The sequence below is a fragment of the Bacillus sp. MD-5 genome, assembly GCF_002201875.1.
Taxonomy (GTDB): Bacteria; Bacillota; Bacilli; order Bacillales; family Bacillaceae; genus Bacillus; species Bacillus stercoris.
Map to the genome: position 1 here is coordinate 922,170 of NZ_CP021911.1, position 113,882 is coordinate 1,036,051.

Here is a 113,882-nt window from a genome sequence, read left to right on the forward strand (position 1 = left end):
AGGCGGTGTCTACGGTGGTATTCTTGAAGCTGAACATCCTGAGTATGGGGTGCTGAAGATCGAACGGACGAAAGGGACTGCCGAAAAGTTAAGAGTGTATACAGAAAAGGGCGAAGTAAAGGATGGAGATGTTTTAAAACGACTGTTCCAGGGCACAGACAGGTCGTTGTACAAAGCCATTTATTCGTTTGATGTATTCGGCTTGCAGGAAATTCATGCTTTTAACCGGGACAAGATAGGGGAATTTTTGCTATTCTCCAGTTTGTTTGGAGCTGAAGCCGTATCAAAGCTTGATTCAAGGCTGACGAAGGAAAGCGAAAGGCTCTATAAACCAAACGGACGAAACCCTCAATTGAATCAGGAGCTGGAAACGCTTAAGCAGCTGGCAGTGAAGCTAAAACAGGCTGAAGCAGAGGAAGCGGGCTATCATCAGCTTCTTGAGGAAAAACGAACGTTTGAAGCCCGCCTTGCAGCCGCGGAAACCGAATTGAAAGAGACGGCGAAGCATATCCGAATGATAGAGGGAGCGATTGAGCGAAAGCCGCTGTTGAATGAAAAAGCGACACTCGAACAGGTGATTGCGGAATTTCCGGAACATGCAGGACAATTTCCGGCTGACGCACTGCACCAGCTGGAAAAATATGAATCCCACCTTCACCCGAAATCCGCACAGCTTGAGGCGCTTCGGGTGAAGATGGCAGAGCTGGACAAACAGAGGCAAAAGCTTACCCCAGATAAAGAACTATTGGCGAAAGAAACGCTGATACAAGAGCTTTCGGCATCATTTCATGTGTACCAATCATGGGGAGAACAGCTGGCAGCCATTCAGGCACAGCTGCGCCAGTCGTCTGCACAGACAGCGGCAGGTCTCGAACAGCTCAATAAAACAGATGAAAATGAGCTCCTGAATATGAACACGTCATATGATTATGAATGGCAGCTTCAGCAAGCGGTGCAGCAATATGTACAGGCAAGAGACAGAAAACGGCAGCTTGACGAGACGTTTGAACTTGCCCGGCAAGAGCTGGAAGACGCAGAAAAAGCCGTTCATGCCGCTTCGTCCGCCATTCTTGAAGACAGCCAAAGAAAAGATAAAGAAGCGGCACTTAGCGCATATGATGAAACACAAGGGCAGCACCAAAAGCAAGCACAGCTGAGAGAGCAGCTAACGTTTTTTGAAAGACAGCAGGCTAAACAGAGAAAGACTGTCATTGCAGCTGGTATGTTCTTCATCGTTCTCTTTTTTCTGCTGCAGCAGGTGATTCCCGCCATCAGTATCGGCGCTGCACTTATTGTGTATTGGCTTTTATCAGGAAAAAAAACGTCTTCTCGAAACAGCCGGGAGACAAGACAGCCAATGACGGATATTTCACCAGCAGAAGCTGAAAAGCTGAGAGAAGCGTTATGGGAGGACGACCGCAATAAACAGCATCTTCTCACGCAGCGAGCAGCGCTTCAGCAAAAAGAGGCGGCGTATGAAAGGGTCATCCAGCAGTTTGAACAGTGGGAAGCCGATATGGCCCCGTCCTTAACACAGGTCGAGCGTTTTATGAATGAGCTCGGATTTAACGAAGATCCATCGTTTTTGCTTGATGCATACAGCTTAATGAAGGATGTCAAAAAAGAAGTGAGGAAAAAGCATGAGCTGACTATTGAAGCAGGCAGGCTGAAAAAGCACCGGAGAACATTCGAAGAACGCATCAGCATGCTGCATCCTCATAGTCAGGACATCTCCATCTCGGACGCCCTTCACACATTGCGGAAAAACATTGAACGTGAAAAAGAAATTGAGAAGCAAAAAAAGGAAATTGAAACAGATATTCATTATACAAAGGAACAGATGCTTGAGCTTGAGCAAGAAATACAGTATTTTCACGTACAGATCGAACAGTTATTTGCCGCGGCTGCTGCAAAAGACAGGGATGCGTTTTTTGCCACAGCCGACATCAGCAGGCAATTGAAGGATACGGAGAACAAGCTTCATCACGTAAACGCACAGCTTCAAGGCGGGCACCCAGAGGAGCTTGAACTGGCGGATTCCAATACGCTTTCTGAATTGAAAAACAAGCAAGTCACCGAGAATGAAAGAAAAGAGCGGCTGACTGAGGAGATCGAGCAGCTCCGCAGCCAAATCGCACTGCTTTCCGTCAAACAGGAACAATTAGAGGCTTCGGGATTGGTGTCAGATCTCAAGCTTCAAACCGAAATGCAAAAAGAACGTGTGAAAGAAACGGCTAAAAAATGGGCCTCCATACAAATGGTCAAACAGGTGATCAAAAACAAATTGGAGCGGCATAAAAAGGTTGAGCTTCCGCGCCTTCTGGAGACAGCAGGAGAATTCTTCCGCCCCCTGACTGACGGAAGCTACCAAACCATTTATTTTTCCGAAACGGATGATTCGATCATGGTTATGCATCGCGATGGAACTGTCTATCATGCGGAAGAGCTGTCACAAGGGACGTGTGAACAGCTGTATACAGCGATCCGATTTGCTCTGGCTGTTACGCGCCAGGATGGGTCAAAGCTTCCGTTTCAGCTTGACGACAGCTTTGTTCATTTTGATCAGGAAAGGCTGAAACGTGTATTACATGTTCTGTATGATTTAACCGAAGGCGGAAGGCAGATTTTGTATTTTACATGCCATGACCATGTGAAGGATGCATTTCATAGCAGCCAAACTATCCATTTGGTGTCATAAAAGAGGTTCTATAGCTGAAAATCGGTATGTGATATACTGGTATTATGTAAGATACGGAGGGAGCTTTAATAGAATGGCTAAAGGGATTATGCTACATGAGGTTGGCGAACAGGTGGACCAGTATCTATTGATTAAATCCTCGACGAAAGGGATTGCAAGCAATGGAAAACCGTTTTTGACGCTGATGCTGCAAGACCAGTCAGGCGATATTGAAGCAAAGCTGTGGGATGCCAAGCAAAGTGATGAAGTGACCTATGCGCCGCAGACGATTGTCAAGGTTGTCGGCGATGTTCACCATTATCGCGGACGCACCCAGCTGAAGCTAAGAAATATCAGACCAGTAAGCGAAAATGAAAACGTCAATATTGATGATTTTTTAGAAACAGCACCGATTCCGAAAAATGAAATGATGGATACCATCACTCAATATATATTTGAAATGAAAAATCCGAATATCCAGCGAATCACAAGGTTTTTAGTGAAAAAACATGAAGCTGAATTTATGGATTATCCGGCGGCTACGAAAAACCACCACGAGTTTGTCTCAGGTTTGGCGTATCATGTTGTCTCTATGCTGAACCTGGCAAAAGCAATAGCAGATTTATATCCGTCTCTTGATCGTGATCTGCTTTATGCCGGTGTTATTCTGCATGATCTTGGAAAAGTGAAGGAGCTGTCCGGCCCTGTTTCCACTTCATACACGGTTGAAGGCAATTTGCTCGGCCATATTTCGATTATGGTGACAGAGCTTTCAAAAGCGGCTGAGGAGCTTCAAATCGATTCTGAAGAGGTGTTAATTCTTCAGCACTTGATTTTAAGTCACCATGGTAAAGCGGAATGGGGCAGTCCGAAACCGCCGATGGTGAAAGAAGCGGAAATTCTTCACTATATAGACAACCTGGATGCAAAAATGAATATGATGGACAGAGCGCTTGAGCGAGTGAAGCCGGGCGAGTATACTGAACGTGTATTTGCGTTGGAAAACCGTTCCTTTTATAAACCGACATTTCATAAATAACTTAAAAAGGACTGATGCTGACATATTCAGCTCAGTCCTTTTTGATGCGTCTTTCCCGCACATAACTCGTCTCATTCCTGCATATGGTTAAGAATAAAGAATCTATGCAAAAGGGGGAGGAGCCCGTGTTATTTTTTCCATGGTGGGTGTATCTTTGTATTGTAGGCATCATTTTCAGCGCATATAAACTTGTGGCGGCAGCCAAAGAGGAAGAAAAAGTAGACCAGGCTTTTATTGAAAAAGAAGGGCAGATTTATATGGAGAGGATGGAAAAGGAGCGAGAACGCCGCAGTTCTCAGCAGCATGAAGAAGAAAATCAAAACCATTCCATCGCATAAAAAAAGCTGTGCGGCTCAATGAGCCTGCACAGCTTTTTTTATTACTTAGAACTGCTTGAAGATGAAGAAGTGCTGTTGCTTGTTGAAGATGTATTAAATGTATCTTTCAGATCTTTATCTTTTACTTCGATGTCAGCCTTCTTCATGACTTTTTGAACAGCTTCCTGAACGGCATTGCTGTCATTTAGTTTTTGTTCAAGCACTTCAGATTTCAGTTCTTTTTTCATATCATCGTATTTGCCGCGTTCTTCGGTCTTTTTAATGATATGGTAGCCGTATTGCGTTTTGACAGGATCACTGACTTCACCTGTTTTTAATTTGAATGCAACTTTGCTGAAATCAGCTATCATACCGTCTTTTGCGAACCAGCCAAGATCTCCGCCTTTTGAAGCAGAGCTGTCTGTTGAGTATTCTTTCGCAAGATCTTCAAACTTCTCGCCTTTTTTCAGCTTTTTCTCTACTTCTTCAGCTGTCTTTTTATCAGCGACAAGGATGTGGCTTGCACGGATTTTGCCTTTTAAGCCTTCCCAGTACTCTTTGATATCGGCGTCTGTTACTTTGATGTTATCTTTAGCCGCTTTTTGTGTCAGCAATTCATATTTTACTTGTTCTTTCAGGTAATCCTTGCCATATTGCTTTTCAAGGGCAGTATATTGATCCCCAAGCTGCGTTTTGTATTCTTTCAGCTTGTTGTCAATTTCTTTATCCGAAACTTTATACTTCTTGTCCAACACTTTTTCTTGCACCAGCTGTGTCAGGACGCTTGCGCCAGCAGTTTTCTTCATGTTTGTGTAAAGCTCGCCTTTAGTTACATCGCCTGCGTCTGTTTTTGCGATGACTTCTTTGTCGCCGCTGCTGCAAGCACTGAGAGCGAGGATGCTTGTAGCAGTGATAGCTGCTATTGCGATTTTTTTCATGGTTTTCAAACACTCCTAATCATTCCAAATTAAATTACCTATGCGTATCATAACATATTGTGGCTTTCTGTAAAAAGATTTTAAATAAAGGGCATTCGTCTAGTCAAACTTTTGCTGATGGCATACTTATATATTGATCAAGAAAAGGAGGTATGTAACATGAGCGGAGGATACTCTAACGGGTTCGCGTTGCTTGTAGTACTGTTCATTTTGCTTATCATCGTAGGTGCAGCTTACATCTACTAAGCAGCCCGGGGATCGCTTGCAACATAAGCGATCCTTTATTTTCACTAGCGCCTAATCGTTTCAAACATGAATTGCATAACATGTAATTGGTAAATAAAGCTTTTTACAGGAGGTGCTTTTTAAGATGGGTGAAGTTTTTGCAGGCGGATTCGCTTTATTGGTTGTGTTATTTATTTTATTGATTATCATCGGCGCTTCTTGGCTGTACTAATCAACATAAAAAAGCATAGCTGCCCAATCGCAGCTATGCTTTCTTTCGTTTCTACACTGTAAAGGAGATCTCCACAAACGAAGAGATCAGTAAAATTAATATAGATACATTAATAAATCGGAATACCTTATCTTGCCGCTCTTCAGGAATCTCTCTGACAAGGCATAATGTATTGGTGAGCCTGTTTATGAAATATAAAATAAACACGGCAGCCACGATAAAATAGAATAAAATGATGGGAGATTCCCCCTCTCTCTGAACTGTCCCATATTACATTACCAAATATTTATTAAAAAAGATAGAATGTAAATTGAAAAATCGCTGCCAGCACCAGGGGGTGGCTACTTTTCAACAAGAATATCCAAGCCGTCTGCTTCCTGATCAATAAAAGCGGTTTTCGGCGCTTTTATCAGCTTGAGGGCCAGCAGGAAGTCAGGCAGACAGTAGCCGGCGTGAATGCCCGAGATCATGCAGAAATAATGAGCGTGATTCGGAAACGCCAGTGCGGCGTAAAACAATACCGGTGTAATCAGCAAGAACGGGCTTACCAGTGAAATCAGCATTGTTGTTTTTGGTATTCGTTTCCATGTGCGCATGCGCAATATGTAAAACTTTTTTTCTATTTTTCTTTTTTTGCAGATGATTGGCAGGACATGGATGACTTTATGTACAAATAAAATAACGACGAGCAAACCGCCGAATAAAGGTACATATTCATCGCTTAAGCTTGTGCCAGGCCGCAGCAACTCAAAAGCTAAAAAGGTAGAGATAAAAACCAAAATCATAAAACATACAGCAGTTAATATTATGCGAACGGCGCCATAATCCTTCATGAGATTTATGGTCTTCCAGCAATTCATCAAAGTCATCCTTCCATACATCTTGAGTAGAATCTCAAAATAATTTACTCCTCCCAAGAGAAAAAATCAATGCTTTTTTAAGAAAAAATATCATCCGGCAGGTATTTTTTTGAAACAAGCAAACAAACTGCGAAATATGGGGTTAGAACTTTCTTCTCAGTGAATTATCAGCTAAAATAAGATTAAAGATAGAAAGAAGTGGTGTGGATGGATTCGATGGATCATCGCATTGAGCGATTAGAATATTACATACAATTATTAGTGAAAACAGTAGATATGGACAGGTACCCCTTCTATGCGCTTCTCATTGATAAAGGGCTGAGCAAGGAAGAAGGGGAAGAGGTTATGGGGATATGCGATGAATTGTCGGAAGAGCTGGCAACACAAAAAGCGCAAGGATTTGTAACCTTTGATAAGCTCCTTGCGCTTTTTGCCGGACAGCTGAATGAAAAGTTAGATGTTCATGAAACGATTTTTGCCCTGTACGAGCAGGGGCTTTACCAAGAGCTGATGGAAGTCTTTATCGACATCATGAAGCATTTTGATTAACTGTTTACAGGTTCGAGCTCTTCTGCCGGTTCATCCGCCGTACTGTCCTTTGCTTTTTTCTTCAGTTTTCCGTTTACGCTTTCAAAGTCATTGTCAATATTGGTGAGTGACGTTTCGAAAATTTCCATAAAATCATCGCCGTAGATATGGCGTATCATACACATCATTTCTGCCACTTCAGGGAATTTTCCGAATAAATGGTACAGAGGCTGTGACCCTTTAAAAACAGCGTTTCGTGTCGGATCAAATTCCTCAAGCAAGCTCCAGAATACCTCGGTGCCTTCCTCAGTCAATTGGACGTATGTGTTCCGTTTATCGTTCAGCCGTTTGGAGAATCTTAAATATCCCCGTTCTTCCAGCTTTTTTGAAAAGTTGAATGCGGTTGATACGTGCATGACCCCGAATTTCGCGATTTCAGAAATGGAAGCTCCATTCAATTGATACGCAATCCATAAAATATGATGCTCATTAATATTCAGGTCATACGGTTTGAGCCATTGCTGCCAATCCTTCTCGATCGATTTCCAAAGAGCCTTGCTAAGCTGAGCCATTTTCTGGGTGAAGACCAGAGCTTCTTTCACATCATAGGGCGGTTCCACTCGATTCATTACGTCACCTGCTTCTCTTTTTCTTTTTCTCTATTATGCCAATAAAATAAAGATTAATAAAGATGAAAATGTAAGAATTTTTTAATAAATTCACAAACCATTGTGGCGGAAGGGTTTATCGGCCTAAAAAAAATACGGGTCCAATTTCGGCCCGCATTTTTTTCTTTTGAATAGGATATTAGTTTTGTAAGGTTTTCTCCAGCTGTCTGATTTTCTCTTCAATATCAGCAATTTCTTTTTGCAGATCCTGCTGGTGAGGCTTGATCTCTTCCTGCCATTTTTTAATTGACGTTTGGAGCTCGCCGCCTACGTCTTTAATCACATCTGTGCTTTCTTTTGCCGCCTTGATCAGCTGGTCTTTTAACGCAAGCCCGTCTGATTTTAATCGTTTAATCGTTTCTTCTAAAGAATCATAATTGGTTTTCATTTTTTCACGCAGCTGCTTTCCTGAGGAAGGTGCAGTAAGAAGAACCGCTGCTCCTCCGATAATGCCGCCTACGAATAGTCCTGTTAATAGAGAACGTCCGCTCGCCATTACAATCACCCCGTCTTTTTCTTCAAAATAGGATTCATTCAGCATTTTTCATTTTTGTTGAAAGCCTGAACTTCTATACATAGCTTGCTTTATTTTAGCATATTTTTTAAGTGAAAAGGAGGGAGAAGGTTGTCTGTCTTTTTGATTGTGTTATCCTGCATCACCCTTGCCTTCGCTACAGGCGCTGTTTACTATATCAGACTTCTCAGCCAGGCTGCTTCTTATCCGCCCAAGAAGGTGATCCGGCAAAAAGCGCTTGTTTGTTCAACCGGAACCGCCTTTACACTATGTCTTATCTTTTTCACAAAACTCCTCGCTTAAAACATGCTGACATGCTGCGGGCGCTCTGTTTTAAAAAAACCTCTCCCGGAAGCGGAAGAGGTTTTGTGTGACAATTATTTAGCAGCTTCCATAAAGCTCGAACGTCTTAAAATGGTTTGCACAATTGGATAAATAATGATCATTGAGATTGTATTCAGCACAGCGGCCGGCAGAACAACGGCTGCGAACAATGCGGCGAAACCGCCAGGCAAACCGACGATCAATAAAGCTGAAGATAGAAACACAATTCCCGATAAGATGGTCCCGATTACTGTCAGCACAGCGGCTGCGCCTGTTTTCCGGCTCTTTCTGAACAAGAGAAACAGGGAGAAGAACAGAAACGCTGATACGGGTTTGTCGATGATGTTAGGGATCTGTCCGGCTGGAAATGCGGTTGTAAGCGCGGAAATGATTCCGGTCACGATCCCGATGACGAGTACGTTTTGCACCCGCGGGAACAGCAGAATGCCCATGAACATCATGATCAGCATCATATCTGGTTTCATGCCGCCTAAAAAGGGCGGAATAATGGAATGAAGCGCTGCGCCGATTGCGGCAAACAGAGCCATAATGACTAACTCTTTTGTTTTCATATCTATGCTCTCCTCTGCTAAGCTTTTGCCCTCCAATAATATGCTCATCATTTATTGCGAAGGCTTTATAAGAATGTGTTATGCAAACAGTATACCAAACGAACGGTTTGCATAGCCAGACTTTTTACTCATTTTCCTGCTGGAATTTCTTCATGAACGCCGCTAGTTTTTCACAGTCTTCAAGAGACACCGCGTTATAAATAGAAGCGCGGCAGCCTCCCACTGAACGGTGTCCGCCAAGGCCGACCATCTTCGCATCTTGTGCTTTTTGAACGAATGTTTTCGTTAATTCGTCATCCCGAAGCGTGAAGGTCACATTCATGCGTGAGCGGCTGTCCTTTCTGGCATGTCCTTTATAGAATCCGTTGCTTTCATCAATACAGCTGTAGAGAACCTGCGCTTTTTGTTCATTGCGCTGTTCAGCGGCTTCCACACCGCCGTTTTCCTTCAGCCACTCCAGAACAAGGCTCAGCATATAAATCGCAAATGTCGGCGGAGTGTTGTAGAGTGAATCCGCTTTGACATGCGTGGAATATTTCAAGATTTTTGGGACGTTCGCATTTTCATTTTGCAGCCAGCTTTTTTTCATGATAACTACAGTCACGCCGGAAGGGCCGAGGTTCTTTTGGGCGCCTCCGTAGATCACGTCAAATTTGGACACATCGATTTTTCTGCTCAAAATGTCGCTGGACATGTCGGCGACGAGCGGAATTGGGGAATTCGGGAACTCCTGCCACTGAGTGCCGAAAATCGTATTGTTGGATGTGATGTGTAAATATGCGCCGTCTTTTACATCCGTAAGGTCAATCTCCGGAATATAGCTGTAATTGTCTGTTTCACTTGTAGCGGTGATAGACGTGTTCCCGAACAGTTTCGTCTCTGCCAGTGCTTTTTCAGACCAAGCGCCTGTCATGACAAAATGCGCGGTTTTTTCAGGTGTTAAAAAGTTCATCGGAAGCATTGAGAATTGAAGGCTCGCCCCGCCTTGAAGAAACAAAATATCGTAATCTTCCGGAATGCCCATCAGTTCGATTAAGAGGTTTTTCGCTTTTTGGTGCACCGCTTCATACTCTTTGCTGCGGTGGGAAAGCTCCATAACAGACATGCCGGATTCGTTAAAATCAATAAATTCTTTCTGTGCTTTTTGCAGAACTTCCAATGGCAGCGCTGCAGGACCTGCGTTAAAATTCGTTGTACGTTCCATCATGATCTCTCCCTGTTTTCCACGTTAATGTATAAAATAATACAATTATCCTATCACAAAAATTCAGTTTTTTGATAAAAAATTAGAATTATCAAAAGAAATTGACGGATGTTTGCGAAATGTTCACAAATAAAATAACCTCATCTTATGATGAGGCCAGGCGTTTTGCGATAGAGGAAGAGATATTCTGCAGATCCTCCGGTTTATAATCATCAGCATGCGTTTTCCAAACCGCTCCGAATCCATCTCCTTTTCCATAGCGGGGGATAATATGCATATGGTAGTGGAACACAGATTGTCCAGCTTTTTCGCCGTTATTATTCAGCGTATTTAAGCCGATCGGTTCAAATTCATCCCGGATAGCGCGGGCGATTTTCGGAACAGCATGGAAATATTGTTTTGCTAATTCATCTGTAAATTCATACACATTCTCAATATGTGTTTTCGGAATGACAAGCGTATGGCCTTTTGTCACTTGGCTGATATCAAGAAAGGCAAGTACATGTTCATCTTCATACACCTTCGCGGATGGAATGTCGCCGGCGATAATTTTACAAAAGATACAATTCTCTGCACAATGCATGAGGGTTCCTCCTTATGAAATTGTTTAATATGTATACACTCATCGTACCACAGAAATGCAGAAAATAGAAAACAGGATGAACGGCGAGCGTTCACCCTGAATGCAGAGGAAGAGCTTATATGAAGAAAATGTGTTATGCCTTTGGTAAGCACCTCATTTGTCAATAAAATGAAGACTTGTTTAATGCCTAACGATTCCTGCGATAAACACCTCATTTGACAATTTGCTTCATACATGAAGAATTCATCAATTCAGTGAAGAGAAATGGTTTGAGCATTGGACATGTTTATTTTCTATCCAACTGTTTCTAAGACGTCTTTGACAAACACCTCATTTTTCAGTTGATATGCTTTTCCTCTACGACTATTATGATGTCCAGAACCCTGTCTCTTTATGACAGCAAAATCATCATTTGTTAAAAGGGAATTGTTTCAAATCAAGCCTTGTTTTTGGTACTATGAAGAAAAACACTATAAGGGGAGAAACTATGTCTCTGCTATCGGTAAATGACTTAACCGGCGGATATACAAGAAATCCGGTTTTAAAAAACGTATCATTCACCCTTGAACCGAATCAAATAGTCGGCTTAATCGGGCTGAATGGTGCTGGCAAAAGTACAACAATCAGACACATCATCGGGCTGATGGACCCGCATAAAGGTTCAATCGAATTAAACGGTAAAACCTTTGCTGAGGATCCGGAAGGCTACCGTTCACAATTCACCTATATACCTGAAACACCTGTTTTATATGAAGAACTGACTTTGATGGAGCATCTTGAATTGACAGCCATGGCATATGGCCTGTCAAAAGAAACAATGGAGAAAAGGCTGCCTCCGCTATTAAAGGAATTCCGAATGGAAAAGAGATTGAAGTGGTTCCCGGCCCATTTTTCCAAAGGGATGAAGCAGAAGGTAATGATTATGTGCGCATTTTTGGCAGAGCCTGCGCTCTACATTATTGATGAGCCTTTTCTGGGGCTTGATCCGCTTGCCATTAACGCGCTGCTTGAGCGGATGAATGAAGCGAAAAAAGGCGGGGCGAGCGTGCTGATGTCAACGCACATTTTGGCAACGGCAGAACGCTATTGTGATTCGTTTATTATTTTACATAACGGCGAGGTGCGGGCGCGCGGCACGCTGTCAGAGCTCAGAGAGCAGTTTGGAATGAAAGACGCGGCTCTGGACGACTTATATCTTGAGCTTACAAAGGAAGACGCTGGCCATGAATAATATGCTTGATATTTGGCAGTCGCGGCTGCAGGAGCATATCAAAGAAACAAGAACATACATGAAATATATGCTCAACGATCACCTCGTCATTGTTTTGATCTTTTTTCTAGCGGGCGCTGCAAGCTGGTACAGCAAATGGATACGGGACATCCCCGCTCACTTTCCATCCTTTTGGGTGATGGCCGTGCTGTTTTCGCTCGTGTTGACAAGCTCTTATGTGCGAACGCTTTTGAAGGAGGCTGACCTAGTTTTCTTATTGCCTCTTGAATCAAAAATGGAGCCTTACTTGAAGCAGGCGTTTGTCTACAGCTATGTGTCTCAGCTGTTTCCGCTGATTGCACTGAGCATCGTTGCGATGCCGCTTTATTTTGCAGTCACCCTGGGGGCTTCACTCGTTTCGTATGCCGCGGTCTTTGTCCAGCTTTTGTTGCTGAAAGCGTGGAATCAGGTGATGGAATGGCGCATGACCTTCCAAAACGACCGCAGCATGAAGCGGATGGATGTCATTATTCGCTTTGCGGCGAATACGCTCGTTCTTTATTTTGTTTTGCAATCTGTTTATATGTATGCGCTTCTTGTCTATGTCATTATGGCTGCTCTTTATCTGTATATGTCTTCGGCAGCAAAACGGAAAACGTTTAAATGGGAGAGCCATATCGAGTCCGAATTGAGACGCAAGCAGCGTTTCTATCGGATTGCCAACCTGTTCACTGATGTGCCGCATTTACGAAAGCAAGCGAAACGCAGAGCGTATCTTGACTTTTTGCTGCGGCTCGTGCCGTTTGAACAGCGCAAAACATTTGCCTATATGTTTACCCGCGCCTTTTTGCGGTCGAGTGATTATTTGGGCATTCTTGTCAGGTTAACGATCATTTTCGCGCTGATCATCATGTATGTCTCAGCCAGCCCGCTGATTGCAGGGGTTTTGACTGTGTTTGCCATTTTCATTACGGGTATTCAGCTTCTGCCGCTCTTCGGCCACTTTGACCATCTGGCGCTTCAAGAGCTGTACCCTGTGAAAAAAGAAACGAAGCTGAAAAGCTATTTCTCTCTATTAAAAACTGCACTTAGTGTTCAAGCGCTGCTGATGTCTGCTGCATCTGCCTATGCAGCCGGCTTGACCGGTTTTGTTTACGCGCTGATCGGTTCTGCCGTTCTGATTTTTGTTGTTCTGCCGTCTTATATGACAACCAGACTGAAAAAACATGGCAAGCTGTGAGCTTAAAAAAGGGGTAGTTAAATGACAGATAATCAGCTGATGCAGGAAGCCCTTCAATGGAAAATGCATTTTTTGCGAAAGGATTCCATGTTTGAACGCTTTTCGAAGCGTGTGCAAACGAAGGTGAATGAGCGGATTCCTGAAAAAATCCATACGGTCGTCACTGAGAGCGTGAAAAAAATGGTGGAAGCGACGATGGCGGGCTCCAATATTATTACCTATAAGAAGGATACAAGCACACTTTCGCTAAGTGAAAAGAACGAACTGGCGAAGAAAACGATTGCTTCTTATCAGAAGGTGGCGGCTGCTGAGGGGGTCGGCACCGGAGCAGGCGGCATATTTTTAGGCATTGCCGATTTCCCGCTGCTGCTTTCTATTAAGATGAAGTGTTTATTTACTTTATCCTCAATTTATGGCTTTGATGTAAAGGATGCACAAGAAAGAATGTTCCTGCTGCTTGTGTTTCAGCTTGCGTTTTCGAGTGATGATGGCCGAAAATCGCTTTTTTCTGTCATCGAAAATTGGGAGACGGAGAAAAAGAGCATCGACTGGAGAGTGTTCCAGCAGGAATATCGCGATTATATCGACGTCGTGAAGTTTTTTCAGCTTTTGCCGGGCGTAGGAGCGGCAGTCGGCGGGATTGCCAATTATAAACTGCTGGCTCAGCTTGGTGAGACGGCAAGACACGTTTTTCATCTGAGGATAATAAAGGAAACAGCCGGAGAATAAACATTCCCGGCTGTTTTTTTATAGCTTATGGTAGGTGATCGCGGCGCCTGCAAGGACCTTGGCTGCTGTCAGCATTGCTTTTTCATTAATATCAAATTTCGGATGGTGATGGGAATAGACCCGCTCTGGCTGTTCAAGAGCGGCACCTGTAAAGAAAAAAGTGCCTTTCACGTTTTGTAAGTAATAAGCAAAATCCTCGCCGCCCATTTGCGGTTCACCGGCAATGACCTGCTGAACACCCTCTATGTTTTTGGCGATGCTGGCCAAGTGGCTCGTTTCTGCAGGATGGTTCACAACCGCCGGATAGCCCCGTTCATAGTTATACTCATAGGACGCGCTGTGCATACTGCAAACCCCTTTTACAACCGCTTCAATTTCTTTTTCCAGAATGTCTTGGACATTTTCATCAAAAGAACGTGCTGTACCGATGAGTACTGCTTGGTCTGCGATAACATTAAATGGATTGTCTGCGATAAAGGAGCCTGTCGAAATGACGGCGGATTGAATGGGATTGACCTTGCGGCTGACAATGTGCTGCAAAGAGGAAACGATTTGTGAACCGATCAGGACGGCGTCTTTTGTATCATGCGGATGAGCACCGTGGCCGCCCTTTCCAAGGACTTTAATCGTAAATCGGTCCGCCGCTGCCATTACGGCGCCGGGGCGGCAAAGAATGGTTCCGAGCGGTTCGGTTGCCCAAAGATGAGTGCCGAATATCACATCCACGTTTTCGAGACAGCCGTCATCAATCATTGGCTTTGCGCCTCCTGGATAATATTCTTCCGCATGCTGGTGGATCATCACAAAAGTTCCCTTCAGCTCATGTCTGTTTTGGTGAAGAACCTTGGCGACTGCGAGAAGAGTTGCCGTATGGCCGTCGTGGCCGCATGCGTGCATGACACCGGGCACTTTGGAGGCGTAAGGGACGTCTTTTTCATCTTGAATGGGGAGAGCGTCAAAGTCAGCCCGCAAAGCGACTGTAGGACCTGGTTCGCTTCCTTCTATATATGCTAAAATCCCTCTGCCGCCGACATTCGTGCGGATTGGGACTCCTAGCGATTCATAATAGGAAGCAATAAATGCGGCGGTTTTTTCTTCTTGAAACGAGAGCTCAGGATACATATGGAAATGGCGCCTGATCTCAATCATTTCTTCAAAACAGCTGTCGAGCTGTTTGTTTATCTCTTTCTGCAGTGTGGATATGGACAAAGCCGCTTCCCCCTTTTCTATGCTTTTCCATGATTGTATAGGAAAATTCTGAAAACTTCAACTTACGCTGTTTTAAAGCATCATCACGGCTGCGATTGTTGTCACGAAAAGGCCAATCGCGACGGGAATGAAGTTTTTTCTGGCTAATTCAAATGGATCAACTTTGCAAATGGCCGCAGCAGGAATCAACGCCCATGGGACAAGTGTGCCTCCGCCCACCCAAATGGCAGAGATTTGTCCGAGTGCGGTCAGGACGGCGGGGTCGGCATGGAGAGCGGACGAAAAGAGCTTTGCAATGGAGCCGGCGAGAGAAATGCCTGAAAATCCGGAGCCGTCGAGGCCTGTTATGGCTCCAGCGGCAGTTAATGCAGCGGCGGCAAGCTCCTTTGACATAGGCATCATATGGGATAAAGCAATGCCGAGATCGTTGACAATGCCGTGGGAACCTTTAGGGAGTGAAGCGCCTATTATGCTTTCATAGCCCGAGTCCCCAAGATAAAAGAAAGCGGCAATCGGGATGACGGGGCCGAAAACCTTAAAACCGAACTTAAACCCGTCAATAAAATAGCCGGTGATTTTTTCAAGCCCTTTATGCTTATACACGAGAAAATGAACGGTTAGGAGGATACAAATCGCAGACCCGCCAATTAACGCGGTTGCATCATTTCCCTGCAGGTTAAACAAGAGCATGCAGGCAATATCAGCAAGAAAGACAAGCGGAATCAAAAAAGCCAGAATGGACCGCATGCGTTTTGGCAAGTACAGTGAGTTGTCTTGTTCGCCGGAAAAAACGGGGGAAAAAGAAGCGGGATGCTCCTGTTTTCTGTTCTCGCGCTGAATCATGATAAAGGCAGCGGTTGTTGTTGTTACACCCATAATCAGCACAAGCGGAATGCTGGCCGAGACGACATCACCCACTGGAATGCCTGCTGCATCCGCAGTCAGCTTTGGCGCCGCCTGAATGACAAAGTCTCCTGACAAGGCAAAACCATGTCCGAATAAGTTCATGGCCATGGCTGCTGCAAGAGGCGTCAAACCGGCGCGTGCGGCTGCCGGGAGCAGGACGGCGCCGATCAAAGCGACACCCGGAGAAGGCCAGAAGAAGAGAGAAATGGCGAACATCAGGCCTCCAATCAGCCAGTAGGCAGTCACGGGCCCTTTCACAAGGCTTGTAAAGGGAGAAATCATCGCTTCATTTATCCCTGTTTTTGTTAATAAATCACTCATCGAAACGATAAAGCAAATGATGAAAATCGTGGGCAGCAGTTCGCCGGCCGCATAGATAAAGCTGTGGAACAAGCTGCTGACAGAAGCTGAAAGTGAATGGCTGGCCCATAGCGATATGATAAAAATGCCGAATAAGGAAATAAAGGTTGTATCTTTCTGCAGCAGCATAAATAGGATAATCGCCCCGATAAACAACACGTACAGAACATGGATAGCCAAAATCCCGACTTCCATCATTAATCACTCCTTCCGCTTCCTACAGATTATTCATAGGCGGGCGGAAGGTGCGGGACAGAAGTCTGGGTTATGATGGAAGATGAACATTGATCTGTTTCAGCTGCTCAATCAGATGATGCCTTAATACTCTATTCGCTTTTTGCAGATGTTTTGGGAAGCATTCAGGAGAAAAAATGACGCACCCTTCAGCAAGCCACTGTTTTCTGTAGGCGATGATGCTTTCCGCAGGTTCTAAATATGAACCATCCTCGTGCTGCATCTCGTACTCGTCAAATCCGAACTGAAAACCGCAGCACGGGCAGATTTCATGAGAATGATGGCCTTCATGATCATATGGCGGTTCCGTCAATCCCTTAAACCCGCAGACTGGGCAAGTATGCTTCATTATGCTTTCCTCCCAATAAATAAGCTGCCGGACATGCCGGCAGCTATTCGACAGCGAAATATGTGGTGACGTACGAAGGCCGGGAGAAGATCGACGTCGTGTCAATTCCGGCAGACGTGCCACGTTTTTTGTGGGCTTCCTTGTAAGAACCGGACTGCTGCCAGTCTTGAAAGGCACTTTCCGTTTCCCACAATGTCAGAATGACATAGGTGTCACTGTCAAGCGGACGGAGCACTCGAATTGCTTCAAAGCCAGGCTCATTTTCGACTTTTCCCGCTCTGTTTTTAAATCTGTTTTCAAACAGCGGTCGCCCTTCCTGAGTGACGGCAATATTGTTCAATACTGCAAAACCGGGATGCTTGATCTCTCCGACTTGGTCAATGACTTCATAAGCATGTGGTGCCTGGAAAACGGTATCTCCGTTTGTTTCATGAATCAAAATCGCGTTTTCCTGCCCCTGCATCAAAAGGATATGCTCTGAGGGATGCTTCTCAACGATCTTTTTTAAAAAATCGGCTGTCCCATATGTAATATAAACCTTCATATCAGCCACCTCCTGCTTGCTAGTATACCAAAACAATGGTATAAGTTTCTATTGGCGAGTGCTTCGAACATAATTCCAAACAATTTTTCCCATACTACCCTTAGAAAGGCGAGGTGAGTTCATGTTTAAGATAAAGAAAAAGAAACTTTTTATACCTATCATTATTTTAGTGTTAACTGCTTTTCTCGCTTTAATAGGATATATTTCAATTATTTTTCTCGGCCATTATGTCATAGATGAAAAGAAGCTGATACTTCATGCCTCTTCAAAAATTGTTGATCAAAACGGCGATGAGGTTGCAAGCCTGTATACAGAAAATCGCGAGCCGGTTTCGATCAATGAGATTCCCAAGCAAGTCAGAGAAGCGTTTATCGCTGTTGAGGACAAAAGATTCTATGAGCATCACGGCATTGATGCGAAATCTGTCGGAAGGGCAGTGTACCGCGATATATTAGCAGGCGGAAAGGTGGAAGGCGGAAGCACAATCACCCAGCAGCTTGCCAAAAATATTTTTTTGACACATGACAAAACGTTTCTAAGAAAAACAAAAGAAGTGATCATTGCGATCAATCTTGAACGGGATTACAGCAAGGACAAGCTGCTTGAAATGTATTTGAACCAGCTTTACTTCGGACACGGGGTCTACGGCATACAAGCGGCGTCCCACTATTATTTTAATAAAGAAGTAAAAGATTTGACTGTATCTGAAGGCGCTGTTTTGGCCGCTATTCCAAAGGCGCCTTCTACGTACTCTCCGATTTTGCACCCTGATAAAAGTAAGGAGCGGCGTGATACAATTCTAGGTATGATGAATGACCAAGGCTATATCAGTGCGAAGGAGGCTGTCACCGCGCAGGGCCGGACGCTTGGGCTGCACGTGAAGAAACAGTCGGAAACACCTTGGTTTGACAGTTACATTGACCTTGTGATCAAAGAGGCAGAAGACAAGTATTCGATTTCCGGAGAGCAGCTTCTTCAAGGCGGATACACGATCAAGGTGCCGCTTGATTCGAAGCTGCAGAAGACGGCTTATCAGGTGATGAAAGAGGGAAGCTATTATCCCGGAACAGATCAGAATGTCGAGGGAAGCGCGGTCTTTATTAATAACAAGACAGGCGGTGTAGAAGCGGCCATCGGCGGAAGGGATTACACATCCAAAGGATATAACCGTGTCACAGCTGTCCGCCAGCCGGGTTCCACATTTAAGCCGCTCGCAGTATACGGACCGGCGATGCAGGAAAAGAAATTTAAGCCATATTCTCTATTGAAGGATGAGTTGCAGTCCTACGGAGATTATACGCCGAAAAACTATGACAGCCGGTATGAGGGCGAAGTCACTATGTCTGATGCCATTACGTATAGCAAAAACGCGCCGGCTGTCTGGACGCTGAATGAGATCGGCGTCGAAACAGGAAAATCTTATTTGAAAGCAAACGGCATTGATATTCCTGATGAAGGGCTTGCTCTTGCTCTAGGCGGCTTGGAAAAAGGCGTTTCACCGCTTCAGCTTGCCGGCGCATTTCATACATTTGCCGCGAATGGGACGTATACTGAACCGTTCTTTATCTCAAGCATAATAGATGAAGACGGGGAAACAATAGCCGATCATAAAGGAGAAGGAAAACGGGTATTCAGCAAGCAGACGTCCTGGAATATGACAAGAATGCTGCAGCAGGTAGTCAAAAAAGGAACGGCCACGTCTGGCACCTATCACGGCGACCTGGCGGGAAAAACAGGTTCTACAACTTATACAGGCGTCTCCGGCGCGACAAAGGACGCCTGGTTTGCTGGCTATACGCCGAAAATAACCGGGGCAGTCTGGATGGGCTATGACAAAACGGACCGCAATCATTATTTAAAATCCGGGAGCTCGTACCCGACGCGGCTGTTTAAGGATATTTTGACACAGGCAGGAGAAACCGGTGCTGTGTTCACAAAGCCTAAAAACGTCAAAGAACTGGAAAGTCCGATTGAGCTGAAGCCGGTCAAAACACTCACAGCCGATTACACATTTAAAGCAGCGGGGCTCTTTACTATTGAATTAAAGTGGGATGCCCAAGAGGATGATCGGGTTGTATACAGAATTTATGTAAACAAGGACGGAAAGGAGACGCTTCTTGATTCGGTTGAAGGGAAGGGGAGCTATGAAATCCCTTATGCCAACTTGTTTTCGGGCGCGTCTTATAAAATTGTGCCTTATAATTCACAAACAAAAAGAGAAGGGGAAGGAACCGATTACGTTCAGCCGAAATTGTTTTCCTCTTAATGGAATTCGGCGATTTTTTGAACTTTGAGCTTCATTTCTATACCATTTGCCTAAAACAAGGTATAGTGTAATAAGTCAAGAAATACGAACGTATGGTTGCAGTATGAAAGGTGGAAATCAGATGAGTAAACGAGAAACGTTTAACGAGACGTTTTTAAAAGCTGCGCGGGGAGAAAAAGCGGATCACACGCCTGTGTGGTATATGAGACAAGCAGGGCGCTCACAGCCGGAATATCGCAAGCTGAAGGAAAAATACGGATTGTTTGAGATCACCCATCAGCCCGAACTTTGTGCGTATGTCACAAGACTGCCGGTTGAGCAATACGGAGTCGATGCTGCAATCCTATATAAAGATATCATGACTCCGCTTCCGTCAATTGGTGTGGATGTTGAAATCAAAAACGGGATCGGCCCTGTGATTGATCAGCCAATCCGGTCTCTGGCGGATATTGAAAAACTAGGCCAGATTGATCCGGAACAGGACGTGCCGTACGTGCTTGAGACGATTAAACTGCTTGTCAATGAGCAGCTGAACGTCCCGCTCATCGGTTTCTCAGGTGCGCCTTTTACGCTTGCCAGCTATATGATCGAGGGCGGCCCATCTAAAAATTACAATAAAACAAAAGCCTTCATGTACAGCATGCCGGATGCATGGAATCTGCTGATGTCCAAGCTTGCCGACATGATCATTGTGTATGTGAAAGCGCAGATTAAAGCAGGCGCAAAAGCGATTCAAATCTTTGATTCGTGGGTCGGCGCGCTGAATCAGGCAGATTACAGAACATACATCAAACCTGTGATGAACCGGATCTTTTCAGAGCTTGCCGGGGAGAATGTGCCGCTGATCATGTTTGGCGTTGGTGCAAGCCATCTGGCAGGTGACTGGCATGACCTTCCTCTCGATGTTGTAGGGCTGGATTGGAGACTCAGCATTGATGAAGCCAGATCAAAAGGAATCACCAAAACAGTGCAAGGCAACCTGGACCCGTCCATTTTGCTTGCGCCATGGGACGTCATTGAGAAGAAAACGGCGGCAATACTTGATCAAGGAATGAAATCGGACAACTTCATTTTTAACCTGGGACACGGGGTATTTCCAGACGTCAGTCCTGAGGTTTTGAAAAAACTGACAGCATTTGTCCATAAATATTCACAAAACAAGAAAATGGGTCAATATTCCTAAGCATATCTTTTGGTATCATGATGATATCCTGTCAAAATGTTTGTATCAGATCATTAAAGAGGGTGTAAACAGTGAGTAGAAAGAAAATGGGGCTTCTCGTGATGGCGTACGGCACGCCTTATAAAGAAGAAGATATCGAACGTTATTATACACATATCAGAAGAGGCAGAAAGCCTGAACCTGAAATGCTTCAAGATTTGAAAGACAGATACGAAGCAATTGGCGGCATTTCACCGCTTGCCAAAATCACAGAAGAGCAGGCACATAATCTGGAACAGCACTTGAATGAGATTCAGGACGAGATCACGTTTAAAGCGTATATCGGACTGAAGCATATCGAGCCATTTATTGAAGACGCTATAGCAGAGATGCATAAAGACGGCATTACAGAAGCAGTCAGCATCGTGCTGGCGCCGCATTTCTCCACGTTCAGCGTTCAGTCCTACAATAAGCGTGCCAAAGAAGAGGCTGAAAAACTCGGCGGTTTAACGATTACGTCTGTTGAAAGCTGGTACGATGAACCGAAGTTCGTTAAATATTGGGTTGACCGAGTGAAGGAAACATATGCGTCAATGCCTGAGGATGAAAGAGAAAATGCGATGCTCATCGTATCCGCGCACAGTCTGCCGGAAAAAATCAAAGAATTTGGAGACCCTTATCCGGACCAGCTTCATGAATCGGCGAAATTGATTGCTGAAGGCGCAGGCGTTTCCGAATATGCTGTCGGCTGGCAAAGTGAAGGGAACACGCCTGATCCATGGCTCGGACCTGATGTTCAGGATTTAACTCGCCATTTATTTGAACAAAAAGGCTATCAAGCGTTTGTATATGTTCCTGTCGGGTTTGTCGCGGATCACTTAGAAGTGCTTTATGATAATGATTATGAATGCAAAGTGGTTACAGACGATATCGGCGCAAGCTATTACCGGCCGGAAATGCCGAATGCCAAGCCTGAGTTTATTGATGCTTTGGCAACAGTCGTATTAAAAAAATTAGGACGTTAAAGAAGGCGATGAACATGAGTGACGGAAAAAAACATGTAGTCATCATCGGCGGCGGCATTACCGGTTTAGCCGCCGCCTTCTATATGGAAAAAGAAATCAAAGAAAAGAATCTGCCGCTTGAACTGACACTTGTTGAGGCAAGTCCGAGAGTCGGCGGAAAAATCCAGACTGTCAAGAAAGACGGCTATATCATCGAAAGAGGGCCAGACTCATTTCTGGAACGGAAGAAAAGCGCCCCGCAGCTTGTTAAAGATTTAGGCCTTGAGCATTTGCTTGTCAACAATGCGACCGGACAATCCTATGTGCTTGTAAACCGCACCCTGCATCCAATGCCGAAGGGCGCTGTAATGGGGATACCGACAAAAATTGCGCCGTTTGTTTCTACGGGTCTGTTTTCCTTGTCCGGTAAGGCGAGAGCTGCTATGGATTTCATCCTGCCTGCAAGCAAAACAAAGGATGATCAGTCATTGGGAGAATTTTTCCGCAGACGTGTCGGAGATGAAGTGGTCGAGAACTTAATCGAGCCGCTTCTCTCAGGGATCTATGCAGGCGACATTGATAAGCTCAGCCTGATGTCGACATTCCCGCAATTTTACCAGACGGAACAAAAGCATAGAAGCCTGATTCTCGGCATGAAAAAAACAAGGCCTCAAGGCTCAGGCCAGCAGCTGACGGCAAAGAAACAAGGACAGTTCCAGACTCTGTCAACCGGATTGCAAACCCTTGTTGAAGAGATCGAAAAGCAATTAAAGCTGACGAAGGTGTATAAAGGCACAAAAGTGACCAAGCTCAGCCGTGGCGGCTATGGCTACTCGCTTGAACTGGATAACGGTGTCACACTTGATGCTGATTCAGTAATTGTGACTGCTCCGCATAAAGCGGCTGCGGGAATGCTTTCTGAGCTTCCTGCCATTTCCCATTTGAAAAATATGCACTCCACATCCGTGGCAAACGTCGCTTTAGGCTTCCCGGAAGGCGCCGTCCAAATGGAGCATGAGGGAACGGGCTTTGTCATTTCAAGAAACAGTGATTTTGCGATCACAGCCTGTACGTGGACGAACAAAAAATGGCCGCACGCAGCGCCGGAAGGCAAAACGCTGCTTCGGGCATATGTCGGAAAAGCCGGAGACGAATCGATTGTCGATCTATCAGATAATGACATTATCAACATTGTGTTAGAAGACTTAAAGAAAGTCATGAACATAAACGGCGAACCGGAAATGACATGTGTCACCCGATGGCATGAAAGCATGCCGCAGTATCATGTCGGCCATAAGCAGCGCATCAAGGAACTGCGTGAATCACTGGCAGCCGCATATCCGGGTGTTTATATGACAGGCGCTTCTTTTGAAGGTGTCGGAATACCCGACTGCATTGATCAAGGAAAAGCTGCCGTGTCTGACGCGCTTACCTATTTATTCAGTTAAAACCTCCGCCATAAAGCGGAGGTTTTTTTATGCTGTGCGATGGCAATATTGTGTAAAAAAATGATTGAATTGAGCAGCAGGTTATGATACATTTGCATATGTACTTAATGACTGAAATGTTCAAACGGTCAGTTTTGGGGTGATATACGATGTCAATAGATCGAAAAAAGCTCATTTTGGAGGCGGCTACAAAGTCTTTCACGCAGTTCGGGTATAAAGCGACGACCATGGACCTTGTCGCAAAGCTTGCGAATGTGGGGAAGGGAACCATTTATACTTTTTTCAAAAACAAAGAAGAACTGTTTGACGAGATTTTCACAACTTTATTGAAGGAAATGAAGCAAAAAGCGGATGAAGCGATGGAGCCGAACCTTCCGTTCCATGAAAATGTGCACAGAGCGCTGTTTGCCATTCTGGAGTTCAGGAAAACACATCAGCTGACGATTAAGATTTTCCAAGAGAATGCCGAGATTGGTACAATGGCAGTTCAGGAAGTGATCCAGAAAATGGAGCAAGCCATACTGTCTTATATCAAAAGTAAGATTGAAGACGGGATCAAAAGCGGCGCAATCAAGCCTTGCGATCCTGAATTGACGGCCTTTGTGATGCTGAAGCTTTATATCGCGCTCATTTTTGACTGGGAAAAACAACATCCCCCGCTTGATAAAGAGACAATTGCGGAACTGCTTGAATTGTATGTTGTCAATGGATTGTCAGCCAACTAGATAATCCTTTCTCTTTGCAAGAAAATGACCATTTTTCATGATGAGTCAGTTTTAGAATGGAGGCATCAGGATGAACACAATACGAAGTCAGTGGAAAGACATCGTAACAAGTAAAAAATTATTGATTCCCATCATCGCCATTTTGTTTGTCCCGCTTATTTACAGCGGCGTATTCTTAAAGGCTTATTGGGACCCGTACGGCACAGTTGACCAGCTGCCTGTCGTTGTCGTCAACCAAGACAAGGGCGCAACGTATGAAGGAGAAAAACTTCAAATTGGTGATGATCTGGTCAAAGAATTAAAGGATAATAAAAACTTTGATTGGCATTTTTCCAATGATCTAGACCAATCGTTAAAGGACTTATTAAATCAAAAATATTATTTAGTTGTCGAGATTCCTGAGGATTTTTCTAAGAATGCCAGCACTGTGTTGGACAAAAATCCGAAAAAATTGGATCTGAAATACCATACAAATGCCGGTTCCAACTATGTAGGGGCAACGATCGGCGAAAAAGCGATTGATAAACTGAAAGCCTCTGTGTCTAAAGAAGTGACCGAGCAATATACGAAAGTTATTTTTGATAACTTTAAAGATATCGCAAAAGGGTTGAGCGACGCGAGCAGCGGCGCGAAAAAAATTGATGACGGCACAAAGGATGCGAAAAACGGAAGCGCCCAGCTGAAAGGAAATCTGGCGAAGCTGAAGGAAAGCACCGCTACCATCAGTGACAAAACAGCGCAGCTTGCAGATGGAGCGGCTCAGGTGACGAGCGGCATCCAATCACTTGACAGCTCGCTCGGTAAATTCCAGGACAGCAGCAACCAGATTTATGATAAATCTAGTCAGCTTGCAGCAGGATCAGGCAAGCTGACGGGCAAACTGAATGAATTGAATGCCGGCCTTCAAAAGGTGCAGCAGGGCTTGCCTAATCTTACAAACGGGCTGGATCAGCTCAACAGTAAAGCGCAAGAAGGTTCTGAAAAAGCAGCAAAAGCGGAAAAACTCATAAATGCGCTCGATTTAACACAGCTTGAAACAGCTGTGAACAATCTGGAAAAGTCAGAAACTGCGATGAAGGAATTTAAAAAACAGCTGTCTGACTTTGAAAACAGCTTGAAAAACCGTGATCAGGCATTCAAAAATCTCATCAACTCGAGTGATTTCTTAACAGCGGAGCAAAAAAGCCAGCTGATTAATTCTGTTGAAAAGCAGCTTCCGCAAGTTGATGCGCCTGATTTTGATGAAATTTTAAGTGGACTTCCTACAGCTGATCAGCTGCCTGACATCGCAACGATAAAAAGCTCATTGGAAGATGTGAAAGCGGAGGTTGCCCAGGTGAAGGCATTGCCGGAAGCTACCTCTAAGCTTTATAACGGTGCAAAAGCCACTCAAGACGCGATTGACCAATTATCTGCTGGATCTGAGAAAATATACAATGCGTCACAGCAGGTGACAGATGGCCAAACTAAACTGACAGCCGGCATTGGTGAATATAATAAGCAGTTCGCAAAAGCAAAAGCGGGCTCAGAGCAATTGGTGACAGGAAGCAGCCAAGTATCCGGCGGATTGTTTAAGCTGTTAGACGGGTCTAAACAGGTCCAAAGCGGATCATCAAAACTGGCCGACGGATCTGCATCACTTGATACAGGCTTAGGCAAGCTATTGGACGGCACAGGGGAGCTGTCTAATAAGCTGAAGGATGCGGCAGATCAAACAGGAGATATCGATGCTGATGATCAAACATACGGCATGTTTGCGGATCCGGTGAAAACCAAAGATGATGCCATTCATTCCGTTCCTAACTATGGAACAGGGCTGACACCTTATATCCTGTCAATGGGCTTATATGTCGGCGGCATCATGCTGACGGTTGTCTTCCCGCTGAAGGAGGCGTCAGGACGTCCGAGAAACGGTTTTGAGTGGTTCTTCAGCAAATTCAATGTCATGATGCTTGTTGGAATCATTCAATCGCTGATTGTGGCGACAGTTCTTCTATTGGGAATTGGGCTCGAGGTAGAGAGCACGTGGAGATTTTACGTGTTTACGATTATTACAAGTCTCGCTTTCCTAGCGATGATTCAATTTTTGGCTACCACAATGGGCAACCCTGGACGTTTTATCGCAGTCATTATTTTAGTGCTGCAGCTGGGAGCAAGCGGAGGAACCTTCCCGCTGGAATTGCTTCCGAATTTCTATCAGGTCATTCACGGCGCATTGCCGATGACCTACAGCATTAACGGATTCAGAGCGGTCATTTCAAACGGGGACTTTGGCTACATGTGGCAGATGGCCGGCGTCTTAATCGGCATCGCCCTTGTCATGATTATCTTAAGCATTACCTACTTTACAGTGTTAAGCCGGAAGGAAAAAACATCGGAAGAACAGCCGGCTTCATAAAGAAAAAGAACTTGTTTCCTTGGAAACAAGTTCTTTTTTTTGTTACATTCCCCATCTAATAAGCAATCCTGTATAGGTTAATCCGCCGCCAAATCCAAAAAGCATCACGGTTTGATCTTTTTTCAGCTTCCCTGCTTTCACTGCGAGATCAAGCGCCAAAACAATGGAGACCGAAGAAGTGTTTCCATAGTATTCAACACTAGTGAGCGTTTTTTCAATCGGGAAAGGTGTTTTTTCACAAATTGACTCGATCATGCGCAAGTTGGCGCTGTGAGGAACAAACCAATCGAGACCATCAGAGCTGAGTCCTGCTTTATGTAAAAGCCGTTCAAATTCGCCAGGGATTGTTCTTACGGCCCATTTATATACTTCGCGGCCGTTTTGGACCATTTTCCCGGAGCCAGCAAGCTCCACACCGTTTATTTCATTTCGCAGTCCGGCACGATACAAAATATCGCCTCCGTTCCCGCTTGTTCCTTGGACAGAGGCAAGAAATCCTGGCGCCTCTTCCTCTCGCTCCACTAACAGCGCACCCGCGGCGTCGCCGAACAGAACGCATGTCGTTCGATCGGTATAATCCGTTACCTTTGACAATGTCTCCCCGGCGATGACGAGAATTTTTTGATGAAGGCCGGATGTGATCAATCCATTTGCCAAATGAAGACCGTATGTCAGTCCGGCGCACGTCGCATTAATATCCAGCGCGCCGGTGTTTTCCCAGCCGAAATATTCCTGTACGCGGCATGCCGTACTCGGAAAGGCGTAATCGGATGTTGTTGTGGCAACGAGGATCATATCGACATCATCAAGTGTGCCTTTATAGCGGCTCTTGAGGTCCTTCACTGCTTCGATGCATAAATCAGAGGTGAACTGCTGTTCATCTGCAATCCGGCGTTCTCTCATGCCTGTACGCTGAACGATCCATTCATCAGATGTATCAACGATCTTTTCTAAATCAGCATTGGTTAAGCGTCTGCTCGGCGCATATGTGCCGATAGCTGTAATTTTTGCTTTTGACATATGAATCACTCCTTATGATCAGATTATAACACTAGATATTAGTATCTGGTACTAAAAAGAAGGTTTTTTGATAAAAAAAGAGAAGTGTAGGATAGGGAAGCTATGAAATAGAAAAAGGAGGCTGAAAAATGGTCAGTCAAGAAGCAGTAGTCTTTTTGGCGTTATCCGGGGCTATTGCGTTTCTGTTGCCGATCGGGCTGATTGTGTGGTTTAAGCGGAAATATGGCGCCTCGCTTAAAGTGTTCTTTATTGGCGCTCTTACGTTTTTTGTCTTCGCACAGCTGCTGGAAGGCGGCGTTCATCTGTATGTACTGCAAGTGAATGAAGTGACGAAAGAAGCGATGCAACATCCTTTGTGGTATGGCATTTACGGCTGCTTGATGGCCGGCATTTTTGAGGAGTGCGGAAGGTATTTGATGATGCGATTTTTTATGAAGCGCCATCATACTTGGGCGGATGGCCTGGCTTTCGGGGCAGGCCATGGCGGGCTTGAAGCCATCCTGATTACAGGTTTGTCCTCTATCTCACTTATTGTATACGCATTTGCTATCAATAGCGGGACGTTTGAACAGCTTTTGGTCAATGGCGACGTCAAACAGGCGCTTTTGCCGATACAGGAGCAGCTGCTGCATACCCCTTCGTATGAATGGCTGCTGGGCGGAATAGAAAGAATCAGCGCCATTGCTGTCCAAATCGGGCTGTCGCTGCTAGTCCTGTACGCGGTTAAAAGCCGCCGGCCGCTGTTTTTGCTGTATTCTATTCTTTTACATGCACTGTTTAATGTCCCGGCGGTTTTATATCAAAGAGGAATCGTAGAGCATGCCGCTGCTGTTGAAATCATTGTTGCTTTTATGGCTGCTTTATCAGTGTATTGGATTGTAAAAGCAAAAAGGCTGTTTCAATAAAAGGTCCAAGCAGCAGCAAAGCCCGCTTGGAAAAATGTGAATGGAAATATTCATTAAGCATGGGTCATCAGAATATTTCTGATTCAGTCTTTAGCAATGACAGCAAGAATGTCTGTGTTTTTTACAAGAGAAACAATGGTGTTTCTTTTTCTTCTTCTCGCAAGGGTCATGGCATTCTTTCTTTTTCTTGCAATGGTCGTGGAAATCTTTATCGAACCACTCGTCAAAGAACCAAAAATCATCGAACCAATCGTGACAACGACATTTCTGTTCATGTGAATGACGACAGCACATAGAAATCCCTCCTCTTCCCATGCTCTCTACAGCATATGAGAGATTGATAGGAAAAGATTGGACGGGTCCCTCGGTAAAAGAGTATATTTTAAGTAGAAAATAAAAGGAGGAATGCCCTATGACGTCCGTACGTAAAACGATGGAGCTCATTAAAGAACTGGTATCGATCCCAAGCCCGACAGGAAATACATATGAGGTAATTAATTATATTGAAAGCCTTTTAAAAGAATGGAAGGTAGAAACGGTTCGGAACCACAAGGGCGGCTTACTTGCAACGCTTCCAGGACGCGACACATCCCGGCATCGCATGCTGACGGCGCACGTTGACACCCTCGGCGCTATGGTGAAGGAAATTAAAGCGGACGGCCGGCTGAAAATCGACTTAATCGGCGGGTTCCGCTACAACTCGATTGAGGGGGAGTATTGCCAAATTGAAACCGCCTCAGGAAAAACGTACACAGGCACCATTTTAATGCATCAAACGTCTGTGCACGTATACAAAGACGCGGGAAAGGCCGAGCGGAATCAAGAGAATATGGAGATCCGCCTAGATGAACCTGTTCACTGCCGAAAAGATACGGAGGAGCTTGGCATTGGTGTCGGAGACTTTGTGTCGTTTGATCCCCGTGTCGAAATCACATCAAGCGGATTTATTAAATCGCGCCATTTGGATGACAAAGCAAGCGTCGCCTTATTGCTCCGCTTAATTCATCAAATTCAAACAGAAGACATTGAACTGCCGTATACAACCCATTTTCTTATTTCCAATAATGAAGAAATCGGATACGGCGGAAATTCGAATATTCCTCCTGAAACGGTCGAATATTTGGCGGTTGATATGGGAGCTATCGGAGACGGACAGGCCACAGATGAATATTCAGTATCAATCTGTGTGAAGGATGCGAGCGGGCCGTATCATTACCAGCTCAGAAAACATTTAGTTCAATTAGCCGAGAAGCATCATATTGACTATAAGCTTGATATCTATCCGTACTACGGGTCTGATGCGTCAGCAGCAATCAAATCCGGGCATGATATTGTGCATGGCCTCATCGGGCCGGGAATTGACGCTTCCCATGCATTTGAACGCACCCATAAATCATCTCTTCGCCATACCGCTAAGCTTCTGTATTACTATGTACAGTCACAAATGGTATAAGGGGGGAAGGGCGAATGAAGATTTATAAGCTGAAAAGCATATTCGGCTGGGAAGGTGATGACGGGCTGGGAGAACAGCTGATTCAGCAGATCATTGCCGGAGAAAAAACAGCCACGTGCGCGCCGAGATCATTATATTCAAAAGATGAATTGAGGGACGTTTATCAAACAGCTGGTCAGCTTGTTACCGTTTATGATAAACATGACAATCCAAGATGCAATATAAAAGTGACAGACGTCTTTGAAACCACCTTTGGTGCGCCTGATATGAGGTTAGTCAAAGGAGAGGGCAATGGAGACCGAATTGACGAATTTCAAAAGGATCATCGGATGGCTTGGGCGGAGCTGATTAAAAACGGTGACCTGGAGCTGAATGAAGATACGGTTTTGATTACAGAGCTTTTTGAGCTTGTTCAAGACTAAAAAAGCCTGCGGGATAAGAATCCCGCAGGCTTTTCATTAACCGGAAATGGTTGCGTTTTGCTCTGTTTTCGATTGGGACATAACAGCTTCTGCTTTCGCAGGGTTAAACATGCCTTCCCATTTAGACATCACAACAGCAGCAAGCGCGTTACCAGTCAGGTTGACCACTGTACGTGCCATATCCATGATACGGTCTACGCCGGCAATAAAGGCAAGTCCCTCAGCCGGAACGCCGATGGTGCCAAGCGTCGCAAGCAAGACAACAAAAGAAGTGCCAGGCACGGCAGCCATCCCTTTAGATGTCACCATTAAGACAAGCACAAGCGTAATTTGGTGCCAAATTGTCAAATCAATTCCGTATACCTGTGCCAAAAACAGCGCGGCAATGGATTGGTAGAGAACGGAACCGTCTAAGTTAAACGTATATCCGATCGGAATCACAAATGAAACAATGCCTTTCGGGCATCCGATTTTCTCCATTTTTTCCATGATGCGCGGAAGAACCGTTTCAGAGCTTGATGTACTGAACGCCAGTAAGATCTCATCCTTCATGTAAGCAAGGAATTTGAAGATGCTGATGCCGGCCATTTTTGCGACAATTCCAAATACGACAATTAAGAAGAAAGCAAGTGCGACATACACCAATCCGACGAGCTTTCCGAGAGAGATAAGAGAACCGAGCCCGAATTTCGACACAGTCACTCCGATTAGCGCGAAAACGCCGAACGGCGCCACTTTCATCACAAGGTTTACAACGTGGAACATGGCATGGGATACACCTTCAAAAAAGGCTAAAACTGGCTTGCCTCTTTCACCGATCGCGGAAATACCCAATGCAAATAGTACTGTAAAGCAGATGATGGCTAGAAGATCCCCTTCGACCAACGACTGGAAGAAGTTTGTCGGCACAATATGGAGGAACGTTTCCGCCACTGATTTATTACTTTGTTCTTTTTCGGTTTCAACATATTGACTGATGTCCGATTTTTGAGCTTCGTGTATATTAACTCCTGTACCCGGATGGAAGATGTTTGCAAGGGCTAGTCCGAGAATAATAGCAAAAGTCGTGATGATCTCGAAGTACAGAATCGTTCTGAAGCCTAGTTTACCGACTTGCTTTCCATTTCCTGCACCGGCTACACCGATGATTAAGCTGGAGACAACAATAGGAATCACTATCATTTTGATTAAGCGTAAAAAGAGATCCCCAATTGGCTGCAGGTAAGTAGGCAATGCTGGGTTGCCATACCAAATGACGCCAACAATAACACCTAGAATAAGTCCAACGAATATTTGTGTGGCTAATCCAAACTTAATTCTTTTCATAGATTACCTCCCAAAAAACAAAGTATCAACATATATCATGAATAGACATATATTTAATCTCACTATTAGATCAAATTATAATAGATAAGAAATGAATTCGTCTACAGTAAATTATATTTAGAAAATAAAGAATATTCAGTGATGACACGATAATCACCAGAATTATCTAAAATCGGGTGAGCTTTGACCTAACCTGACTATTATTTCAAAATTAAGATATGTGTGAATAAATAAGAAAATCCCACGCGCAGGGCGTGGGATTTTTGCTTATGACAAATCATTTACTTTTATGCAGTTATTGCAGATATTACCATAGCACTCATGCTGCTCTTCTATCTTTTTTCCGCATTCCGCGCACTTTTTCGAAGGCAGGTTTCTAAAAAATTCTGTGATTTTTCCCAGCATAACCAATCCCTCTTTCCCCTTTGTAGTGACTTCATTGTAATATAACAGATTGTAAAAATCAATAACTGTTTTGATACAATATTTAAAACATGCTTTTTTCAAGAAAAATGGGTATATTGAAGGAGGAACAATTTTCTTGAAAAGATAGGAGGACATTATGAAAGTTACAGTTATCGGATGCTATGGCGGTTTCCCGGCCGCAAATGAAGCGACGTCAGGCTATTTATTTCAGTCAGGTGATTACTCTCTGCTTGTCGATTGCGGCAGTGCCGTATTGTCTAAGCTGTTGGGTTATGTGCCGGCGGAAAAGCTGGATGCGGTCGTTCTGTCTCATTATCACCATGACCATATTGCTGATATCGGGCCGCTGCAATTTGCCAAGCAAGTCGGTTCGTTTCTCGGTAAAGGAGAGCATACGCTTCCGATTTACGGACATGATGCTGATATAGAACAGTTTCAAAAGCTTACATATAAAACACATACGAAAGGCATTGCCTATCAGCCGGATCAGCCGCTGACTGCCGGTCCGTTTACGATCACATTTTTAAAAACGATTCACCCGGTGACGTGTTATGCCATGCGGATTACTGACGGCAGCCACACTGTCGTTTATACTGCTGATTCCAGCTATCAGGATTCATTTATTCCGTTTTCGAAAGATGCTGATTTGCTGATCTCAGAATGTAATTTTTATGCGGATCAAGACGGGACAAGCGCAGGCCATATGAACAGCCTGGAAGCCGGGCGCATTGCAAAAGAAGCGGGAGCTGGAGAGCTGCTGCTGACACATTTGCCGCATTTTGGCGTGCATGACAATCTTCGCAAAGAAGCGAAAACCGTTTTTAACGGTGAAGTGAATATTGCGAAATCAGGTTTTGTGTGGGAAGGATAAAGGAGGAGCACCATGTTATTTATAGACAATCAAAATATCAATGATCCGCGGATCAATCTTGCTATCGAGGAGTACTGTGTCAAGCATTTAGACCCTGAACAGCAGTATTTGCTTTTTTATGTGAATCAACCGTCTATTATCATTGGGAAAAACCAAAATACAATAGAAGAAATCAATACAAAATATGTAGAGGAAAACGGGATTATCGTCGTCCGCCGTTTATCAGGCGGGGGCGCTGTGTACCATGATCTGGGGAACTTGAACTTCAGCTTTATCACTAAGGATGACGGGGACAGCTTTCATAACTTTAAAAAGTTCACTGAGCCGGTGATTCAAGCGTTACATCAACTCGGGGTTGAAGCGGAATTAAGCGGCCGGAACGACATTGTAGTGGATGGCCGGAAAATATCCGGAAACGCCCAGTTTGCAACGAAAGGCCGTATTTTCAGCCACGGCACCCTCATGTTTAATTCAGCCATTGATCATGTTGTGTCAGCATTAAAGGTGAAAAAGGATAAAATTGAATCAAAAGGCATCAAATCGATCAGAAGCCGAGTAGCAAACATCAGTGAGTTTCTCGATGATAAAATGACCACCGAAGAATTCCGCAGCCATTTGCTTCGCCATATTTTTAACACAAACGACATTGGAAACGTGCCGGAGTATAAGCTGACAGAAAAAGATTGGGAGACCATCCATCAAATTTCGAAAGAGCGCTATCAGAATTGGGATTGGAACTACGGCCGCTCACCGAAATTTAACCTTAATCATTCGAAACGTTATCCGGTTGGGTCGATCGATTTGCGCTTGGAAGTGAAGAAAGGCAAAATTGAGGACTGCAAAATCTTCGGAGATTTCTTCGGTGTCGGTGATGTATCTGATATTGAAAACCTGCTGGTCGGAAAACAATACGAACGGAGCGTCATCGCTGAGGTGCTCGAAGATGTGAATCTGAAGCATTACTTTGGGAACATTACGAAAGAGGATTTCCTTGATCTAATTTATTAAGGCAAAGCACTTCGTTTGAAAGAGCGGTTGTGTGTTTGAAATAATGGAGGCAGGAGGGATTCAGATGAAAGTGTTTTTAATCGGAGCGAACGGACAAATCGGGCAAAGACTCGTCTCTTTATTCCGGGATCATCCTGATCATTCCATTAGAGCGATGGTCAGAAAAGAAGAACAGAAAGCGTCTCTCGAAGCTGCCGGTGCAGAAGCTGTGCTTGCGAATCTGGAGGGCAGCCCCGAAGAAATCGCCGCCGCGGCAAAAGGCTGCGACGCCATCATTTTCACAGCGGGTTCCGGCGGCAGCACAGGCTATGATAAAACGCTGATGGTGGATCTTGATGGAGCGGCAAAAGCCATTGAAGCGGCGGACATTGCCGGAATCAAACGGTTTATTATGGTCAGCGCCCTTCAAGCCCATAACCGTGAAAATTGGAATGAGGCACTCAAACCTTATTATGTGGCCAAGCATTATGCCGATAAAATTTTGGAAGCAAGCGGTTTAACCTATACGATTATCCGTCCGGGAGGCCTTCGCAACGAGCCTGGAACGGGAACTGTTTCAGCTGCGAAGGATCTGGATCGGGGTTATATTTCCCGTGATGACGTTGCAAAAACGGTCATTGCCTCTTTAGATGAAAACAATACGGAAAATCGGGCCTTTGATCTGACAGAAGGAGATACGCCGATTGCTGAAGCATTGAAGAAACTATGACTGAACTGACACTCGGGGCTTTTTGCTCTTGAGTGTTTTTTTCTGTTTCTCTATAATGGAGGAGAAAGCTTGGCTTCAATAATGAATGACTATTCATTCACTTTAAGGGGTGGGAGAATGAATCTTGTTTCAAAATTGGAAGAAACAGCATCTGAGAAGCCCGACAGCATCGCATGCAGGTTTAAGGATCACATGATGACGTATCAAGAGCTGAATGAACAAATTCAGCGATTTGCGGACGGCCTTCAGGAAGCCGGTATGGAGAAAGGAGACCATCTAGCTTTGCTGCTTGGCAACTCGCCTGATTTTATCATCGCGTTTTTTGGTGCTTTAAAAGCCGGGATCGTGGTTGTTCCCATCAATCCGTTGTACACGCCGACAGAAATTGGTTATATGCTGACAAATGGCGATGTAAAGGCGATCGTGGGCGTTAGCCAGCTTTTGCCGCTTTATGAGAGCATGCATGAATCGCTGCCAAAGGTTGAGCTCGTCATTTTATGCCAGACGGGAGAGGCTGAGCCGGAAGCCGCGGACCCAGAGGTCAGGATGAAAATGACAACGTTTGCAAAAATAGTGCGGCCGACATCTGCCGCTAAACAAAACCAAGAGCTTGCTCCTGATGATACCGCGGTTATTTTATATACGTCAGGAACGACTGGAAAACCGAAAGGCGCGATGCTGACTCATCAGAATTTGTACAGCAATGCCAACGATGTCGCAGGCTATTTGGGAATGGATGAGAAGGACAATGTGGTCTGTGCTCTTCCCATGTTTCACGTGTTTTGTTTAACTGTCTGCATGAATGCACCGCTGATGAGCGGCGCAACTGTCTTGATTGAGCCTCAATTCAGTCCGGCATCTGTTTTTAAACTTGTTAAGCAGCAGCAGGCGACCATTTTTGCCGGTGTTCCTACGATGTATAATTACTTGTTTCAGCATGAGAATGGAAAAGAAGATGATTTTTCTTCCGTCCGGCTTTGCATTTCGGGGGGAGCGGCCATGCCAGTCGCATTGCTGATGGCGTTTGAAGAAAAATTCGGCGTTACCATTTTGGAAGGCTACGGGCTCTCGGAAGCATCACCTGTCACTTGCTTTAACCCGTTTGACAGGGGCAGAAAGCCGGGCTCCATCGGGACAAGTATCTTACATGTCGAAAACAAGGTCGTAGATCCGCTCGGACGCGAGCTGCCCGCTCACCAGGTCGGCGAATTGATCGTAAAAGGACCCAATGTGATGAAGGGCTACTATAAAATGCCGATGGAAACAGAGCATGCGTTAAAAGATGGTTGGCTTTATACAGGGGACTTGGCAAGACGGGATGAGGACGGCTATTTTTACATTGTTGACCGGAAAAAAGACATGATCATTGTAGGAGGATACAATGTGTATCCGCGGGAAGTGGAGGAGGTGCTGTACAGACACCCGGACGTCAAGGAGGCCGTTGTCATCGGCGTGCCGGACGCCCAAAGCGGGGAAGCGGTAAAGGGATATGTGGTACCGAAACGTTCTGGCATAACAGAAGAGGACATCATGCAGCACTGTGAAAAGCATCTGGCGAAATACAAGCGGCCTGCCGCCATTACGTTTCTTGACGACATTCCGAAAAATGCGACGGGGAAAATGCTCAGACGGGCGCTAAGAGATATTTTGCCTCAATAAAATGAAAAAGCGAAGCAGCTAGCTTCGCTTTTCATTTTCAATCCTTTGCTTCTTTTTTCATAATGTTTAGCAGCGCCTTTGTATCGTTTTTGCTTAATTTGTAGTATGTGCCATCCTTCAAAAATACGGCTTGCTGGCTGCCGTCAATCCATAGCCTGAATGAGTCGTACCGGTCTTTATGAAACTTGATTGTCCCTTCGTAATCAGGGGCTGATGTTTTTTCTGTCTTCACCTGTTTTCCCTGATTCATAATGTCCAGCATATCTTTGACGTGCTGCCTTTTTTCAATCTTAATATCTTCTTGGCCGCTTGAAGACAGTGTGATCAAATCCGCGTCTACCGATTGATACACATCGCCTGACCGGCTGTAAAGATAGAAAAATGCAATAAACACAAGACCGATTACCACGATGGCTGCCACTATTTTTTTCATTTGCATCACTCCAAACATTGTTAGTTTTCCCAGCGATCGGGCTTTCCATGCTTAAAAGGATGGAAAAGTGCGGAACACAGCTTGGTTCTAAGAATTTGAATTTATGATTACAATAGAAGTAACGGGTTGATGTGAGGAGTGAGGTGTTATGCGCAAATGGATTGCGGCAGCAGGACTTGCTTACGTGCTGTACGGGCTGTTTTTTTATTGGTATTTCTTCCTGTCGGGTGATTCCGCAATACCGGAAGCCGTGAAAGGGACGCAGGCTGATCCGGCTTCTTTCATGAAGCCGTCTGATTTGGAGGTGGCCGAGCAGTATTCAAATATCAAGAATTTTTTATTTTTTATCGAGGTACCTCTTGATTGGTTTCTGTTTTTTGTTTTGCTGGTCAGCGGCGTTTCAAAGAAAATCAAGAAATGGATGGAAGCGGCCGTGCCTTTTCGTTTTTTGCAGATCGTTGGTTTTGTATTTGTACTTTCGCTGATTACCACATTGGTGACGCTGCCTTTAGATTGGATAGGCTATCAAGTGTCACTTGACTACAACATTTCCACACAGACTACGGCCAGCTGGGCTAAGGATCAGGTTATCAGCTTTTGGATCAGCTTTCCAATCTTTGCGCTTTGCGTTCTCGTGTTTTATTGGCTGATCAAAAGGCATGAAAAAAAATGGTGGTTATATGCCTGGCTGTTAACAGTGCCATTTTCGCTGTTTCTGTTTTTTATTCAGCCGGTCATTATCGATCCTTTATACAATGATTTTTATCCGCTGAAAAATAAAGAGCTTGAAAGCAAAATTTTAGAGCTGGCAGAAGAAGCCAATATTCCGGCTGATCATGTATATGAAGTGAACATGTCGGAAAAAACAAATGCGCTGAATGCCTATGTTACGGGAATTGGGGCCAATAAACGGATTGTATTATGGGATACGACGCTGAACAAACTTGACGATTCAGAGATTCTGTTTATAATGGGCCACGAAATGGGCCATTATGTCATGAAGCACGTTTACATCGGCCTGGCTGGCTATTTGCTCGTGTCGCTCGCCGGATTTTATGTCATTGATAAGCTATACAAGCGGACGGTGCGCCTAACGCGCAGCATGTTTCATTTAGAAGGGCGGCATGATCTTGCGGCACTTCCGCTGTTATTGCTTTTGTTTTCTGTTTTGAGCTTTGCGATTTCGCCTTTTTCTAATGCTGTCTCGCGTTATCAGGAGAATAAGGCTGACCAGTATGGGATCGAGTTGACAGAGAACAGAGAAGCCGCTGTTAAAACGTTTCAGGATTTGGCCGTGACGGGGCTGAGCCAGGTTGATCCTCCGGTGCTTGTGAAGATTTTCAGAGGCAGCCACCCTTCGATCATGGAACGGATTCAACATGCGGAGAAAGAAGAGAAAACGCCGGAACATCCTGCCACAGAACAGGATAATGGCAAATAAAAAGAAGCAGGTATGGAGGAACCTGCTTCTTTTTGATATTATTGGGCAGCTGCTTCTACATTGATTAACCCTTTTCCATAGTAGAAAGAGCTTCCAAGGTATGTTGCAGTGCTTTCTAAACGATCACGGACTTGCGCGTTTGTCCAAGTCGGGTGCTTAGAAAGAATTAAAGCTGCTGCTCCGGCAACGTGAGGAGTCGCCATTGACGTTCCGTTGTAAGCACCGTAAGTGCCTCCAGGAAGTGTGCTTTGGATAGATACGCCAGGAGCCATCACATCAAGCTCAGAACCTGCGCTTGAGAATGAAGCTCTTTGGTTGCTGCTGTTTACCGCACCTACCGCGATGGTAGAAGGATATTTCGCAGGATAGCCGACTGTGCTTGAGCTTCCGGACGAGCCTTCGTTTCCGGCTGCGGCCGCAACCACAATACCGCTGGAAACGGCTTTATCAACAACTGTTTTCAGCGCTGTAGAACCAGAAGGTCCGCCAAGGCTCATGTTGATAACATCCATATTGTTGGAAATGGCCCATTCAATGCCGTTGATGATCCAGCTGTATTGGCCGCTTCCTGTTGAATCAAGAACTTTTACCGCATATAATGATGCGCTTGGCGCTACGCCGAGAACACCGATTGAGTTATTAAGAGCGGCAATCGTACCGGCTACGTGCGTACCGTGAGAACTGCCGTCCTGGTATGGGTTTGTTTCAGAAGGTACGAAGCTTGCTCCGCCTCTGACGTTTAAGTCAGGATGAGAAGAGTCAATTCCGCTGTCGATAACAGCTACTTTTACGTTAGAGCCTGTGTAGCCTTGAGAGTGAAGAGCCGGCGCTTTAATTTGGGAAATGCCGTAAGGAACAGATTGCGCATATTCATGTGCAATATGATCTTCTTCCACATATGCAACACTCGGATCTTGTTTTAATTCTTTTACAGCTTTTTCATCCAATGTTGCTGTGGCTGCGTTAACATACTTAAACTGCTTTTGAACTTTTCCGCCTTTCTCAGAAATAACATCCTTTTTCTTGGCGGAGCTCATGGCACTCATTGTCTGTTTAAATCCGACAATGTATTTCTTTTCTGTACTGCTTTTTCCGGCAGCCTGCGCAGACATGTTGCTGAACGCCATCGTAAAGATTAACGTTAACGCAAACAACAAGCTGATCCACAATTTTTTGTTTCTCACTCTTTACCCTCTCCTTTTAAAAAATTCAGAGTAGACTTACTAAAAAGACTATTCTGTGAATTTATTGTAATAGATGGAATAATATTTTAGTAGACCCATTTTTTTGAGATGATTTTATCTCTATTTAGGTATATCATCTCTCGCTATTTCCGTAGAGACTCGAAATAACTATTTTCATACAGAAAAGAACGAAAATAGACATGAGTAAATGTTCATTATGCTGAAATGTCATGCTTTTTCAGGTTAAATGCTCCTGAGTCCCGGCAAATTCCTGTCGAAAAAATTCGTTCGAATGACCTGCATATGCTTTCGTGAGAACAATGGATATTATCGTGATATTTTTTCAATGCATGATGATAAAAGTATTCTGAAAAATAAACTTTACAGAAAAATTTGATTAGGGATAGAATGAAAAAATGATTGAGAGGGAGGAAGAACTGAGATGAACATTCGCCAAGCAAAGATTTCAGATGCGGCAGCCATCGCGCCGCTGTTTAACCAATATCGGGAATTTTATAGACAGGCATCCGATTTGCAAGGGGCGGAGGCTTTTTTGAAAGCGCGTTTGAAAAATCACGAGTCTATTATTTTGATAGCAGAAGAAAATGGAGAGCTCATAGGCTTTTCCCAGCTCTATCCCGCGTTTTCTTCTGTGTCAATGAAAAGAATCTACATATTAAATGACTTATTTGTTGCTCCTCATGCGCGTACAAAGGGAGCCGGCAGCCAGTTGCTTTTGGCCGCAAAGGATTATGCAGCGGAAAACGGGGCAAAAAGTTTAACGCTTCAAACTGAGCACCACAACCGGAAGGCAAGAAGCTTGTATGAGCAAAATGGCTATGAAGAGGATACCGCATTTGTCCACTATCATCTCAATGTGCCGGCGAAGTGAAAATGGCGGCTTGATGATTTGGTTTTTGGAACGTTCTTCGGTTACGATATAAATGAAAAGGAGTGTGCCGAATGTCAACGTTATTTCAAGCATTGCAGGCAGAAAAAAATGCCGATGATGTTTCAGTCCAAGTGAAAACCATATCAACAGGGGATTTGCCGAAGGATGGTGTCCTGATTAAAGTTGCTTATTCCGGCATTAATTACAAAGATGGTCTGGCCGGAAAAGCAGGAGGCAATATCGTCAGAGAGTATCCGCTTATTTTAGGCATTGATGCTGCGGGTACGGTCGTCTCTTCCAATGATCCGCGTTTTGCAGAGGGGGATGAGGTGATCGCGACAAGCTATGAGCTCGGCGTCTCCCGTGATGGCGGATTAAGTGAGTACGCTTCGGTGCCCAGTGACTGGCTGGTGCCTTTGCCACAGAATCTTTCGTTAAAAGAAGCGATGGTGTACGGAACGGCGGGGTTTACTGCGGCGTTATCAGTGCATCGGCTTGAACAGAACGGCCTGTCTCCGGAAAAAGGCAGTGTGCTAGTCACAGGAGCAACCGGCGGTGTCGGCGGAATTGCGGTATCAATGCTGAACAAGCGGGGCTATGATGTGGTGGCAAGCACCGGAAACCGGGAGGCGGCTGATTATTTGAATCGGCTCGGTGCAAGCGAAGTAATCAGCAGGGAAGATGTCTATGACGGAACGCTTAAGGCGCTGTCCAAGCAGCAATGGCAGGGAGCGGTTGACCCAGTCGGCGGAAAACAGCTTGCCTCGCTTTTAAGCAAAATTCAATATGGCGGAGCTGTCGCGGTGAGCGGCTTAACCGGAGGAGGAGAAGTTCCTGCAACGGTGTATCCTTTTATTCTTCGCGGAGTAAGCCTGCTCGGGATCGATTCAGTATACTGTCCGATGGACGTCAGATCCGCTGTTTGGGAGCGCATGGCTTCTGATCTCAAGCCTGATCAGCTGCTGACCATTGTGGATAGGGAAGTCTCATTGGAAGAAACGCCTGCTGCGTTAAAAGAGATTTTGCAAAATCGCATTCAAGGAAGAGTGATAGTGAAGCTTTAACAGGATCAGCTTGCAGGGAATGTATGTTTCTGCAAGCTTTTTTTGTGAACAGGGTGTTAAGCTGTGCCACGAAACAATCTTCCGTTTCTTGTTTGCGCTATGTTAAAGAAACAAGATTGACCTGGAAAGCGGAACTTTCTATTCTCATTTGAAAAATAATTGGTGATAATGATTCTCATTCCGTGTTATACTAATCTTGGACATCTTAATCATAGAAACTGCTAACAGGAGAGACTGGAACTATGAAAAAAACACTGATTATTCTTACAGTTTTACTTCTTTCTGTCTTAACGGCTGCTTGCTCGTCTACAAGCGGCAATCAAAACAGCAAAGAACATAAAGTGGCGATAACATATGATTTAGGAAAGACGAATGTGCCTGAGCATCCGAAGCGGGTTGTTGTTCTTGAGCTTGGTTTTATCGACACACTGCTTGATCTCGGCATTACGCCTGTCGGGGTTGCCGATGACAACAAAGCGAAGCAGCTGATCAACAAGGATGTGCTGAAGAAAATTGACGGCTACACATCTGTCGGCACTCGCTCACAGCCAAGCATGGAAAAAATCTCTTCATTAAAACCCGATTTAATTATTGCTGACACGACCCGGCATAAGAAGGTGTACGATCAGCTGAAAAAAATCGCGCCGACGATTGCGCTTAATAATTTAAATGCCGATTATCAGGATACAATTGACGCTTCCCTTACGATTGCAAAAGCAGTCGGCAAGGAGAAGGAAATGGAGAAAAAGCTGACGGCGCATGAAGAAAAGCTTAGCGAGACAAAGCAGAAAATCAACGCGAACAGCCAGTCCGTGCTTTTGATCGGAAATACAAATGATACGATTATGGCCAGGGATGAAAACTTCTTTACATCAAGACTTTTAACACAGGTCGGCTATCGATATGCAATCAGTACGTCAGGCAATAGCGATTCAAGCAATGGCGGCGACTCCGTGAATATGAAAATGACACTGGAGCAGCTGCTGAAAACAGATCCGGATGTGATCATCCTGATGACAGGAAAAACAGATGACCTCGACGCCGACGGGAAACGCCCGATCGAAAAGAATGTCCTCTGGAAAAAGCTGAAGGCAGTGAAAAACGGGCATGTATACCACGTGGACCGTGCAGTGTGGTCTCTGCGCCGCAGTGTAGACGGGGCGAATGCCATTTTGGACGAGCTTCAGAAAGAGATGCCGGCTGATAAGAAATAAAAGAAAAGACAGGCTGACGCCTGTCTTTTTCTTATTTGATAAAGCCGGATAAGTGGCTGTTGATATTATAGTCTTTAATCCGCCATTTTTCTTCTGCAAATTCAATGTTGCTGAGGCAGGCGTTGACGAGGCGGGTGCTTTTAAGCTCAGGGTCACCGCCGGATATTTCCGTCAGCAGGGCGTGAATTGCCGCACCGTGCGCCACGATCAGCACCTTCTTGTCTGGATACGCTTGGTTCACTTTTGCCAACCCGCCCATCAGTCTGTCAGTGAGTTCTTCTAAGGTTTCCATATTCGGATAGATGTTATCTGGATAGCGCTTTGTCCGTTCCTCCAGCGGCATGCCCTCCGCGTCGCCGTAATCGCGTTCCTTAAAATCATCCATCTCGACAATCGGAAGATGCAGATATTCATTAATAATTTCCGCGGTTCTTTTCGCTCTTTTCAGCGGGCTCGTCACAATAATATCCCAAGAAAAGTCCTTTACATATTCTCCGGTTTCTCTTGCTTGGCGTTCACCTGTTGCGTTTAGCGGGATATCGGTTTTGCCTTGGCATTTTTGCTGCAGGTTCCAATCGGTTTCTCCATGTCTTACTAAACAAACGGCTGTCATAAAATCCCCTTCCTGACTTTATTCATATTGCTATTATACTAAATTGAAAGCGTGTGTCCTATGAAAAAGCCTATGCAAGCACTTCAAATAATAAAGCCAGTCCGATTCCGCCGCCGCTTCCGATGGCTGCAACCGCATATTGACAGTCTGTCCGTCTTTTCGCTTCATAAAACAATCTGGTTACCAGAGCTGCACCTGATGCACCGTATGGATGGCCAAGAGCTAATGCGCCGCCGCGCACATTGATTTTTGAAAAGGGAATGCCGAGTTCTTGCGAGCAGACACAAATTTTGACGGCAAATGCTTCATTGATTTCAAATAAATCGATATCATCAGGTGTTACATCGTGTGTATGTAAGAGCTGACGGATCGCATCAACCGGTGCCGCGGGCGGATAGTTGGGGTGAATACCGCTGACAGCGCTGCCGATAAACCGAAGCACAGGCTTAAGTCCGAGGGCTGCCGCTTTTTCTTCTTCCATTACTAAAAGAGCAGCTGCTCCGTCTGCTATGCCGCTGCTGTTGGCTGCTGTAACTGTTCCGGAGCTGATGTCGAAAACCGGCTTTGCACGGGGAATAATTGCTTTTATCGGCCGCGTCTTCAAAAATGCTTCGTCCGTCTCCAATTCCCCGAGAGCAACAATTTCTTCACGGTAGAATCCTTCATCATGCGCGTTCCTGCTGCGTTGATGGCTGAGAAGCGCATACTCATCCTGCATGCTTCTGCTGATGGAATAGCGTGCCGCTGTATATTCTGCGGCAATGCCCATGTCGGGATCGCCGATCGCATCTGGAGAAAAGCGGGCCCGTTCTGAAAAAGGGGATTGGCTGCTGCTTTCTGAGCCGCCCGCGATATACATCGTGCCGGCTCCCGCTTGAACGAGGCTGCAGGCATAGCGTACGGCTTCAAGACCTGAGCCGCACTGTCTGTCAATTGTCATCCCGGGAACCGATAGAGGCAGTCCGGCTTGAAGGGCTGACAGTCTGGCGAGGTTGCCGCCTCTGCCGGTAGCGTTTCCGAGAATGACCTCGTCAATTTGATCCTCTAGCTTTCGGCTGAGACAACGGATGATGGGAGCCGCCAAATCCTCTGGCAGGAAAGGCTTCAGCAATCCATTTTGTTTTCCGAAGATCGTTCGTTTTGCATCAACAATAACCGCATTCATTTATACTGTACACCCTCTTCCAGCCATTTCTTCACTCTGGAACGGGCAATTTTTCCGCTGCTCGTTTCCGGCAAGCTGTCTGCAAACACCCATTTTTTCGGGATTTTATAGGAGGCTAATTTCTGTTTACACCAGGCTTTCAGCTTTCTGGCATTAGCGCTTCCACGAATGACAGCTACAGCGATTTCTCCCCAATACTCGTCCGGCATTCCAACGACAGCCGCGTTTTCAACCTCTGGGCAGGAGAGTAGCACACGTTCAACTTCTTCTGGGAAAATATTTAATCCTCCGTACACGATCATCCCGTTTTCTCTTCCTGATATGTATAGAAAACCTTCCTCATCAACGTAGCCCATATCATCCACTGTCATCCATTCATCTGGTGTGCTGCCGTTCACATAGCCGGAAAACCGCATCGGGCTTTTGACAAATATTTTTCCGATTTCTCCTGGCTGGCAGCGTTCTCCTTTGGCGCCGCGGATTTCGATCTGGACATTATGAAAAGGGCGGCCGGCTGAATGCGGCTTCCGTTTGCTGTCTTCCGGTGAAGAAAACGTCACAAAACTAAGCTCTGAAGTGCCGTAAAAATCGTACAGCCTGAGATGGGGCCATATAGCGGCAAGCTTTTTCTTGGATTCTGCCGACCAGTCTGCACCAGATGAAATGATTTTAAGAGGGCTGTCGGGAAAGCCCTCGATCCGGGTGAGTGCGTCTGTCATTGTCGGTACGGTATAAAGAACACTGACGGCTTCACGGTTCAGCCATTCCTTTGTCTGGGCAGGAGAAAACTTATTCAGCAAACAAACCGTTCCCCCGAGATATAAAGTGCTGACTGCCCCATATAAAAAGTGAGAGGATATTAACGTTCCGGGAATCAATACCGTGTCATCTGATGAGATCGAAAAATCTGTTTCTGTACAGGTAAAGCTCTCTATCCATGAGCGGTGAGACCGCGTAAAGGCCTTTGGTTTTCCTGTCGAGCCTGACGTAAATCCCATGTAAAAGGGGTGCTCCGGGTCAATGATAGGTAAGGGAGCAGCGGATTCCTCTTCAATATTTGCCATACAGTTATCCAGCAAAATAACGGGTGTCTTGCTATGTATTAGTTTGTTTTTGTAAAAGGCTGAAGTAACCACTAGATCCGCATCGCTTATGGATAGCCTCTCCATACATTCAGCCGGGCTCCAGCGTGTGTCGAGGGGAATGGCCGTGCATCCAGCCGCTGCGGCTCCGGCAAACAGCTGTAAAAACGCCAGACTATTTGGGAGCAAAAATGCCACACGATTCGGCATGCTTGGCTGTGACCGCAGCCAATTTGCGGTTTGGGCGACAAGCCGATCCCAATCTTGGTACGTGATTTGCTCCGATTCAGTTAGGATCGCTACACGGCCGGGCGATGTTTCGGCAGTAGATGAATAGGTATGAGTAATTGTCATGCAGTGTCATCCTCCTTTTGTAAACATCGTATCAGAAAGAGACAAGGCTTGAGTGATTTTTATTGCCAGGAATGCAGATACAGCCGCTTTTATCAAATCACCGGGCACATATGCAAGACTCATGAAGGCGGCCTGTGACAAATCAATATGCATCATAAAAGCTTGTACCGGTATACCAAGCAGATAAATAAAGATGATGCCGAATGCGATATGAGTGAAAAAGAGACGCACTGCTGTCACCTTTCGCAGTCTGTTAGCGGCTAAACTGATCAGCCATGAAGCGAGTGGATAAGCGATCAAAAAACCTGCGCTCGGTCCGAAAAACACACCAAAACCGCCTCGTCCGCCAGGCAATAGCGGCGCTCCGAAGGCGACGAGCAGCAAAAAGACAAGCTGGCTTAAGAAAGCAGACTTTGGCTTGAGGATGCTGCCTGCCAGCATGACACCAAGCGTTTGCAATGTAATTGGAACGGGTGTAAAGGATAAGAAGAGAGGGGGGATAAAGCCGAGCACTGCCATCAGTGCGGTGAAAATAGCAATATGCATCATGTCAATTAATTTCAGCATTGTGAATCCTCCAAACAGTAATCAAATATGGTTATACAATAAATGCAGGCTATTATTATGTCAACTTATTTTTAAATTAAGTTTACATAATGAACGCAGAAAAACCGGCCGAATGGCAGGCCGGTTTTTGATGGTTATTCTTCTGTCAGAATGACAAGCGAATCAACGGAAGCGGCCACATGGGAAACGGCGCGGCTGACTTCCTGAAGCCCTCCAAGAAAGGCCTGCAGATCGACGTCGATTTTGCCTGATTGCTCTTTGCTGATTTTCATGCTGTGGACGATTTCATCGAATAAGCGGTTAATTTGCGTCATTTTTTCTTTACTTTCGCTGACTAGCTCATTCACGTCCTTGATATGCTTCGATACAATGTTGATTTGTGTATTCGTATTATTCACAAGCTCAGACACAGTAGAGACGGTTTTTTTCGTGTCCTCAGAAAGCTTCCGCACTTCATTTGCCACGACAGCAAAGCCTTTGCCGTGTTCTCCGGCGCGGGCGGATTCAATAGATGCATTGAGTGAGAGAAGGTTTGTTTGTTCAGCTATGCCTGTGACGATGCCGAAGATTTTTTCAATTTGCTGCGCGATTTCATCCAGCTTGACCATTTCTTTTTCGATTTGGACAAGGCTTGTGTCAATTTTGTTCATCTGTTTTTGCTGGACTTCTAGCTCTTTTTTCCCGCCGATCGACTTTTCTTCAACAGTGCTGGATGTCACCGTGCCGGCTTTGGATGCTTGAGAAATGCCTTCAGATTTGTCCACAAGCTCTTGAACGGATCTGCTTGTTTCTGAAAACAGATTGGCAATCGATCCAGAGGTTTCTTGAATTTTCTGATGAAGAAGGTTTTTCTTTTCTTCTTGTTCATCACGGGTCTGGCTGTACTCGCTTTGAAATGCTTCAAGGACAAGCTGCTGTTCTAAATTCAAGATTTTTGTTGTCGCTTTAATGGCTTTCAGCAGTTCTTGCTGATTTGTAATAGATGTTTCGTAAATGTCAATCATTGACAAAAGAAGTTCTTGAAACGCGCCCATATACCATTTTGGCAGAAGGCCAATTTTTAAATGGATGGAGGCGATTCGGTTTCGCTTTTCAATGAATTCATCATCGATAACGCCTGCAAACATTTCCTGAATATGCCGTTTTAACGTTTGTTTTAAACGGTCAACTGAGCTGTGATCATTAATGATATCCATCAATGAGCTTTCATGGTCAAGGTTTTTATAAAACGCATCGACGATGAATACGATATTTTCTTGAATTAATGGCTGAAGCTGCTCCAACACGTAAAGCTCAGCATCTCCCAGCCTGACCATTTTGAGCTGTTTTTTGACATCTTCATGTTTGTTTGTGAGCTGGATGCGGTTTTTTTGCTGTCCATTTGAATCAGAAAAGTAAGCAGTTTCTTGTTTTCTCTCTTTTTTAAATAACAATACAATGATCCCCCTTGGGAAAAAATATAATTTTTACTTTTTGGCTTTTTAAGCCTTTTACTTTTTTATCGGCCAAGGGAAACATGAATGAAGCTGCAGATGAAAAATATTTGAAAAACCGTTCATTAAAATGAACGGTTTAATCGAGATCTATTTGCTTTAATGGTTTAATGGCCGGACCCTCTACAACTTCGCCAGAAGGCTTAAAGCGTGATCCGTGGCACGGACAATCCCATGTATGCTCGCTGTCGTTCCACTCGACCTCACAGCCTAAATGGGTACAGGTTGTATCAACGAGATGGAGGCAGCCTGTCTCATCCCGAAATGCGCCCGCCCGCCTGCCGTTTATGGTGACAGCTTTTCCTTCTCCTGGCGAAATGTCTTCAAATTGGACATCAGGCTTTTCAAGCTTTCCTTTAATTAAATGCTTGGCGACATCGGCATTGTAGGAAATCACTTTCTGCAAACCGGGATTCAGATGGAACCGGGACGGTGTGAAAATGCTTTCGTAAGGATTATCTTTTTTCTCTACAAGGTCCGATAATAAAGTGGCTGCGACCCCCGATGCAGTCATGCCCCATTTTTTGAACCCGGTCGCTACTAGAATATTGTCCTCATTTTCCGACATCGGCCCGATAAACGGGATTTTGTCGATCGTCACAAGATCTTGGGTGGACCAATAATATGGGATGCTTTCGATGCCGATGGTGCTTTCGGCCAGTTGTCTCAGTGTTTCATAATGTGTGGACATGTCTTTTCCCTGGCCTGTTTTATGGCTTACTCCGCTGAAGAGAATCAGCTTTTCACCGTTTGCAACCGTATAGCGAAGGGCCACTGACGGCTGATCGATACTCAAATACATGCCCTCGGGATACTCGATCTTCGGCTTGATGGCGAGGACATAAGATCTGTCAGAATACATTCTCGCAGCATATAACCCGCCTCCGTCATAAAAAGGGAAGTGGGAACAGCATATGACAAAGCGGCTCTTAATGGCGTGCCGGCTTTTTGTTATCACTTCGGGCCTTTCGCCTTTTTTGATATCAAGCGCAACGGTCTCTTCATAAATTCGGCCGCCTTTTTGAACAATTTGCTCCAGAAGCGCTTTTAAGTATTGCAGCGGATGAAATTGAGCTTGATTCTTCATGACAAGCGCCAGCTTAGAACCTACGGGAATCGGAAGATCCTTGATAAGGTCTCTTTCAATTCCGAGTTTTGTGTATGCCTCATGCTCAGTGCGGATTTTTTGAACAGCGTTTTCATTTGCTGTGTAAAGATATGCGTCTTGCTCAATCCATTCACAGTCAATTTGATGTTCATCCACAATCCCTTTTATGTAATCAATTGCATTTTGGTTTGCTTCATAATAAAGCCTCGCATGGTTTAATCCGAAATTGCGGATAAATTCGTCGTATATCATGTCATGCTGTGCGGTAACTTTAGCCGTTGTGTGGGCAGTGGTTCCGTTGAGAACCTGATTTGCTTCAATCAAGACAACACGGAAGCCTCTCTTCGTAAGTTCATATGCCGTTGTAATTCCTGTAATCCCGCCTCCGATAATGGTGACGTCACATTCAGTGTCCTCTTGAAGCGCAGGAAAAGAAGGCAGGTCAGTTGATGTTTTCCAGTATGTTTCAGGTGCTTCCTTTGCAAAATGTTGATTAGCCAAGCCGTTATACCTCCAATCAGATTTATTCTTAATTTTTCCATATTCTATCTTTTCATACATAGGAAGCAGGCATTGTTCATAACATAATAAGGTTGAAAAGGAGTGATTTCATTGGCGAATCAAAAAAAGAAAACATTACCGCCTCAGCACCAGAACCAGCAGCCTGGTTTTGAATATCTCATGGACCCGTGTCCGGTTTTTGATAAGCCGAAGAAAGCGAAAAAATTAGAGGGCAAAACCGCTATTATTACTGGAGGAGACAGCGGAATTGGACGCGCTGTATCGGTGTTATTCGCAAAAGAAGGGGCTAATGTGGTCATTGTATATTTGAATGAACATCAGGACGCCGAGGAAACAAAGCAGTATGTAGAAAAGGAAGGGGTAAAATGCCTGCTGATTGCAGGAGATGTCGGGGATGAAGCGTTTTGCAATGATGTAGTCAGGCGGGCAAGCCAAGCGTTTCCATCCATTGATATATTGGTTAACAATGCAGCTGAGCAGCATGTCCAGCCCAGCATTGAAAAAATCACCAGCCACCAGCTGCTCAGAACCTTCCAAACAAACATTTTTTCCATGTTTTACTTAACAAAGGCAGTGCTGCCTCATTTAAAAAAAGGGAGCTCTATCATTAATACCGCTTCAATTACCGCCTATAAAGGCAATAAAACGCTGATCGATTATTCAGCGACAAAAGGAGCGATCGTCACGTTTACAAGATCCCTTTCCCAGTCGCTTGTTCAGCAGGGCATACGGGTCAATGCAGTGGCACCGGGTCCCATTTGGACACCGCTTATCCCGGCCAGCTTTGCCGCAAAAGACGTGGAAGTGTTTGGTTCAGACGTGCCGATGGAGCGTCCGGGACAGCCGGTCGAAGTGGCGCCAAGCTATTTATACCTAGCCAGCGACGATTCCACATATGTCACAGGACAGACCATTCACGTCAATGGCGGAACCATTGTGAATGGATAATAAAAAGCCAATCCTTAAGGATTGGCTTATTCGCTCTGCTTGAGCGTTGCATATTCTTTAGAGAGCGTCAGAAACGCATCTTTATCTTTTTCGTCCAAGGCTTTGTTGATTTGGTCCGTCAGCATGGCCAGCCGACGCTTATACAAGGATTCATCGAGCACCATTTGAATATAGACATCCGTCATTGTGACATCAAGTTCTTTTGTTTTTTGCGTGTTGCGGGACTTCATGAGCTCAGTGTACGATTTTTTCTCTTTCATAAAGAATCCCCCCAATGCCTTTTTTATAGTATATGGATAACGGTCGAAAAAATCAATAAATTTTTATAATTTTTAGACAACTAATACTTGGCAATCTATCGACATATCCTGCAAAATGCCGTAAACCGGCAAGTCTAATCAAAGTAAAATCGGTTTATTACTAGTCATTTAGTACCATTAAATATCATTAAAAGATGATTTTATCTTAATTGTTAAAAAAACCTGTCGTTTTATAAAAACAGATGATAGATTATTAGTATAAATTTTGCAGAAAAAGGATGGAGGCCAAAATATGAATCAGAAAACAGACGCACCTTTAGAATCGTATGAAGTGAACGGAGCAACAATTGCCGTGCTGCCAGAAGAAATAGACGGCAAAATCTGTTCCAAAATTATTGAAAAAGATTGTGTGTTTTATGTCAGCATGAAGCCGCTGCAAATTGTCGACAGGAGCTGCCGATTTTTCGGATCAAGCTATGCGGGAAGAAAAGCAGGAACTTATGAAGTGACGAAAATTTCACACAAGCCGCCAATCATGGTGGACCCTTCGAACCAAATCTTTTTATTCCCTACACTTTCTTCGACAAGACCTCAATGCGGCTGGATTTCCCATGTGCATGTAAAAGAATTCAAAGCGACTGAATTCGACGATACGGAAGTGACGTTTTCGAATGGGAAAACGATGGAGCTGCCGATTTCCTATAATTCGTTCGAGAACCAGGTATACCGAACAGCGTGGCTCAGAACCAAATTCCAAGACAGAATCGACCACCGCGTGCCGAAAAGGCAGGAATTTATGCTGTACCCGAAGGAAGAGCGGACGAAGATGATTTATGATTTTATTTTGCGTGAACTCGGGGAGCGGTATTAAATAAGTTTATGATTTGGAGTGATATGTCCCTCCTATGAGAAGAGGTTTTAACATTTAATTTTAAATATTGTGCAACTCGGAACCTGCAACCCGTTATTTATTTCTAACCTTGTTATAAGGTTAGAAATAAATAACGCTGTCATACTATCGCCACCTATAAATAAAGATAAATAATATTTTGGGTTTTTAAATATCAAATCACAACTATTCATCTTTAAAACTTCCATCCTTTTCCGATAAAATAAGAAAAGGGAGGTTTTGGTTTTAATGGCAGAGAAATTTTTTCATGCTTTTCAAGTCGATATTCAAAAATTAATAACAAAAAAAGAAAAAGAGTATTTAAGTGATCAATGGGATTCTAAAGTATTTATAGAGTTACTTAATTCATTGTCACAAAGAAATCCATTAGATATTAGAAAAACTTATTCTGGTTGGTTTATGATAATAGATGAATGGTTTCCTAAACATGTAAGTAATAAGGTATCAAGTGTTCAAGAGAACCCACCTAAAAGAAAAACTGACCAAGAGAATTTTGATTATATTGTTGGAAGATTTGCATATGCAGAATATGGTTACGTAGGAGATTTAAGAGATGTAGATACTTTAGTTCGTAGGCCAAATGATAAAGGAATAAGAGAAGGTGAAGAAAAATTTGTTTATTTTTATGTCAGACTCTCTGACGGTTTATTATTATTGCAAGGAGATATGAAAGTAAATCGATCAAAAGTGGAAGATTATTTTTCTTTTATAGGTAAAGGCTTTCTGCAAACAAAAGGCTTTTATGATATTGCTGTACGCACTTTACTAAGGGGTGATTTTTTAGAGGAAGTCAAAAAATTAGATGCTGTTAACAAAATAGAAGTCGAAATAGCTACTGAAAAGCCTACTTCCTTTGAGAACGAACTTCTTCAAGAAACAAAAAAACAAGCTCTAGAATTTGAAGCGAACTATGCGACTCTTTCTTTATCAAGTAAATACAAAAGAGGAGTTGAAGGAATGAAAAATTTTGAATCATGGCTAAGTAAAATTAAGCCTAAAGGAACAAAGGCGCCCGTAGATGGAATTAGTAATATTAAAGTTATAGGGAAACAAGACGGGGATTATAAAAGAGTTTATCTGAGTAAAATATCAGAAAAATATTCGGTTAAAGTTCAATTAGATGATTTTAATAAAATCATGAGTGAAAAATTATATAAGGCTATTCATTTTGTTGTGGTAAACAGGGAGCTTTTATGGAGGGAGAGTGTAAAAGAGTGTGGTGAGGAAGCTTAAATTATTTTTCAAGGCGAACATTTTCCCTTTGGAAACAATAATTAATTATTTGAAATATTCAACTAAATCAGAGAAGATATTTGATTTTTTATTTCCTTTTCTTCTAGCAACAGCGATTACATTTTTTATTGTGAAAATGCAACCTCAATCAACGGTGGTTGTTGAGGGTATAAAAAACATTAATAGTCAGTCACTTACTTTTATAGCTATTTTAGCTGGTTTTAATGTTGCGAGTATATCTGTTTTGGCTACAGCAGGTTCTACTTTACTGGAGCGTTTAAGAGTTACGAAAAGTAAGAAGTATCAGAATGTCACACTTTTTGAAATAATGATGACATTTTTTAGTGCTTCTATAGTTTCTCAATTTTTAATTATACTTTTTGGATTAATTATTCTAATTTTAACTTCAGTTATTAAAATTAATAACACCTTAAATTTAGATTGGTACTTTTGGATATCCCTCACCATCTGGTTTTATGCACTAATAACCACATTATTTGTGTCAATAAGAAATCTTAAACTGTTATTTAATATACTTGTGAATGAAAAACATGAATAATTTATTGTAGGTGTTGGAGGATTTTTGAACAAGAGATCTCTACTGAACTTGGACACAAATAGAATGGCCAGTAACCTGTAGGTTACTGGCTTTTTTATTTGCTTTGTTGATATTATGAAGTGAATGGCAGTGTGTCGTGTCTATACGTTTCTCTTCAAAGATTTTATAAAAACAAATCAATATCTTTATTTTAGTTAGAATAGTTTAAGCCTAAGCCGTCGGAATTCCCCCGGTGATGCCATATACCTGAGATGTTACATAGCTTGAATTCTCTGAAGCTAGAAAGACATAAACATCCGCCAATTCCGCTGGCTGTCCAGCGCGGTTTAATGGAGCTGGAGGCGTGCCTTGTCCGAATTTCGGGATGTTTTCCGTCGGCTGTCCGCCGGAAATTTGCAGCGGTGTCCAAATGGGTCCGGGCGCAACTGAATTCACTCTGATTCCTTTGGAAGCCAGCTGTTTTCCCAGTCCGACGGTAAAGCCGATAATGGCGTTTTTCGTTGCTGCGTAATCTAACAGCATCGGGCTTGGATTGTAGCCTTCAACTGAGGTAGTTGTGATAATTGAAGCTCCCTCCGGCAAATACGGAAGCGCCGCTTTTACAACCCAGTAAAGGGAGAAGACGTTCACTTCAAATGTTTTATAGATTTGTTCAGTAGGCAGATCTTCGATGTTTTCGACTGCTTGCTGTTTGCCTGCAACGAGCGCCAGCACATCAAGTCCTCCGAGCTCCTTTTGCGCTTGTTTGACCAGATCTTGGCAAAAGGATTCGTCACTCAAGTCCCCGGGGATCAGCACTGCTTTTCGGCCTTCTGCTTCGATCAGTTCTTTTACCTCTTCAGCATCTGGCTGTTCCTCGGGCAAGTAGTTAATGGCCACATCGGCGCCTTCTCTGGCGTAAGCGATCGCGGCAGCGCGGCCGATGCCGGAATCGCCGCCGGTGACAAGCGCTTTTCGGCCGATTAGTTTACCTGACCCCTTGTAGCTTTTTTCTCCGCAATCAGGGAGAGGCTTCATGTTCTTTTGCAGGCCTGGCGGCTCTTGATATTGTTCAGGAAATTCATCATGAAAAAATGCTTTTATAGGATTCGTAAGGTTTGAATCAGACATCATCAACGCTCCTTTTCTGTTTGGTGTACATTCGTATGTGTACCCCTGAGCATGTAGAGAAAAACATGTGTTGGCAGTTTGAATAGTGAAGGAAAAAGAAAACAAGAAAAACAAACTCTCCTTCCATATTTATCTTGTCAAATAAGACTATATGAATTATGATAAATTCGAGCTATAAATCAACTAAATATTGGGTGTTGGGGGAGTGAATTGTCATGAAAAAAGCGGCGGCGGTTTTGCTGTCACTCGGTCTCGTTTTCGGTTTTTCATACGGAGCTGACCATGTGGCGGAAGCCAAAACAAAGGTGAAGGTCTATAAGAACTGCAAGGAGTTAAACAAAGTATACAAAGGCGGAGTGGCCCGCACATCGAAGGTGAAAAATAAAGGCGGAAAAACGAAGTACAAGCCTTACGTCTCTAAGGACCTTTATGATGCCAATAAAAAGAAAGACCGCGATAAAGATCTTATCGCCTGTGAACGGTAAACAAGAAAAAGCAATCTGATGTCCAGATTGCTTTTTCTATTGCTTAAGCCGCCTGATCGGCCGCAGCGCTTTTCGCCTTCCTTGTCATAAGGCTGACTGCCGTCATGACCATGATATTCAAAAGCAGGGCGACGATGCCGACATTCAAGTCTTTTGCGGCTTGCGGCAGCGCCGGAAATAAAGTGCCGATCGTCGTTTCCGTCATTGTAATATAAGTAACTGCTCCAACACCTGCAATAATGCCGGCGAAGGCGCCCTGCTTTGTCACCATATTATGCTTGAACAGGCTGAACAAAAGGGCGGGGAATAGCTGTGTGACAAGGCTGTAGCCCATCAAAAGCAGCGTAACGATGGTATTCCCGCCTTTGAAGGTAAAATACACCGAAATCAGCGCGATCACCGGCACTAAAAACTTAGCAAGCGCCGATACTTGCTGTTCCGTCGTGCGGGGCGCGATTACCTTGTACACATTTTTTGCAAACAGCGTGGAGGCGGACATTAAGATCATAGAGCCTGGCACAAGTGCTGTCAGCAGTCCGGCAGCACCGATAATTCCGACAAACCATGGGTCAAATGCTTGCAGGGACAGTCTCAAAAGCGATAAATCCCCGTCTGCGCCTTTCAGATTTGGAACTTGCAGGATAGCCGCGAAGCCAACGAAAAGGACGAAGAGCAGGACCAGCTGGTACAAAGGCATGATGATGGCGTTTTTGCGAAAGACTTTTGGATTTTCAGCTGAATACGAAGCGGAAAACGTGTGAGGCCACATGTAAAATCCAAGCGCTGTCAAGAGTACGGTTGAACTGAACCACGCCGTACTTTGTCCTGTTTCGGGCAGCGTAAGAAAGCCAGGCTTTGCCGTTTCAATCTGCTGAAACATGTCTTGAAATCCGCCGTAGTAATGAATTGGCAAATACACACCTAAAAACAGAACGACAACCAGAATCATGATGTCCTTCACAACCGATATCCAAGCTGACCCGTGAATGCCGGAAACCATAACATAAACCGTAATGGAAATGGCACCGATCCAGATGGCGGCGGTCGGGGTGATTTTGCCGTACGAGGTTTCTGATACAATCAGCCCGAGGCCTTTCAGCTGCAGTACAAGATAGGGAATGAGTGCGGCGATGCCGACCAGTGAAACGAGAATGCCAAGCAGCGGACTGTTGTATTTTTTTGTGAAAAAATCAGACTGCGACATCAGTTTATGCTGTTTCGCGTACGTCCAAACTGCCGGAAGAAGCCAGTAAGACAGGATGTAGGCCAGGCATCCGTAGGCGATGATATAAAAGGCTGGACCGCCCTTTCCGTAGGCCCAGCCGCTGCCGCCGAGAAACGTAAAAGTAGTGTAAATTTCGCCTGCCATCAAAAGGAAGACGAACACAGTTCCGAAGCCGCGTCCTCCGACCGTCCACTGCTCCAGATTCATGTCTTTTCCTTTTTGGGCGCGTATACCGAGAAAAATACTCAAGAGCAGGACGCCAAAAATGATGATGAGAGCTGCGTTCATTCTGCTTCCTCCTTTTTATTTTCCTTGTCGAGGACATACACAATTGCCATCAGTGCAGAGGTCAAAAGAGCCCACATCACAATATAGGCAAGGATAAAAGGCATGCCGAACACATAGGGGGTCACTTTATTTGCAAAAGGGATGCCGAGTAAGATTCCGATAAAGGGCAACGCGGCGAGAACGTGAATCAGTTTCATAAAATCCTCCTTCTCATTAGGGTTGGGGGTGTACAAGCCCGACCGTACTGAAAATGGTGTCGTCAATATGGCAGTACATGTCATATTTCGGGGTGAAAGGCTGTGGTTCGAATTATAAATAAATTTATTTTGTTTGTATAGTGTGAATTGTCTGAAATTTATGATCAGGATCGCCCCGAAGAGGGAACGGACAATATGGTTCAAAAGGCTCAGGTCCTGTCCGGGGCAAATAGATAGTATGTTAATAATTCGCTGACCTGCTCACGGATTCGGGGATTAAAATAGCGGTGCTTTTCTTCATAACCGTCCATGACAAATACATAGAGCGTAAACGCCTCATCGCGTTCCATCTCGCGGATCGCAATTTTCCTCTTCCTCAGTTCTTTTCTGACCTCTATCAAATCCTTTTGTGCTATTTTTAATGATTCGCTGATAAGCTGTTTATAAGGATGCTTCAATTTTAATGTGCTTTTTTCAATTGCGGCGAGATCACGGTTAAAAATCGTAATGGCCATGGGCAAAAAGAGAGCACGTTCAATTAAATCGTATATTTCCTCTTGCAGATTCGGCATGTTGACTCCTTCTTTCTAAAGGGAACATTTGTTCTATTTGTATTCTATATCGGCTGGTGAAATGTTTCAAGACAGAAAAAAACACCAAAACTTTTTAGTTTTCTGCTGATAATGTGTAGAATAAGGATAGACAAACCTGGTAAGGAGTATAAATGTTGGAGCATTTTTTATCCTATTTGACACAAGAACATTTAACTGAATTATTTCAAAGCTATAGGGCTTTCGGTCCGCTCATAGCTGTGCTGCTGCCTTTAATTGAAGCGTTTCTCCCGTTTTTGCCGCTGATCGTGTTTGTGGTGGCGAATACGAACTCGTTTGGCTTATGGGAAGGATTCATCCTGTCCTGGGCGGGATCAACTGCTGGTTCCATTCTCGTATTTTTGATCGTCCGTCAATACGGACAGAGAAAATTGCTTGGATTTATCCGCAGTCATCCGTCTGTCAGAAAGCTGATGTTATGGGTGGAAAGACACGGCTTCGGCCCCATGTTTCTTCTGCTTTGTTTTCCATTTACACCGTCAGCCGCGGTGAATGTTGTTGCCGGTTTGTCAAGGATCGGAACGCGGCCGTTTATTTTGGCGGCAGCCTCAGGGAAGCTTGTCATGATTTTTATGATCAGCTTCATCGGATATGATCTGCACGCGCTGATTACACAGCCGATTCGAACGGTCATCGCCGTATTGGTGATCACTGTCTTATGGTATGTCGGCAAAAAGGTGGAGCGGCATCTGCATGTAAGAGCCAGTCAGCGTGAGCATGATGGAGGGAGACAGTAACATGAAAAAACGGTTTTTGTTTCTTGCCGGTGTAGTGTCCGTCGTTCTCGCCATTCAGGTTAAAAATGCCGTCTTTATTGATTACAAGGTAGAAGGTGTCAGTATGAACCCGACGTTTCAGGAAGGGAACGAATTGTTGGTCAATAAATTTTCACATCGATTTAAAACCATCCATCGTTTTGACATCGTTCTTTTTAAAGGCCCTGATCATAAAGTGCTGATTAAACGGGTGATCGGCTTGCCCGGTGAAACGATCAAATATCAGGATGATCAGCTGTATGTGAACGGAAAGCAGGTTGCTGAGCCATTTTTGAAGCATTTAAAATCCGTTTCTGCCGGAAGCCATGTAACAGGTGATTTTTCTTTGAAAGATGTGACGGGAACCAGCAAGGTGCCGAAAGGAAAATATTTTGTCGTTGGAGATAATCGCATATACAGCTTCGACAGTCGGCATTTTGGTCCGATAAGAGAAAAAAATATTGTCGGTGTGATTTCTGATGCCGAATAAAAAGACGCTAATTGAAGAGGCGTCTTTTTGTATGCCGTTTGGAAAAATGTGTTGAAGAAAAATTTGTAAGGAGCTATAATCAATATTGTTACGAGTGTAACAATATTCGTATACTTTTTGATTGAAGGTCCATTTTTATTGGGTTTTAATCGTTTTTTTATGAAACAAAAGGAGTGGTGAATGATGATGAAATATGAAGCAGTGATTATAGGTGGAGGGCCGGTCGGATTTATGCTGGCTTCTGAGCTTGCGATGGCCGGGGTGAAAACATGTGTGATTGAACGGCTTGAAAAACCTGTTCCACATTCCAAAGCGTTGACATTGCATCCCCGAACGCTGGAGCTCCTTGAGATGAGAGGGATTTTAGAGCGGTTCGTATCCAAGGGAAGCAAGATACCTTCCGGACATTTTTCAATGCTGGATACCCGTCTGGATTTTTCAGGCTTGGATACGAGTTGCCCTTACACGCTTTTGCTCCCGCAGTCCAAAACAGAAAAGCTGCTTGAAGATCATGCACGACGTCTGGGTGCAGAGGTGTTTCGGGGTGCAGAGGCGCTCGCGGTAACGCAAAACGGGGAAGCGGTGCAAACGATTTTTAAGGATCGGGACGGCAGTGTACGGACGATCACAAGTAAGTTTGCCGTTGGTGCCGATGGCGGTGGAAGTACCGTTCGGAAACAGGCTGGAATTGAGTTTCCGGGAACAGACAGTACTGTCACCGCTGCGCTTGGAGATGTGGTGCTCCTTTCTCCGCCGCCGTCAGGAGTACTGTCCCTTTGCACAAAAGAGGGCGGTGCTATGATTGTTCCGTTATCACCAGGCCAATACCGTGTAGTTGTCGTCAGCCCTTATCGCACACAAACGCCGAAAGATGTGCCGGTGACTGAGGAGGAGCTGAAAGCTGACCTTCTGCGAATTTGCGGGACTGACTTCGGTTTAACCGACCCTTCGTGGATGTCGCGGTTCGGAAACGCCGCGCGCCAAGCAAAACGGTATCGGAACGGCAGAATCTTCCTAGCAGGTGATGCCGCACATATTCATTTTCCAGCGGGCGGACAAGGATTGAATGTCGGCCTTCAGGATGCGATGAACCTTGGGTGGAAGCTGGCGGCGGCGATCAAGGGCTCTGCGCCTTCATGGCTTTTGGACAGCTATCATGACGAGCGGCACCCGGCAGCTGAAGGGCTCTTGAGGAACACGGAGGCACAGACAAGGCTGATTGATTTTACTCAAGCAGGCCTCCATTTGCGGGGGATGATGTCGGAGCTGCTGGCCTTCCCTGATGTGAATCGATATGTAGCGGGGCAAATTTCTGCGCTCGATGTCAGATATGAAGCTGATCTCATCATGCCGCCGCATCGTTTGAATGGGGCAAGGCTCCCTGATATGGAGCTGATTCTTTCCGACGCCAGTTCGGAATGGCTGTACAGCCTTCTCCGAAACGGGACATTCGTTTTGCTGTCGTTGATGCAGAAAGCTGATGATCATATCAATGTGAAAGGCTTACGAACGGTAAACGCCTCGCTTGCAGAACCGAATGAAAAGTTGCGGGATGTGCATACCATATTGATTCGTCCTGATGGACATGTAGCCTGGGCGGTAGATGCATCAGCGCCCGATTGTGCCGAGGTGATTCAAAAAGGGATCAGCCGCTGGTTTTCCGTCACCAGCCAAGTATAATTCAATTCGATTGTTTCATCTGTAACAAAACGGTATGATAGAAGAAACAATCGAATGAAAAAGGATGGAAAACCCGATGAACACAGATCATACGAAACGTAATCTTTTTGAATTGTATGCGGAGCTCATTCATCAGCAGGAGAAATGGGAGGGGCTTATTAAAGCTTTTTTATCCGACGAATTGAGGAAGCTGGATGTAGAGCACGGGAGTAAATCTCAATTGACGATGACAGAAATTCATGTTCTGTCCTGTGTCGGGGACAATGAACCAATCAATGTCACGTCGATAGCAGAAAAAATGAATACGACAAAAGCGACTGTATCACGCATCAGCACAAAATTGCTCGGCGCAGGCTTCCTGCACAGAACACAGCTCAGCGATAATAAAAAGGAGGTCTACTTCCGATTGACGCCTGCTGGAAAAAAGCTGCACAATTTGCACAAATATTATCATCAGAAGGCTGAACAGCGTTTTCTGTCATTTTTTGACCGCTATACCGAGGAGGAAATTCTTTTTGCGGAACGGCTGTTTCGTGATCTGGTGACAAAATGGTATCCGACGTCAGAAGAAATTGAAGGAGGCCTTCCCGGCATTTTCAAATAAAAAACACGCACTGCGGTGCGTGTTTTACGTTTTTTCTTTCTTTTTCAGGATGGTGAGGTAAATCAAATTTCCTCCGACTAAAATCGTAAGCGGCAGTCCGGGGGAGCCGGTTGCCACCAAATTATAAATCAGCCAGATTCCTAAGCATATGCCATAATATAAGTGCATTGCCTTCTCTGGATTGTCGCGCAGCAAAAGAGTCACTCCTTCCCCATCTGCTATAAGTGTATCATGGAAGGATTTTGTTTCCAATTATGCATTGCTGCTGATCGAGCTCTCTTTTCCTTTTTTTTCACCATGAAGATGGTGAAGCAGACGATAAAACGGCGGCAGCAGGGCAATGACAAGGATGACGCGGATGACCTGAACCGCAACGACAAAGGTGGAATCAGCATGTAATGTAACTGACGTCGTCGCCATCTCTGCAATCCCGCCGGGCGCAAATGCCAGAACAGAGGTGATGAGCGAGATTCCTGTCAGCTCGGAAACGATCACGGCGCTCAAAAACATAGCTGCGATTAAACCGACGGATGAGATAAACCCGACGATGATAATTCGGGTGACGCCGGCAAACATGCTTTTGTACATTTTAGAGCCGATCGTTGCCCCGAGAAATACTTGTGATACATGGTTCGCTTGTGACGGCCACCATGCCGTCATGTCGTGCCCTATCGCCGCAGCTCCGCCAACATGTACAATTGCTACACCAAGCATGCTGCCAAGCAGCCATGGAGCCGGAAATTTTAAACATTTCGCCGCTTTACAGGCTCCCCAGGCAGCGAGAATCAGAATGACGGTCCATAAAACGGGAGCGAGCCTAAAATCTGTCGTTGCTGAAGAAAGCCCTGCTACAGCACTTGTGGAACTGTCTTGTTTTGTATAGATCATGATAACCAAAAACGGAATGGAAAGGACCACGAGCAGTACCCGCATCATTTGCACGAGGCTGACAATGGCGGTGTTGGCGCCGACCTCCTGTGCGATGCTCGGCATAGCGGAAAGCCCGCCGGGAGCTGTGCCGACAAAGCTAGTCATCATATCCGTTTTGCTGAAACGCCAAAGCACATATCCTGACAGCATGGCCAGCAGGATAGACAATATCAGCATAACGCCGACTGAAAACCAATGGTCTTTGAGAACAGAGAGAACGGATAAATTCAGCTTTTGGCCCAATTCGATGCCGAGGATCATCTGCCCGAGGGCGAGCCATCGTCGGTTAATTCCTTTTTGGTCTGGTGCCATCATCAGCCATGCCGGCCGTATCATGGCGAGGCAGCAGGCGACAATCAGCGTTCCGATCATCCATCCAATTGATATTCCGGTTAATGAAAGAATAAACCCCCCGGCTGCACTGATTGCGATAAACCATAGATCTTTGAGGAGATTTTCGTCTTTCTTCAATGTAAACCCTTCTTCCTTTTCGCGTAACACTCCAATTGTTCACGTAGTGAATGTATTTATAACTATAGTATATTTTTGTTGATAAAGAAATTATGAATTATTTTCTATTAGTGATTCACTTTTCTTATGACATTATGTTCGAGCTTCTCTATTGTGTAAGTCAGGCATAAACCCGCTGCCAGCAGACACACGGCAAGGGCGTAAAATATCACTTCTCCGCCAAACGATGTCAGGATCAGCCCGCCCGCGAGCGGTCCGATTGAGCGGGATATATCCCAATGCAGACCATAGACAGCATAGAACCGGCCAAGCAAATGAGGCGGTGCCAATTTTGAGATGAAGGTCTGGATGTGAGTTAATCCGATGCTTTCGCCAACCGTCATCACCGCTGCCGTCACTAAAAGCATTGTCGGGGATGTTGAGCATGCAAAGCCTGCAGCCGCAAGGGAGTAGCAGATATAAGTAATGAAAAGAATCGTTTTCATTGTAAGCTTTTCAGTCCCTTTGACAAGAGGAACCTGGAAAACAAAGCTGAATAAAGCCTTTGCTGCTGAGTAGATGGTCAGCATGGACAGATAATCAGAAAACATATTTTTGCTGAACAGTCGGTATGTTGTTTCTGTTTGCGCATATAACATGCTGATGGGGAGAGAAAGCAGCAAAAGAAGCAGGACGGGCCTGTATATCGTAAAGCTCGCAGACTTTTCCTGTGTCACAGCTGTGTTTTGCGGCTTTGTCTCAGGAAGTTTCCATGCAGCTGCCAGAAAGTAGATGAACAAGGCTGCGGCATCTAAAGCGAATATCCATTCAGGATTTTGTTTGTACAGGAGCATTCCGAGCAGCGGCCCTGCCGTCAGGCCGGCTGAATAGATCGCGTTGATGACCGCAAATACTTCCGAACGTCTGCTTTCTGGCGTGTTTTCAGCGATTTGGGCGCGGGAAGCGGGAATGTATAACGATCTTCCGATGCCATTCACGACATAAAGAATGGCGAAAACATACGCATGCTCAGCAAATACAAACCCTGTCATTGCAGATGATTGCAGAAGCAATGCGATCAAAATCGCTGTACGCCGACCAAGCTGGTCCGTCACCCGTCCGGCAGCGAGCGTCAGGAAAAGATCAGAAAATGGCTGAAGGCTGATGATCAGCATTGGCATCATGACATTGCCGTTTAATTGTTCATGCAGATACAGCACCATAAAAGGTCCCATCATTGCACCTGTCAGGCTTGTCAGCATTTCGCCGAAAAAGCGGAGCCAAACGGGAGCGGTATATCTTGATTTAATAGATTGAAAGCTGGTCAGCATGTGATCGCCGCCTTTCGGTGTTTGATATAGTAGTAGTGTATAGAAGGGGCGGCGACCCAAAAAGTGAAGAAAAGAAGAGATAAAAGTTCCCCTTTTGTCGGGAGGTGCGGGGATTGAAGCTAATTGAGCACTACGTGGCACTTGTAAAAACAGGACGGGTTGAGTATGGGCAAATGAACGAAATGACGCTCACTGAGATTGCCGCCAGTTTATTTTGTACGGAAAGAAATGCAAAGCTCATTTTACATAAGATGGAGAACAGCAATTGGATTACCCGGGAAAGCGGGGCGGGGCGTGGGCGTAAATCAAAAATCGCGTTTCTTCGGAGGCCTGAGGAACTGCTTCTTCAAACTGCCAAGGAATATACCATGGCTGGAAAGCTTAAAAAGGCACAGGAGCTGCTTCAGCAGTATCAGTCCGCGTTTCCGGAGCTTCAAAATGAATATGGTATGTGGTTTTCTGAGGTATTTGGTTTTGTGACAGAGTCCGGCCGGGACGGGGTAAAGGATGTTCTCCGGATGTTCATCTCCCCTGAATCTGCCAGCAGTTTTGATCCATGCCAAATATTTTTGCGGTCTGAGGGCCATTTCGTCAAACAGATATTTGATACGCTTCTCACGTTTGATCCGGATATGCAGGAGCCGAAGCCTCATTTGGTTCATGGATGGGAAGAGGAGGGAAAAAAACGGTGGAGATTTTTTCTTCGAAAAGGTGTGTCGTTTCATAATGGGCAGCTGCTGACATCGCGGGACGTTGCGTTTACGTTTCAGCGCTTTTTGGAACTGGCTGACAACCCGTATAAATGGCTGCTGCACGGAGTGAAACAAGTCTTAGAAAAGGGCCCTTATTGTGTGGAGATCATACTTGATAAGCCGAATGAGTTTTTGCCGTATGCTCTTTGTGACGAACGGCTGTCCATATTGTCGGCCGAACAGGACGGCGGGATCAATGGAACAGGGCCTTTTCGGGTGAATCAGCATCACGGCTGGATGCTTGTGCTTGAAGCCTATGAGCGCTACTTTAAGGGGCGCCCCTATTTGGATCGCGTGGAGTTTGTGTTTTCTGAACAAGCCGGTGAGATGAACGGATTTACCATTCAAGAAAAACAAACATGTCCTGAGCAGCAAACTGTTTTTGATGAGCGGCATGTCCAGTATTTGTCGCTCAATCTGAAAAAGAAGGGGCCTCTTCAGCACCGAAGCTTTAGAAAAGCGCTCCGGCTGTTGATTTCCTCTGAACGGCTCGTTCGTGAAGCGGGAGGGCACCGAAGAATCCCGGTTACGTCGTTTTGGCATCCGAGTTCTTTTGAGTTAGAGGGCGTTACGCCATCTGAATTGTTGAAGAAAAGCGGATACGAGGGCGAAACAATGGTGCTGTATACCTTTTCGGAAACGGATCATCGTGAGGACGCCGAATGGATTCAAAATATGTGCGCCCAACACGGGATCAAGCTTACACTTCGATTCTGTGATGCTGATGATCTGCGACGGCCGGAAGTCGTGCAGATGGCGGATATCATTCATGACAGTGCGACGTTTTATCAAGATACCGAGTTTGGTTTTCTGCATTTGCTGCTGTCGGAGAACAGTTTCTTGTGCCAGCATCTATCTGAAAAGCTGACACAATTCTGCTCGGGAATGATAGAGCGGATGTTTTCCATGCCTGACCGCTGTTCGAGAATGAATATCCTGCGTGACATTGACCGTCAGCTTACACAGGAGCTGAATGCAATTCCGCTGTATCAAAATGTGCTACAGGTGACATCAAGTAACAATGTAAAAGGCCTGGTGCTTGATGAAGAGGGATGGATTGATTTGTACTCCGTGTGGCTGTTCAAATAAAAAGAGAGGGTTCAATCATTGAACCCTCTCCGTCTTTTAAGACGCCGCCATGCTGCGGCATTGTTCAGCGCAGGCGAAGCAGGCTTTCGCACATGCTTGACAATGATCGTGATCATGCTTTTCGCATTCAGTGCCGCACGCTTCACAAATATCGGCGCAAAGTGCACAAATTTCTTTCAAAAACGGGCTGTTCGTTTGCATGGCTTTGATTGCCAGGGCGCAAATATCCGCGCATTCCCTGTCAAGCCGGATGCAGCCGCTGAGATCGTGGTGCGCGCTTTCTTCCAAACATTTTGTAAAACAATGATTGCAAGCCTCCATACAATCGATGCAAGCCTCAATACAAGCTTCTGAATATTGCTCCATGGTTGATTCCCCCTGTTTGGCAGTGTATGGTTTTATGTTTCCCGGCTATATTTGAAAAAAACGGAGGAATGTGTTTTTAGCTGAGGAGATATGTACATATACCCTAAAACGGGTATATCTAACGTTTGGCCAGATAGTATAGGAACCAGACAGCGTGATTTTGTTCATCACGTGCGGCGCGCGTGAAGACGCCTTTCGCTTTTAAGTTTGACGTTTCCTCGGCTGCACGCAAGTAAAAGTCGACGGTTTCTTGTTCATCTTTAAAAGCGGCGTCCAGTCCTCTCGTGAAATGGTCCGGGCACTCTTCCGTTTGTTTCGGCATGATGTGCTTGCCGGTAATCGATCCGTACAGTGTGGAAAATTCACGAAGATGGCGGATTTCGTCACGTCTGATTTCTTCAATCTGTTTTCTGACTTCATCGCGGTGGGCTAGTTCGGCAAGCCTGCGGTAGCATTGAATTGCACTGAATTCTCCGTTGATGGCCTTCTGCAAATTCCGAATCAAAACAGGATCTTCCCGGTACGGCACCGGATAGGGATAGTAACTGTAATGCAAGAGGATTCAACTCCATTCCTAGGAATTGGGCTTCTGTAAAAGTATATGTTGGGCAAGGAGAGATGTGCGGGGATAATCAGCTTTTTATATGTGAAAAGGCCGTTTTTACCAATAGATCAGATTGGTCATTTTCGTCAACATTCGATAAAATATATAAAGATAAAAAGAGAGGGGTCTTCTAATTTGGGAGCAGAGTTTTTAGTAGGCAGGTCCGGGAGTGGAAAAACGAAGCTGATCATCAACAGCATTCAGGATGAATTACGCCGGGCTCCATTCGGGAAGCCAATCATTTTTCTAGTCCCGGATCAAATGACGTTTTTAATGGAATATGAGCTTGCTAAAACGCCAGATATGGGCGGGATGATACGCGCTCAAGTGTTCAGCTTTTCACGATTGGCCTGGCGCGTCCTTCAGCATACGGGAGGAATGAGCAGGCCGTTTCTGACAAGCACCGGCGTACAAATGCTCCTGCGGAAGCTCATTGAGGAGCATAAACAGGAGTTCAAAGTCTATCAAAAAGCGAGTGACAAAAACGGGTTTACCGCACAGGTTGAGCGGATGCTGACAGAGTTTAAGCGGTATTGTCTGGAACCGGAGGATATCCGCCGGATGGCGGAAAGCGGAACGGCTTCCGAATATCGCGGAGAACGTGTGTTATCTGAAAAGCTCCATGACTTATCGATTCTGTATCAGCAAATGGAAAAAAGCCTCGCAGATCAATATCTTCACTCTGAGGATTATTTGACATTGCTGGCAGAGCATATCCCGCTTGCGGAAGATGTAAAAGGCGCGCATATCTATGTGGATGGCTTTTATCAGTTTACACCGCAGGAATTCAGGGTGCTGGAGCAGCTTATGGTTCATGCAGAGCACATCACGTTTTCGTTCACAGCGGACAAGCCGTCATATGAGCGGGAGCCGCATGAACTGGAATTGTTCAGAATGACGGGGAAAACCTATTACCGCCTGCATCAGAAGGCGAAGGAACTGAATTTAGACATTACGTATAAAGAGCTGAGTGGGACTGAGCGGCATACACAGACACCTGAATTGGCCCATCTAGAGGCGCAGTATGAAGTGCGTCCGGCCGTTCCTTACGCAGAAAAACAAGAAGCACTGACTGTAATGCAGGCCGCGAACAGACGAGCTGAGCTGGAAGGTATTGCCCGGGAAATTCACGCCCTCGTCAGAGAGAAAGGATATCGCTATAAGGATGTAGCAATTCTTGCGCGCCAGCCGGAAGACTACAAGGATATGGTGAAGGAAGTTTTCGCAGATTACGAGATTCCTTATTTCATTGACGGAAAAGCATCTATGCTGAACCATCCGTTAATCGAATTTATCCGGTCAAGCCTTGATGTTCTGAAAGGGAATTGGCGTTATGAAGCGGTGTTTCGCTGTGTGAAAACCGAACTGCTATTCCCGCTCAATGAACCGAGGGCCAAAGTGAGAGAACAGGTCGATCAGCTCGAAAATTACTGTATCGCTTATGGGATCAAAGGCGACCGCTGGACAAAGGGCGACCGTTTCCAATATAGGCGCTTTGTATCATTGGATGATGATTTCGCGCAGACCGATCAGGAAATCGAAATGGAAAACATGTTGAATGACACCCGCGATTGGATTGTTCCGCCGCTTTTTCAGCTTCAAAAACGAATGAAAAAAGCAAAGACGGTACATGAGAAGGCGGAGGCGCTCTATCGCTATTTAGAAGAGACGGAGGTGCCGCTGAAGCTGGATCAGGAAAGGCAGCGTGCTGAGGAAGACGGCAGAATCATTGAAGCGCAGCAGCATCAGCAGGCGTGGGACGCAGTCATTCAGCTGCTTGAGGAGTTTGTTGAAATGATGGGAGATGATGAGATTTCTCTTGATTTGTTTCAGCAAATGATAGAAGCCGGCGCGGAGTCGCTTACATTTTCGCTTATTCCGCCTGCGCTTGACCAGGTGTTTGTCGGCAATATGGATTTGTCCAGAATGTATGGCACATCCTGTACCTTTGTGCTCGGGGCAAACGACGGCGTTCTGCCGGCACGCCCTGATGAAAACGGGGTTCTGTCGGATGATGACCGGGAATGGCTGAAAACGATCGGGGTTGAGCTTTCCTCAGGCGGACGGGAGCGTTTGCTTGATGAGCATTTCCTCATCTACATGGCATTTTCAAGTCCGTCTGACCGGCTTTATGTATCGTATCCGATTGCAGATGCGGAAGGAAAAACGCTTTTGCCGTCGATTGTCGTTAAACGGCTGGAAGAACTGTTTCCGCATCATAAGGAGCGCCTGTTGACAAATGAACCTGAGCAGGTCAGCGATGAGGAACAGCTGAAGTATGTTGTCAATCAAAGCGTGGCACAGTCCTTTACTGCGAGTCAGCTCAGATTATGGACCCGGGAATATGACATCAGCGACGTCTGGTGGAGCACGTACAATGTGCTGATGAGTGAGCCGGACAGGCTGCAATCGAAAAAGCTGTTCTCAAGCCTGTTTTTCCGGAATGAAGTGAAGCAGCTTGAACGCAGTGTGTCAAGACAGCTCTATGGTGAACGCATTCAGGGCAGCGTATCGAGAATGGAAACCTTTAACGCATGTCCGTTTTCCCATTTTGCGTCACACGGGCTGCATCTGAAGGAACGGCAATTTTTCAAGCTTGAAGCGCCGGATATTGGCCAGCTGTTTCATTCCAGCTTAAAGCTGATTTCAGACAGGCTGCGTGAGCAAAAGCTGGATTGGAGAGATTTAACGAAAGAGCAGTGCGAGCTGTTTTCTTATGATGCGGTAGAGCGGTTGGCACCGAAACTGCAAAAGGAAATTTTGCTCAGCTCAAACCGGCATTATTATGTAAAGGAAAAACTGCAAAAAATTGTGACGCGTGTGTCCGGTATTTTAAGCGAGCATGCGAAAGCGAGCGGATTCGTACCGATCGGGCTGGAACTGGGCTTTGGAGGAAAAGGGCCGCTTCCGCCGCTGACCTTTCAACTGAAAAACGGCTGTACGATGGAGCTCGTCGGGCGTATTGACCGTGTGGATAAAGCTGAAAGCTCAAAAGGCCTGCTCCTCAGAATTGTCGATTATAAATCAAGCGATAAAGGGCTTGACTTAGCGGAAGTATATTACGGATTGGCGCTGCAAATGCTGACGTACCTTGATTTATCGATTACACATTCAGCCGACTGGCTCGGAATGAGGGCAACGCCTGCAGGAGTGCTGTATTTCCATATTCATGATCCGATGATTCAATCTAATCTCCCGCTCGGGCTTGACGAGATTGAACAGGAGATTTTTAAGAAATTTAAAATGAAGGGCCTGCTCCTCGGCGATCAGGAAGTGGTTCGCCTCATGGATACAACCCTTCAAGAGGGACGGTCAAATATCATCAACGCCGGCTTGAAAAAAGACGGCTCTCTCAGATCAGACTCGGCAGCAGTCGGGGAAAAGGAATTTGACCTTTTGACAAAGCATGTGCGCCGTACCTTCCAAGAAGCAGGCGAACAAATTACCGACGGCCGCGTATCCATTGAGCCGTACAAAATGAAGAACAAGACACCGTGCACATACTGTGCGTTCAAATCAGTGTGCCAATTTGATGAATCACTAGAGGAAAACGAGTATCGCCCATTAAAAGCTGAAAAAGACAAGACGATACTTGAGTGGATAAAAAAGGAGGCGGATGGCAATGAACATTCCTAAACCGGCAGATAGCACATGGACAGATGACCAATGGAATGCCATTGTTTCAACCGGCCAGGATATTCTCGTGGCAGCGGCTGCGGGCTCTGGTAAAACCGCTGTGCTCGTTGAACGAATGATTCGGAAAATCACCGCAGAGGAAAACCCAATTGATGTAGACCGCCTTCTTGTTGTGACATTTACAAACGCCTCAGCGGCAGAGATGAAACACCGAATTGCGGATGCCTTGGAAAAAGAGCTTGTACAAAGCCCCGGCTCGCTGCATATCAGACGGCAGCTTTCTCTTTTGAACCGGGCCAGCATTTCGACGCTTCATTCCTTTTGCCTGCAAGTGCTGAAAAAATATTACTACTTGATCGATCTTGATCCGGGTTTTCGGATAGCTGATCAGACGGAAGGCGAGCTGCTTGGGGATGAAGTGCTTGACGAGCTGTTTGAAGACGAATACGCAAAGGGCGAAAAGGCGTTTTTTGAGCTTGTTGACCGCTACACGACAGACCGGCACGATCTGGATCTCCAATTTCTCGTTAAACAAGTGTACGAGTATTCCCGATCCCATCCCAACCCGGAGGCGTGGCTGGAAAGCTTTGTTCATTTGTATGATGTACCAGAAAAGAGCGCCATCGAGGAGCTACCGTTCTATCAATATGTCAAAGAGGATATTGCAATGGTGCTTAACGGGGCGAAGGAAAAGCTCTTGCGCGCGCTTGAGCTGACGAAAGCGCCGGGCGGCCCGGCGCCGCGTGCTGACAATTTTCTTGATGATCTAGCGCAGATTGATGAACTGATTCAGCACCAGGACGATTTTAGTGAACTATATCGTCGTGTGCCAGCCGTCGCTTTTAAGCGTGCCAAAGCAGTAAAAGGGGATGAGTTCGATCCGGCGCTCCTTGAAGAGGCGACAGATTTGAGGAACGGCGCAAAAAAACTGCTCGAAAAGCTCAAAACCGACTACTTTACGAGAAGTCCTGAACAGCACTTGAAAAGCCTAACCGAGATGAAGCCTGTCATTGAAACGCTCGTACAGCTTGTTATCAGCTATGGAAAACGGTTCGAAGCCGCGAAGCAGGAAAAATCAATCATCGATTTTTCTGATTTGGAGCATTACTGTTTAGCGATTTTGACAGCTCAGAATGACAAAGGTGAATATGAGCCGAGCGAGGCTGCAAGGTTTTATCAGGAGCAGTTTCATGAGGTGCTCGTTGACGAATATCAGGATACCAACCTCGTACAGGAATCGATTCTGCAGCTCGTCACAAGCGGGCCGGAGGAGACTGGCAACCTGTTTATGGTAGGCGATGTCAAACAGTCAATTTATCGATTCAGGCTTGCGGAGCCGCTTCTTTTCCTCTCTAAATACAAACGGTTTACAGAGAGCGGGGAAGGCACGGGACGGAAAATCGACTTGAATAAAAATTTCCGAAGCCGTTCAGATATATTAGACAGCACAAACTTTTTATTTAAACAGCTGATGGGCGGCAAAATCGGTGAGGTCGATTATGACGAGCAGGCTGAGCTGAAGCTTGGTGCAGCGTATCCGGACAATGACGAGACGGAAACGGAGCTGCTGCTGATCGACAACGCAGAAGATACGGATGCAAACGAGGAAGCAGAAGAGCTTGAAACCGTGCAGTTTGAGGCCAAAGCCATCGCTAAGGAAATTCGCAAGCTGATTTCATCGCCATTTAAGGTGTATGACGGAAAAACGAAAACACATCGCAATATTCAATACCGAGATATTGTGATTTTGCTCCGCTCCATGCCGTGGGCTCCGCAAATCATGGAAGAGCTGAGAGCACAGGGCATACCGGTTTACGCCAATTTAACGTCAGGCTATTTCGAAGCGGTCGAAGTCGCCGTCGCGCTTTCAGTGCTGAAGGTGATCGATAACCCGTATCAGGATATACCGCTTGCCTCTGTTCTGCGCTCACCGATTGTCGGAGCAGATGAAAACGAGCTGTCTTTGATCCGGCTTGAAAATAAAAAAGCGCCGTACTATGAAGCGATGAAAGACTACCTGGCTGCTGGTGACCGGAACGATGAGCTTTATCAAAAGCTGCATACGTTTTACGGACATCTGCAAAAATGGCGCGTCTTTTCGAAAAACCACTCAGTATCTGAGCTGATTTGGGAAGTGTACCGCGACACGAAATATATGGACTATGTCGGCGGGATGCCGGGCGGAAAACAGCGCCAGGCCAATTTGCGTGTTCTTTATGACAGGGCGCGCCAATATGAATCAACGGCATTTCGCGGCTTGTTTCGTTTCCTGCGGTTTATCGAACGCATGCAGGAGCGGGGCGATGATCTTGGTACGGCGAGAGCGCTCAGCGAGCAGGAGGATGTTGTCCGCTTAATGACGATCCACAGCAGCAAAGGGCTCGAATTTCCAGTCGTGTTTGCAGCGGGTCTCGGCCGGAATTTTAACATGATGGATTTAAATAAATCGTACCTGCTGGACAAGGAGCTCGGATTCGGCACGAAGTATATTCATCCGCAATTGCGCATCAGCTACCCGACACTGCCTCTCATTGCGATGAAGAAAAAAATGCGCAGGGAGCTGCTGTCAGAGGAATTGCGTGTTCTCTATGTTGCATTAACGAGAGCGAAGGAAAAGCTGTTTCTGATTGGCTCGTGCAAGAATCATCAGAAACAGCTCGCAAAATGGCAGGCATCCGCGTCCCAAACTGATTGGCTCCTTCCGGAATTTGACCGCTATCAGGCGAAAACATATTTAGATTTCATCGGATCGGCTCTTGCCAGACATAGAGACTTGGAGGCTTTGGCTGGAAACGGTACACCAGTACACGCTGATATCTCAGGCCATCCAGCTCGTTTTGCCGTTCAAATGATTCATTCCTATGATTTGCTTGATGATGATGTGGAAGAAAGAATGGAAGAAAAAAGTGAACGTCTGGAAGCGATCCGCCGAGGGGAACCAGTTCCCGGCTCGTTTGCATTTGATGAAAAAGCCCGCGAGCAGCTGAACTGGACCTACCCGCATCAAGAGGTGACACAAATTCGGACAAAGCAGTCGGTTTCTGAGATCAAGAGAAAAAGAGAGTACGAGGATGAATACAGCGGCAGGGCCCTTGTAAAACCGGCTGACGGAAGCATTCTGTACAGACGTCCCGCTTTTATGATGAAAAAAGGCCTGACAGCGGCAGAGAAAGGTACTGCCATGCATACGGTGATGCAGCATATCCCGTTGTCACATGTGCCGTCGATAGAAGAAGCTGAGCAGACGGTTCAAAGGCTTTATGAAAAAGAGCTGCTTACTGAAGAACAAAAAGACGCTATTGATATAGAAGAAATCGTGCAATTTTTCCATACAGAAATCGGGGGACAGCTGATCGGTGCGAAATGGAAGGACCGGGAAATACCTTTCAGCTTGGCGCTCCCGGCTAAGGAGATCTATCCTGATGCACACGAGGCGGATGAGCCGCTTTTAGTGCAGGGGATCATTGACTGTCTCTATGAAACTGAGGACGGATTATATTTATTGGATTATAAGTCGGACCGGATTGAGGGCAAATTCCAACACGGATTTGAAGGAGCGGCCCCGATCTTGAAGAAACGATATGATACCCAAATTCAGCTGTACACGAAAGCAGTTGAGCAAATTGCAAAAACAAAGGTAAAGGGATGTGCGCTTTATTTCTTTGACGGAGGGCACATTCTCACATTATAGCGAGATCCATAAGCTCCGGGATTTCAGGCGGAGCGGGTCTCGTTTTCTATATAAAAGAGAGGTGAAAGCATTTGCGGATTTTACATACAGCTGATTGGCATCTTGGAAAAACGCTTGAAGGAAGAAGCAGGCTGAGTGAGCAGGCCGATGTGCTGGATGAACTGAATACGATTGTAAAGGATGAGCAAATTGATGCCATTGTAATGGCGGGAGATGCGTTTGACACCGTGAACCCGCCGGCTTTAGCTGAGCAGTTGTTTTATGAAAGCCTGTCTGCGCTCAGTGACAGAGGAAAGCGCCCGATCGTTGTCATTGCCGGAAACCATGATAATCCTGATCGTTTGTCCGCCGCTTCACCGCTGACACATGAAAACGGCATTTATTTAATCGGTTATCCGACAACAGAGCCGATTCATATTGAAGTGCCCTCAGCAGGGGAGCTTTTGGCGGTTGGAGCGCTGGCGTATCCATCAGAAGCGCGGTTGAATGAAGTGCTATCCGATACGTTTGATGAAAAGCTGCTCCGTGATCATTATGACGTGAAGATCAGGCAGGCGTTTGAACATATGACAAACCGTTTCCGGAACGATGCAGTGAAGATTGCCGCCAGCCATATTTATGTGGCGGGCGGAAACCAAACCGATTCAGAGCGGCCGATTGAAGTCGGGGGTGCATACACGGTGGCTGCTGAAAGCCTGCCTGCGGGTGCTGCTTACGTCGCGCTCGGCCATTTGCATCGCCCGCAAACGATCAAGCGGGCGCGGACGCTTGCGCGTTATTCAGGATCTCCGCTCGCCTACAGCTTTTCTGAAGCAGGCTACGCTAAATCAGTGACGATTGTGGACGCAAAGCCGGAGGAAGACGCCACTTGGCGTGAGGTATTATTATCAAGCGGCAAGCCCCTTGTGAAGTGGAAAGCGGCAAATGGATTAAGTGAGGTGTACAGCTGGCTGGATGAAGGCAGGGATCAGAATGCTTGGATTGACCTGGAAATCCGTGTCACGGACCAGCTGTCACTTGAAGAGATTCACAGGCTGCGGAAGGCGCACCCGGGTTTTATCCATATCAGGCCGGTTTTTGAAGAACAGAATAAAGACCGGGAACGGATCGAGGTTAAACATGTCTCAATCGAGGACCGCTTTAAGAAATTTTATGAAAAACAAACTGGCGGCGCGGTGCCGGATGAAGAAATGGTGAAGCTGTTTTTAGAGCTTGCATCAGGCGTTGAAGAGGAGGATGCGAAATGAAGCCAATCGCCTTAAGCATTAAGGGGCTCCACAGCTTTAGAGAGGAGCAGACGATAGATTTTGAAGGTCTTTCCGGTGCTGGTGTTTTCGGCATTTTCGGCCCGACAGGAAGCGGTAAATCCTCGATTCTCGACGCAATGACGCTTGCTTTATACGGAAAGGTGGAACGGGCGGCAAATAATACCCACGGAATCTTAAATCACGCCGAAGATACGCTGTCTGTTTCCTTTACCTTTGCGCTTCAGTCGAATCATCAAATCTCATACAAAGTTGAGCGTGTGTTTAAGAGAACGGATGAAATGAAGGTGAAAACGGCACTTTGCCGCTTCATCGAAATCAAGGATGAGCACACGGTGCTGGCTGATAAAGCCAGCGAAGTGAATAAAAGAGTGGAGGAGCTCTTGGGGCTGACGATCGACGATTTTACGAGAGCGGTGGTGCTGCCGCAAGGGAAATTTGCTGAGTTTCTGTCTTTAAAAGGGGCAGAGCGCAGGCATATGCTTCAGCGTTTATTTCATTTGGAGCAATACGGAGACAGGCTTGTGAAAAAACTGAGGCGGCAGGCACAGGAAGCCAACGCGAGAAAAAATGAAATGCTCGCTGAGCAGTCTGGTCTCGGTGAGGCGAGTTCAGAGGCAGTTGAGCAAGCGGAAAAGGCTCTCGAACAAGCCGAAACCAGGCTGGAAGCGATGAGGAAGAGCCGTGATCAGGCGAAAGAGCGATTTACGGAGCATCAGGAGATTTGGAATGTCCAAAAGGAACAATCCGCTTATGAAGAAGAGAAAAAACGTCTCGCGGAAGAACAGCCGCATGTAGACATTATGCAAAAACGCCTGCTGGAAGCAGAAACAGCCGCCGCTCTTAAGCCCTATGCGGACCGATACGCAGAAGCGATCCAGCATGAAGCGAAAGCTGAAAAGGAACAAACGCTAGCCCGCAAGGATTTAGAAGACCGGAATGCTTTCTTTCAGCAAAAACATGAAGAGTATGAAGCGTGGCGCCAGCATAAAAGCGAGAAAGAGCCTGAGCTTTTAACTAAGCAGGAACAGCTTTCCCGTTTGCAGGAAATCGAAATGAAACTGAGTGAGGCCAAGCAAGAGGAAGAGCGCAAAAAGGCTGAACTCCGGCAGAAAGAAGAGGCTCTTCAATCTGTCATGAATGAATTAGAGACCGTAACAGACCGCCTGACACGAGGGCAAAACAGACAGACGGAATTGAAGCTGCAGCTCAAATCCCTGCAGGTGACATCCGATGAGCGAAGAAGCTGCCAGCAGGCCGCAGAAATGGCATTGCACATCAGGCAAACTGAAGAGCAAATCAAAAAAGAGAAAAATCGATGTGACGAATTGAACCACGTGCTGCAAAAGATGAATGAAGAGAAGAATACACTTGTTCAAAGGACGGAAGCGGAAGAAAACAACATCATTCAGGCATATGAGGCTGTGCAAACCGTGTACCATTTGGTGTGCGAGGCGGAACACTCATTAACACGTATGACTGAAGAGGCTAGAAAGAATCAACATACGCTTCACCTACAGCGTGAAAAAGCAAGGATGGCACTCCTGACAAAAGAGTTAGCGCAAAAACTGACCGCTGGAAAGCCTTGCCCGGTCTGCGGTTCAACCGATCACGATCCATCCTCGTCAGTACATGAAACGTATGAAGCCGACAGCCATCTTGAAGAGGACATCAAACGGACAGATGTGTTATTGACGGAAGCAGCAGCTCTCAGCCAAGAGATTCTTTCAGCCAAAATTACGCTTGAAGAACAGTCCGCGCGCTTTATGGAACAGTGTCCGTTTTTGCAGACCAGTCAAGCGCAGAACCTTGAAGCGGCGGCTTCCTTCGAGAATCAGCCGGTGTATGAAGCATTTGAAACTGCCAAATTTGAATGGAAACGAATCAAGCAGGACATTCTTTCTGTTAAAACACGGATGGCACAAATGATTGGCGCCTATCAGGAGTCTTTAAAAAAGGCCGAGCAGGTTAATGAAAAAATCGGTTTTGAAAAAAGAGAGGCTGACCGTATTGAAAGCATCATCACCGAGCTTCAAACCTCATTGGACAGCCGTCTGAACATGTTCAAAGAAGCATTTCAGGATCAATCTGTGGACGAAGCAGAAAAATGGCAGCAAGCCATTGAAGAAAAGGACCGGGCTGCAGAAGAATGTGAAAAACGAATTGAGAAGAGTATCGCGTTTCTTGCTGAGCATGAAGCACAAAAGGAAAAACTGCGGGAATCGGGGCATCGGCTTGAACGGGAAAAACTGGAGCTTCATTATGCCGCTGAACGCATCAAGAGCGTGATAGCTGATTATGAGAACGAACTTGGAGATTATGCAAAAGGAAATTCTATTCAAGTCAAACTCCGCTCTGTCCAGCAGGATCTAAAGCTGTTAAAGGAAAAAGAACAATCTTTATATGAAGAACTGCAGAGCGCCCAAATGAACCTCAATCAGGCGAAAAGCCGCGCTTCGGCAAGCGAGCTCACTCTTCAAGAGGCGAAGGGGAGATTGGAAAAAGCAAAATCTGCTTGGCTTGAGCATGCCAAAAACACCTGCTTTACCCGGACTGAGGAGGTTGAACAAAGTCTCATCCCAGCCGATGAACTTGAAAAGATGAAAACCGGCATAGACCAGTTTATGGATAAACTGAAGCAAAATGCTGCAAACTTAAAACGAGTAGCAGAGATACTTGATGGCAGAGCGATATCAGAGAGCGAATGGAGCGAAACCGTTGCAGCATTACAAAAAGCTGAGGACGCATTTGGCGCTGCTATAGAGGAAAAAGGCGCGGCTGCGAAAGCACTGGCCGTCATTCGCGACCATCATAAACGATTTAAAGAAATTGAAGTGGAACTGAAAAAGTGGCAGACGCATATCGACAGGCTGGACAAGCTGCAAGCTGTGTTTAAAGGCAATACCTTCGTCGAATTTTTAGCTGAGGAGCAGCTTGAAAGCGTTGCGAGGGACGCCTCAGCAAGACTCGGCATGCTGACGAGACAGCGCTATGCCATCGAAGTAGATTCTGAGGGCGGCTTTGTGATGCGGGATAATGCGAACGGAGGCGTAAGACGCCCGGTATCCAGTTTGTCTGGAGGAGAAACCTTCCTCACTTCGCTATCACTTGCTCTTGCGCTGTCTGCCCAGATCCAGCTTCGCGGAGAATACCCGCTCCAGTTCTTTTTCTTAGATGAAGGATTCGGCACACTGGATCAAGATCTGCTTGATACGGTTGTAACGGCCTTGGAAAAACTTCAGTCAGACAATCTGGCTGTCGGTGTCATCAGCCATGTGCAGGAACTGCGTGCACGGCTTCCGAAAAAACTGATCGTCCATCCGGCTGAACCGAGCGGCCGCGGTACACGGGTATCACTTGAGTTGATGTAAAGGGGGAGCTGGTATGGCAAAGCAGACTGCCGGAATATGTGAGCTGTGCGGCCGGAGCGATGTCCAGCTGACAGAGCACCATCTCACACCGAAAGAAGAAGGCGGAACGTTTTTGCCGACAGCGATGCTCTGTATTCCTTGCCATAAACAAATTCATGCCTTATATACTAATCAAGAGATCGCTGTACGCTTAAACGGAATAGAAAAGCTCAGAAGCGATCCAGAGCTTGCCCGGTTTGTTAAATGGATCAGAAAACAGCCGCCTGAAAAGCTGATCAAAACCAAGAAATCAAATGAGCGAAAAAAGAAAAAATGACTAAAAAGCAGCCCTCTCTTTGCAGAGCGGCTGCTTTTATCCGTTTCCAACCATATCCTGATCGTTGACATCGGGGTCTATATAATTTGTCGCGTTGACTGCGTTATTTAATAGAAGGAAATCTCCCGTGTTTCCTGCTCCCGAACCGAGCGCAGATTTTGAAGAGCTTTTCGGAGAAAGGTAAAAGGAATCACCAAAGTTTACGACTCCGCCCGATATGGAATTGATAGCTATAGGCCCGACAATTGCTGGCATAAACGACACCCTTTATCGAAGTCTCTGTTTATTATATGTTCTTGGCGGGCGATTGTGAGCGCGGAGACTGAATCTGTCTGATATGTTTGAGTCTCGCATCACCGCGAATATGCGAAGCTGATCCGGCATGTAAAACAGAAGAGGCTGAGACCCCTTGAATTTTGATGCTGCGAACATAAATAGCCGGCACCTCGTGGCAAAACGCGCTTTGTACACCTGTTTCGGGAAGCGGCTTCACGGCCTGCTGCTGAAAGATCTGATACTCCTTTTTGTTAAATGAGCCTTCATTATGGTAAAACGTGGACAGAGAACGCTGCACAGCAAATACTTTTACACTCATATCGATTTCATTTGTGTCGCCAACTTGAAACACACTTGCGATCCCGAGAGAATTAAACTTAACTAGCCTGATGCGCGATATGCGTTTAAGCATTATTCTGGCGCAAGCGGAGCAAACGGCCCGATAATAAGAGATTCAGGCGGTGTATCAAAAATAGAAGACAGGTAGATCGATTCAGTGTCTCCGATGTGGAAAACGGAGGAACTGGACACACCGTTCATCCGGATGTCCCCGACTTCCAAGCTGCGGTTGATGACTGTAAAGATCATGCTTGCTCATCTCCTTTCATTTCGGATGGAATATGCTCCAGAAAGTGTTCTACAGCGCGGATCACGTCACGCTTCACATGCTCAGCGATATGTTCTGCATATTGTGCAGGCGGTGTATGCTCTTCTTTTTTGATATGGGACATATAATAGTGGATTCGGCTGTCCATTTGTTTTCTGATGTCTTCAATGATATGGTGTCTATTTGTATCGTCAAGTCTGCTGTCATATTGGTTTTCAAGCTGCTCCAAAACATCTGGGATTTCCTCGGTTAAGTACATGTCGACATTCTGGCGGATCTGCTGCATGAGCTGAGCGCTCTCTTCCTGCTGCATCATCCCGATTTGCGGTGTCGACTGGCTGACGTCAAAGTTTTGGACGCTGTTCGGATCAGTCGGATTTAAGCCGATATTCAAAGTCCCGTCGAGCCTTTCAATTTTCAGCTGATCAAACTTATATTCCACACGCTCAATGGTAGTGGCCGGCCGCTGTTTCATCGTATTCATTTCAGTTTGAATCTCCTTCAGCTGGCGTTCGAGCTGCTGAATGTGAATCGCCTGCTGCTGAACAAAGGAATTCAAGTTTTGCAAGTAAGAGGAAACAGATTGATCATACATGTTCTTCACCTCTTTCATATGATTAACGGCCAGGAGGCTGGAGCGGGACCAACGAACCTGTGTCGGGTTCCTGCAGCTGGAGCGGTTGCCCTGTGCCTGAAACCGCTGGTGCCGGTTCTACATAGCTGCCTGTATTATACAAATTTGACAGAGACTTGATTGATCCGGCGCTCCCAATTTGCAGAATGGAGGAATTGCTGATTGATTCCAGCCGGAGATAGTTGATTTGAATGGTTTGATTAATATAGAAGTTCATGAGCCTCACTCCTTTTACGCATTGGCTACGATCGGCTGATCAACCTCATCATTGTCATACACATTCGTCGCGTTTTGATAATTCATCACCTTGAGGCTGTCGCCGGTATTAAAGCTGCCAGCGCCGGCAAATGTTCTGACTTGAGCCTGAGGAGAAATCGTAATGCAGTCCCCGATGTGAACGACTCCGCTCGTACCAATCGCATTAATTTTAAACGCTCCGACAATGGCTGGCATACGAGCACATCCTTTGTTGAAAAATTTAAAAAAGACAAGTAAAGTGAAAATACAATTCTGATTTCACTTGGGCTATTCACGATAGCTTATGACAAACGCACATATGTGTGAGAGAAATTTAAAGGGGACATATTGGCTCTTGATGAAAACGCTTTAATTTTTCGAGCCGTTATGTTTTGTGTATAAGTTGAGCGGACATGCGGCTAAGGATGCCGCGATCCGCCTATGGTTATTTTGGTTTGTTTCTTTGGTGTTTTTGCGTGTAGAAATGCTTTTTGGAGTATGTCGTGCTGCGGTATTCGATTGTTGGGCGGGCACATTCTCGCCCTGAGGTATATCCCAGAAGTGCTGAGCAAAAAGCGGAGTTGCATGTGGTGTATTCGAATCGTTATCGAAAATGGTTTACATACGGGAGTTTTCAAGATATCCCGAAAACATCATTTCTTCTTTTATCCGGGTATTCAGCAGGATATCCAGCTCTTGGCTGCATTGAATCGTTTCCTTTGAATTCATGCCGTATTTTTGTGCTGTTTCAATTAGTGTGATTCTCTTTTCTTCAATTTTACAGTTCATTACGCTATCTCCAATTCTAGATTTTATTTTGATATAAATACAGGATATCGTTAGTATAACCTATTTTGGCTGAAAAGGTTGCCTTTCGTCAATTTGACTAAAAAAGCGACATTTTTTGCTGCGGCTTTTTTGAAGGAGAAAGGACTATAGTCTTGCTAAGTGTGCTTGTAAAAAGTCCTGCCGTTCCTCAATTTCTCTAAGTATGTTTGTCTGCTCCTTTTCGATTTGAAAGGGGATTTTTTTTAGAAAAGGATCATCATCAGCTCTTTGACAAATGTCAAGATGCCATTCGCTGATGAAAGGAGACAATCGTTCAATAGTAAACGACCGGTTCAGCACGTTTTTCATTAATGTGTGATATTGCGAACGGAAGGCGGGAATGGAAAGAAGCCTTGACGAAAGCGTCTCTCCTTTTGCCAGAAGCGGGTCCTCATCATACCTTCCTTGAAAGGCAAGTGATCTAGTCTCTATTGGAGAAACGTAAATTCGGCTGGATTCATTTAAACAAAATGTGTAATAAAAGCCTTGATTGGTGCAGGCATTGCCGATCAGCCACAAAAAAAACAGCTTGACATCCAGATACACTTTAATGCGTTCGGCCAATTCGTCATCTCCAGCTGTGCGGATCAGTATGAAAAATTCATGCAAGAATGCGGAAGAATCATCGTTAAAAACGGACACTGGAATCCTTGGATCGGCGGTCTTCACTTCGTAACTCGTTCTACCGGCTGGCTGATGGTTCTTAATGTTCAAATAAATGCCTTCAGGCTGGCCATTGATGGTCAGGAAGCTGTACGAGGCAGCGGGAGCAGGTACGCCAATCTGGTCAAAAAAACAATAGGCGAGTCTGCGCCGCATCAGGGACGGATCATCCTGTTCCGCATTCAAAAAAAGTGTCCTTTCACCAAGCAGAGACCTTTCCCAGCTGATTTCATAGGATGCCTTTTCCGCTCTGTCACGCTGTGTGAGAAGAATGGGAGAAACAGATCGGTCTGTTACGAAAAGCCCCTTGGCAGTACCTTTCCTTTTCAGCTGCTCCCGGTGAAAAAATAAATGCACGCTTTCCATATTCTTTCCTCCTTCTCAAAACGACATTTGTATGATATGAACAGCAAGCCCGTCCTGAAACGAAATGAAAACGAATATGAGAAAAAGGGATTTTAGCATTCGACAGAGAATACATGAAGGAGCATTCTGATTTAAAAGATGATGGAGGAATAACATGAAATTTGCGACAGGGGAACTTTACAACCGAATGTTTGTCGGCCTGATCATTGATGATGAGAAAATTATGGATTTGCAAAAGGCTGAAAAAAAACTGTTTGAACTTGAGACGATTCCGGGATCGCTGATTGAATGTATCGCAGAAGGGGATAAATTCGTTGCGCATGCAAGGCAGCTGGCCGAGTGGGCGAAGAAACCGAATGATGAGCTTGGATCATTTATGTATTCATTATCTGAGGTGAAGCTCCATGCACCCATTCCGAAGCCATCAAAAAATATCATCTGCATCGGCAAAAACTACCGGGATCACGCGATTGAAATGGGAAGTGAGGCTGATATTCCGGAGCATCCGATGGTATTTACTAAATCGCCGGTAACGGTTACGGGGCATGGTGATATCGTCAAGGGACATGAAGAGGTCACCTCCCAGCTTGATTATGAAGGAGAACTTGCTGTCGTGATCGGAAAAAGCGGGACCCGCATTTCAAAAGAAGACGCATATGAGCATGTTTTCGGATATACGATTGTGAATGATATCACGGCGCGTGATCTGCAAAAAAGGCATAAGCAGTTTTTTATTGGAAAGAGCCTGGATACGACATGTCCGATGGGACCCGTGCTTGTACATAAATCATCGATTCAGGAGCCGGAGCGCCTCAAGGTTGAAACAAGAGTCAACGGTGAGCTGCGCCAATCCGGTTCAGCAAGCGATATGATCTTTTCCATTCCGGAATTAATTGAAACCCTCTCAAAGGGGATGACGCTTGAAGCGGGAGACATCATTGCCACCGGTACCCCGTCTGGTGTCGGCAAGGGGTTTACGCCCCCAAAATTTTTGCGGTCAGGTGACAAAATTGATATTACAATCGACCCGATCGGAACGCTGTCAAACCAAATCGGCTGAATAAAACTGGTGGGCGGACCTGAACCCGCCCATTTTTTCTGACAATCTTCTTTGTGGCAGAGGACATGTTCATGGTACTATAAGTGGGGTAATTTATCTGATAGGGGGAACATATATGACACACCTACATATTACAACATGGGTAGTGGCGCTGATTCTGCTTTTCGTCAGCTACTCGCTGTATTCTTCAGGAAGTGCGAAGGGCGCAAAAATCACTCATATGATTCTGCGGTTATTCTATATCCTTATTATTCTCACAGGAGCTGAGCTGTTTGTCCGCTTTGCCAACTGGAACGGGGAATATGCCGGCAAAATGATTCTGGGCATTATCACCATCGGACTGATGGAAATGCTCCTCATCCGCAAGAAAAAAGAAAAATCAACAGGAGGCCTGTGGATCGGCTTTGTCATTGTTCTTGTGCTGACAGTGCTGCTTGGTCTGCATTTGCCAATCGGTTTTCAATTATTTTAATCGAAAATCCCGTGAACCCGGCTCTTTGATAGAGTTGGGTTTTTTTATAATTATCCCCTTATATACCAAATCATTTAAAATAACCTTAAAATTCCCTGTAAGCGGTATCTCGTCCTATGAAATTATGATACCTTCAAGGAGATTCATTATTTTGCAGGAGGGATATCATGAAACGTAGAAAATTCAGCTCGTTTGTGGCGGCAGTGCTTATTTTTGCACTGATTTTCAGCCTGTTTTCTCCGGGAACCAAAGCCGCAGCGGCCGGAGCGATTGATCAGGCGGCTGCTCTGGAAAACGGCAAAGAGCAGACAGGCGCCATGAAGGAGCCGGAACAGGTGAAATGGTACAAAGTGACTCCGGGAAAGACGGATATTCAGAAAAACTCACATATGGCACTGACCGTAAAGAGTGATTCAGTACTGAATGTATCTGTATATCCAAGTAAGGAAAAAGCGCTTAAAGATGAAACGTTTGAGATGTATCGATCTTTCACAGCGGAGGATGGAAAAAGCGAAATCATTTTTCCATACGCGTGGAGCGGCCCTTACTATGTAAAAGTTGAATACCTCGGAGAAGAAGAACCAGAGGACGGCGGAACAGCAAAAGCAGCTGCGGAAGCCAAGTATACGATTGGGTATAAAGGCACCAAAAAACAGCCATCAGATTTAGAAGAGGAAGAAGCTTGTCCGGTTGAAATGAGTGTCGATCAGAAGAAATCTGGAAAAGGCATTCTGGATAAGCTGAGAGCGATTCGGGATGAGCAGCTGAGCCAAACAGCAGAAGGCAAAGAATTGACAAGCCTTTATTACAAAGCAGCACCGTTTATCGTTGCAAAGCTCGCACTCAATAAAACAGCAAGAAATGAAATCTATCAGGATCTTGTGACATTAAAGCCGTTATTTGCCGATGTGTCAGAAAACGGAACGTCCTCTTCATATAAGGTCACTGAAAAGGATCAAAAAGCGATCAATCGGCTATATGACAAAGCTTTACAGTCGGTACCGTCCTTCCTTAAAGAGGAAATAAAGAAACAGGCGGATCGATTAAATATTAAGCAGCTGCAAGGCAAAACAGCAGGAACAATTTTAACTGAAAACAATATTGCAGCAAAAAGTGAAGTTCAGACAACAAAGGTTATTTTCAAGGTGAAGGATAATAAAAGCCTCTCATCCGTACATAACGAAATGAAGGGCTTTTCTGCAAGCGCGCAATCGAAAAAAGATATTTCTAATGTGAAAAAGGCAAAGAAACTGTTTGACAATCTATATTCATTTGAACTGCCAAAAGATGAGAAACAGAACGGCACATATACGGCAAGCGCCAAACGGGTCAAAAGCGCTGCCACGACATTATCCAAGATGTCTAACGTAGAATTTGCGGAGCCTGTTCAGGAATACAAGAGCCTGGCAAACGATATTCAATATCCTTACCAATGGCCGCTTAAAAACACTGGTGAAAACGGCGGTGTCAAAAACGCGGATGTAAAATACGAGCCTGCCAGCACATTGCTGTCCAAGCGCAAGCTTAACGATACACTCATTGCAGTAGTAGACACAGGCGTTGACAGCACGCTTGCCGATTTAAAAGGAAAAGTAAGAACCGATCTCGGTCGCAATTTTGTCGGACGGAATAACAACGCAATGGATGATCAGGGGCATGGAACGCATGTCGCCGGAATTATCGCCGCCCAAAGCGATAACGGCTACTCAATGACTGGATTGAACGCCAAAGCAAAAATTATCCCTGTCAAAGTGCTTGATTCCACGGGCTCCGGAGATACTGAACAAATCGCACTCGGCATCAAATATGCTGCTGATAAAGGAGCAAAGGTAATTAATTTAAGTTTAGGCGGAGGCTACAGCCGCGTGCTTGAATTTGCTTTGAAATACGCAGCTGACAAAAATGTCTTGATTGCCGCAGCCAGCGGGAATGACGGAGCCAATTCTTTATCTTATCCTGCATCTTCTAAATATGTGATGTCAGTCGGCGCCACAAACCGCATGGATATGACCGCGGATTTTTCTAACTATGGAAAAGGCCTGGACATCTCTGCTCCAGGGTCTGATATCCCGAGCTTAGTGCCGAACGGAAATGTCACATATATGAGCGGAACATCCATGGCGACGCCATATGCTGCCGCTGCTGCGGGACTGCTGTTTGCTCAAAATCCTAAGCTGAAAAGAACAGAAGTAGAGGATATGTTGAAAAAGACTGCAGATGATATTTCCTTTGAAAGTGTCGATGGCGAAGAAGAAGAGTTATATGACGATTATGGCGATCCGATTGAAATTCCAAAGACACCTGGAGTAGACTGGCACTCAGGCTACGGGCGTCTGAATGTCATGAAGGCTGTCAGCGCAGCTGATTTACAGCTCAAGGTCAACAAGCTCGAAAGCACTCAAACAGCTGTCAGAGGAAACGCAAAGGAAGGCACGCTGATCGAGGTGATGAACGGCAAAAAGAAACTCGGCAGCGCCAAAGCCGGAAAAGACAATGCGTTCAAGGTTAATATCGCGACTCAAAAACAGGATCAAGTACTGTATGTGAAAGCAACAAAAGGCGATGCGAAAACATCGTATAAAGTTGTTGTCGTCAAAGGAAAACCTTCCGGCACACCGAAAGTAAACGCGGTCAAATCGAAGGATACGGCAGTAAAAGGGAAGGCGAACAGCAAAGCAATGATCAGAGTGAAAAACAAATCAAAGAAAGTCATTGCTTCTGCCAAGGCTGACGCAAAAGGAGCGTTTTCGGTGAAAATAAAAAAACAAAAAGCCGGAACGGTGCTGTACGTCACGGCTGCGGATACAGATAAAAAAGAAAGCAAGGAAGCAAAAGTTGTCGTAGAAAAGTAACCAAAAAGCGGTGCTCGATGCACCGCTTTTTTTATTTGCGCCCCCGTTGGACTGCTGAATACATGATGGATCGCTTTCCGTTTGAGGCCGTCCATTCAAACCGGTCTCCTGTCCCTTCGCTGCTGTAGTGATGCTGCATCGCGCATTGGGCGGCATCATTTGAAAAGTGATAAAAGGACACACCCTGCTCCTCCGAAGTATTTGAATAGACTCCTTTATTATAAGAAAAGACGCAATCGAATACCGATAAGCCGAAGCTGTGCAAGTGCTGCAGAAATGCGAGAAAGGTTTCGTCGTCAAGCGAATCCAAAAGTGCCATAAGCGGCTGCTTGATTGATTTCTCATAGCGGATGCGTTCTCCACCGGAAAGGGAGATGTTTTCTTCACCGCATGCCAGAACCAATTGATCCTGAAAGCCGGCTTGCTCCCACTTTCCTTTATGATGGACCCAGATTTGCCTGTGTTGGAGAGTGTCCGCCAAAAGTATATCACCTTCTCCGTTTTCGATTAAACAGATGCCGTCTTCGATGAGGATGGTGCCGTATTCCCATTTTCGTTCTCCTGTATATATCAATTGTTTCCGTTTCATGCATGCTGTCTCCTTTTTCTTCATTCCTCTCTTTTCTTTCCAATTCAAGCCTGTCCCATACAACTCTTTTATGGACAAATCAACTATCTGCCTATAGATGCATAAACTTACTAAGGTGCTGAAAGAAACGAAATTGTTACGATAGAAACGGGATTGGAGCTGATATCACATGTGTGGAATTACGGGTTGGGTCGATTTTAAAAAGCAGCTCGTCCAGGAAAAACAAACGATGAACAGAATGACAGACACTCTTTCCAAACGAGGGCCTGATGATTCTAACGTTTGGGGAGAGCACCATGTTTTATTCGGACATAAAAGACTTGCTGTTGTTGATATTGAAGGCGGACGCCAGCCGATGGCGTGTACCTATAAAGGCGATACGTACACCATTATTTATAATGGCGAGCTGTATAACACGGAAGATTTGCGCAAAGAATTGCGGGCTCGGGGCCATCAATTCGAGCGCACATCAGATACCGAGGTGCTTCTTCACAGCTACATTGAATGGCAGGAAGACTGTGTCGACCATCTCAATGGCATATTCGCTTTTGCTGTGTGGGATGAAAAGCGCAATCTGCTGTTTGCCGCAAGAGACCGTCTCGGCGTAAAGCCGTTTTTTTACACGAAGGAAGGCTCTTCATTTCTCTTCGGGTCGGAAATCAAAGCGATCCTCGCACACCCTGATATAAAAGCGCGGGTGGACAGAACGGGACTTTCTGAAATTTTCGGGCTTGGACCGTCCAGAACCCCGGGCACTGGCGTATTTAAAGGCATAAAAGAAATCCGCCCGGCTCACGCGCTGACGTTTTCCAAAGACGGGCTTAAAATTTGGCGTTATTGGAATGTTGAAAGCGAAAGACATACGGACAGTTTTGATGACACGGTTGCCAATGTCAGATCATTGTTTCAAGACGCGGTGACGCGGCAGCTTGTGTCGGATGTGCCGGTTTGTACGTTCCTATCAGGCGGTCTGGACTCAAGCGCGATTACAGCGATTGCGGCGGGCCATTTTGAAAAGGAAGGAAAAGCACCGCTTCATACTTATTCGATTGATTACGAAGAGAACGATAAATTTTTTCAAGCAAGCGCTTTTCAGCCGAATGATGACGGACCATGGATTGAAAAAATGACAGACGCTTTCGGCACAACGCACCACAAATGTGTCATCAGCCAAAAGGATCTCGTTGATCACTTGGAGGAAGCTGTACTGGTCAAAGACTTGCCGGGAATGGCGGATGTCGACTCGTCCCTGCTGTGGTTTTGCCGGGAAATCAAAAAGGACTTTGTCGTCAGCCTGTCGGGAGAGTGCGCAGATGAGATTTTCGGCGGGTATCCGTGGTTTCATATGGCTGATGTCGAGTCAGGCTTTCCATGGATGAGGTCGACAGAGGAGCGGATCAAGCTGCTTTCTGACTCATGGCAGAAAAAATTGAATCTGAAAGAATACGTAAATGCCAAATACGAAGAAACCTTGGCGGAAACGCCATTATTAGATGGAGAAACGGGTGTGGATAAAGCAAGAAGGCAGCTGTTCTATTTAAATATGCTTTGGTTTATGACGAACCTTTTGGATCGGAAGGATCGCATGAGCATGGGGGCGAGCCTGGAAGTGCGGGTGCCGTTCGCCGATCACCGGCTTGTGGAATATGTTTGGAATATCCCATGGGAAATGAAAATGCATGACAACCGGGAAAAAGGCATTTTGCGCAAAGCACTTGAGGGCATTTTGCCTGATGACATTTTGTATCGCAAAAAAAGCCCGTATCCGAAAACGCACCACCCCGAATATACAAAAGGCGTCAGCGAATGGCTGAAAACGATCAGAAGCCAAAAGGACTCTGTGCTCCATACCTTACTGGACAGAAAACAATTAGATCAGCTTTTAGAAACGGAAGGTTCTTCCTTCAAGGTTCCGTGGTTCGGGCAGCTCATGAAGGGGCCTCAGCTGATCGCCCACCTTGCCCAAATTCATACATGGTTTGAAGCGTATCGCATTGATATTGATGAAGGATAAAGAAAAAGCCGATTCTGCTAAAAGGAATCGGCTTTTTCTTCATATACAATTGCGAGAAAACATAATAGACTTGAAGAAGCAGTGATACATAGGAGTGAAAAGAAATGAAAGAGATAAAAGAAGCCTATCTTGAATGCGGCCAGATTGTCAGCGCCCGCGAACCAGCCTGCTACAAAGCATTTTCGTTTCTTCCACTGAAGCAAAGGCAGGCAGATTGGGCGGTTGTGGCGTTTTGCCATACGGCAGCCAATGCGGATGGGAAGGCGTTATCTGCCATTGAAGCTGAGGCGGAAAATGTTTTTTCCGGGACGTATAACGGGAATGACTTTTTGTGGAAGGCTTTTGGTCATGCGTACCAAACTTTTACTCTGGACAGTGAGCCATTCCGTGAGTTTATGGCCGCACAGAAAGCGGAAGATAAACCGTTCGAAAATCTTGATGAACTGCTCATGCACGCATACCAGACGGGCGGCGCAGCCGGATTGATGCTGCTCCCGATCATGACGCGCCGGCACCGGGAACAGTTGACACATGCAGCCGGTTCACTCGGGTTAGCGATTCAGCTGATTCGGATTCTGAGAGATATCGGCACTGGCCAACAGCAAAAAAACCGCATCCCCCGGCAGGTGATGCAGCAATTTGGATATACAGAGGACGACCTTCAAAATGGCGTCGTGAATAAGGCGTTTACTATGACATGGGAGTATATCGCTTTTGAAGCAGAAGCCTACCTTGAAGAGTGTCAGGATGCCTTGCCGTTATATCCGCAGTATTCACAAAAAACGATGAAAGCCGCTCTTCATTTGTACCGGGCTGTTTTAGAAAAAATCCGGGCGAAGCAGTATGATGTATTTCAACATCAATACGCCCTCACAGAGAATGAAGTGAAGCGGATTCTGACTGACATATAAAAAAACACCCGGTCATGATTGAGCCGGGTGTTACGCCATACCTTTTTGAATCCAGATGCGGGAGCGCCATCTTCTGTACATTAAGATTCCGCGAACCCATTCGTCCGCAATAAAGGAAATCCAAACGCCGGCAAGACCGAAACCGAGATGGATGCCGAATAGATAAGCAAGCGGGAGACCGATGCCCCACATTGAAATCATTGCCATGTAAACCGGGAATTTCGCATCCCCCGCTGCACGCAGGGAGTTAATGATAATGACATTAAACGAGCGGCCTGGTTCAAGGATAATCGTCATGGCAATCAAAAGGCTCGCAGTCGCAATAATGTCAGGGCTTTGTGTAAAGATGCCAATCAGGTCTTTTGAAAAGATCGTCATTAAAACTGAGGTAGCCGCAGCAATTCCGAGTGCCCAATATAAGCTCTTCATGCAGCGCTCATAAGCGGAATCAAATTGTTTGCCGCCGATATAACGGCCGATTAAAATTTGCGTACCCTGGCTGATGGCAGTGCCGAACAGCAAAATAAACATCGTAATATTTTGCGTATACACTTTTGTTGTCAACGCCTGCGCGCCCATGATCGCGATAAAATACGTGACAATCATTTGCGACAGGTTGTATGACAGCTGCTCTCCCGCAGAAGGGATGCCGATTTTCAGCAGCTTGCGCAAATGCTCTTTATGCATATGAAATACTTTTTTCAGCGACATCTTCAGCTGAATGCGTTTGTTGACTATCACAATCATCGCGATTAATCCGATGACGCGGGCGATAGATGTAGACAGCGCCACACCGGCAACGCCGAGAACAGGAAAGCCGAACAAACCGAAAATCACCACAAAGTTTCCGGCAATGTTTAAAATGTTCATGCCGATAGTGACAAACATTGTATCTTTTGTGTAGCCGTAGCTTTTTAAGACCGCGCTGAATGTCATAATTAAAGCCTGAATAAAGGACAGACCTCCGACAACTTGTAAAAAGACTTTCGCATCAGGCATCAGCTCGTTTGATAATCCCATCATATGAAGCAGAGGGACCGCCGCGAAAAAAATGATGGCACTGATCGCAAGGCTGATGAAGAAGTTGGCGCCGATTGACACATAAGCGACTTCCATGGCTTCTTTCTTTTGCCGCGAGCCTAAAAATTGTGAAATCACAACGGTCGTTCCTGTGGCGATAAAGCTGAACATCACGATAATTAAATTCAAAATCTGGTTGCTGACGCCGACTGCTGCCACGCTGTTATCCGAGTATTGGCTGAGCATCAGTGTATCGGCATTACCCATAAACATATATAATGAGACCTCAATAAAGATCGGCCAAGTAAGCGAAAATAATGAGAACGTTTTGTCAGCGGGTTTTTTCAAAGCAGTTGATTTGAAGACAGCTTGTTTCATCGTGTCTAACCCCTTTCGTAAATAAAATCAACGTTTTAAAGTGTACCTCCATTTCCTTATAATAAAAAGGGAGAGAAACGATACTTCTTGTAAAAATCCGACTTAAAAAGGAGGATGATTCAAATGCCTCGCATCCTGTTTACAGTCCCGCCTTTTCCGGTATTTATCGCAGCCGGAGAAGGGGTTTTTAAAAAGGGAGAAACCCATGTGAAACGTGTATTCTCCGTGTTTGATCTGATATATGTCAAAGACGGAACGTTATATATTACGGAAAATGAGAAATCATTCTCCATTGAAGGCGGCGAGTACATTCTGCTTTCTCCCGGTCTCGAACACTATGGAACGAAGGGCAGTGATGAAGCAACCTCCTACTATTGGCTTCACTTCGATGAACACCGTTATGAATTTACAGCTAAGGGAGGCAGCAATTGGTCTGAGCTTCAGCAGGAAAAAGGGAGCTTCGAAGAGCCGGCCCGCTACGGATTGGCTTTGCCGAGAAAAGGCAAGGTGCAGCGCCCGCAGTTTATGGCGCAGCAGTTTGAAAGACTGATTGATTACTCCGCGGAAAACTCCGATTTGCCGCTTAGAAAGCAAATCTTATTTGAGGAGCTGATGCTGCATCTGCAAAAAGAAGCGTTCCAAATACCGTCTGCGAAAGAGCGGGTAGCCTGGGAGGCGGCCCGGTACTTACAGGAGCATTATAAGGAAAAGACGACAATCAAGGATCTGTCACTCGCCCTTCACTATCATCAGGATTATGTGAGCCGCTGCATGCAGCAGGTGCTCGGCGTAACGCCGGCACAATACACGAACCGGGTGAGAATGACAGAAGCGAAGCGTCTTTTATCCTCTACAAATGATAAAATGGGCGTTATTGCAGAAACGGTTGGAATGGAAGATCCGACATACTTTTCAAAACTGTTTAAGCAGATAGAAGGGATTTCACCAATTGAATACCGGAAAATGGTCAGCCGTAAAGTTCAATAACCAAACGAGGGATGAACATGAAAACAACAATCTACGATGTGGCAAGGGCGGCGGGTGTCTCGATTACAACCGTGTCGCGTGTGATTAACCATACGGGGAGAATCAGCGACAAAACGCGGCAGAAGGTCATGAAAGTCATGAATGAAATGGCATACACGCCCAATGTCCACGCCGCGGCGTTAACAGGAAAACGAACGAATATGATCGCTCTCGTAGCGCCTGATATTTCAAATCCGTTTTACGGCGAGCTTGCCAAAAGCATTGAGGAAAGAGCGGATGAGCTTGGTTTTCAAATGATGATTTGCAGCACCGATTACGATCCGGAAAAAGAAACGAAATATTTTTCTGTGCTGAAGCAGAAAAAGGTGGACGGCATTATTTTTGCAACAGGGATTGAAAACCATGACAGTATGTCTGCTTTGGAGGAAATCGCCAATGAACAGATTCCGCTTGCCATGATTTCTCAGGATAAACCGCTGCTTCCGATGGATATTGTCGTCATGGATGATGTTCGCGGCGGGTACGAGGCTGCCAAGCATCTTCTGTCACTCGGCCACACGAACATCGCCTGTATTGTCGGAGACGGGTCAACGACAGGTGAAAAAAATAGAATCAAAGGCTTCCGCCAGGCGATGGAGGAAGCGGGCGTGCCCATTGATGAGTCACTGATCATCCCGACTCGATTTTCCTTGGAAAGCGGCAAGGAAGAAGCGGGTAAATTGCTCGACAGAAACGCTCCGACGGCTATTTTTGCCTTCAATGACGTATTGGCCTGCGCCGCCATACAAGCTGCAAGAATAAGAGGCATAAAAGTGCCGGACGACCTTTCTATCATTGGTTTTGATAACACGATACTCGCAGAATTGGCGGCTCCGCCCCTGACGACCGTAGCCCAGCCGATAAAAGATATGGGGCGAAGCGTTATTGAACTGCTGGCAGAAGCAATAGAGGGAAAACGAAAGACGAAACATAAAATAGTGCTCCCGCCTGAACTTGTAATCAGACATTCTACATCACCGCCTAACACATAAGCCCGCTAATGAGCGGGTTTTTTGATTTAAAAAACATATTGCGTGTCAACAAAAGGCAGTGTAAAATGAAACCATCTTTTGAGAAAGCGCTTGCGCAAAAATGAAAGCGGAGTTGCCGCTGTTTTTTTAGCTCTTGAGAGAAAGCGCTTTCTTCAAGCGATCCTGAAATGAGACAAAGGAGAGGATGGGGCGTGGAACATCAAGTAAGATGCGCAGTATTGGGATTAGGAAGGCTCGGTTATTATCATGCGAAAAATCTCGTTACCAGTGTACCAGGGGCAAAGCTGGTCTGTGTCAGTGATCCGTTGAAAGGGAGAGCGGAGCAGGTTGCCAGAGAATTCGGTATCGAAAAATGGTCAGAGGACCCATATGAGGTGTTAGAAGATCCCGGTATTGATGCTGTCATTATCGTAACGCCGACAAGCACACATGGTGATATGATCATCAAAGCAGCCGAGAACGGCAAACAGATCTTCGTTGAAAAACCGCTGACATTAAGCCTTGAGGAATCTAGAGCAGTTTCTGAAAAAGTGCAGGAGACAGGTGTCATTTGCCAAGTCGGCTTTATGAGACGATTCGATCCCGCATACGCAGATGCCAAGCGGCGGATTGACGCAGGTGAAATCGGCAAACCTATCTATTATAAAGGCTTTACGCGCGATCAAGGTGCGCCACCCGCAGAGTTTATCAAACACAGCGGTGGGATTTTTATTGACTGCTCCATTCATGACTATGATATTGCCCGTTATTTGCTAGGGGCGGAAATCACTTCTGTTTCAGGGCACGGCAGGATTCTGAACAATCCGTTTATGGAGCAGTACGGCGATGTGGATCAGGCGCTGACGTATATTGAATTTGACTCCGGCGCAGCGGGGGACGTCGAGGCAAGCAGAACCTCTCCATACGGACATGACATCCGGGCGGAGGTGATCGGGACAGAGGGCAGTATTTTCATAGGAACATTGAGAAATCAACATGTGACCATCCTATCGGCTAAAGGGAGCAGTTTTGATATCATTCCAGACTTTCAAACTCGTTTTCATGAAGCCTACTGCTTGGAGCTTCAGCATTTTGCCGAGTGTGTCCGGGATCGAAAAACGCCGATTGTGACAGATATCGATGCGACAATCAATTTAGAAGTGGGCATCGCGGCGACCAATTCCTATAAGAGCGGCAGGCCCGTACAGCTTGATGTGAAGCGTGCTTATACAGGTATGTAAAAGCTAATATGTTGCATTTGAGGCTTTCCGCAAAAAAAAGCAAGGACATTTTAGCCCTTGCTTTCTCTTTTCTCATATAAATAGTACATATAATCAGTAGGTATGCCTGAATGGCCCAGCTGTCTCAGCATGGCGGTTACGTTCCCTCTGTGGTAAGAGCCGTGATTGACGACATGCAGGATGGTGTCTGCATAGGTTGATTCCAGTGTACCTAGTTTCGGATGCTGCATTGTGAAGGTCTGTTCTAAGTCCGTCTGGCGGCTGAAGAAATCATGATACTGTGACTCCAGCTCGGCAGCGTGCTGTTTAATCGCTGCCATATTACCTTGCGCGGACTCTAATTTACCTGCGCTTTCTATAATCTCTTGGTAGGTCACTCCCGAAAGAACATTCAGCCAAATGTAGTCAGCCCTGCACATATGAAGCAGCACGTCGCTGACAGAAGGAAATACGCTCTTTACTTCTTGATAGGCAGTTTCCTCCGGCAGGTTTTCGATATGGGTAAATATTTTCTTGTTTGCCCAAGAATGATAGTCATAAAACTGTTTTGCATCAGTCATCAGCATTGCCCCCTTTTCTAAGAAATTCGTTTTTTTCATCTGTTTCTCCTTCAAGTGCAAAAGAGTGATACCCCAAAATATCCTGCCGCTGCCCACATGACCGCTGCAGAGCATTTGTTTACGATCACCATTAGCCTGCCGCTCGTATCCATTGTTTGAAACAGTCTGCCCGCTATCGCAAGACTGCTAAACCAAATCCAAGATACAGCGATACAGGCGGCCATAAAGAGCCATTTCTCAAGCCCCGAATATTGAAGAGAACTCGTGCCGATGACACCGATCGTGTCCAGAATGGCATGCGGGTTTAAAAGTGAAGCAGCGGCCGCAAACACGGCTTGCTTTTTTGCTGTAAACGTATGTTTTTCATCTTGGCTTGTTTTTGGACGGCTGTTCCAAGTTACCCAGCCCATATAAAGCAAAAATAAAAATCCGCCGGCCATCATTACTGCCTTAAACATGGGCAGCTGCTGCACAATGACAGATACGCCCACAACAGCTAATACAATGAGCAGGGTGTCGCAGACTGAAGCACTGATGACGGCGGGGAGTGCTCGCCAAACATGCTTTTGCCACGCGCCTTGCTGAAAAATAAATACATTCTGCACTCCCAGCGGCAAAATTAAGCCAAACGCGAGCACAATTCCGTGAATGATTGCATTCATGCTGATAAAAGCTCCCTTCACATCTTTTTTTTAATCATAAAAGAGATGTTTACCAAAGTCTCCAGCCATTTGGTTGGGTTTAGACCCAGCCAAATGTATAATGTGAAAAAAGGGGGCATGACCTTGTCGCAATGGAAGCCAAGCCGAAAGTCAGATGTTCCGCTGCATCGGCAGATCGAACAATATATGAAAGACAAGATTCTTCACGGAGAGTGGGCTGTAGGGACGAAAGTCCCTGCGCAGAGAACGCTGGCCGACATGTTTCAAGTCAACCGCAGCACAGTCACAGCAGCTATAGATGAACTCACGTCTCAAGGCTTGTTAGAGGGAAGAAGAGGCGGCGGTACGAAGGTTGTAAACAGTACTTGGAGCGTGCTGGCGGCTGAGCCTCCGCTTGATTGGAGCGATTACGTCCGTTCAGGAATTCATCACCCTAATTCTTCTATCATTCAGGAAATTAATCAAAACGAACCAAGAGCGGATATCATCAGATTAGGCACAGGAGAGCTTTCACCGGATCTGCTGCCTGCTGATACAATGCGCCGGATGTTTCAGAAGATCAATCCGCAGGCTCTGTCTTTAGGATACGAGCAGCCGAAAGGAAACCGTCAGCTGCGGGAGGCGGTGGCGGAGCATTTAAAAGGCAAGCAGATCCATGTCAGTCCGTCAGCGATTTTAATTGTGTCAGGCGCGCTTCAGGCGCTCCAGCTTATTTCAATCGGGCTTCTAAAACGGGGTTCTGTCATTTTGACGGAGAAGCCGTCCTACCTTCAATCTTTGCATGTGTTTCAATCAGCGGGGATGCGGCTTCGCGGCTTGCCGATGGATAAAGAAGGGGTCAAGGCGGGGCTCGTTTCTTCTTATCGAAAACAATATGGAGGACAGCTGCTTTACACGATTCCGTCGTTTCATAATCCGACTGGCACAGTCATGTCAGAGCAGCGAAGGAAAGAGATCATCAGCCTGTCAAAAAAAGAGCAGCTGCCCATCATTGAGGATGATGCGTATGGTGATTTATGGTTCGAAGAAAAACCGCCGCAGCCGTTGAAAGCAATGGATCACGAGGGCAATATTCTGTACCTGGGCACGTTTTCAAAAACGGTTAGTCCCGGCCTGCGAATCGGCTGGATTGCCGGTCCGGAACCGGTTATTGAAAGGCTGTCGGACATTAAAATGCAGACAGACTACGGTTCAAGCGGACTGTCCCAGTGGGCGGCTGCCGAGTGGCTGTCGCAGGGGTATTATGAAGAGCATCTGACTTGGATACGCAGGGTGCTTAAACAAAGGAGAGACGCCGCCGTTCACTTTCTCGAGCGGTATGCGGGGGACATTGCCTCGTGGCGGATTCCTGCCGGCGGCTTTTATATTTGGGTGACATTTCATAAAAACCTGCCTGTCAGCCGTTTCTTTTATGAATTGCTCAAACGGCAAGTGCTTGTGAATCCCGGTTCCATTTATGACGGCGAAGACCGAAACAGCATCAGGCTGTCATATTCCTATGCATCTCTTGAGGATTTGGAAACTGGCATTAAGGCGGCAGCCGAAACAGCCCGCCGCCTGATGATGTCCTAAGCTTTTGTTATACGATGACAGCTCCCAGCGCCCTGGCGAAAGCAATCGCGTGCTCAGGTGCGATTTTGCAGCCTTTCAATTTGTCGAGGGAGACATGAAGCTGTTCAAAACGGCACGTGCTGATATCCATGTTTTGAAGGGACGTGCCGGTAAAGCTGGCGCCTTCCAATTCGCACCTGTCAAAGTGTGTCTGCTGGAGCACCGTATTGCTGCACTCACTTTGCATAAGAGCACAGTGATCAAATCGAACTTGTTTCATATTTGAATACGAAAATGAGCTGAAATGTCCGTGGCATTCTTCGAATGAAACATTCCGCAGCGTTGCTTCCGCCACATTCATTCCAACCATTTTTGACTGCTTAACAGAAGTTCTGTGAATGACAGCTCCGCTGAAATCGGCGTTTGATAAATCACATTTTTCAAAGATTACATCGGTCAGTTCGATATGCCGAAAAGACACATCGATAAACACGACATTTCTAAAGATCGTTTTTTCCACACAAAGTCTTTCGATATCTTCGCCGAAGATTGTACAATCTTCAAACAAATGCATGCTGATTACATCATCCTGCGTCACGGCATCATGAAAATCTGCGGTTTGCAGGTTTTCCGGTATATTCGGTTTTTGAATTGTAATTTTATTCATGTGATGACATCCTTTGCTGCCCGAAAAACAGAGGCTTCCGGGTTCAATTTAGTAGATCGTTAAGGAATTTGATACATATAGTAAATCGTAAAGAGCCTTTCTTGGTACAGCAGCCCGCTTGTTTTGTAAGCATAAATGGAAAGCTTCCTGTACGTCAAGGCGTTTACAGGCCGGGAAAGCCAAAGGGAACAGGAGGAATGCGGAATGGGGCATTACGTCAAAACCGAGGAGCATGTGACACTGTTTGTAGAGGATATCGGACATGGAAGGCCAATCATCTTTTTGCACGGGTGGCCGTTGAATCATAAGATGTTTGAATATCAAATGAATGAGCTTCCGAAAAGAGGCTTCCGTTTTATCGGCATTGATTTACGGGGATATGGACTATCTGACCGCCCTTGGGAAGGCTACGATTATGACACGATGGCCGATGATGTGAAAGCAGTCATTTATACGCTGCAGCTTGAGAATGCGATTCTTGCCGGTTTTTCAATGGGCGGAGCCATTGCAATCCGTTATATGGCAAGGCATGAAGGAGCCGATGTTGATAAGCTGATTTTACTGTCAGCAGCGGCACCCGCGTTCACAAAACGCCCAGGTTATCCGTACGGAATGAGGAAGCAGGATATTGACGATATGATTGAACTGTTCAAAACGGATCGGCCCAAAACACTGGCGGATTTAGGGAAACAGTTTTTTGAGAAAGAAGTGTCCCCAGAGCTTAGACAGTGGTTTCTCAATCTGATGCTGGAGGCCTCCTCCTACGGGACGATCCACTCGGGCATTGCATTAAGAGACGAGGATCTCAGAAAGGAACTTGCTGCAATCAAGGTGCCGACGCTGATCTTGCACGGGAGAAAAGATAAAATTGCGCCGTTTGATTTTGCGAAAGAATTGAAGCGCGGCATCAAACAGTCAGAATTGGTTCCGTTTGCAAACAGCGGGCACGGAGCATTTTATGAGGAAAAAGAGAAGATTAACAGTTTGATTGCGCAGTTCTCCAACTCATAATAAAAAACCCGACATTGATCGGGTTTTTTATATAATTCCTCTGTTTTGCAGTTCGTTAATGATGAGGTCAGCTCCATCGGAAATAGAGATCTGGTCCGATTCAATGATAAAATCGGGTGAAATCGGCGCTTCATACGGAGAATCGATCCCGGTGAAATGTTTGATCTCTCCGTTTCGCGCTTTTTTATAAAGTCCTTTTGGATCGCGCTGTTCACAAACATGCAGCGGGCACTTTACATAAATTTCGAAGAACTCACCTTTTGGAAAGAGCGCTCTAACCATGTCCCGGTCTTCTCTGAATGGAGAGATAAAAGCCGTTAAAATCATTTGTCCGCTGTCGACAAACAGCTTCGCCACTTCTCCGATCCGGCGGATGTTTTCAATCCTGTCACCAGTCTGAAATCCAAGATCTTTGTTTAAGCCGTGGCGGATATTATCACCGTCAAGCACATAGCTCTGAATGCCCCTGCGGTAAAGCTTTTCATCGACTGCATTGGCCAGCACCGATTTTCCGGAGCCTGATAAGCCGGTAAACCAGAGGACGCAGCTTTTGTGTCCGTTTAAGGACTGTCTGTCAGACTTTGAGATGGCAGCGGGATGCCAAATGATGTTCGGATTGTGTGTCATTTTAATTCCCCGCTGTTTTGCTGGATGGCAACTGGCTGTTGATGAAGTCCCTTTATCAGCACGGCTGCGACCTCAGGCCGGCTGAACTCTTTAGGCGGCTTTTTGCCTTGGCGGAGAAGCTCTCTCACTTTTGTGCCTGATAAGTGGATGTGGTCTCTTGAGCTGTGCGGACATGTTTTGGAGGTGCCCATGTTTCCGCATTTTCGGCAATAAAAGCTGTGCTCGAAAAATAGCGGCTTGATGCCAAGCTCCTCCTCTGTGAATGATTGAAAAATATCTTGGGCGTCGTATGTCCCGTAGTAGCTGCCGACCCCTGCGTGATCACGGCCTACAATAAAATGGGTGCAGCCGTAATTTTTTCGGACGAGCGCATGGAAAATCGCTTCCCGCGGACCTGCATAACGCATGGCGGCAGGGAAAACCGATAACATGACACGATCCTTTGGATAATAGTGATCAAGCAAAACCTGGTAGCTCTCCATTCTGATATCGCTCGGGATATCGTCTGACTTTGTTTCACCGACAAGAGGGTGAAGCAGCAGACCGTCGACCGTTTCTAACGCTGTTTTTTGTATATATTCATGCGCTCTGTGAACAGGGTTCCTGGTTTGAAAGCCGACAATCGTTTTCCAGCCGAGTTTTTGAAAGGCCGCTCTTGTTTCTGCGGGCGCTGCATAAAACTGCTCGAAAGGTTTGTCAGGCAGGCGGCTGACCGTGATAGGCCCCCCGATATAATAATCCGGGCGGTCCATCAACTTTTTTACGCCTGGGTGGGCAGGATCGGTTGTTTTAAAAACAGACAGTGCTTCCAGTGTTTTATCAGGCCGGTATATATCGGTGACTGTGATCATGCCGTAGGTAACGCTGTCTTTCACAAGCTTGACGTGATCTCCGGCAGACAGCTGTTTTGCTGTTTCTTCTCCGACAGCCAGCGTAATCGGCAGGCTCCACGCCAAGCCGTTTGCCAGCCTCATTTCTTTCACAACACGATGATAATCCTTTTCTCCCAAAAAACCTGTTAACGGGCTGTAGCCGCCGATCGCAATAAGCTCCAGGTCGCTCAGTGCAAGCTGATCCAGCTCCGCTTCGCACGTGCACCCTTCAAAACGGCATGCGGGATCACAGCGGTTGATTAATACCCCTCCATGGGGCTCGTTTCCATTCAACGTGTTCAACCTCCATTTATACGTTTCCTTGTTTTCTTTTCTGCACTTCAATGAAAGCTTTACATCAGCGCCTTAACATCATTTCGATTCTCACAGCAAGAACCTGCCATCCGCTATTCCTGATGCAGGCCGCATTCTGTTTTCTCCCGTCCGGCCCATCTTCCAGCCCTCTCATCGTTCGGGTCCGAGGAAGGCAATGTACACATTTCACAGCCTATGCTCGGATAATGTTGATCGTGCAGTTTGTTGTAAGGCAAATTGTGCAGGCGGATGTACGTCCAAACGTCATCCCATGTCCAGTGGATGAGCGGGCAAATTTTGATGAGCTTAAACTTCTGGTCCAGGTTTACGTATTGAATATGCTTTCTCGTTGGCGACTGCTCCCGTCGCAGCCCTGAAATCCAAGCTGTCATGCCGGAAAGGTGCTTTTTGAGCGGTTCGATTTTCCGCAATTGGCAGCAGAGGTTCGGGTTATGCTTCCACAGCTCTCCGCCGTACTTCGTCTCCTGTTCTGCCAGGCTCAGCTCGGGCTCGAGCAGCTGGATTGTAAATCCCGGATATCGCTCTTTGACAGCCTCGATCAGCTCATATGTTTCTTGAAAATGAAGCCCTGTATCCAAAAAGATGATGTGTGCGTTTTTGTTGATTTTTGATATTAAGTCGAGAAGCACCATCCCTTCTGCGCCAAAGCTGCAGGCGTACACAATCTTTTCTCCGTACGTTCGGTAAGCCCATTTCAACACATCGAGCTCATCGATCAATTGATCCGTTATTTGTTTGGACAGCATGTCGTTCCATGTGTCATACGTGATGGTTTCGTTCAACGTTTTCCCCCCGTTTGCATCTGCTTTTTTATCTATTGATCGAGTTATAGGCAGACTATTCATTTTTTGCATAAAGGTTCAGGGTTTTTAGGTGCCGCGCCCGCCTAAAATGAGGAGCGGAACCATTAAGAGCCCGGCTGAATATGCTTTTAAGCAAAATGGTTTTATGCCCAAGGAGAGGTATTATGCCGATTTCCATTTATCAGGGGCATCATCATTCGCTTGCCCCGGCGGATATTAACATCGTCATTGATGTCATCAGAGCCTTTACGGTCGCCCATTATGCGTTTATCGGCGGGGCGAAAGAGATTTTGTTGGTCCGGACGGCTGATGAAGCCTTTGCGCTGAAAGGCACCTATCCGGATTATGTATTGACGGGAGAGGAAAAGGGGGTCGGTATCAGCGGATTTGATTTAGATAATTCTCCTAAGCGCATGGCTGAGCAGGATATGGCGGATAAGCGTCTGATCCAGAAAACAACTAATGGCGTCACAGCGGCGTTGGGGGCGCTGAATGCAAAGCATCTGTTCGTAACTGGATTTTCCAATGCCGAAACAACGGCACAGCATGTAAAAAAGCTCGCCGCAAACGATTGTGTCATAAACATTGTGGCTTCCCACCCATTCGGTGATGACGATATGGCGTGTGCGGAGTATATCAAAGGCATCATTGAAGGGACAAATGCGGTAACGGCTGAGGAGGCGATTCAAAGAATAAAAGGCTCTTCTGTTGCAGAGAAATTTTTTGACCGCCGCCAGCCATTATTTGATTCGGAGGACATCGCTTACTGTGCAAAAGAACTGACGGGCGATTTTGTGATGAAAGTGAAACAAGATGGAGAAGTTCCAACGATAGAGAGGGTCATAATATGAATGATTTTTCACTAGAATTGCCAGTGAGAACAAATAAGCCGAGAGAAACCGGGCAGTCCATTTTAATTGATAACGGCTATCCCTTGCAATTTTTTAAAGATGCGATAGCTGGAGCGTCCGACTATATTGATTTTGTGAAATTCGGCTGGGGCACATCATTACTTACGAAAGATCTTGAAGAAAAAATCAGCACGCTAAAAGAGCATGACATTTCATTTTTCTTTGGCGGCACACTGTTCGAAAAGTACGTAAGCCAGAAAAAAGTGAATGAATTTCATCGGTACTGCACCTATTTCGGCTGTGAATATATTGAGATTTCAAACGGTACGCTCCCGATGACAAATAAAGAGAAAGCGGCTTACATTGCCGATTTTTCTGATGAATTTCTTGTGCTTAGTGAGGTGGGCAGCAAGGATGCGGAATTAGCAAGCCGGCAAAGCTCTGAGGAATGGCTTGAATATATTGTTGAGGATTTGGAAGCGGGCGCGGAAAAAGTGATTACAGAAGCCAGAGAAAGCGGGACGGGAGGGATCTGTTCCAGCAGCGGCGATGTCAGGTTTCAAATTGTTGACGACATCATTTCCTCGGATATTGATATCAACAGGCTGATTTTTGAAGCGCCTAACAAAACGCTTCAGCAAGGGTTTATTCAAAAAATCGGGCCGAATGTGAATCTGGCCAATATTCCATTTCATGATGCCATCGCGTTGGAGACGCTGCGTTTAGGGCTAAGATCCGATACCTTTTTTCTGTAAAACAGCGGCTGTGGGGCTCTCGTCGTGAAGAGAGCCTCTGCCTATTATTTTTTATGGCGGTACATAGGCGTGAGATAGGGAAGAGAGGTCAGGCGGATGTTGTAGATGAAGTCGATGACTCTTGTCGATATCACCTGGCATATGAGGGCTTGAATGACGATGCCCCAATCAATAATAGACGCGGTGACCATAAAAATGATGCAATTCATGATGAGCAGAATCGTTCCGGGATTCCCGCCGCGGTAGATAGAAATCATTAGAGCAAGGGCTCCGAATCCTCCGTTCGAAATTTTATATTTGTATAAAAGTCCGATGCCGAGTCCCAATAACACTGCGCCGCTTGCCAGATCAAGCCACAGGTTTGATGTGATATCCGGAAAAACCGCATCAAAGATCAATACCGAGACAGAGGTGACGGTGATAGAAGCGAGTGTGCCGGTGAATGTCCTCATCTCCAGCCACTTTAAAGCAGTAAAAAGCATTGATACATTCACAGCCCACACTGAAAAGCCGTGGGGAATTTGAAACAGATAATGCAATAGCACCGCAATACCTGCTGCACCGCCTGTCGGAATATCATGCGGAAATAAAAACAAGGACATGCCGAGTCCCTGTAGTACGCCGCCTACGACAATCATAAACGTGAGTTTTGCTTTCATCAGCAGTTCAGCCATTAAGTCATTTGCTCCTTTATGAAAAGACTTGTCCGCTGTTTCCATTTTATGAGGCTGTCCATGATTTATGTCTCAAAATGAAGAAATGGCCCAGCTTAATAGGCTGAGCCATCCCACTTGTAGCGATTGATGATTTCCATATTGATCTCTGTTCCAATGCCTTTTCCTTTCGGGATGTGGACCATTCCTTTTGAAGGCTGCAGGCTGACGAGATCTGCAAAAGGATTCTCCATGACGTCCCACTCGATCGGTTCAATTTGATCGTTCTTCATTTTAGACCATGGGGGCAGGCAGGCTTGTGCAAATAAAGCATAGAGCCGTGAAAGTGATCCATCATATGCATGGGCGGATGCTCTGACGCCAAAATAACGGGCGAGCTGGAGGCAGTCCCGAAACTCATCGATTCCGTTGACATGCATGACATCAGGCTGAATGATATCCAAACAGCGCTGTGAAAGGAGAGGCGCAAATTGCGCCGCGCCTTTCATGTTTTCTCCACCGGCAACAGGAATAGATAAACGGCTGCGAAGCAAAGCGTAATCCTGCGGCTGATCAAAGGGCAAAGGCTCCTCAAGCCAGCCAATGTTCTCCCATTCGGAGAAATAGCGCTCCCATTTAAACGCCGCCGCGGCATCATAGCTTTGGTTTGCGTCCAGAATGATCGTAATGGAGCTGCCGGCTGTATGCTGCAGCGCATTGATGTGCCGGACATCCTCCTTGAAGGAGGTCCCGCCGATTTTGACTTTGATTTGCTCAAACCCTTTTTTTAACTGGGCTTCAATGTTGGAGACCGAGTGGCTGATCCATTGCGGGGAGTCTGAGTACGATTGAAAAGAGGCGTACACAGGAATCTCTTCTCTGAATCGCCCGCCCCATAATTCGCAAACTGAACAATCCGCAGCTTTGGCCGCAATCTCTGTCAACGCCATGCTTACAGCGGAGGCCGCCCGCTGGTGCCATTTCTGAACCGTGCGCACTAATGACAGGCGGCTGCCGGCCTGTTTTCCTAAAAGAAACGGGATGATCCGTTTGGTAAAGCCGACATGGAGAGTCGGGAGCCAATCAACACATTCTCCCCAGCCGTATATCCCGCTTTCGGTGATAATCCTAATAAGATAACAAGTCCGATATCGTTTAAGCCCGTTGGCGTCTCCGTATGGCTTTTCTAATCGGTGCAATAGCGGAAAGGTTTCAATTCGTACAATCTTCAAACCGTGTGCTACCTTTCCTCAGCGGGCTGCAGCCGATTGCCAGCCATTTTAGGGTCTTCTTTCTCTTTTGCTTCTTCATTGTTTTGCTTCACATGGATTAACATCATCACAAGAATGCCGACAACGAGAGTCAATCCCGCAATGCTTAAAAACATGCCGGGTCTGGACCATTGCATCAGGCGGCCGAAAATCGGAGGGCCGATTGCTACCCCTAAGAAGCGTACAGATCCGTACAGCGAGGTGACAAATCCCCGTCTTTCCTTGCCGACAGCCCCGGTAATGAAACTGTTCACACAAGGAAGGACAAGACCTGAGCCGATACTGCTCAGCACGAGAACACTGATAAAGAGGACAAGATTCTCAATGAATGACAGTGCCGCGTAAGATACGGTCATGAACGCCAATCCGAGTACGATCAGTTTTTTCATTAACGATTGCTTTTGCCCGATTTTGCTTCCTGTTGTATAAGACGTCACACACATAACCAAAAGTGGAATCGCTAAAATCAAGCCTTTTTTCACGCCGTCGGTGTCGTATGTTTTTTCAAGAACATCTGAGAGGTAAAACAGGATGCCGAATAAAGTAAACAAACAGGTCGCACCGGCTAAATAAGCGGTAAACAGCCATCTGCCTTCATGTTTAAAAACACTTAACAGCCCTTTCGCATATTTTCCGATAGGTGGCGGTTCTTTTTCCTTTTTCTTCTCTTTAATAAAAATCCAAGTCAGCACGATTGAAATGATACAAAACACAGGGAAGGCAAAAAACGCGCCATACCAGACAAGCAGGGCGATAAGCGAGCCAATGATCGGTGAAAGCACTTTCCCCATGCCGTTTGAAGCTTCAACAAGGCCCAGCACCTTGCTCTCCTGGGCGCCTTTAAACAGATCTCCCGTCAGTGCCATGGCAATGGGGCCTGTTCCGGCTGCCCCGATTCCCTGAAGCGCTCGTCCTGCCATGACCCAAGGAAAGGCATTGTCAAAAAAACCTGCCGCAAACCCGGCTAACAAACCGCCGGCACCATACAAAATTAAGCAGGGAATAATGATGATTTTCCTTGAGAATCGGTCTGCGAGATAACCGACGATCGGAATCGTAAATGCTGCAATCAAGGAAAATACTGTGATCACGAGACTGACTTGAAATTGTGATAAATGAAGTTCAGATTTCATTTTTGGCAAAATCGGAATAAGCATCGAGTTTCCGAGGGTTAATATTAAAGGGATTGAACCGATTGCTACAATCGTCATTCCGTTATTTTGTTTTGATGATTCCATCTCAGAGCACACTCCTTTTCTTCTGCTTAGAATGTCCCTGATGGCTTCGTTTATTCAGTAATCAGACAGCAAAAAAACCGAACAGAAGATACCTGTTCGGGAAAAAGAGGGCTAACCGAGAGCCTGTGAAATCAAAGCATATAAGTGTCCATTTTGAATAGGCGCTTTTTTCTGATAGAACAAAAGCGGAGGTTCATCATCTTTATGGAATCCCATTTCTATCAGGCTGTCATGCAGAGACGTGTGTTCACCCGGTATATCGATTCGCATCGGGCCTTGTTTTCCGGCCGCCAGCCTGCTGATTATTTGTGCAGCAATGTCTGATGATGGAGCGATAATGGGGCCGAATTTCAAATGGGCCGGTGTTTGTACAGATAGTCCGTATCCAATGAACTGTCCGTTAGGTTTTCTGGCGATGACACATTCGCATGAAGTGGAAATAAGCTGCTGCAAAAGGTTTGATCGATCTCCGCCAAAGGCGGCAAGATCCGCCGTCGCTAAGTCTTGAAAGTCTTGTTCTCTAAAGGATGACAGTTTAGTGTCAAGCTGTTTTGTATAAGGTTGAAAACTGTGACAGCTGTACTTTCGCACTGTTCCTGCCGTATGAAAGCCTGCTTTTTCATAAAGCGGCAAACCTTCTTTTGTGGCGCAAAGCCTGATGGCGGTGTTTTCATCCGTTTGGGTGATACAAGCGTTTACCATACGCCTGCCGAGACCAAGCCGTTTATATTCCTTGTCAACGATAACAAGGCCGATAGAAGCAAGACGGCCAAACAAAAACAAGCCGATGCAGGAAATCATCTCACCGCTGACATTTTGATAACCGAAAAAGCGTCCCTGCTGAACAAGCAGTTTCAGCTCTTGTTCGCCATAATCCGGCCACCCGGCTTGCCCGCAAAGCCGCAATAAGCCGGAAACGTGTTCTTCATGAAGCTCAATCAGTTCATCCACTACGTCCATAAGATCACCTGCTTGTTCTAAGTGTTTTGTACATGACAATATGATTGCCAATGCCGGGAATGTCAAATGGTTCGCCAAGTTCCTCCCAGCCAAGCTTGGCATAGTAGCCCTTGACATGGTGTCTCGCGTTACACCATACCGCCTGAACGCCGCTCTCCGCTAGTTTGTGCTCCGCATGTTTGATCAGCGTGCTTCCAGCTTTCTTATCGCGATATCCTTCGAGCGTTGCCATGCCTCTCAGCCGATACGCAGGGGTTTCCGTTAATAAAGGCTGACTTTGCGGGGAAAAAGAAGCGATGCTGATCAGCGTTCCATCATAAAACGCGCCGAGATGAAAGGAGCCTTCTGCATGATCCTCTTCATATTTGCATTGTTCGATGGATTGATGGGGGCGCAGAATGCGGTGCCGGATTTCATATGTATCTTCCGCGGAAATGGTTTTGACTTCGAGCATAATGTTCCTCCTCATGATTGTTTTTCTATATCGTAACACGAATCTCGTTGAAAAAGACTGCCCGATTCGATCAGGCAGTCTTTTAGGAATTAATGCAAAAAGATATTTTGGCGCTGCTCATCTTTTTGCTGAATATATGACGTCAGCTCGGCGGTTAAGTCAGATCTGAGGAAAGGCGTAATCAAGTAGATGCCGTTAAACAGCTCGCACGCCGTATCCAGAAGGGAGCGTGCAATCGCAAGGCCTTCCGCCTTTTGCTTTTCTTTATCTTCACCGGCACGGGCCATTTTTTCGCGAATCGTATCAGACAGCTTAATGCCGGGAATTTCATTGTGGATGAATTCGGCATTCCGGCTGCTTGTCAGCGGCATGATGCCGATATAGATCGGCGTCTTCAGATGTTTTGTTTCGTTATGGATATCGACAAGCTGCTGCTCGGAATAGACAGGCTGAGAAACAAAATAATCCGCGCCGCAATCTATTTTTTTCTCCAGCCGTTTTACCGCTTTATCCAGATGGCGGACGTTAGGGTTAAATGCGGCGGCGACTGAGAAATTTGTTTTCTTGCCGAGCGGTTTTCCAGACAGAGACAGACCTTCATTGAATTGTTTGATCAGCCTGATTAAATCAAAGGATGTTAAATCATATACAGACGTTGCACCAGGAAAATCCCCGATTTTAGAAGGGTCACCTGTAATAGCAAGCACGTCATTCAGCCCTAACGTATCAAGGCCCATTAAATGTGACTGCAAGCCGATAATGTTACGGTCGCGGCACGTAATATGGACGAGGGAACGCATATCGAGCTGCTGCTTGACAAGGGCGCCGCAGGCAACATTGCTGATCCGCGGGGTTGCCAGAGAATTATCGGCGAGTGTCAAGGCATCGATTCCGGCTTCTTTTAATTCAGCGGCCGCCGATAGAAATTTGTCAAAGCTCAGTTTTTTCGGCGGATCCAGTTCTACGATAATAGAGCGTTTTTTCGCCGCGATCTCATTCAGGCCGGGCTCGGTTCGCTCATGCTGCACAGAAATGAATTCTTTCGCCCGGGTTTTGACTTCTTTTTCCGTAATCGGAGCCAGCCCGCTAACCGCTTCTGCCATCGCCCGGATATGATTTGGCGTGGTGCCGCAGCAGCCGCCAATAATCCGCGCACCTTGCTTACGGAATTCTGACGCGCTGTTTTGAAAATACGTGTCATCTGTTTCATAGACGAGCCGTCCCTCTTCAAGCGAAGGAAGGCTGCTGTTTGGATAAACGGATAAGAACACGTCATCAAAAATCGGCACTTCGCAGAGCGCTTCAATCATATGATAAGGGCCGAGGCGGCAGTTAATGCCAACAATATCAGCTCCGAGATCCGCAATCGAGCGCAATGCGTCAGAAAGCGGCGTTCCATCCTGTAATACGCCTTGCTCGTGCATGGATACATTGAGCATAATCGGAAGATCAGTCTCTTTCCGCGCGATTTTCAGCACTTCACGGGCTTCTTCCAAATCATAATACGTTTCTAACAGCAAGCCATCCGGCTCTTCATGCAGCAGCAGGTACAGCTGCTCACGGAAGCTGCGCTTAATATCGTCAAGGCTGTACGCATTTTTATTAAATGTGCGTATGCCACCCATCGTTCCAAGCACGTATGCATCACCTGCTGAAGCCCGCGCGATTCTTACGGCCTCCTGATTCATTTTTTTGATGTCATCCTCAAGACCGTGTCTGGATAATTTAATATAGTTGGCCCCGTACGTATTCGTTTGAATAATGTTTGCTCCAGCTTCAACGTACGCTTTATGTATGCGCTGAATTTCCTCCGGCTTTGAAATATTGAGCTCCTCAAAACACCTGTCAATGCCATAGGAGTAGAGGAGCGTCCCCATGGCGCCGTCACCGATTAACACCTGTCTTTGCAAATCTTCTAAAAGTCCCATTGTCTGCCTCCTTTATTCACATCAGCAAGGAAAAAAGAGAAATAAAAAAAGTCCTCTTAAGAAGAAGACTTTGTCAGTGATTTTGTCTCTTCTTATCTTCCAAGCTGTTCGAGCTTGCTGGATTTAGCACCTTGGTCATGGCTAATCGCCATTACACCGGTTGCTGAAGCTTCGTCGGGCCAGTCCCTCTGCTTCTCTTGATAAGAACGGATATGAAATTTTCGTGTCAGGAAGTGCCATAAGATACCTGGCGTTTTTCCCTTTCTCCAAATTTACCGAAAATAAAGACAATAATCAATAGGAATCAGAAAATTTATCTGAAATTTATAAATTGAACGTCAATTGGCAGATCTGCTCCACTCACAGCTGAAATAATCTGCTGAAGGTCATCTTTGTTTTTTCCGGTGACGCGCACTTGATCATCCTGCACCTGAGATTTTACTTTCAGTCCGGAGTTTTTGATGATCGTATTGATTTTTTTTGCGTTGTCTTTATCAATGCCTTGAACAAGCTTTGCACGCTGGCGTACCGTTCCGCCTGACGCATTTTCCACCTTGCCGTAATCAATGTTTTTTGTCGGTACATTTCGTTTAATCAATTTGCTGACCAGCACATCTTTCAGCTGGCTTAATTTGAATTCGTCATCAGAAACGAGGACCAGCTCCTCTTTATCTAAAGAAATGTCGCTTTTGCTTCCTTTAAAGTCATAACGGGTACTGATTTCCTTCAGTGCAATTTGGATTGCGTTTTGCACTTCAGGCAATTCCACCTTTGATACAATATCAAATGAACTTTCTTTTGCCATATGAAAACCTCCATAACATTTAACTTATGTGTTGATTATAGTAGAATAAAGAGAAACTTCCAACAGAACAAAGAATCAATTTGGGATGATTGGAAAAAATGTTAACAAAATCCGCATAAAATAAGCGGAACAGGAAGGACGATAGCATGAGACCAGGGCAGCAATTAACCTTGAGTATAGATCATCAAACCGACTTCGGTTACTTTTTAACCGACGGTGAAGATACGATTCTCTTACATAACAGTGAAATGACTGAGGATATCGAGGACAGAGAGGAAGTAGAAGTCTTTATATACGTCGACCAGCAGGAAAGGCTTGCGGCCACGATGAAAATTCCGGTCATCAGCGCGGATGAATATGGCTGGGTTGAAGTGGTGGATAAAGTGGAAGATATGGGCGTTTTCGTTGATGTCGGTTTATCGAAGGACGCGCTAGTCGCAACTGAGCATTTGCCGCCGTACGAAGATGTCTGGCCGCAAAAAGGGGACAAGCTTTACTGTATGCTGAAGGTGACGAACCGGGGGCGCATGTTTGCGAAACCAGCGCCGGAAGATATCATCAGCGAACTGTTTACCGACGCTTCAGAAGATCTGATGAATAAAGAGCTGACAGGTACGGTGTACAGGCTGATCGCATCGGGATCATTCGTGATTACGGATGACGGGATCCGCTGTTTTATTCACCCGTCAGAAAGAAAAGAGGAGCCAAGACTCGGTTCAAGAGTCACAGGGCGGGTGATTCAAGTGAAAGAAGACGGTTCGGTCAACTTGTCGCTGCTTCCAAGAAAACAGGATGCAATGTCTGTTGATGCCGAGTACATTCTAACGTACATGAGAACGAGAAACGGCGCCATGCCGTACAGTGACAAAAGCGAGCCTGACGATATCAGAGAACGTTTTAACATGAGCAAAGCCGCCTTTAAACGCGCGCTTGGCCATTTAATGAAAAACGGAAAAGTGTATCAGGAAGATGGATGGACATACGAGAAAAAATAGCATGAAAACGGCTCGCCTGCAGCAGAACTGCGGAGCGAGCCGTTTTTTATGTCTAGTTTAATTCATCAACAAGCGTTCTGATTGCCATTTCGCGATCAACATTGTCTGAAATCGCAATCGGCGTAATATCGATGGCGAGAATGATCAGTATCAGGGCACCGGCTGCAGCAACATAAGAAACATAATAGAAATAGTTAGCGGTATCAACAGTGTTGACAAGCTCGGCCTGAACTCTGGATGTATCATCCTTGGAAGCGGCGATTTCCTTTGCAGCTTCTACTTTTTCTTCAACGATTTGACCTGCTTTTTTCAGCAGTTCATCCACTTTCAATGCATCTTTGCTGTAAACAGCTTTCTTCAGGTTGTCAAAAAAGTCAGCATCCTCTTTTTTAATATCAGCGACAACCTGATTGGCAAAAGCCTTTGCCTGTTTTGTGTTGAGTTTGTCTGTCATCGCTTTATTAAAGACCTCTGGAAGCTGTTTGCCAACTTCCCCTTGGGCAAACACAAACCCTTTAAAAATTTCCTCACCTGAATACTCAAGCTGCTTTGCCTGGGCCACACTTTCTTGCTGCTTCACCAAAAACACAGTCGTCACCAATACAACCGACAAAAATACTAGAAACGCCTTCTTCAAACTGAAACCTCTCCTTTCTTTTGTTTTTTATTCCACAACAGTCTGCGAATATATGTAAAGTGAATCGTGGAATCGATAGGTGTGAGATACAATATCAAAATGCCGGCCATGATAAGCGAGAAACTGATCAGACCCAGCATGACTGCAAAAATCTCATGCATAAAAACAGCGATGATCAAAATAAATCTCCAATGCTTCTTCGGCGCAAACAGCGCCGCGAAGATGACGATTTGAACCAGCAGCGTCCCCCATGTCGGAATCACCACGAACGGGCTTGTTACAATTGGCTTTGTTAACGCCTGAAAAAAGCCGTTGAAGCCGATGGTTTTTTCCTGGGCGAAATAATAGACGGCTGTTCCGTCCACCCATTCCTGCTGAGACAGCTTAGCGACGGTAGAGTGAAAATAAAGCACCGCCACTTGAATTCTGATCACAAAATAAGAAATAAAAGCTGTTATTTTTCCAAGTGTTCTTTTGCCCTCTAGAGGCCTTGTGCTCCAATGCCATTTTCTCGGATCGGTCAGCGTGATGGGAAGCAATAAAAAGGTCATGACAGCTGCTGCCTGCTCGCCTCCGTCGATGACGATCAGCGATGACTGCAGGCTGTAACTGACATACCAATGCAGAACCCCGGTGATTCTGGGGCGCCAGCCAATGACAACAAGCACCAGAATGGCAATGCAGACCCATCTGAGAAGATTTAACATCATATAGTTATTTTCGCCGAGGCAAAAGAGACTGAGATTCATTTTACAAGCAGGATAACTGCTGATTCCGCTGGCTGGCTTCATGATGAGGCTCGGGTGATTGATGAGCAGCGTCAGCAGGCTGGATAGCGCAATGATGCTTCGCGCGAGGCCGTATACATTCGTCCACGGGTTTCTATCGTCCCAACTGGTGATGGTCTTTTTTATGTTTTCGAGCATGAGATCACAACCTTGACTATGCTTTTTACCTGATAAGACGAAGGGGTGTATTTAGAATAGCTCCAAGGTACAATATCCTCTTTCGTCAAATAGTAGCTGCCGCAAAGCAGCGGGCGGGGAGCGGGTGTTTTTAATTGCACGGTTTTTGCTTTGCTTTTGCATGCGCCGAGGTTCTTTTCTTTGCATGCGGTCCACTGTTCCTTGCCGACTTGGCTGTAGATCACGCCCATTTCAACGCCTTGTGACCGCCCATAACGATACAGGCCGAATAGGTTATCTGCCCTCATATTAGGCCATCTGACCTTGGCGCTGGCATCTTCAGCCTCATATAAGCCGATCGAAGTATCGCGCGGATTTTTGCTGAAAAAGCCCCAGCCCTGAGGAAGGATGCTGGACATGAGAAATTTGGAGTCCTTTGTCAGCGGGATCGGGGTTGTCCCTAAGCTGCCAATAATAGAAAACAGAAATATCGAACCCCAAAGGACTGAAAAAATGATAAAAAATGATATCGATTTCTGCATTCGACTGCTCCTTTTAACCTGAAGAATCGTTTTTACACTTTTCATAATATAAAAACATTTATGTAATAAAAAGGTTAAAAAGTATGAGAAATTCCATTTTTG

General features: G+C 45.7%; 112 protein-coding genes, 4 pseudogenes and 1 riboswitch (1 of these 117 only partly in view). Of the genes and pseudogenes, 55 read left to right on the top strand and 61 right to left on the bottom strand.

The annotated features are described in order from the left end of the window. From sbcE to yhaL, 3 genes are all read left to right on the top strand, one after another. Positions 1-2,698, top strand: partial view of a DNA repair/recombination ATPase SbcE gene (sbcE, locus tag CDO84_RS04490; protein WP_082033055.1) — the 3' portion only. Its footprint begins 191 nt before the window's first position; the window shows 2,698 of its 2,889 coding nt (coding positions 192-2,889); its start codon lies beyond the left edge, outside the window; the stop codon is at positions 2,696-2,698. 73 nt (positions 2,699-2,771) lie between these two features. Then, entirely contained in the window at positions 2,772-3,716 is a 945-nt protein-coding gene (gene yhaM / locus CDO84_RS04495) for a 3'-5' exoribonuclease YhaM (RefSeq protein WP_014663394.1), read from the top strand. A gap of 125 nt (positions 3,717-3,841) precedes the next feature. After that, positions 3,842-4,054: a sporulation protein YhaL gene (gene yhaL / locus CDO84_RS04500; protein ID WP_003233252.1), complete on the top strand. Its 213-nt coding sequence runs from the start codon at positions 3,842-3,844 to the stop codon at positions 4,052-4,054. Between the two features lie 41 nt (positions 4,055-4,095). On the opposite strand, the gene prsA is transcribed toward yhaL, so the two are convergent. Then, on the bottom strand, positions 4,096-4,971 hold the full coding sequence (prsA, locus tag CDO84_RS04505; RefSeq protein WP_040083568.1) for a peptidylprolyl isomerase PrsA: 876 nt from the start codon (positions 4,969-4,971) through the stop codon (positions 4,096-4,098). 159 nt (positions 4,972-5,130) lie between these two features. Between prsA and yhzE1 the strand changes: the two genes are divergently transcribed. Both yhzE1 and yhzE2 read left to right on the top strand, forming a co-directional pair. Next, on the top strand, positions 5,131-5,217 hold the full coding sequence (gene yhzE1, locus CDO84_RS04510) for a sporulation protein YhzE1 (protein WP_003327753.1): 87 nt from the start codon (positions 5,131-5,133) through the stop codon (positions 5,215-5,217). A 124-nt stretch (positions 5,218-5,341) separates the two neighbouring features. Beyond that, positions 5,342-5,428: a sporulation protein YhzE2 gene (yhzE2, locus tag CDO84_RS04515; RefSeq protein WP_003155248.1), complete on the top strand. Its 87-nt coding sequence runs from the start codon at positions 5,342-5,344 to the stop codon at positions 5,426-5,428. Between the two features lie 51 nt (positions 5,429-5,479). Here yhzE2 and CDO84_RS04520 read toward each other — a convergent pair whose 3' ends face one another. Continuing rightward, entirely contained in the window at positions 5,480-5,662 is a 183-nt protein-coding gene (locus tag CDO84_RS04520) for a hypothetical protein (RefSeq protein ID WP_024571667.1), read from the bottom strand. Positions 5,663-5,769: 107 nt separating this feature from the next. Then, positions 5,770-6,288 carry a DUF3267 domain-containing protein gene (locus tag CDO84_RS04525; protein WP_040083567.1) on the bottom strand — a complete coding sequence of 173 codons (519 nt, stop codon included), beginning with the start codon at positions 6,286-6,288 and terminating at the stop codon, positions 5,770-5,772. A gap of 207 nt (positions 6,289-6,495) precedes the next feature. Here CDO84_RS04525 and CDO84_RS04530 point away from each other — a divergent pair, with 207 nt between their 5' ends. Continuing rightward, on the top strand, positions 6,496-6,837 hold the full coding sequence (locus tag CDO84_RS04530; RefSeq protein WP_014663397.1) for a YhaI family protein: 342 nt from the start codon (positions 6,496-6,498) through the stop codon (positions 6,835-6,837). Here the strand turns inward: CDO84_RS04530 and CDO84_RS04535 are convergent. After that, on the bottom strand, positions 6,834-7,445 hold the full coding sequence (locus CDO84_RS04535; protein WP_014663398.1) for an HTH-type transcriptional regulator Hpr: 612 nt from the start codon (positions 7,443-7,445) through the stop codon (positions 6,834-6,836). The genes CDO84_RS04530 and CDO84_RS04535 overlap by 4 nt on opposite strands. 178 nt (positions 7,446-7,623) lie before the next feature. Continuing rightward, positions 7,624-7,980 carry a YtxH domain-containing protein gene (locus CDO84_RS04540; protein WP_040083814.1) on the bottom strand — a complete coding sequence of 119 codons (357 nt, stop codon included), beginning with the start codon at positions 7,978-7,980 and terminating at the stop codon, positions 7,624-7,626. Between the two features lie 129 nt (positions 7,981-8,109). Here CDO84_RS04540 and CDO84_RS04545 point away from each other — a divergent pair, with 129 nt between their 5' ends. Then, positions 8,110-8,301, top strand: coding sequence for a membrane protein YhzF (locus tag CDO84_RS04545; RefSeq protein ID WP_014663400.1), 192 nt, complete (start codon positions 8,110-8,112; stop codon positions 8,299-8,301). Between the two features lie 74 nt (positions 8,302-8,375). On the opposite strand, the gene trpP is transcribed toward CDO84_RS04545, so the two are convergent. The 3 genes from trpP to CDO84_RS04560 all read right to left on the bottom strand — a co-directional run bounded on the left by trpP (position 8,376) and on the right by CDO84_RS04560 (position 10,681). Continuing rightward, positions 8,376-8,894, bottom strand: a complete 519-nt coding sequence (gene trpP, locus CDO84_RS04550; RefSeq protein ID WP_003233236.1) for a tryptophan transporter TrpP — start codon at positions 8,892-8,894, stop codon at positions 8,376-8,378. Between the two features lie 124 nt (positions 8,895-9,018). Beyond that, positions 9,019-10,098 (bottom strand): 3-phosphoserine/phosphohydroxythreonine transaminase, encoded by a 1,080-nt coding sequence (serC, locus tag CDO84_RS04555; protein WP_040083565.1) that lies wholly within the window; start codon positions 10,096-10,098, stop codon positions 9,019-9,021. A 145-nt stretch (positions 10,099-10,243) separates the two neighbouring features. After that, positions 10,244-10,681 carry an HIT family protein gene (locus tag CDO84_RS04560; protein ID WP_003233231.1) on the bottom strand — a complete coding sequence of 146 codons (438 nt, stop codon included), beginning with the start codon at positions 10,679-10,681 and terminating at the stop codon, positions 10,244-10,246. A 487-nt stretch (positions 10,682-11,168) separates the two neighbouring features. Here CDO84_RS04560 and ecsA point away from each other — a divergent pair, with 487 nt between their 5' ends. Genes ecsA through CDO84_RS04575 form a run of 3 tightly spaced genes read left to right on the top strand, consistent with a single transcriptional unit; the run spans position 11,169 to position 13,860 of the window. Beyond that, complete coding sequence (ecsA, locus tag CDO84_RS04565) at positions 11,169-11,912, top strand: ABC transporter ATP-binding protein EcsA (RefSeq protein ID WP_014663403.1); 744 nt, start codon at positions 11,169-11,171, stop codon at positions 11,910-11,912. Next, positions 11,905-13,131 carry an ABC transporter permease EcsB gene (gene ecsB, locus CDO84_RS04570; protein WP_040083563.1) on the top strand — a complete coding sequence of 409 codons (1,227 nt, stop codon included), beginning with the start codon at positions 11,905-11,907 and terminating at the stop codon, positions 13,129-13,131. Before ecsA ends, ecsB begins: the two co-directional genes overlap by 8 nt. A 21-nt stretch (positions 13,132-13,152) precedes the next feature. Continuing rightward, the gene (locus CDO84_RS04575) at positions 13,153-13,860 is read left to right on the top strand and encodes an EcsC family protein (protein WP_040083561.1); all 708 of its coding nucleotides are present in this window, start codon (positions 13,153-13,155) and stop codon (positions 13,858-13,860) included. Between the two features lie 18 nt (positions 13,861-13,878). Here CDO84_RS04575 and sndC read toward each other — a convergent pair whose 3' ends face one another. The 4 genes and pseudogenes from sndC to hmoB all read right to left on the bottom strand — a co-directional run bounded on the left by sndC (position 13,879) and on the right by hmoB (position 17,462). After that, the gene (gene sndC / locus CDO84_RS04580) at positions 13,879-15,069 is read right to left on the bottom strand and encodes an N-acetyl amino acid acetylase SndC (RefSeq protein WP_040083560.1); all 1,191 of its coding nucleotides are present in this window, start codon (positions 15,067-15,069) and stop codon (positions 13,879-13,881) included. Positions 15,070-15,141: 72 nt separating this feature from the next. Further along, positions 15,142-16,533, bottom strand: coding sequence for a hypothetical protein (locus CDO84_RS04585; RefSeq protein ID WP_082033028.1), 1,392 nt, complete (start codon positions 16,531-16,533; stop codon positions 15,142-15,144). A 67-nt stretch (positions 16,534-16,600) separates the two neighbouring features. Continuing rightward, positions 16,601-16,918: pseudogene (locus tag CDO84_RS04590) on the bottom strand (hypothetical protein). 43 nt (positions 16,919-16,961) lie between these two features. Next, entirely contained in the window at positions 16,962-17,462 is a 501-nt protein-coding gene (hmoB, locus tag CDO84_RS04595; RefSeq protein ID WP_014663410.1) for a heme-degrading oxygenase HmoB, read from the bottom strand. A gap of 121 nt (positions 17,463-17,583) precedes the next feature. Here hmoB and CDO84_RS04600 point away from each other — a divergent pair, with 121 nt between their 5' ends. The 6 genes from CDO84_RS04600 (at position 17,584) to CDO84_RS04625 (ending at position 26,465) form a co-directional block, all read left to right on the top strand. Then, a complete protein-coding gene (locus CDO84_RS04600) occupies positions 17,584-19,728 on the top strand; it encodes a transglycosylase domain-containing protein (RefSeq protein WP_040083556.1) in 2,145 nt (714 codons plus the stop codon). A 121-nt stretch (positions 19,729-19,849) separates the two neighbouring features. Continuing rightward, a complete protein-coding gene (hemE, locus tag CDO84_RS04605) occupies positions 19,850-20,911 on the top strand; it encodes a uroporphyrinogen decarboxylase (RefSeq protein ID WP_040083554.1) in 1,062 nt (353 codons plus the stop codon). A gap of 71 nt (positions 20,912-20,982) precedes the next feature. Beyond that, on the top strand, positions 20,983-21,915 hold the full coding sequence (gene hemH, locus CDO84_RS04610; protein WP_040083553.1) for a ferrochelatase: 933 nt from the start codon (positions 20,983-20,985) through the stop codon (positions 21,913-21,915). A 14-nt stretch (positions 21,916-21,929) separates the two neighbouring features. Further along, positions 21,930-23,342, top strand: a complete 1,413-nt coding sequence (hemY, locus tag CDO84_RS04615; protein ID WP_040083552.1) for a protoporphyrinogen oxidase — start codon at positions 21,930-21,932, stop codon at positions 23,340-23,342. A gap of 149 nt (positions 23,343-23,491) precedes the next feature. Continuing rightward, positions 23,492-24,067 (top strand): TetR/AcrR family transcriptional regulator, encoded by a 576-nt coding sequence (locus CDO84_RS04620; RefSeq protein ID WP_040083551.1) that lies wholly within the window; start codon positions 23,492-23,494, stop codon positions 24,065-24,067. Between the two features lie 70 nt (positions 24,068-24,137). Further along, the gene (locus CDO84_RS04625; RefSeq protein WP_040083550.1) at positions 24,138-26,465 is read left to right on the top strand and encodes a YhgE/Pip domain-containing protein; all 2,328 of its coding nucleotides are present in this window, start codon (positions 24,138-24,140) and stop codon (positions 26,463-26,465) included. Between the two features lie 42 nt (positions 26,466-26,507). On the opposite strand, the gene fabHB is transcribed toward CDO84_RS04625, so the two are convergent. After that, entirely contained in the window at positions 26,508-27,485 is a 978-nt protein-coding gene (gene fabHB / locus CDO84_RS04630; protein WP_040083549.1) for a beta-ketoacyl-ACP synthase III FabHB, read from the bottom strand. Positions 27,486-27,613: 128 nt separating this feature from the next. Between fabHB and CDO84_RS04635 the strand changes: the two genes are divergently transcribed. Further along, positions 27,614-28,390, top strand: coding sequence for a YhfC family intramembrane metalloprotease (locus CDO84_RS04635; protein ID WP_040083548.1), 777 nt, complete (start codon positions 27,614-27,616; stop codon positions 28,388-28,390). 83 nt (positions 28,391-28,473) lie between these two features. On the opposite strand, the gene CDO84_RS04640 is transcribed toward CDO84_RS04635, so the two are convergent. Continuing rightward, positions 28,474-28,665: a hypothetical protein gene (locus CDO84_RS04640; RefSeq protein WP_003245634.1), complete on the bottom strand. Its 192-nt coding sequence runs from the start codon at positions 28,663-28,665 to the stop codon at positions 28,474-28,476. A 137-nt stretch (positions 28,666-28,802) separates the two neighbouring features. Between CDO84_RS04640 and CDO84_RS04645 the strand changes: the two genes are divergently transcribed. Together CDO84_RS04645 and CDO84_RS04650 are read left to right on the top strand one after the other, a co-directional pair. Further along, positions 28,803-29,843 carry a M42 family metallopeptidase gene (locus CDO84_RS04645; RefSeq protein ID WP_014663420.1) on the top strand — a complete coding sequence of 347 codons (1,041 nt, stop codon included), beginning with the start codon at positions 28,803-28,805 and terminating at the stop codon, positions 29,841-29,843. A gap of 14 nt (positions 29,844-29,857) precedes the next feature. Continuing rightward, positions 29,858-30,265, top strand: coding sequence for an ASCH domain-containing protein (locus tag CDO84_RS04650; RefSeq protein ID WP_040083546.1), 408 nt, complete (start codon positions 29,858-29,860; stop codon positions 30,263-30,265). Positions 30,266-30,301: 36 nt separating this feature from the next. Here CDO84_RS04650 and gltT read toward each other — a convergent pair whose 3' ends face one another. Together gltT and yhfH are read right to left on the bottom strand one after the other, a co-directional pair. Next, a complete protein-coding gene (gltT, locus tag CDO84_RS04655) occupies positions 30,302-31,591 on the bottom strand; it encodes a glutamate/proton symporter GltT (protein ID WP_014663422.1) in 1,290 nt (429 codons plus the stop codon). A gap of 267 nt (positions 31,592-31,858) precedes the next feature. Then, on the bottom strand, positions 31,859-31,996 hold the full coding sequence (gene yhfH / locus CDO84_RS04660; RefSeq protein WP_052438181.1) for a protein YhfH: 138 nt from the start codon (positions 31,994-31,996) through the stop codon (positions 31,859-31,861). 157 nt (positions 31,997-32,153) lie between these two features. Here yhfH and CDO84_RS04665 point away from each other — a divergent pair, with 157 nt between their 5' ends. From CDO84_RS04665 to lcfB, 4 genes are all read left to right on the top strand, one after another. Next, positions 32,154-32,888: an MBL fold metallo-hydrolase gene (locus tag CDO84_RS04665; RefSeq protein ID WP_040083543.1), complete on the top strand. Its 735-nt coding sequence runs from the start codon at positions 32,154-32,156 to the stop codon at positions 32,886-32,888. A gap of 12 nt (positions 32,889-32,900) precedes the next feature. Further along, the gene (lplJ, locus tag CDO84_RS04670; protein WP_040083541.1) at positions 32,901-33,896 is read left to right on the top strand and encodes a lipoate--protein ligase; all 996 of its coding nucleotides are present in this window, start codon (positions 32,901-32,903) and stop codon (positions 33,894-33,896) included. 64 nt (positions 33,897-33,960) lie between these two features. Then, positions 33,961-34,605, top strand: a complete 645-nt coding sequence (locus CDO84_RS04675) for an SDR family oxidoreductase (protein WP_040083540.1) — start codon at positions 33,961-33,963, stop codon at positions 34,603-34,605. Positions 34,606-34,722: 117 nt separating this feature from the next. Beyond that, positions 34,723-36,264 (top strand): long-chain-fatty-acid--CoA ligase LcfB, encoded by a 1,542-nt coding sequence (lcfB, locus tag CDO84_RS04680; protein WP_040083538.1) that lies wholly within the window; start codon positions 34,723-34,725, stop codon positions 36,262-36,264. A 37-nt stretch (positions 36,265-36,301) separates the two neighbouring features. Here lcfB and CDO84_RS04685 read toward each other — a convergent pair whose 3' ends face one another. Next, positions 36,302-36,697, bottom strand: a complete 396-nt coding sequence (locus tag CDO84_RS04685) for a YhfM domain-containing protein (RefSeq protein ID WP_014663427.1) — start codon at positions 36,695-36,697, stop codon at positions 36,302-36,304. Positions 36,698-36,845: 148 nt separating this feature from the next. Between CDO84_RS04685 and CDO84_RS04690 the strand changes: the two genes are divergently transcribed. Beyond that, a complete protein-coding gene (locus tag CDO84_RS04690; protein WP_040083537.1) occupies positions 36,846-38,138 on the top strand; it encodes a M48 family metallopeptidase in 1,293 nt (430 codons plus the stop codon). 38 nt (positions 38,139-38,176) lie between these two features. Here CDO84_RS04690 and aprE read toward each other — a convergent pair whose 3' ends face one another. Continuing rightward, positions 38,177-39,322 carry a subtilisin AprE gene (aprE, locus tag CDO84_RS04695; RefSeq protein WP_014663429.1) on the bottom strand — a complete coding sequence of 382 codons (1,146 nt, stop codon included), beginning with the start codon at positions 39,320-39,322 and terminating at the stop codon, positions 38,177-38,179. 442 nt (positions 39,323-39,764) lie between these two features. On the opposite strand from aprE, the gene CDO84_RS04700 reads away from it, so the two are divergent. The 3 genes from CDO84_RS04700 (at position 39,765) to CDO84_RS04710 (ending at position 42,492) form a co-directional block, all read left to right on the top strand. After that, positions 39,765-40,214, top strand: coding sequence for a GNAT family N-acetyltransferase (locus tag CDO84_RS04700; protein ID WP_014663430.1), 450 nt, complete (start codon positions 39,765-39,767; stop codon positions 40,212-40,214). A 71-nt stretch (positions 40,215-40,285) separates the two neighbouring features. Beyond that, on the top strand, positions 40,286-41,278 hold the full coding sequence (locus CDO84_RS04705; protein ID WP_040083535.1) for an NADPH:quinone oxidoreductase family protein: 993 nt from the start codon (positions 40,286-40,288) through the stop codon (positions 41,276-41,278). A 242-nt stretch (positions 41,279-41,520) separates the two neighbouring features. Next, positions 41,521-42,492 (top strand): ABC transporter substrate-binding protein, encoded by a 972-nt coding sequence (locus tag CDO84_RS04710; protein ID WP_040083534.1) that lies wholly within the window; start codon positions 41,521-41,523, stop codon positions 42,490-42,492. Positions 42,493-42,523: 31 nt separating this feature from the next. Here CDO84_RS04710 and phoE read toward each other — a convergent pair whose 3' ends face one another. The 7 genes and pseudogenes from phoE to CDO84_RS04740 all read right to left on the bottom strand — a co-directional run bounded on the left by phoE (position 42,524) and on the right by CDO84_RS04740 (position 49,375). Then, positions 42,524-43,105, bottom strand: coding sequence for a phosphatase PhoE (gene phoE / locus CDO84_RS04715; RefSeq protein ID WP_040083533.1), 582 nt, complete (start codon positions 43,103-43,105; stop codon positions 42,524-42,526). 70 nt (positions 43,106-43,175) lie between these two features. After that, complete coding sequence (locus CDO84_RS04720) at positions 43,176-44,270, bottom strand: acetyl-CoA C-acyltransferase (RefSeq protein WP_040083532.1); 1,095 nt, start codon at positions 44,268-44,270, stop codon at positions 43,176-43,178. Next, positions 44,267-45,706, bottom strand: a complete 1,440-nt coding sequence (locus tag CDO84_RS04725) for an acyl-CoA synthetase (RefSeq protein ID WP_040083531.1) — start codon at positions 45,704-45,706, stop codon at positions 44,267-44,269. The genes CDO84_RS04720 and CDO84_RS04725 overlap by 4 nt, the downstream gene beginning before the upstream one ends. A gap of 6 nt (positions 45,707-45,712) precedes the next feature. Beyond that, positions 45,713-46,273: a biotin transporter BioY gene (locus CDO84_RS04730; RefSeq protein WP_052438173.1), complete on the bottom strand. Its 561-nt coding sequence runs from the start codon at positions 46,271-46,273 to the stop codon at positions 45,713-45,715. 134 nt (positions 46,274-46,407) lie between these two features. Beyond that, a complete protein-coding gene (locus CDO84_RS21900; protein ID WP_433997290.1) occupies positions 46,408-47,037 on the bottom strand; it encodes a methyl-accepting chemotaxis protein in 630 nt (209 codons plus the stop codon). Positions 47,038-47,211: 174 nt separating this feature from the next. Further along, positions 47,212-47,589: pseudogene (gene hemAT, locus CDO84_RS21905) on the bottom strand (heme-based aerotactic transducer HemAT); the annotation flags it as partial. Between the two features lie 256 nt (positions 47,590-47,845). Beyond that, positions 47,846-49,375 carry an FAD-dependent oxidoreductase gene (locus tag CDO84_RS04740; protein ID WP_040083528.1) on the bottom strand — a complete coding sequence of 510 codons (1,530 nt, stop codon included), beginning with the start codon at positions 49,373-49,375 and terminating at the stop codon, positions 47,846-47,848. A gap of 111 nt (positions 49,376-49,486) precedes the next feature. On the opposite strand from CDO84_RS04740, the gene CDO84_RS04745 reads away from it, so the two are divergent. After that, positions 49,487-50,344 carry an SDR family oxidoreductase gene (locus tag CDO84_RS04745; protein WP_040083526.1) on the top strand — a complete coding sequence of 286 codons (858 nt, stop codon included), beginning with the start codon at positions 49,487-49,489 and terminating at the stop codon, positions 50,342-50,344. Between the two features lie 26 nt (positions 50,345-50,370). Here the strand turns inward: CDO84_RS04745 and CDO84_RS04750 are convergent, their stop codons facing one another. Continuing rightward, positions 50,371-50,604 (bottom strand): IDEAL domain-containing protein, encoded by a 234-nt coding sequence (locus CDO84_RS04750; protein ID WP_014663441.1) that lies wholly within the window; start codon positions 50,602-50,604, stop codon positions 50,371-50,373. Positions 50,605-50,896: 292 nt separating this feature from the next. On the opposite strand from CDO84_RS04750, the gene comK reads away from it, so the two are divergent. From comK to CDO84_RS21640, 3 genes are all read left to right on the top strand, one after another. Next, positions 50,897-51,475, top strand: coding sequence for a competence transcription factor ComK (gene comK / locus CDO84_RS04755; protein ID WP_040083524.1), 579 nt, complete (start codon positions 50,897-50,899; stop codon positions 51,473-51,475). 267 nt (positions 51,476-51,742) lie between these two features. Then, positions 51,743-52,747 (top strand): hypothetical protein, encoded by a 1,005-nt coding sequence (locus CDO84_RS04760; protein ID WP_040083523.1) that lies wholly within the window; start codon positions 51,743-51,745, stop codon positions 52,745-52,747. A gap of 28 nt (positions 52,748-52,775) precedes the next feature. After that, positions 52,776-53,306 carry a hypothetical protein gene (locus tag CDO84_RS21640; protein WP_231560775.1) on the top strand — a complete coding sequence of 177 codons (531 nt, stop codon included), beginning with the start codon at positions 52,776-52,778 and terminating at the stop codon, positions 53,304-53,306. Positions 53,307-53,516: 210 nt separating this feature from the next. Here CDO84_RS21640 and CDO84_RS04770 read toward each other — a convergent pair whose 3' ends face one another. Continuing rightward, a complete protein-coding gene (locus CDO84_RS04770; RefSeq protein ID WP_040083522.1) occupies positions 53,517-54,416 on the bottom strand; it encodes an SDR family oxidoreductase in 900 nt (299 codons plus the stop codon). 215 nt (positions 54,417-54,631) lie between these two features. On the opposite strand from CDO84_RS04770, the gene CDO84_RS04775 reads away from it, so the two are divergent. After that, positions 54,632-54,901 carry an excalibur calcium-binding domain-containing protein gene (locus CDO84_RS04775; RefSeq protein WP_014663444.1) on the top strand — a complete coding sequence of 90 codons (270 nt, stop codon included), beginning with the start codon at positions 54,632-54,634 and terminating at the stop codon, positions 54,899-54,901. 43 nt (positions 54,902-54,944) lie between these two features. Here the strand turns inward: CDO84_RS04775 and CDO84_RS04780 are convergent, their stop codons facing one another. The 3 genes from CDO84_RS04780 to CDO84_RS04790 all read right to left on the bottom strand — a co-directional run bounded on the left by CDO84_RS04780 (position 54,945) and on the right by CDO84_RS04790 (position 57,183). Continuing rightward, on the bottom strand, positions 54,945-56,414 hold the full coding sequence (locus tag CDO84_RS04780) for a sodium:solute symporter family protein (protein WP_040083521.1): 1,470 nt from the start codon (positions 56,412-56,414) through the stop codon (positions 54,945-54,947). Then, positions 56,411-56,611: a DUF3311 domain-containing protein gene (locus CDO84_RS04785; RefSeq protein ID WP_003224377.1), complete on the bottom strand. Its 201-nt coding sequence runs from the start codon at positions 56,609-56,611 to the stop codon at positions 56,411-56,413. Before CDO84_RS04785 ends, CDO84_RS04780 begins: the two co-directional genes overlap by 4 nt. 209 nt (positions 56,612-56,820) lie before the next feature. After that, entirely contained in the window at positions 56,821-57,183 is a 363-nt protein-coding gene (locus CDO84_RS04790) for a YhjD family protein (RefSeq protein WP_040083520.1), read from the bottom strand. 152 nt (positions 57,184-57,335) lie between these two features. On the opposite strand from CDO84_RS04790, the gene CDO84_RS04795 reads away from it, so the two are divergent. The 4 genes from CDO84_RS04795 (at position 57,336) to CDO84_RS04810 (ending at position 60,751) form a co-directional block, all read left to right on the top strand. After that, positions 57,336-57,959: a TVP38/TMEM64 family protein gene (locus tag CDO84_RS04795; RefSeq protein ID WP_014663448.1), complete on the top strand. Its 624-nt coding sequence runs from the start codon at positions 57,336-57,338 to the stop codon at positions 57,957-57,959. Position 57,960: 1 nt separating this feature from the next. Beyond that, on the top strand, positions 57,961-58,467 hold the full coding sequence (gene lepB, locus CDO84_RS04800; protein ID WP_014663449.1) for a signal peptidase I: 507 nt from the start codon (positions 57,961-57,963) through the stop codon (positions 58,465-58,467). 180 nt (positions 58,468-58,647) lie between these two features. Continuing rightward, positions 58,648-60,147, top strand: a complete 1,500-nt coding sequence (locus CDO84_RS04805) for a monooxygenase (protein WP_082033027.1) — start codon at positions 58,648-58,650, stop codon at positions 60,145-60,147. Between the two features lie 76 nt (positions 60,148-60,223). Continuing rightward, positions 60,224-60,751, top strand: a complete 528-nt coding sequence (locus tag CDO84_RS04810) for a MarR family transcriptional regulator (RefSeq protein WP_014663451.1) — start codon at positions 60,224-60,226, stop codon at positions 60,749-60,751. 24 nt (positions 60,752-60,775) lie between these two features. Here CDO84_RS04810 and CDO84_RS21330 read toward each other — a convergent pair whose 3' ends face one another. The 3 genes from CDO84_RS21330 to CDO84_RS04820 form a co-directional block, all read right to left on the bottom strand. After that, positions 60,776-61,003 carry a hypothetical protein gene (locus tag CDO84_RS21330; RefSeq protein ID WP_071582263.1) on the bottom strand — a complete coding sequence of 76 codons (228 nt, stop codon included), beginning with the start codon at positions 61,001-61,003 and terminating at the stop codon, positions 60,776-60,778. Continuing rightward, entirely contained in the window at positions 61,004-62,152 is a 1,149-nt protein-coding gene (locus CDO84_RS04815) for an AbrB family transcriptional regulator (RefSeq protein ID WP_040083519.1), read from the bottom strand. A 107-nt stretch (positions 62,153-62,259) separates the two neighbouring features. Then, a complete protein-coding gene (locus CDO84_RS04820) occupies positions 62,260-63,462 on the bottom strand; it encodes an MDR family MFS transporter (protein ID WP_040083518.1) in 1,203 nt (400 codons plus the stop codon). 113 nt (positions 63,463-63,575) lie between these two features. Here CDO84_RS04820 and CDO84_RS04825 point away from each other — a divergent pair, with 113 nt between their 5' ends. Further along, on the top strand, positions 63,576-65,303 hold the full coding sequence (locus CDO84_RS04825) for an SgrR family transcriptional regulator (RefSeq protein ID WP_040083517.1): 1,728 nt from the start codon (positions 63,576-63,578) through the stop codon (positions 65,301-65,303). A 36-nt stretch (positions 65,304-65,339) separates the two neighbouring features. Here CDO84_RS04825 and CDO84_RS04830 read toward each other — a convergent pair whose 3' ends face one another. Together CDO84_RS04830 and CDO84_RS04835 are read right to left on the bottom strand one after the other, a co-directional pair. After that, entirely contained in the window at positions 65,340-65,669 is a 330-nt protein-coding gene (locus CDO84_RS04830; protein ID WP_052438172.1) for a four-helix bundle copper-binding protein, read from the bottom strand. A gap of 118 nt (positions 65,670-65,787) precedes the next feature. Then, positions 65,788-66,225 carry a ferritin family protein gene (locus CDO84_RS04835; RefSeq protein ID WP_040083516.1) on the bottom strand — a complete coding sequence of 146 codons (438 nt, stop codon included), beginning with the start codon at positions 66,223-66,225 and terminating at the stop codon, positions 65,788-65,790. Positions 66,226-66,408: 183 nt separating this feature from the next. Here CDO84_RS04835 and addB point away from each other — a divergent pair, with 183 nt between their 5' ends. The 5 genes from addB to hlpB all read left to right on the top strand — a co-directional run bounded on the left by addB (position 66,409) and on the right by hlpB (position 78,552). After that, positions 66,409-69,909 (top strand): helicase-exonuclease AddAB subunit AddB, encoded by a 3,501-nt coding sequence (gene addB, locus CDO84_RS04840; protein WP_040083515.1) that lies wholly within the window; start codon positions 66,409-66,411, stop codon positions 69,907-69,909. Then, complete coding sequence (addA, locus tag CDO84_RS04845; RefSeq protein ID WP_040083514.1) at positions 69,896-73,600, top strand: helicase-exonuclease AddAB subunit AddA; 3,705 nt, start codon at positions 69,896-69,898, stop codon at positions 73,598-73,600. The genes addB and addA overlap by 14 nt, the downstream gene beginning before the upstream one ends. A gap of 71 nt (positions 73,601-73,671) precedes the next feature. Beyond that, positions 73,672-74,847, top strand: a complete 1,176-nt coding sequence (sbcD, locus tag CDO84_RS04850; RefSeq protein WP_040083512.1) for an exonuclease subunit SbcD — start codon at positions 73,672-73,674, stop codon at positions 74,845-74,847. Further along, positions 74,844-78,236, top strand: a complete 3,393-nt coding sequence (gene sbcC, locus CDO84_RS04855) for an exonuclease subunit SbcC (RefSeq protein ID WP_040083511.1) — start codon at positions 74,844-74,846, stop codon at positions 78,234-78,236. Before sbcD ends, sbcC begins: the two co-directional genes overlap by 4 nt. A 13-nt stretch (positions 78,237-78,249) precedes the next feature. Continuing rightward, a complete protein-coding gene (gene hlpB / locus CDO84_RS04860; protein WP_014663462.1) occupies positions 78,250-78,552 on the top strand; it encodes an HNH nuclease-like protein HlpB in 303 nt (100 codons plus the stop codon). Positions 78,553-78,588: 36 nt separating this feature from the next. On the opposite strand, the gene CDO84_RS04865 is transcribed toward hlpB, so the two are convergent. The 8 genes from CDO84_RS04865 to CDO84_RS04900 all read right to left on the bottom strand — a co-directional run bounded on the left by CDO84_RS04865 (position 78,589) and on the right by CDO84_RS04900 (position 82,163). Then, entirely contained in the window at positions 78,589-78,807 is a 219-nt protein-coding gene (locus CDO84_RS04865; RefSeq protein ID WP_003233096.1) for a spore germination protein, read from the bottom strand. Positions 78,808-78,838: 31 nt separating this feature from the next. Continuing rightward, complete coding sequence (locus tag CDO84_RS04870; protein ID WP_041521292.1) at positions 78,839-79,240, bottom strand: spore germination protein GerPE; 402 nt, start codon at positions 79,238-79,240, stop codon at positions 78,839-78,841. Then, positions 79,240-79,416 carry a spore germination protein GerPD gene (gerPD, locus tag CDO84_RS04875; protein WP_003233093.1) on the bottom strand — a complete coding sequence of 59 codons (177 nt, stop codon included), beginning with the start codon at positions 79,414-79,416 and terminating at the stop codon, positions 79,240-79,242. The genes CDO84_RS04870 and gerPD overlap by 1 nt, the downstream gene beginning before the upstream one ends. After that, positions 79,413-80,030 (bottom strand): spore germination protein GerPC, encoded by a 618-nt coding sequence (locus tag CDO84_RS04880; protein ID WP_040083509.1) that lies wholly within the window; start codon positions 80,028-80,030, stop codon positions 79,413-79,415. Before CDO84_RS04880 ends, gerPD begins: the two co-directional genes overlap by 4 nt. A 22-nt stretch (positions 80,031-80,052) precedes the next feature. Then, a complete protein-coding gene (gerPB, locus tag CDO84_RS04885; protein WP_014663465.1) occupies positions 80,053-80,286 on the bottom strand; it encodes a spore germination protein GerPB in 234 nt (77 codons plus the stop codon). Positions 80,287-80,300: 14 nt separating this feature from the next. Further along, positions 80,301-80,522, bottom strand: a complete 222-nt coding sequence (locus tag CDO84_RS04890) for a spore germination protein (RefSeq protein ID WP_040083508.1) — start codon at positions 80,520-80,522, stop codon at positions 80,301-80,303. Between the two features lie 402 nt (positions 80,523-80,924). Next, complete coding sequence (locus CDO84_RS04895; RefSeq protein ID WP_040083507.1) at positions 80,925-81,095, bottom strand: aspartyl-phosphate phosphatase Spo0E family protein; 171 nt, start codon at positions 81,093-81,095, stop codon at positions 80,925-80,927. A 144-nt stretch (positions 81,096-81,239) separates the two neighbouring features. Beyond that, positions 81,240-82,163 (bottom strand): CotH kinase family protein, encoded by a 924-nt coding sequence (locus CDO84_RS04900; protein WP_040083506.1) that lies wholly within the window; start codon positions 82,161-82,163, stop codon positions 81,240-81,242. 154 nt (positions 82,164-82,317) lie between these two features. Between CDO84_RS04900 and CDO84_RS04905 the strand changes: the two genes are divergently transcribed. The 3 genes from CDO84_RS04905 (at position 82,318) to wprA (ending at position 86,547) form a co-directional block, all read left to right on the top strand. Beyond that, positions 82,318-83,223, top strand: coding sequence for a fumarylacetoacetate hydrolase family protein (locus CDO84_RS04905; RefSeq protein WP_040083505.1), 906 nt, complete (start codon positions 82,318-82,320; stop codon positions 83,221-83,223). Between the two features lie 115 nt (positions 83,224-83,338). Continuing rightward, a complete protein-coding gene (locus CDO84_RS04910; protein ID WP_014663470.1) occupies positions 83,339-83,695 on the top strand; it encodes a YisL family protein in 357 nt (118 codons plus the stop codon). A gap of 167 nt (positions 83,696-83,862) precedes the next feature. Next, the gene (gene wprA / locus CDO84_RS04915) at positions 83,863-86,547 is read left to right on the top strand and encodes a cell wall-associated protease WprA (RefSeq protein WP_040083504.1); all 2,685 of its coding nucleotides are present in this window, start codon (positions 83,863-83,865) and stop codon (positions 86,545-86,547) included. Between the two features lie 31 nt (positions 86,548-86,578). Here wprA and CDO84_RS04920 read toward each other — a convergent pair whose 3' ends face one another. Beyond that, entirely contained in the window at positions 86,579-87,160 is a 582-nt protein-coding gene (locus tag CDO84_RS04920) for a DUF2777 domain-containing protein (RefSeq protein ID WP_082033054.1), read from the bottom strand. Positions 87,161-87,305: 145 nt separating this feature from the next. Here CDO84_RS04920 and asnB point away from each other — a divergent pair, with 145 nt between their 5' ends. Both asnB and CDO84_RS04930 read left to right on the top strand, forming a co-directional pair. Continuing rightward, on the top strand, positions 87,306-89,150 hold the full coding sequence (gene asnB, locus CDO84_RS04925) for an asparagine synthase (glutamine-hydrolyzing) (RefSeq protein ID WP_040083501.1): 1,845 nt from the start codon (positions 87,306-87,308) through the stop codon (positions 89,148-89,150). Positions 89,151-89,231: 81 nt separating this feature from the next. Next, a pseudogene (locus CDO84_RS04930) lies at positions 89,232-90,061 on the top strand (phytoene/squalene synthase family protein). 30 nt (positions 90,062-90,091) lie between these two features. Here CDO84_RS04930 and CDO84_RS04935 read toward each other — a convergent pair. Beyond that, positions 90,092-91,459, bottom strand: a complete 1,368-nt coding sequence (locus CDO84_RS04935) for an MATE family efflux transporter (RefSeq protein WP_040083497.1) — start codon at positions 91,457-91,459, stop codon at positions 90,092-90,094. 123 nt (positions 91,460-91,582) lie between these two features. Between CDO84_RS04935 and CDO84_RS04940 the strand changes: the two genes are divergently transcribed. The 3 genes from CDO84_RS04940 to iolX all read left to right on the top strand — a co-directional run bounded on the left by CDO84_RS04940 (position 91,583) and on the right by iolX (position 94,697). Beyond that, positions 91,583-92,446, top strand: a complete 864-nt coding sequence (locus CDO84_RS04940; RefSeq protein WP_040083495.1) for an AraC family transcriptional regulator — start codon at positions 91,583-91,585, stop codon at positions 92,444-92,446. Between the two features lie 17 nt (positions 92,447-92,463). Next, positions 92,464-93,477 (top strand): transcriptional regulator DegA, encoded by a 1,014-nt coding sequence (gene degA / locus CDO84_RS04945; protein ID WP_040083494.1) that lies wholly within the window; start codon positions 92,464-92,466, stop codon positions 93,475-93,477. A 191-nt stretch (positions 93,478-93,668) separates the two neighbouring features. After that, positions 93,669-94,697 carry a scyllo-inositol 2-dehydrogenase gene (iolX, locus tag CDO84_RS04950; RefSeq protein WP_040083492.1) on the top strand — a complete coding sequence of 343 codons (1,029 nt, stop codon included), beginning with the start codon at positions 93,669-93,671 and terminating at the stop codon, positions 94,695-94,697. A 50-nt stretch (positions 94,698-94,747) separates the two neighbouring features. Here iolX and CDO84_RS04955 read toward each other — a convergent pair whose 3' ends face one another. Together CDO84_RS04955 and CDO84_RS04960 are read right to left on the bottom strand one after the other, a co-directional pair. Beyond that, positions 94,748-95,257 (bottom strand): DinB family protein, encoded by a 510-nt coding sequence (locus tag CDO84_RS04955; protein WP_040083809.1) that lies wholly within the window; start codon positions 95,255-95,257, stop codon positions 94,748-94,750. A gap of 50 nt (positions 95,258-95,307) precedes the next feature. Next, positions 95,308-95,953 (bottom strand): annotated as a pseudogene (locus CDO84_RS04960) (LysE family transporter); the annotation flags it as partial. Positions 95,954-96,036: 83 nt separating this feature from the next. On the opposite strand from CDO84_RS04960, the gene CDO84_RS04965 reads away from it, so the two are divergent. Then, positions 96,037-97,491 (top strand): aminotransferase-like domain-containing protein, encoded by a 1,455-nt coding sequence (locus tag CDO84_RS04965; RefSeq protein ID WP_082033026.1) that lies wholly within the window; start codon positions 96,037-96,039, stop codon positions 97,489-97,491. 7 nt (positions 97,492-97,498) lie between these two features. Here CDO84_RS04965 and CDO84_RS04970 read toward each other — a convergent pair whose 3' ends face one another. Next, the gene (locus CDO84_RS04970; RefSeq protein WP_040083488.1) at positions 97,499-98,137 is read right to left on the bottom strand and encodes a pentapeptide repeat-containing protein; all 639 of its coding nucleotides are present in this window, start codon (positions 98,135-98,137) and stop codon (positions 97,499-97,501) included. 204 nt (positions 98,138-98,341) lie between these two features. On the opposite strand from CDO84_RS04970, the gene CDO84_RS04975 reads away from it, so the two are divergent. Beyond that, the gene (locus CDO84_RS04975; RefSeq protein ID WP_040083487.1) at positions 98,342-99,148 is read left to right on the top strand and encodes an alpha/beta fold hydrolase; all 807 of its coding nucleotides are present in this window, start codon (positions 98,342-98,344) and stop codon (positions 99,146-99,148) included. Between the two features lie 27 nt (positions 99,149-99,175). Here CDO84_RS04975 and cysC read toward each other — a convergent pair whose 3' ends face one another. From cysC to CDO84_RS04990, 3 genes are all read right to left on the bottom strand, one after another. Further along, the gene (gene cysC / locus CDO84_RS04980) at positions 99,176-99,775 is read right to left on the bottom strand and encodes an adenylyl-sulfate kinase (RefSeq protein WP_040083486.1); all 600 of its coding nucleotides are present in this window, start codon (positions 99,773-99,775) and stop codon (positions 99,176-99,178) included. Further along, a complete protein-coding gene (sat, locus tag CDO84_RS04985; RefSeq protein WP_040083485.1) occupies positions 99,772-100,941 on the bottom strand; it encodes a sulfate adenylyltransferase in 1,170 nt (389 codons plus the stop codon). The genes cysC and sat overlap by 4 nt, the downstream gene beginning before the upstream one ends. A 113-nt stretch (positions 100,942-101,054) precedes the next feature. Further along, the gene (locus CDO84_RS04990) at positions 101,055-101,765 is read right to left on the bottom strand and encodes a phosphoadenylyl-sulfate reductase (RefSeq protein WP_040083484.1); all 711 of its coding nucleotides are present in this window, start codon (positions 101,763-101,765) and stop codon (positions 101,055-101,057) included. Positions 101,766-101,950: 185 nt separating this feature from the next. Between CDO84_RS04990 and CDO84_RS04995 the strand changes: the two genes are divergently transcribed. Both CDO84_RS04995 and CDO84_RS05000 read left to right on the top strand, forming a co-directional pair. Beyond that, the gene (locus CDO84_RS04995) at positions 101,951-102,637 is read left to right on the top strand and encodes a 2-phosphosulfolactate phosphatase (protein WP_040083483.1); all 687 of its coding nucleotides are present in this window, start codon (positions 101,951-101,953) and stop codon (positions 102,635-102,637) included. Beyond that, positions 102,634-103,392, top strand: coding sequence for a phosphosulfolactate synthase (locus CDO84_RS05000; RefSeq protein ID WP_014663488.1), 759 nt, complete (start codon positions 102,634-102,636; stop codon positions 103,390-103,392). Before CDO84_RS04995 ends, CDO84_RS05000 begins: the two co-directional genes overlap by 4 nt. A 44-nt stretch (positions 103,393-103,436) precedes the next feature. On the opposite strand, the gene CDO84_RS05005 is transcribed toward CDO84_RS05000, so the two are convergent. From CDO84_RS05005 to CDO84_RS05035, 7 genes are all read right to left on the bottom strand, one after another. Further along, complete coding sequence (locus CDO84_RS05005; protein ID WP_009966972.1) at positions 103,437-104,066, bottom strand: YitT family protein; 630 nt, start codon at positions 104,064-104,066, stop codon at positions 103,437-103,439. Positions 104,067-104,161: 95 nt separating this feature from the next. Continuing rightward, entirely contained in the window at positions 104,162-105,277 is a 1,116-nt protein-coding gene (locus tag CDO84_RS05010; protein WP_040083482.1) for a mandelate racemase/muconate lactonizing enzyme family protein, read from the bottom strand. An 8-nt stretch (positions 105,278-105,285) separates the two neighbouring features. Beyond that, entirely contained in the window at positions 105,286-106,554 is a 1,269-nt protein-coding gene (locus tag CDO84_RS05015; RefSeq protein ID WP_014663491.1) for an MFS transporter, read from the bottom strand. A gap of 111 nt (positions 106,555-106,665) precedes the next feature. Beyond that, a complete protein-coding gene (locus tag CDO84_RS05020; protein WP_040083481.1) occupies positions 106,666-107,514 on the bottom strand; it encodes a GNAT family N-acetyltransferase in 849 nt (282 codons plus the stop codon). Between the two features lie 4 nt (positions 107,515-107,518). Beyond that, the gene (locus tag CDO84_RS05025) at positions 107,519-107,968 is read right to left on the bottom strand and encodes a GNAT family N-acetyltransferase (RefSeq protein ID WP_040083480.1); all 450 of its coding nucleotides are present in this window, start codon (positions 107,966-107,968) and stop codon (positions 107,519-107,521) included. 89 nt (positions 107,969-108,057) lie between these two features. Further along, positions 108,058-109,896: a bifunctional homocysteine S-methyltransferase/methylenetetrahydrofolate reductase gene (locus tag CDO84_RS05030; protein ID WP_040083478.1), complete on the bottom strand. Its 1,839-nt coding sequence runs from the start codon at positions 109,894-109,896 to the stop codon at positions 108,058-108,060. A gap of 89 nt (positions 109,897-109,985) precedes the next feature. Then, positions 109,986-110,103: riboswitch (SAM riboswitch) on the bottom strand. A gap of 106 nt (positions 110,104-110,209) precedes the next feature. After that, entirely contained in the window at positions 110,210-110,701 is a 492-nt protein-coding gene (locus CDO84_RS05035) for a YajQ family cyclic di-GMP-binding protein (RefSeq protein ID WP_014663495.1), read from the bottom strand. 146 nt (positions 110,702-110,847) lie between these two features. Between CDO84_RS05035 and CDO84_RS05040 the strand changes: the two genes are divergently transcribed. Next, complete coding sequence (locus CDO84_RS05040) at positions 110,848-111,696, top strand: CvfB family protein (RefSeq protein WP_040083477.1); 849 nt, start codon at positions 110,848-110,850, stop codon at positions 111,694-111,696. Positions 111,697-111,748: 52 nt separating this feature from the next. On the opposite strand, the gene CDO84_RS05045 is transcribed toward CDO84_RS05040, so the two are convergent. From CDO84_RS05045 to CDO84_RS05055, 3 genes are read right to left on the bottom strand one after another with little or no spacing between them, the layout of a single operon-like run. Next, positions 111,749-112,333, bottom strand: coding sequence for a sporulation delaying protein family toxin (locus CDO84_RS05045; protein ID WP_003244950.1), 585 nt, complete (start codon positions 112,331-112,333; stop codon positions 111,749-111,751). After that, a complete protein-coding gene (locus tag CDO84_RS05050; RefSeq protein WP_040083476.1) occupies positions 112,330-113,259 on the bottom strand; it encodes a sporulation-delaying protein SdpB family protein in 930 nt (309 codons plus the stop codon). Before CDO84_RS05050 ends, CDO84_RS05045 begins: the two co-directional genes overlap by 4 nt. Further along, entirely contained in the window at positions 113,244-113,780 is a 537-nt protein-coding gene (locus CDO84_RS05055) for an SdpA family antimicrobial peptide system protein (RefSeq protein WP_040083475.1), read from the bottom strand. Before CDO84_RS05055 ends, CDO84_RS05050 begins: the two co-directional genes overlap by 16 nt. Positions 113,781-113,882: the final 102 nt, after the last annotated feature.

What these genes read in the sequence shown, in the direction of transcription:
- yhaM (WP_014663394.1), top strand. Translation starts at nt 2,772, where the DNA reads ATGGCTAAAGGGATTATGCTACATGAGGTTGGCGAACAGGTGGACCAG.
- prsA (WP_040083568.1), bottom strand. Translation starts at nt 4,971, where the DNA reads ATGAAAAAAATCGCAATAGCAGCTATCACTGCTACAAGCATCCTCGCT.
- yhzE1 (WP_003327753.1), top strand. Translation starts at nt 5,131, where the DNA reads ATGAGCGGAGGATACTCTAACGGGTTCGCGTTGCTTGTAGTACTGTTC.
- yhzE2 (WP_003155248.1), top strand. Translation starts at nt 5,342, where the DNA reads ATGGGTGAAGTTTTTGCAGGCGGATTCGCTTTATTGGTTGTGTTATTT.
- CDO84_RS04525 (WP_040083567.1), bottom strand. Translation starts at nt 6,288, where the DNA reads ATGAATTGCTGGAAGACCATAAATCTCATGAAGGATTATGGCGCCGTT.
- CDO84_RS04530 (WP_014663397.1), top strand. Translation starts at nt 6,496, where the DNA reads ATGGATTCGATGGATCATCGCATTGAGCGATTAGAATATTACATACAA.
- CDO84_RS04535 (WP_014663398.1), bottom strand. Translation starts at nt 7,445, where the DNA reads ATGAATCGAGTGGAACCGCCCTATGATGTGAAAGAAGCTCTGGTCTTC.
- CDO84_RS04540 (WP_040083814.1), bottom strand. Translation starts at nt 7,980, where the DNA reads ATGGCGAGCGGACGTTCTCTATTAACAGGACTATTCGTAGGCGGCATT.
- trpP (WP_003233236.1), bottom strand. Translation starts at nt 8,894, where the DNA reads ATGAAAACAAAAGAGTTAGTCATTATGGCTCTGTTTGCCGCAATCGGC.
- serC (WP_040083565.1), bottom strand. Translation starts at nt 10,098, where the DNA reads ATGGAACGTACAACGAATTTTAACGCAGGTCCTGCAGCGCTGCCATTG.
- CDO84_RS04560 (WP_003233231.1), bottom strand. Translation starts at nt 10,681, where the DNA reads ATGCATTGTGCAGAGAATTGTATCTTTTGTAAAATTATCGCCGGCGAC.
- ecsA (WP_014663403.1), top strand. Translation starts at nt 11,169, where the DNA reads ATGTCTCTGCTATCGGTAAATGACTTAACCGGCGGATATACAAGAAAT.
- ecsB (WP_040083563.1), top strand. Translation starts at nt 11,905, where the DNA reads ATGAATAATATGCTTGATATTTGGCAGTCGCGGCTGCAGGAGCATATC.
- CDO84_RS04575 (WP_040083561.1), top strand. Translation starts at nt 13,153, where the DNA reads ATGACAGATAATCAGCTGATGCAGGAAGCCCTTCAATGGAAAATGCAT.
- CDO84_RS04585 (WP_082033028.1), bottom strand. Translation starts at nt 16,533, where the DNA reads ATGATGGAAGTCGGGATTTTGGCTATCCATGTTCTGTACGTGTTGTTT.
- hmoB (WP_014663410.1), bottom strand. Translation starts at nt 17,462, where the DNA reads ATGAAGGTTTATATTACATATGGGACAGCCGATTTTTTAAAAAAGATC.
- CDO84_RS04600 (WP_040083556.1), top strand. Translation starts at nt 17,584, where the DNA reads ATGTTTAAGATAAAGAAAAAGAAACTTTTTATACCTATCATTATTTTA.
- hemE (WP_040083554.1), top strand. Translation starts at nt 19,850, where the DNA reads ATGAGTAAACGAGAAACGTTTAACGAGACGTTTTTAAAAGCTGCGCGG.
- hemY (WP_040083552.1), top strand. Translation starts at nt 21,930, where the DNA reads ATGAGTGACGGAAAAAAACATGTAGTCATCATCGGCGGCGGCATTACC.
- CDO84_RS04620 (WP_040083551.1), top strand. Translation starts at nt 23,492, where the DNA reads ATGTCAATAGATCGAAAAAAGCTCATTTTGGAGGCGGCTACAAAGTCT.
- CDO84_RS04625 (WP_040083550.1), top strand. Translation starts at nt 24,138, where the DNA reads ATGAACACAATACGAAGTCAGTGGAAAGACATCGTAACAAGTAAAAAA.
- fabHB (WP_040083549.1), bottom strand. Translation starts at nt 27,485, where the DNA reads ATGTCAAAAGCAAAAATTACAGCTATCGGCACATATGCGCCGAGCAGA.
- CDO84_RS04635 (WP_040083548.1), top strand. Translation starts at nt 27,614, where the DNA reads ATGGTCAGTCAAGAAGCAGTAGTCTTTTTGGCGTTATCCGGGGCTATT.
- CDO84_RS04640 (WP_003245634.1), bottom strand. Translation starts at nt 28,665, where the DNA reads ATGAACAGAAATGTCGTTGTCACGATTGGTTCGATGATTTTTGGTTCT.
- CDO84_RS04645 (WP_014663420.1), top strand. Translation starts at nt 28,803, where the DNA reads ATGACGTCCGTACGTAAAACGATGGAGCTCATTAAAGAACTGGTATCG.
- CDO84_RS04650 (WP_040083546.1), top strand. Translation starts at nt 29,858, where the DNA reads ATGAAGATTTATAAGCTGAAAAGCATATTCGGCTGGGAAGGTGATGAC.
- gltT (WP_014663422.1), bottom strand. Translation starts at nt 31,591, where the DNA reads ATGAAAAGAATTAAGTTTGGATTAGCCACACAAATATTCGTTGGACTT.
- yhfH (WP_052438181.1), bottom strand. Translation starts at nt 31,996, where the DNA reads ATGCTGGGAAAAATCACAGAATTTTTTAGAAACCTGCCTTCGAAAAAG.
- CDO84_RS04665 (WP_040083543.1), top strand. Translation starts at nt 32,154, where the DNA reads ATGAAAGTTACAGTTATCGGATGCTATGGCGGTTTCCCGGCCGCAAAT.
- lplJ (WP_040083541.1), top strand. Translation starts at nt 32,901, where the DNA reads ATGTTATTTATAGACAATCAAAATATCAATGATCCGCGGATCAATCTT.
- CDO84_RS04675 (WP_040083540.1), top strand. Translation starts at nt 33,961, where the DNA reads ATGAAAGTGTTTTTAATCGGAGCGAACGGACAAATCGGGCAAAGACTC.
- lcfB (WP_040083538.1), top strand. Translation starts at nt 34,723, where the DNA reads ATGAATCTTGTTTCAAAATTGGAAGAAACAGCATCTGAGAAGCCCGAC.
- CDO84_RS04685 (WP_014663427.1), bottom strand. Translation starts at nt 36,697, where the DNA reads ATGAAAAAAATAGTGGCAGCCATCGTGGTAATCGGTCTTGTGTTTATT.
- CDO84_RS04690 (WP_040083537.1), top strand. Translation starts at nt 36,846, where the DNA reads ATGCGCAAATGGATTGCGGCAGCAGGACTTGCTTACGTGCTGTACGGG.
- CDO84_RS04700 (WP_014663430.1), top strand. Translation starts at nt 39,765, where the DNA reads ATGAACATTCGCCAAGCAAAGATTTCAGATGCGGCAGCCATCGCGCCG.
- CDO84_RS04705 (WP_040083535.1), top strand. Translation starts at nt 40,286, where the DNA reads ATGTCAACGTTATTTCAAGCATTGCAGGCAGAAAAAAATGCCGATGAT.
- CDO84_RS04710 (WP_040083534.1), top strand. Translation starts at nt 41,521, where the DNA reads ATGAAAAAAACACTGATTATTCTTACAGTTTTACTTCTTTCTGTCTTA.
- phoE (WP_040083533.1), bottom strand. Translation starts at nt 43,105, where the DNA reads ATGACAGCCGTTTGTTTAGTAAGACATGGAGAAACCGATTGGAACCTG.
- CDO84_RS04720 (WP_040083532.1), bottom strand. Translation starts at nt 44,270, where the DNA reads ATGAATGCGGTTATTGTTGATGCAAAACGAACGATCTTCGGAAAACAA.
- CDO84_RS04725 (WP_040083531.1), bottom strand. Translation starts at nt 45,706, where the DNA reads ATGACAATTACTCATACCTATTCATCTACTGCCGAAACATCGCCCGGC.
- CDO84_RS04730 (WP_052438173.1), bottom strand. Translation starts at nt 46,273, where the DNA reads ATGCTGAAATTAATTGACATGATGCATATTGCTATTTTCACCGCACTG.
- CDO84_RS04750 (WP_014663441.1), bottom strand. Translation starts at nt 50,604, where the DNA reads ATGAAAGAGAAAAAATCGTACACTGAGCTCATGAAGTCCCGCAACACG.
- comK (WP_040083524.1), top strand. Translation starts at nt 50,897, where the DNA reads ATGAATCAGAAAACAGACGCACCTTTAGAATCGTATGAAGTGAACGGA.
- CDO84_RS04760 (WP_040083523.1), top strand. Translation starts at nt 51,743, where the DNA reads ATGGCAGAGAAATTTTTTCATGCTTTTCAAGTCGATATTCAAAAATTA.
- CDO84_RS04770 (WP_040083522.1), bottom strand. Translation starts at nt 54,416, where the DNA reads ATGTCTGATTCAAACCTTACGAATCCTATAAAAGCATTTTTTCATGAT.
- CDO84_RS04775 (WP_014663444.1), top strand. Translation starts at nt 54,632, where the DNA reads ATGAAAAAAGCGGCGGCGGTTTTGCTGTCACTCGGTCTCGTTTTCGGT.
- CDO84_RS04780 (WP_040083521.1), bottom strand. Translation starts at nt 56,414, where the DNA reads ATGAACGCAGCTCTCATCATCATTTTTGGCGTCCTGCTCTTGAGTATT.
- CDO84_RS04785 (WP_003224377.1), bottom strand. Translation starts at nt 56,611, where the DNA reads ATGAAACTGATTCACGTTCTCGCCGCGTTGCCCTTTATCGGAATCTTA.
- CDO84_RS04790 (WP_040083520.1), bottom strand. Translation starts at nt 57,183, where the DNA reads ATGCCGAATCTGCAAGAGGAAATATACGATTTAATTGAACGTGCTCTC.
- CDO84_RS04795 (WP_014663448.1), top strand. Translation starts at nt 57,336, where the DNA reads ATGTTGGAGCATTTTTTATCCTATTTGACACAAGAACATTTAACTGAA.
- lepB (WP_014663449.1), top strand. Translation starts at nt 57,961, where the DNA reads ATGAAAAAACGGTTTTTGTTTCTTGCCGGTGTAGTGTCCGTCGTTCTC.
- CDO84_RS04805 (WP_082033027.1), top strand. Translation starts at nt 58,648, where the DNA reads ATGATGATGAAATATGAAGCAGTGATTATAGGTGGAGGGCCGGTCGGA.
- CDO84_RS04810 (WP_014663451.1), top strand. Translation starts at nt 60,224, where the DNA reads ATGAACACAGATCATACGAAACGTAATCTTTTTGAATTGTATGCGGAG.
- CDO84_RS04820 (WP_040083518.1), bottom strand. Translation starts at nt 63,462, where the DNA reads ATGCTGACCAGCTTTCAATCTATTAAATCAAGATATACCGCTCCCGTT.
- CDO84_RS04830 (WP_052438172.1), bottom strand. Translation starts at nt 65,669, where the DNA reads ATGGAGCAATATTCAGAAGCTTGTATTGAGGCTTGCATCGATTGTATG.
- addA (WP_040083514.1), top strand. Translation starts at nt 69,896, where the DNA reads ATGAACATTCCTAAACCGGCAGATAGCACATGGACAGATGACCAATGG.
- sbcC (WP_040083511.1), top strand. Translation starts at nt 74,844, where the DNA reads ATGAAGCCAATCGCCTTAAGCATTAAGGGGCTCCACAGCTTTAGAGAG.
- hlpB (WP_014663462.1), top strand. Translation starts at nt 78,250, where the DNA reads ATGGCAAAGCAGACTGCCGGAATATGTGAGCTGTGCGGCCGGAGCGAT.
- CDO84_RS04865 (WP_003233096.1), bottom strand. Translation starts at nt 78,807, where the DNA reads ATGCCAGCAATTGTCGGGCCTATAGCTATCAATTCCATATCGGGCGGA.
- CDO84_RS04870 (WP_041521292.1), bottom strand. Translation starts at nt 79,240, where the DNA reads ATGCTTAAACGCATATCGCGCATCAGGCTAGTTAAGTTTAATTCTCTC.
- gerPD (WP_003233093.1), bottom strand. Translation starts at nt 79,416, where the DNA reads ATGATCTTTACAGTCATCAACCGCAGCTTGGAAGTCGGGGACATCCGG.
- CDO84_RS04880 (WP_040083509.1), bottom strand. Translation starts at nt 80,030, where the DNA reads ATGTATGATCAATCTGTTTCCTCTTACTTGCAAAACTTGAATTCCTTT.
- gerPB (WP_014663465.1), bottom strand. Translation starts at nt 80,286, where the DNA reads ATGAACTTCTATATTAATCAAACCATTCAAATCAACTATCTCCGGCTG.
- CDO84_RS04890 (WP_040083508.1), bottom strand. Translation starts at nt 80,522, where the DNA reads ATGCCAGCCATTGTCGGAGCGTTTAAAATTAATGCGATTGGTACGAGC.
- CDO84_RS04895 (WP_040083507.1), bottom strand. Translation starts at nt 81,095, where the DNA reads ATGAACTGTAAAATTGAAGAAAAGAGAATCACACTAATTGAAACAGCA.
- CDO84_RS04900 (WP_040083506.1), bottom strand. Translation starts at nt 82,163, where the DNA reads ATGGAAAGCGTGCATTTATTTTTTCACCGGGAGCAGCTGAAAAGGAAA.
- CDO84_RS04905 (WP_040083505.1), top strand. Translation starts at nt 82,318, where the DNA reads ATGAAATTTGCGACAGGGGAACTTTACAACCGAATGTTTGTCGGCCTG.
- CDO84_RS04910 (WP_014663470.1), top strand. Translation starts at nt 83,339, where the DNA reads ATGACACACCTACATATTACAACATGGGTAGTGGCGCTGATTCTGCTT.
- wprA (WP_040083504.1), top strand. Translation starts at nt 83,863, where the DNA reads ATGAAACGTAGAAAATTCAGCTCGTTTGTGGCGGCAGTGCTTATTTTT.
- CDO84_RS04920 (WP_082033054.1), bottom strand. Translation starts at nt 87,160, where the DNA reads ATGAAGAAAAAGGAGACAGCATGCATGAAACGGAAACAATTGATATAT.
- asnB (WP_040083501.1), top strand. Translation starts at nt 87,306, where the DNA reads ATGTGTGGAATTACGGGTTGGGTCGATTTTAAAAAGCAGCTCGTCCAG.
- CDO84_RS04935 (WP_040083497.1), bottom strand. Translation starts at nt 91,459, where the DNA reads ATGAAACAAGCTGTCTTCAAATCAACTGCTTTGAAAAAACCCGCTGAC.
- CDO84_RS04940 (WP_040083495.1), top strand. Translation starts at nt 91,583, where the DNA reads ATGCCTCGCATCCTGTTTACAGTCCCGCCTTTTCCGGTATTTATCGCA.
- degA (WP_040083494.1), top strand. Translation starts at nt 92,464, where the DNA reads ATGAAAACAACAATCTACGATGTGGCAAGGGCGGCGGGTGTCTCGATT.
- CDO84_RS04955 (WP_040083809.1), bottom strand. Translation starts at nt 95,257, where the DNA reads ATGACTGATGCAAAACAGTTTTATGACTATCATTCTTGGGCAAACAAG.
- CDO84_RS04965 (WP_082033026.1), top strand. Translation starts at nt 96,037, where the DNA reads ATGACCTTGTCGCAATGGAAGCCAAGCCGAAAGTCAGATGTTCCGCTG.
- CDO84_RS04970 (WP_040083488.1), bottom strand. Translation starts at nt 98,137, where the DNA reads ATGAATAAAATTACAATTCAAAAACCGAATATACCGGAAAACCTGCAA.
- CDO84_RS04975 (WP_040083487.1), top strand. Translation starts at nt 98,342, where the DNA reads ATGGGGCATTACGTCAAAACCGAGGAGCATGTGACACTGTTTGTAGAG.
- cysC (WP_040083486.1), bottom strand. Translation starts at nt 99,775, where the DNA reads ATGACACACAATCCGAACATCATTTGGCATCCCGCTGCCATCTCAAAG.
- CDO84_RS04995 (WP_040083483.1), top strand. Translation starts at nt 101,951, where the DNA reads ATGCCGATTTCCATTTATCAGGGGCATCATCATTCGCTTGCCCCGGCG.
- CDO84_RS05000 (WP_014663488.1), top strand. Translation starts at nt 102,634, where the DNA reads ATGAATGATTTTTCACTAGAATTGCCAGTGAGAACAAATAAGCCGAGA.
- CDO84_RS05005 (WP_009966972.1), bottom strand. Translation starts at nt 104,066, where the DNA reads ATGGCTGAACTGCTGATGAAAGCAAAACTCACGTTTATGATTGTCGTA.
- CDO84_RS05015 (WP_014663491.1), bottom strand. Translation starts at nt 106,554, where the DNA reads ATGGAATCATCAAAACAAAATAACGGAATGACGATTGTAGCAATCGGT.
- CDO84_RS05020 (WP_040083481.1), bottom strand. Translation starts at nt 107,514, where the DNA reads ATGGACGTAGTGGATGAACTGATTGAGCTTCATGAAGAACACGTTTCC.
- CDO84_RS05025 (WP_040083480.1), bottom strand. Translation starts at nt 107,968, where the DNA reads ATGCTCGAAGTCAAAACCATTTCCGCGGAAGATACATATGAAATCCGG.
- CDO84_RS05030 (WP_040083478.1), bottom strand. Translation starts at nt 109,896, where the DNA reads ATGGGACTTTTAGAAGATTTGCAAAGACAGGTGTTAATCGGTGACGGC.
- CDO84_RS05035 (WP_014663495.1), bottom strand. Translation starts at nt 110,701, where the DNA reads ATGGCAAAAGAAAGTTCATTTGATATTGTATCAAAGGTGGAATTGCCT.
- CDO84_RS05040 (WP_040083477.1), top strand. Translation starts at nt 110,848, where the DNA reads ATGAGACCAGGGCAGCAATTAACCTTGAGTATAGATCATCAAACCGAC.
- CDO84_RS05050 (WP_040083476.1), bottom strand. Translation starts at nt 113,259, where the DNA reads ATGCTCGAAAACATAAAAAAGACCATCACCAGTTGGGACGATAGAAAC.
- CDO84_RS05055 (WP_040083475.1), bottom strand. Translation starts at nt 113,780, where the DNA reads ATGCAGAAATCGATATCATTTTTTATCATTTTTTCAGTCCTTTGGGGT.